We start from the raw sequence: 113,655 nt of genomic DNA, 5'->3' as shown, positions 1-113,655 counted from the left end.
CCGGCGATTCACTCCCGCAAGCGCGGGAGGCCGCCTCTGCGTCCGCCGTCCCCGCCGCCGCGTCGAAGCCCGAGAGCCGGCGCGGCGCTCGCGCGAAAGCCGCCGCCGCGTCGCTGTGGCAGCAGGACGAAGCGCCGGCGTCCGCCGCCGCAGACGCGCCGCCGGCCGATGCGCCAAAAAAGCGCCGCACGCGGGAAATCCTCGCCGCCCCGCCCTCGCCTGATGTACTCGCGCTCGCCGCGCAACTGCCCCCGCAAGTGCACCTCGGCACATCGACATGGTCGTTTCCCGGCTGGAACGGCATCGTCTACGGCGATGAGTACAGCAACAGCAAGCTCGCGCGCGACGGCCTTACCGCCTACGGCGCGCATCCGCTGCTGAAGACCGTCAGCATCGACCGGTCGTTCTATCAGGCGCTCACGGTCACCGAATATTTACGCTACGCGCAGCAGGTGCCCGAGCATTTCCGCTTTATCGTGAAAGCGCCGATGACGATCACCGACGCAACCGTGCGCGCCGAACGCGGCGAGCCGGTGTCGCTGAACCCGTGCTTCCTCAACGCGCAAATGGCGATCGACGATTTCGTTACGCCGTGCCTGGAAGGCCTCGGCGTAAAGGCCGGCGCGCTGGTGTTCCAGCTTTCGCCGCTGCCCGACCAGATGCTCGCGCAGCCGGCCGCGTTCATAGAACGGCTGGCCGACTTTCTGATGGCGTTGCCGAAGCTGCCGCAAGGCACCTGCTATGCGATCGAAATCCGCGACGCCAGTCTGCTCACGCCGCGCTTCATTCGTACGCTCAAAACGGCGGGCGTGCGCTACTGCGTGGGCATCCATGCGCGGATGCCCGACCCTCTGCGGCAGGCGGCGGCGCTCGCGCTGCTGGACGGCGAGCCGGCAGGGCCGCTGATCGTTCGTTGGAGCCTGCATGGCGGCTTCAAGTACGAGCAGGCGAAGGCGAAGTATGAGCCGTTCGATCAACTCGTCGACCGCGACCCGGCCACGCGCGCGTCGCTCGCCGAACTGGCCGCGCGCTATGCGTTTGCCGGCCAGCCGGTGGTGATCGCGGTCAACAACAAGGCTGAAGGTTCAGCGCCGCTCAGTTGTGTGGAACTGGCGCGCGAGATCGTCGAAGCCTATGCGCGGCTTGCACACGAGCACGAAGATGTCGGCGCCCTCCCCGTCAGCTCGCCTTGATGCGGTGAGCAAACTTCTGGCGAAACTTCGCGACCTTCGGCGCGACCACGAACGAGCAGTAGCCCTGATTCGGATGCTGCGCAAAATAGTTCTGATGATAGGCCTCGGCCGGCCAGTAGTTGCCGTCGAGCGGCAATACCTGCGTGACGATCTGGCCGTCGTAGATACCCTGCTCGCCAATCTCGCGGATTGCCTGCAAAGCCGTCTCGCGCTGCGCGTCGGAGTGCGTGAAGATCACTGAGCGGTATTGCGAGCCGACGTCGTTACCTTGCCGGTTCAGCTGCGTCGGATCGTGGATCGCGAAGAAAATATCCAGAATCTCGCGATAGCTGATCTTTGCCGGATCGAAGTCCACCTTCACGACTTCGGCGTGGCCCGTCGCGCCGTCGCACACCTGCTCATACGTCGGACGCTGCGTCTCGCCGCCTGCATAGCCCGACTCCACGGAGTTCACTCCCTCGACGCCCAGATAAACCGCTTCGAGGCACCAGAAACACCCGCCACCCAAGGTGGCGACTTCGCCTGTCTGACTCATGCTGCTCGCTCCTTCAAGCTCGTGATCGGCCTATGCCGCTTCCGCTTCGCCACAGCGCTTATGTCACCGGCGCAGCGTTCAGCTTAGCGGGTTTTGCGATGCGCCGTTCTGTGTCCCGGCCGGTGCATCGCGATTGCAGTTAAAATTGGGGCAAATCCACGATTTTCACTATGACTTTCGAATTATCTGTTTCCCGCCGTGCGGACAAGCGCTTGAGCCCGGCTTCACGCCGACGTGCATTCACGGCCTGCGCGCAATGAAGCAAGCCAGCCCGCCCAATTTCGACCAGTCCGCCTTTAAGCAGGCGCTCAGCCAGTTTGCTACCGGCGTCACCGTGATCACAACGCGTGCGGCGTCGGGGCAGTTGATCGGCATCACCGCCAGTTCGTTCAATTCGGTTTCACTCAACCCGCCACTCGTGCTGTGGAGCCTGGCAACACGCTCGGCGTCCATGCCCGTGTTCCGCACGAACAGCCATTACGTCGTCAATGTGCTGGCCTCGTCGCAACTCGATCTGTGCAAGCGCTTTGCCACGGTCAAGGGCGATCGGTTCGAAGGCGTATCGCACGCGGCGGGCGACACGGGCATGCCGGTACTCGACGGCGCGCTAGCCTGGTTCGAATGCCATAACCGCAGCCGTTACGAAGAAGGCGACCACGTGATTTTCGTCGGCGAAGTGGAGCGCTGCGGCGTGCATGAGAATGCAGCGGAGATTGCGCCGCTCGTGTTTCAGAACGGCAAGTTTCACGGGCTCAAACCACTGTAAGCGTGCTTGGTGCCGACATAGCACCGGCAATGGCTCCAACGAGAGGCAGCGCCTCAGCGATCGTTGTGCGGCGCGCCGTGCCCGCCAGTCCGGGTGACCAGTGACACCGGCACGCCCGAATCTTCCTTCAAAGTCTGCAGCACGATATTCGAGCGTATATCCATCACGCCGGGCGCCTTGTAGAGACGCTCCAGGACGAAATCCGAATAGTGCTTGAGGTTGTGCGCAAGAACCCGCAGCAGGTAATGCGTCTCGCCCGTCACGACAAAGGCGCCGACCACTTCCGGCCAATCGCGCAGCGCCTCGGCAAAGCGCTCATGCCAGTTCTGCTGGTCGTTGCGCATCGACACCTGCACGAATGCTTCGAGTTCGAATCCCAATACCTCGCGGTTCAGACACGCGCGGTAGTGCTCGATGACACCCTGCTCTTCCAGTAGACGCAAGCGCCGCAGGCACGCCGACGGCGACAGCGAGATGCGCTCCGCGAGATCGAGATTGCTGATTCGTCCTTCTTGCTGGAGCACCGCCAAAATACGGCAATCGGTGGCGTCGAGCGAGATCGCGTTCATATTCGGTCTCCCTTTCCCATTTGTCTCAAATTATGTTCCAAGACACGGCTCAGAAGGAGATTTTTTCGCAATCACATTTCGCGGTCAGACACCTATCATTCCCTATGGACATCAACCGCAGATGGAGACATGCAGACACTCTGGGACATTACCCCCGCCGTCGATACGGCGACGCCGGTCTGGCCTGGCGACACACCGGTCGGCATTGAGCGCGTCTGGCGCATCGAGGCCGGGTCGCCCGTGAACGTCGCACGGCTGACTCTGTCGCCGCATACCGGCGCTCATACCGACGCCCCGTTGCACTACGACGCAGAAGGCGCCGCGATCGGCCATGTGCCGCTCGATATCTACCTCGGACGATGCCGTGTGATCCATTGCATCGGCGCCTCGCCTGTTGTGATGCCACAACACCTGGATGGCTTGCAGGGCGACTTGCCGCCGCGAGTCTTACTACGAACTTACAGAAATGCGCCGACTGCGGCGTGGGACAGTGGCTTCTGCGCCGTCGCGCCTGAAACGATTGACCTGCTGGCGGCGAACGGGGTCAAGCTGATCGGCATCGACACGCCTTCGCTCGATCCACAGGAATCGAAAACGATGGACGCGCATCACCGCGTTCGCGCGCACGGCATGGCTATTCTCGAAGGCATCGTGCTCGACGATGTCGCCCCAGGCGACTACGAGCTGATCGCGCTGCCGCTGAAGCTGACCACGCTCGACGCGAGCCCCGTGCGCGCAGTGCTCCGCGCGCTGCCAGACGCGCACTGATTTTTCGAATCCGCATCATGCGACTGAACGAGACCACCATGAAACACCGCGAAGAAGCATTGGCGCTCGATAGCGCCGACCCGCTCGCGACATTACGCGACCAGTTCGCGCTGTCGCCGACCACGATTTACCTCGACGGCAATTCGCTCGGCGTGCCGCCAGCCGCAGCTCCACAACGTGCACAAACCGTGATTGCTGCCGAATGGGGCGAGGGCTTGATCCGCAGCTGGAACGCCGCGGGCTGGTTTGCGTTGCCGCGCCGCCTCGGCAACAAGCTCGCGCCGTTGATCGGCGCGGCTGAAAACGAAGTGGTCGTCACCGATACGATCTCGATCAATCTGTTCAAGCTGCTCTCCGCCGCGCTGCGGCTCGCGAACGCACGCGACCCGAAGCGCCGCGTGATCGTCTCCGAACGTTCCAACTTTCCGACGGATCTGTACATCGCGCAGGGTTTGATCGAGCAGCTCGACCGCGGCTATGAATTGCGACTCGTCGACGATCCGTCCGAATTGCCCGAGGCAATCGGCGACGACACCGCGATCGCGATGATCACGCACGTCAACTACCGCACCGGCTATATGCACGACATGGCCGCGCTGACCAAACTGATTCACGACAAGGGCGCGCTGGCGCTGTGGGATCTCGCACATTCGGCCGGCGCTGTGCCGGTCGATCTGAATGGCGTGAGCGCCGACTACGCGGTGGGTTGCACGTACAAGTATCTGAACGGCGGCCCGGGTTCGCCAGCGTTTGTCTGGGTGCCCCAGCGCCATCAGAACGATTTTGCGCAACCGCTTTCCGGCTGGTGGGGTCATCGCGCGCCGTTCAAGATGGACCCCGCTTATCAGCCCGACGACGGCATTGGCCGCTTTCTGTGCGGCACGCAGCCGATGGTCTCGATGGCGCTCGTCGAATGCGGACTCGACGTTTTCCTGCAGACCGACATGCAGGCGATTCGCCGCAAGTCGCTCGCGCTGACTGATCTGTTCATCGAACTAGTCGAGACACGTTGCAGCGAATTTCCGTTGAAGCTCGTCACGCCGCGCGCGCATGCACAGCGCGGCTCGCATGCGAGCTTCGAACACCCGCATGGTTATGAGGTCATGCAGGCGTTGATTGCGCGCGGCGTGATCGGCGACTATCGCGAACCGCATGTATTGCGCTTCGGCTTTACGCCGCTGTATACGCGCTTCGTCGATGTATGGGATGCCGTCGAAACGTTGCGCGAGGTGCTCGTGCGCGAGACCTGGCGAGCACCCGAATTCGCCGCGCGCGGCGCGGTGACCTGAGGAGCGCGCGATGAACGATCACATGCAAACGCCGGGCTTGCCCGAAGAAAAACCTGCGCAAGGTTGCCCGTTCGGTCATGGGCGCGCTGCGCCCCCTTCCGCTGAAGCGCCGGCTACAAACGCTGCTTCAGCCGATGGCTGGCACGACGCACAACTCGACTTCTCCGAGTCGATGAGTTACGGCGATTACCTGTCGCTCGGCACGGTGCTGGATGCGCAACATCCCTTGTCGCCCGATCACAACGAGATGCTGTTCATCATTCAGCATCAGACAAGCGAATTGTGGATGAAGCTCGCGCTCTACGAGTTGCGCGCCGCGCTGGGCGCTGTGCATCGCGATGAGTTGCCTCCGGCGTTCAAGATGCTTGCCCGCGTCTCGCGGATCATGGAGCAACTGGTGCAAGCCTGGAGCGTACTTGCAACGATGACGCCTTCCGAATACACGTCGATGCGTCCTTACCTGGGCAGTTCGTCGGGGTTTCAGTCTTACCAGTATCGGCAGATCGAGTTTCTGCTTGGCAACAAGAACGAGCAGATGCTAAAGCCGCATGCGCACCGTGCTGAAGTGCTCGCCGAGGTGAAGGCTTCTCTGGAGTCCCCCTCTTTCTACGATGAAGTAGTGAAGCTGCTGGCGCGTCGCGGATTTGAGATCTCGCCTTCGCGGCTCACACGCGACTGGACGCAGCCGACGGTTCATGATGCTTCCGTTGAAGCGGCCTGGCTGGAGGTTTATCGCAATCCTTCGCAGCACTGGGAGTTGTATGAGATGGCCGAAGAACTCGTCGATCTCGAGGATGCTTTCCGGCAGTGGCGGTTCAGGCATGTGACTACTGTCGAGCGGATCATTGGGTTCAAGCAGGGCACCGGTGGGACTAGTGGGGCGCCTTATCTGCGCAAGATGCTCGATGTGGTGCTGTTTCCTGAGCTTTGGCATGTTAGGACTATGTTGTAGTTGTTCGGTGCGGGGGCTTTGACGCTTGAAGCCTCTCGCGAACCGCAAGCGATACGACAACGACATTGCCAATGCGACGGGTACGCCCACATCCAGCACCCTGACGATTTTGCCACCGTGATCCGTTGAGTCGCCTTCGAAACAAATCGGACGATCCGTTCTCACTCTATTTTCATTTGCAAATGCGCTGTCGATGACTGAGCCACGCGAGTCCAATCGGCAATTCGCGGTGTGAATACCCGCGCCACCTGTCAGTTTTTAAACGTCACAGGTGGAGAGCGGCCTTGGTCGATTGCCACCCGTCTTCAACTGTCTGCATGCCACTGTCGATGGCCTTGCCCGTTGCATCGGCGGCTGACCTGGCGCCCTGCTGCACTTGCTGGGTCACGCTGGCTGCTTTCCGTTTCAATGCGTCCAAAGCCGAGGACGCTTCCTTCTGCACCATATCTACTGAATCAATGACGACCCGCTGACCTTCGTCGATTTTTGTGATCACCACTTTCCTGCTGGTCTGATAGACCTCGACAGCGTATTTCTGACCCCCGGCCACGGTGTCCACTACAAATGTTTCCCCGACCTTGTACGTCTTCGTCGCGATCATCTCGCCCGCCTGCCACGTTTCCACCACGATATGCCCGGCGGCGTTGTAGACCTTGATGACCGCCTCCCTGGCGGCGTTCGCGTTGGCGTCGAGCCACTGCAAGCCTTCAGCCAGCACATTGTGACTGCACTCGGTCATACCGCGCTGCCGGAAATAGCTGAAGGGTTCAACTCCGCACAGGAAGCCGGCCTTCGAATCATGCACATATTTGCTGATGAGGCCCAGCACGTCGTCGGTCGCAGTTGTATCCCAGGCCTCAAGACGCCACGCCTCGGGCTTCACCATCTGGCCGTAGACTGTTCCAATGATCTGAAGTGGACTCTCTTCCCCTAACACCAGACCCGCTGCCGCTCGACGGCTGCGCAGTGCCTTTACTTCCTGCGCCATGCTCGCATGGCCGAGGAGTCTGTGGCCGATATCAGAATTATTGTCGGGTGTCCTGATGCCTCGCCGGGACATCGTTCCGTACGCCGAATACAGCGCCTTCATATGCGCGTTGACCACGTTCTCGGTGGGGCCGCTGGCTGGCACTGCGCTCATGTAACGCGTGAAGGCCGCGTCGGTCTCCGGATCTACGGCAAACTGTTCGCTAAACAGCGCCCTTTGCTTGGGATCGTGTGCCATGTCGTTATAGGCCAGCAAACGCGCCCCGGCTTTTGCCGCCTCGCTCATCATGTCCCGCAACGGAATGCGGGCAAGGTTGTTCGAAAGCCTCTGGTCAACCGGCGCATAACCACCGCCGACATCCGAATGCACTCCTGGATAAATGGTCTCGGTCCAGTTGGGCATCAGTTTCCCGTGTTGCCGGATCAGGTCAACAGGGAAAGAAAAGCGCAATTCGTGCCCAGCGACGTAATGTACGCATCGCTCGACTGCCCCCGGAACCTTGAGATTTTTCTCCGTGAAGACCGAGTCCATATTCGCCGATGGCACGCCGAAGGACGCCACCGTGTCGAACAGTCCCATGAATTGGATGCGGACCGGAAAGCCCTGATAGGTCAGTTGTCCCTGTTTGTCTGTTTTGCATTCGTTCAGGAAATCATTGGCGAAAGTGCGCGCCAGTGCCGCTCCGCGCGAAAAGCCAAAGACCGACAGATTGATTATCTTGATCAGACGATGCGCCGCCAGTGCCTTGCTCAGTTCCCCCAGGCTTTCACCCTTGCTTTGCTCGGCATAGGCCTTCGTCGTCGCGTTCAGCTTCTGCGCGTTGCCGAGCAGGACCATGCGCAGTTTGTCATTGACGTTGTGTTTTCCGAAGTCAGTCCGTCGGGTTCCCCCTGCGCCGCCCATTCCACCAGCTACGTTGTCCTGCGTTGCGGTCCACGCGCCGTCCAGCCAGTCGGTTGCCGTGCCGTTAAAAGGCGTACCCACGCCGGATATATAGATGGGGTAATTCGGCTTTCCATTACCAACCAGCAAGGCCGCCGCACGGTACATTTTAGAGGGATTGGCCGATTTGTTCTTGGGTTCGTCGGCTTTCTGGTTATTGCCCGTGCCATCAAAGAAAAGGCTGATATTGACGACGTCCGAACAATCCTGCTTCGGGCTTGGGGCACTGTTCGGGACATCCCGGTTGGCGGAAAGTGCGGATTGCAACTGCTCACTTGCCATGATGGTTGCTCTCTTCAATGATCCGGCTTCCGCGAGGCGTCGTCTCGGGTATGTACCTGTCGAAAACAAACTCGGCCGTGTCATCCGGATAGATGTTTACCGCCAGATACCGCGCATCAGCTGGAATATGATCCCTGGTGAGATTGATGGAGTTTTTCATAGCAAATGTCTCGCCGGAGCCCGCATCACGCCAAGTCAGAGTTTGTTGCCTGAACGGAACCGTGATGCCCGTGATCATGCCGTTCCCGCCGTAAGCATTGGCGACGCCGATATCAAACCCATTCAGCGTGACATCGAATATCGGGCGATCCAGGTAGCTGTACAGCACAACGGACAGCACAATGTCATTTTTCATAAACAGTCTCACTTTGTGGTTTTCATCACTGCACGCAACCAAGGGGTAAGCAAGGCCGAGCGCAAGACATCGGATCAACGTTCGACGGGTTGGATTAAAAAGCATGAGTTCTGCATTCCAGGTTCAGGGTTGAATTCGTGAGTGGAGATTTTTTGGTGCAAGGTATTACGTTCACGGAAATTGCTTTAGCGCTTCTGCCAGGCTGATCTGACTCTCTCGAACACCTTCCACCAGCCTACGATCACGCGGTGCTCATACACCTGATTACCGAAAATCAGCGCAGCGCAGATGTAGTTAATGATGTCCCTCATACCCAGCAGGAGAAGCTTGCGTGCCTCCAGCAGATGTTTTTCCACGCAGGCGTATCGCTACGTCTGACTTTCGCTTTTACTTTTCTCCGCATAGGCCTTCGTAGTTGCGTCCAATTTTTTTGCGCTGTCGAGTAATACCTGACGCAGCGTTTCATTGACGTTGTTCTTTCCGAACTCAGTGCGACGGGTTCCTCCCGCGCCACCAGCGCCTCCGGGCATCCCGTCCTGGACCTTTACCAGTGCCGAATCGATCCAGCCAGTCGCCGTGCCATTAAAAGGTGTGCCAACACCTGATATGTAAATGGGATAGACGGCATTGCTCAAGTCCGCAGACATCAGAGCGGAACGCCACATCCTTGCAGGATTGGCCCATCTCTTTAGCGGTTCATCGACATCCTTGTTATTTCCCGTACCATCGAAAAATATGCTGATGTTGACGACATCGGAACAATCCTGCCTCGCGCCGGGCTGTGCAGTAGATACGTCACGGTTGGAAGCTTGTGCAGCCTGTAGGGTCGCCTTCTCACCGGCCATAGAGATGTTTTTCCTTGTAAATTAGCTCACCCCTTGGCGACGGCTCCGGAAAATGCGGGGACGTCATTAGCTGAGCCGTACCGTCCGGGTAGATATGGACTCCGAGATAGCGGACATCAGGCGGAATCTGGTCAGCCATAAGGCTGAGGGGATTCTTCGCAGTAACGGTGTCACCATTTCCAGCCATTCCTGGTGGTCCGTCTAGACGCCACGTCAACGTTTGATGTCCCACGGGGACCGTCACGCCGGTCATGACGCCTCTTCCACCACCGTATGCGCCTGCCACGCCAATGTCGCCGCCATTAAGAAGTACATCGAAGATCGGTCTGTCGAGGTAGTTGAACAACACTACGTCCAATACAACGTCTGCTTTCATCAATAACCCCTCATTTCGATTTCCATCGCCGCATGCGACTAACGGATACAACAGGCTCAGCGCCAGCAGGCGATTCAAGGTCTGGCGACGCGTCGTCATGGGAATTGTTCCAGTGCTTCCGCTAAGCTGGTCTGTCGCATCCTGACCTTTTCCAGCAAAGCTTCGATGACGCTGCTCTCGTACATTCCGTCACCGTAGATCAGCGCAGCACAGACGTAGTCGAGAATGTCCCTCATGCCCAAGAGGCGTAGTTTCCGTGCTTCATGCAGATGCTTTTCGACGCGCGGATATCGCTCCGGCTCAGCAATTTTCGCCAGCAGTTCCGGCTTGTTAGCGTTGATGTAGCCTACGATATGATCCGGCAAACTGGCTTCCACCAGCATATCCACCTGCGTTTGTGAGAGCCTTAGAGGAAGCATTACCGTGTTTGCGGCGCTAGGGTTTAGGGCGGGCGCAATCTGATGCAATTTGCCGTTGCGGTCCCAGTACCACCATGCGGTGATACCGGTCAGGAATTTTTCGCGCTGCTGCACGGTTAGCACCGGCCCGAGCACATGCAACGTGGTGTCGTCCAGTTGTCCAACAAGCGTAGCAAGTACAGCTGGGTCCCAGAATGCCAATATCATTTCTTCGCCGTCCGGCAATAGCACCTCAGTGGACGAATGCAGATGCGCGTAAAGCGCCTCGAATTGCAACGAGCTGGCAATGATGCTCACCGCAGCGGGCAACGTCGGCCCATAACTCGATACCCACTGCCAGCTTGCCGCGTCCCGTTCAAACTGCGGAAACGTCATCAGATGCGGTGCAGCGGCTTCCAGATCCGGCCCTTGCGCAAGGGTGAGCAGGCATTGACTGCGTGTTCCGGGCTCGGCCTGCTGTATTGCCAAAGGGTGCCGCGAGTCCTGCGCCGAGTCCACTATCAAGTAAAAGTGCAGCGGCGGTTCGACCGGGAGCGCGAGCACCTGCGTCTCAAGATTGTTGATGCTCATTGTCAAATTCCCTTGTTGACCAGTGCAGAGCGACTTGCCGCACGCTTGAGCAGGCATTCAATGCATACATCGTTAGGTAGCATCGGGATTGCAACGGGCAGATTTTTTGGACCGGACAAACTCCTGCTTGCTGAATGCACCACCCAGCTACCGTTGGTTCCAGTCTCAATACCGCCCGCCTGCCACCGGGTATAACTACCGCCGCCGTTGATCACCACTTCGTCCTTCGCGGTGATCGTGATCCGGTTGGCGGTGTGAGTGATGTTCAGCTTCGCCAGAATGTTGACGCTGTCTTTCAGCGCCTTCAGATCGATGTCCCCGCCGGCGGCAATCAGGTTCATGCCCGCCTTGACGCAGAACAGCCTGATCCCGTTCCTGATGCTTGCCAGCAGCCGTCCGCCAGCTGACACGCTCACATGCTCGCCACTGGTCAACGCAATATGTTCTCCGCTCGCAACATGTGTGGATCGCGCCGAGGTGGTTTCGATACCGGCAGGGCTGGCAAGAACCAGATGCGGCCTGGCCAGTTCGGGGAAGTGGCCTTCGTTGTTGCCGCCCGCCCCTCTGATTTCGTCGTTCTGCGCCTTGATGACCTTCGTGACATCGCTCTGATCTTTGTCCGGGTCCTGCGCCCCGTTCTGCTGCGCCAGTCCAGCCAGGCTTTCATGCTGCTCGCGCGCCTGCGTGAGCCGCTGCACCGTCTCGCCCATATCCTTCGCGGGGGCCTCGGCACCGTTGCGCGTTTCCGTGGTGATGAGCAGGCCTTTGTTTGCCCGGATCACGCCGTGCGCGTCGGTGGCGATCTCGACACCTTCACCGCGCGCCTGCTTGCGTCCCTCGCCGGGCACAATGCGCGTGTTGTAGCCCACCACCAGCCGGGAGTTCGCCTGGTCACTCGTCACCTGCGCCTGCAACTCGCCCGGCGTGTCATCCGCGACAAACTGGTTCGACGCGCCCCCGTTCAGGCTGCGGCTACGCATGCCCGAGAGAACGTGGTTACCCTGCAACGGCCACGGCGGCATGTTGTTCGCGTTATAGGCCTGCCCGATGACGAACGGCCGGTCCGGGTCACCGTTGATGAAGTCCACGATCACTTCCGTGCCCACACGCGGCACGCCGATGCTCCCGTGCCCGTTACCCGCCCATGGCGACATCACCCGCACCCAGCACGAAGAGTTCGCGTCCCTGTCCGATGACCTGTCCCAGCGGAATTTAAGCGTCACGCGACCATACGGCTCGGTGGACACGACGTTCCTGTCGAAGCCCGTCACCACAGCCGTTTGCGGGCCGGTTGTACGCGGCTTCGGGACCGTGCGCGCCGGGCGGAACACATTGGTCGCCGGCTGCACGGTGAACGCCGTGCGGAACCGGTAGACGCCCGAACCGGAGGATTGCGCCGTCTCCTCGGCGTCGAGCTTCGCGCGGATCACCATGTATTCCCGATTCGCCTTGCGGTACGGATGGTTCTCCAGATGGAAGCTCGTCCCGCACACGACATTGCGCACGCTGCCCCGGCCCTCTGCCCGCTCGCCGCGCGCAAAGATTTCCTCGATGCGGATCTGCGCGAGCTTCGCCCCCTCGGCCGGGTCCGTGTAGTCGCCCGGCCACTCGTAGCGCGCCAGATCGTTGTCCACGGTCTCCTGCGGCTGGACCCTGCGAACCGCGAGATTCGCCTCCGGCTGCTTGAAGTCATAGTCGCTGGTTGTCCACACGCCTGACTGCAGTGTCTGGGCGATATCGAACGCGTCGATATACTCGGCATCGATCTTGTGTCCCGGCGGGTAGTACGCGAGCGTGTGATACGCCTCGCTGTCCGCCGGTCTGTGTGCGCCAACATGGTCCACGAACACCATCGTGTGGTGGGTTTGCGTATGTTCGAAGAACCAGTAGATGCCGTTTTCCTGCATCAGCCTCTGGATGAAGGCGAAGTCCGTTTCGCCATACTGGACCTGGTAGTCGAGTGGCGGGTAGATCCGGCTGGTGCGCCAGGCACAGGTGTACCGGTAGGCCTGCAACACCTCGCGGATGATGTCTCTCACGTTCTTGCGCTGGAAAATCCGGTAGTCCGAGCGCTGGTCCGCCAGAAAGATCCACGGTTGCAGGGTGAACTGGTAGTGGCTGAGCCGGTCCTGCTGCCCGACAAAGCGCGCGCTCGTGACGATGCCGCTGATCTCACGCGTGCCGCTGCCGATATTCCGTGCCCACACGGGGCCCGACGACCGGCTGATTCCCTCAAGCTGGATGCTCACCGTCAGTTCGTTGCCGATCATGTCGCGCAGGTCGAGGTTCGCCGCGTCGTCGGCCAGCATGTCGAGGTCGTCCGGCGTCACCATGTCCAGCAGGTACGTATAGATTTCCGACAGGGCTTCCTCGCCGCGGATCGATCGGAGCACCAGTGCGGGCCCGCCCGACGGCGACCTGGGCAAGGCCGCACCGCTGGCCGTGATAGTGCGTTGGGTCGAAAACTTCAGCATGCGTCTCCTTCGTCCAGAATCGATTGATGCAATGGCCGGCCATTCAGGCCGCGCTACGCGTGCCCATGCGCGGCGGCCACTGTGCGACGGGGCCGCGCTGTGTCGAGCGCATGGAGGTCTCCTGCTGCACGAAGCCGGGGTTGTCGCCGGTTACGTACAGCAGCAGTTCGTAGCGCCGAGGTTCGGCCGACAGACGCTCAACGCTCTCTGGAGAAAGCGCCACGTGTGTCACGGTCGGATCAAAAGATGCACGCCCCAGGTTCCGTCACCGGTGCGCACGCGCGGGCCCAGCGGCGCATCCATGCATCGAGCGGACCTCATTCAGTGCAGTAATCGCCGGAGCACGGATGCACAACGCGACATAAATGTTCGGCCATGCAGGCTGTCCCCTGCGCCTGATCTGCCGGGTTCCTGCGGTGTGCGTCTCTCATCGCTATAGCCGTCCGTTACTGGATTGCAGATTCCAGAGTATGGGTACGTCAGCTTCGCCCGGCTATCGGACCGGCCCTGCATTCCTCTTGGTTTGGGAGGAAAAGGCATTCGGAAAATTCAGATTGATATGTGGCGCTCGCTCGCCGCGACGCCCGGCCAAAAGAGTTCCCGAACCACTCGATTACGCTGCTTCGCAGTAGCGGTTCAGCGCGGCCCCCAGACCTTTCAGGACTTCAGCGATTACCGGTGCCCATTGTCCAAGCTCCTGCTGCCGGAACAGCCGCATTGATGGATACCAAGGGCTGTCGCTTCGCCCCGTCAGCCAGCGAAACTCTGCATACGCGGGCAAGAGCACCCACACAGGCACGTTGGCCGCCCCGGCAAGATGAGCGACGGCCGTATCGACGGTAATGACCAGGTCGAGGGTCTCAAGGATCGCAAGCGTATCGGTGAAGTCTTCAATAATTGGGCCGAGCGTGTGCACCTGAAACTCGTTCGCGAAGGCTTCGCTATCTCGCTCATGCTCGCCTTTTTGCAGCGAGAACCATGTGGTCCGAGGAAGCGCCAACAGTGGTTTCAAAGTCTCGATACCAATAGACCGAAATCGATTCAGAGCAGTGTGCGGACCGCCCGCCCACACGATGGCAATTCGCACGTTGTCATCAGGAGCGGCTGGCGGCGACATTGCATCGACTATTTCGCGCCAATGATCACTATGGCGGGGCGGTGCCGAAATGTATGGGATGGCGATGGGGAGCATAGGCAAGTCAAGCTTCATATGCTCCGGCATCCTCAGCATATGGCTCCAGTAGTCGTACGGACCGGGCGGGGTGTACGTATAAACCGAGCGCACGGAACTCATGCTGGCTGCGATTCCGGCGATTGGCTCGCTAACCATCACGTCGACGATTGCTCCTTGCTGATGGAGCCATTCGGCAAAGCGGAGGAACTGGATTTCGTCGCCGCGCCCCTGCTCGCCCACGAGCAGGAATAGGGACCCCGCAACCGCTTCGCCACCCCACAACGGAAAGTCCGGAAAAACGAGGGTTGCGTGCGCTAGCGGCGTTGAATAAATCACATTGCGACGCATCCAGCCGTTCCTGAAGTCACCTTCACTCAACTCGAGACATGCAAGCTGACACTGCAATACCGGATCATCAGGCGCAAGCCCTACCGCTTGCCTACTGTGGACCAATGCATCTGTAACGTTACCTCGCACGCTCAGTGCATGTGCCGCATAGTGATGGAGCGTGACGCGTTGCGAATCGAGCGCGAGCCCACGCCGGGCGACATTTAGCATGTCGGCAAAATGGTCGATCTTGTATAGCGCAAGACACAGTTCCTGCAACGCCTGCGCATTGGTCGCTTCACGCTCTTCGATCTGCGCAACTACCTGGTTCACGAATGCCGTCCGTTTGGCTTTCCCCAATGCCACGATCAGATCCAGCCCGTCCTGCAGCAATGACGAGTCGAGCGACCATGCCAGCGACCAATAGTCGGCGGCATCATCCGTGTCCCCAAGCTCGGTGCTTATGCGCGCGATAGCTCGCACCGAATGATGGAGGTGCGGCTCGATCGACAAAGCCGCCCGATAGTGCGCTCTAGCCTCTATCAGGCGCCCAAGCAGTCGCAGGCAATCGCCGAGATTGCGATGCAGCGTCACAGTACTTCCAGCAAGCTGCAACGCGCGATGATAAAGAGCCTCCGCGCGTGTGTATTCACCCTTCATCGCGGCAATCAGGCCTGCATGTTCACACAGATCGGCTCGCGCGGGATCGAGGTCCACAGCACGCGTTAAATAGTTGTCCGCCTCGACAATTTCATTCGTGTGCACGCACACTAAACCCATGCGGTGCAGCGCGTGCACGTCGCGCGGATTCAGTCTGAGCAGCTGACGGTAGCCACTCGCCGCCTTTTGGATCCGCATCGCGGAAAAGTCGGCATCTGCGCGCGCGAGCAGATCATTCCTGTATACCGATGCCGAGGTACTGTCGGGAAAGTTGAACATTTCGAAAATCGCTCTGCCAGTGCAAGACGCGGCGCTCCTGGCCGCTGCAGGAGCGCTAAGCGAGCGTCAGCACTGCAGGACTTCAAGGTTGATAGGGCGTATAGATAGCGGCGATGTTATCGCCGTCGAGGTCAGTGTTTGGAACCACCAGGCTTTCCCAATTTTCGCAGCTACGCTTTCCAGAGAGGCAGCTGGAATGCATACGTAACCGTCCGCAGTGGGAGAGTAAACATTTCAAACACGTGATGCATCAGACAAGCCATTTCCCTCTGACAGGCAATTGTCCGACTGCATCAGATATTGCGAATTTATATGTGTGATTTTCAACTGGCGACGAGCGAAACGTCCGAGCAGCCATCCGTATCAAGGCTCCAGAGCATCGCATTTTGGAGGTACGGCAATATGCGTCGAGCATATCGCCTCTACTTTTCAGACCAGTCTTATTCGCATGCGTATCGGCCGTCGCGCGGGTCGACCTGAGGGCTGCCATGGCAACTTTCTTATCACCCTCGATCTTTCGACCGAACGCAGAGGCGAAGCCGATGGGTTCGCCGTGTCAAAACCACAAGCCCAAAAAATCACCTCGCGGTAAACCCCCCATCAACAGCCAACGCAACCCCACTCACCATAGAAGCCGCATCACTCAACAAAAACGCCACAACCGAAGCCACTTCGACGGGCTCGGCGAATCGCCCGAGAGGAATAGCCCTAAGAGCAGGCTCCCGCTTAACAGGGTCGCTCCAAGCCTGCACGGCCATAGGTGTCAACGTCACAGTAGGATTAACGCTGTTAGCCCGAATCCCGAACGGCCCCAATTCGATACACAAAGCCCGCGTCACTGCGTCGAGCGCCGCTTTTGAAGCCGAATAACTCAGGTGGTCGTCGAGCGCCACAAGCGCCGCCTGACTCGACACGTTGACGATGCTGCCAGCCCGCTTCGCCTCGATCATTCCTCGCGCGACGTGCTTCGCAACCAGCACCGCGCCGCGCGTGTTCACTGCCATCACGCGATCGAAACTCGCGGCCGTGGTATCCACTGCTCGCTCAAGCAACGCGATTCCCGCGCAATTCACGAGGCCGTCGAAAGGACCGAGCGACGCAAACGCATCGTCGATTGCAGCTTCGTCACTCACGTCGAGCATCAACGGCTCACAGCCGGTCTCCTCAGCGAGACGCGCGAGTTCGGTCACGTTGCGCGCCGCCGCCACGACATTCCCGCCGCAAGCACACAACATCTCGACCGTCGCCCGGCCGATCCCGCTCGAAGCGCCCGTCACCAGTATCGAGCGGCCAGAGAAATCAAAAGTAGCATTCATGATGTTTGCAAGCGATGCATGACCGGCTTCAATGCCGGATAAAGATCCGTGTATATGCCGAAACGCTGCTCGTACAGCGCCATTCGCGCGGCGTCCGGCTGCGCCCGCTCGATCAGCGTGACCCATCCTCCCTGCGCCGCTTCCTGCGAAATGAGTCCGACGCCCAGCGCCGCGAGCAATGCGGCGCCCATTGCCGCCTCCACTTCCTGCTCGATGGTGTAGACCGGATAGCCGGTGATGTCTGCGATGATCTGCATCCACAAGTCAGAATGCGCCGCGCCGCCGACCACGACCAGCTTGTCCTCGAGCGACTGCGCGCCTTTGCGGCCCGCCTCTATGTTGTGCTTCAACGCAAACGACACGCCCTCCAACACCGCGCGATAAAGATGCGCACGCGTATGAAACAGACTCAGGCCAACGAATGCGCCGCTCGCCTTCGCGTCCCAGACCGGACTGCGTTCGCCCATCAGATACGGCAGAAACATCACGCCATCCGACCCAGCCGGCACCTTCGCTGCGTTGTCTTCTAGCAGCCGATGCGGATCGCCATGAGGCGTCGCGCGCGCGGCTTCGATTTCCGCATGGCAGAACTGATCGCGATACCAGGCCACGGACGCCCCGGCGGTAATCGCACCGCCGAATACATAAATGTCGCGCTGGCCGTTAAAAACGTGAGGCATGCTGATCAATCCATGGCGGGCGTCCACCGTCTGATTGATGTATCCCCAGCACATGCTCGTGCCGATCATCGCCACATGCTGCCCCGCGCGGCTCACGCCGGCCGCGAACGTTGCGACGGCTGCGTCCACACCGCCCGCGACAATCGCCGTGCCCGCCGCGAGTCCCAACTCTTCGGTCCACTGCGACAGCAGGCCGCCCACTACTTCCGACGATTCGACGAGGCGCTCCGGCATCATGGTTGCGGGAATGCCCAGCATGTCGAGCGCCTCGTCCGACCAGTCGCGCTTCGCAATGTCGTAGATGCCGCCGATATTGCCCGCGGAACTGTGATCGACCGCAATCTCGCCGGTCAGCATGTAGATCACATACGCATTCGGCGGGAGGAAATAACGCGTTTGCGCCCATACGTCCGGCTCGTGATCGCGCAGCCACAACATCTTCGTGTAGCCGTAATAGCTGTCCACACCGTTGCCGGTGATCGTGTAAAGCCGATCGAGGTCGATGTTGTTGCGCACCCACTCGACCTGATCGGTCGCACGCCGGTCCATCCATATCAGGCAGGGATAGAGCGGGCGCATATCGCTATCTACAGGAATACCCGAGCCGCCATACAGACTGCTCACGCACACGGCCTTGATGGAACTCGCCGCGACGCCCGCCTCTTTCGCCTTGCCAACGCACGCGGCAATGCATTCCGTGACCGCCTTGAACCACACGGCGGGCCACTGTTCCGCCCAGAGCGGCCTGGGCGTATCCGGCTGATAGCTCGACGCATGGTGCGCGACGATGGCGCCATGTTGATCCACGAGCAGCGCCTTCGTGCTCTGCGTGCCGATATCCACGCCGATGACGTAATCCATACAGTCTCCGTTTATATGCCGCTCCGGTTTCCACCCAGGCGCAAGCTCAGGCGCGCGGCTTCATGAGTACCTTGATCGAATCGAGCGAATTGGCGATCTTGATCGCCTCGTCCCATTCTTCCAGCGAAAAGCCGTGTGTGACAATCCCTTTCGACGTGACGAGCCCGCGCGCGAGCAGATCGATCGCAATCGGATAGCAATACGGCCCGAGATGCGCGCCGCGCACGTCGAGTTCCTTGCGATCGCCGATCACCGACCAATCGAGCGTGGTATCCGCGCCGAACACCGAGAACTCGACGAAGCGCCCGAGCTTGCGAATCAGATCCATGCCCTGATTCACGCCGATCGGTGCACCGGTCGTTTCAATATATACGTCGCAGCCATAGCCATCGGTAAGCGAATGGATGATCGCGAGCGCGTCGTCCTTTTTCGGATTGATCGTCACGTCCGCGCCGTACTCGCGCGCAAGCGCGAGGCGCTCTTCCACGAGATCGATCACGACGAGCTTCTTCGGCGTCTTCAGATGCGCGACTTGCGTCATCATCAATCCGAGCGGCCCCGCGCCCGCAATCACGACGACGTCGTCCAGTTGCAAATCGCCGCGATTGACCGTGTGAATCGCGCACGCGAGCGGTTCGATGATCGCAGCGTCTTCGAGTGAAATGCCGTCGGGAATCTTGTGGACGATCGCAGTCGGCGGAATACGCATGTACTCGGCCATGCCGCCGTCCGCGACTTCGCGCTGGAAGCCGAAAATGTTGTGTACTTCGCACATCCAGTATTGGCCCGACTTGCAATAGCGGCACTTGGCGCAGGGCACGATCTGCTCCGCGATCACACGGTCGCCGACCTTGACGCCGAAATGCTCGGCCGCGCCTTCACCGAGTTCCTGCACGAAGCCGAAAAATTCGTGACCCGGAATCACTGGCGCCTTGACCCACGGGCTTGGGCCGCCCCAGAACATCTTTGCGCCCGAATGGCATTTGCAGTCGCTCGCGCAGATGCCGCACGCCGCGATACGGATCACCAGTTCGTGCGCTCCTGCTCGCGGTTTCGCTACCTGTTCCACGCGATAGTCCTTCGGTGCGTGGCAAACAATCGCGGTCATGTTCTGCTGGTCGGATGAAGTGGATTGATTCGTCATTGCAAATCCTGCCTGAAGTGGAGATCAGATGGGGAATTGAGCCTTACTTTCTACGGTCACGGCTGATGTAAATCGCGAGCAGAATGATTCCGCCCTTGATCACGTTCTGCACATACGGATTCACGCCGACCATGTTCAGCCCGTTGTTCAACACGCCGAGCAGCAGCGCGCCGATCAGCGTGCCGATGATCGAGCCGCGTCCGCCGGAAATCGAAGTACCTCCCATTACCACGGCGGCAATGGCGTCGAGTTCGAAACCCACGCCCGCATTCGGCTGGCCGCTCATCAAACGTGCAGTCAATACGATGGCGGCGAACGAGGACGTCAAACCCGCGATCGTGTAGACGATCAGCTTCACGCGCGCTACGCGCACGCCGGATAGACGCGTCGCCTGTTCATTGCCGCCGATCGCATACACGTAGCGGCCAAACGGCATGCGCTCCAGCAACACCCACGCGATGACGTAGATCGCCGCCATGATCACCACGGGTGCCTGAATGCCGAGAATCTTGCCGCTGCCGAAAAAACTGACCCAGTCGGGCAAACCGTCGATCGGATAGCCGCCTGTGTAGATCAGCGCAAGACCGCGTGCGATGCCCATGGTTGCGAGCGTCACGATGATCGGCGGCATGCCGGCGAACGCGACGAAAAACCCATTGGCCGCGCCGAAGCCGAGGCCGACGGCGACGCCCACCGCCAACGCAGCAAGCGCATTCATGCCGGCCACCATCAAACCGGCGGCGAGCGTGCCTGCCAGAGCCATCACGGAGCCCACCGACAGATCAATGCCGCCAGTCAGAATCACGCACGTCATACCGACCGCGATGATCGCGTTGATCGACACCTGACGCAGCACGTTTTCGATGTTCGCGCCGGAGAGGAAGCTGTCGCTCGCGAACACCATCACGATGCAGACAACGAGCAGGCCGATGAACGGATAGAACAGCGTGGAGCGCTTCAACGCGGCCCATGAAAAGCGGACCGGCGCGCCGGGAGTGTCACTACTGACGGTCGATGTTTTCGGCGATGAAGAAGGATTAGGCGTGTTCATGCTGGGCTCCACGAGTGCCGGCGGTTGCATAGGTCATCACGGCGTTAGAGTCGATCTGGTCGCCTTCGAGCAGCGCTTCGATGCGGCCTTGGCGGAACACGGCGACGCGGTCGCACATGCCGACGATCTCCGGTAGTTCAGACGAAATCATGATGATCGAATAGCCGCGCGCAGTGAGTTCACGCATCAGCAAATAGATCTCCGACTTCGCGCCGACGTCGATGCCGCGCGTCGGTTCGTCGAAGATCAGGATGTTGGTGTGATGGTTCAGCCAACGCGCAATCACCACTTTCTGCTGGTTGCCGCCCGACAGCGTGGCGACTTCGGTGTGCATCGTCGGCGCCTTCACACCCACGCGCTTCATGATGTCGGCGGTCGCGCGCGCTTCGCTGCGCTGATCGATGAAGAACCGCAGCGAGCGATACTTGCCGAGGTTGTTGATCGAGATGTTCTGCTTGATCGAGAAGTCCGTAATCAGCCCTTCCGTCTTGCGGCTTTCAGGAAGAATGCCCACGCCCGCACGCAACGCATCGGCCGGATCGGACAGCTTCGCAGCCTCGCCGTTGATGCGAACCTCCTTCACGTAGGCCGGATCCGCGCCGATCACGGCGAGCGCGGTTTCGGTGCGGCCCGAACCGACCAGTCCGGCGAAGCCGAGAATCTCGCCTTCGCGCAGCGTGAAATGCAGCATCGGGCTGTCTTTGAGCAGTTGCAGCTTCTGCACGTCCAGCACGATTTTCGCGTCGGGCCGCAACGGCGGCTTCGGCGGAAAACTGCTTTCAATGCGGCGCCCCACCATCATCTCGACGAGGCGGCCTACGTCGGACTGCGCAACTTCCGTCATGCCCACATACTGGCCGTCGCGCAACACCGTGATGCGGTCGCATACTTCGAAAATTTCTTCGAGGTGATGCGAGATGAAAATCATCGCGACGCCCTGCTTTTTCAGGTCGCGCATGATCGCAAACAAGTGCTCCGCTTCGGCAGGCGTGAGCGTCGCAGTCGGTTCATCGAGAATCAGAATGCGCGCTTCGAGCGACAACGCCTTGCCGATTTCGACGAACTGCTGCTGCGCGACCGAGAGCTCGCGAATAGGCACCGACAGGTCAATCGAAACGCCAAGCCGCCCGAAAATCTCCGCAGCCGCGCGCCGCATCCTGCCGCGGTTGAGCAGACCCAGGCCGTTCTTCATTTCGCGGCCCAGGAACATGTTCTCCACGGCGTTCAAATACGGAATCAGACTGAATTCCTGAAATACGATGCCGACGCCCGCGGCCACCGCATCGTGATAGTTCGCGAAGTGGCGCGGCTCGCCTTCGATCGTGATCGTGCCTTCGTCCGGCTGATAGATGCCGCACAAGATTTTCATCAGCGTCGATTTGCCCGCGCCGTTTTCTCCCAGCAGCGCATGAATCTCGCCGCGTGCTATCTCGAGGTGAATGCCTTGCAACGCCTTCACGCCGGGAAAGCTCTTGGTGATGTTGTCGAGCTTGAGTATCGTGTCCATCGGGTGCTCCATCACTGCCCGCCGCCGCGCGCATCAGGAATAGAAGCGCGGCAGCGGGCATTCGGCTTACCAGCTAAAACCCTTGGCGTTGCTCTTGTCGATCATCTTCACGTCGACGGGAATCGCTTTTGGCACATTGGCGCCCCACTTCTTCGCGTACGCGATGCCGAGTGCTATGCGCACCTGGTCAGCAGGAAATTGGGCGGACGTCTCGACGAATTTCGAATTCGGCTTCTGAATCGCGGCAATCGCTTCGGGCGCGCCGTCGACGCTCGTCAGCTTGATGTCCTTACCCGATGACTCGATCGCCGAAAGCGCGCCCATCGATCCACCGTCGTTCACGCTGAACACGCCCTTCAGATTGGGATGCGCCTGGATCATGTTCTCGGTCACCGAGAGCGCCGTCGCGCGTTCCTGCTTGCCGTTCTGCGTATCCACGAGCTTTACGCCCGGCGACTTCGCAAGCGCGGCCTTGCAGCCGCGCACGCGCTCGAGAATCGGCACGACCGGAATGCCGTCGAGAATCGCCACTTCGCCGCTGCCGCCGATCGACTTCGACAGATACTCGCAGGCCATCTGTCCGGCGTCGAAGTTCTTCGAGCCGACGAACGAGTCGACCGGACCATTCGCGTTCGCATCCACCGCGACGACCACGACGCCCGCTTTCTTCGCCGACGTCACCGCCGATTGAATGCCGGTCGAATCGGTCGGATTCACGAGCAGGATGTCGATTTTCTTCTGCAGCATGTCTTCGACGTCGCTCACCTGTTTGCTCACGTCGTGATGCGCGTCGGTAATGATCACTGTTGCGCCGGTCGACGCGGCCGCGTCGTTGAGCGCCTTCTGCATGGTCACGAAGTACGGATTATTCAGCTCCTGAAACGTCATGCCGATCTTTAGCGGCGCGGCCTGCGCGGCAGGCGCCGAGATGACGGAGAGGCTGAATGCGAGGCTCGCGAACAACGCGCCGCGCCGCGCGAAAGTATTCAACGATGCGTGTTTGATGGTGATTTGCGTCATGGTTGTCTCCGTTCTTGAAGTGAGCACGTCCGTCACGCTGCCGTCAGACAGCGCGATACGTGTTGAAACACGGGTGAAGCAGAACGCCTAGCTGGCAAGCTCGGCGGTATGAACAACGTAGGCGTTACGTTGGCGGATAAGCAGAGGCGGCAGGACGCGGCAGACCCGGCGCGAGGACGATGGCGGGCGCATCGTCGATGCCCGCGCCACGCGCCGCGGCTTCTTCCGATGCATCGCGGCTCGCGTCGTTCAGTTGCTGATAGCGGCGGAACCTCGAAGGCGCCATGCCTTTCACCGCGAGAAACTGCCGGTTGAAATTCGACAGGTTGTTAAAGCCCGCCTTGAAGCAGATGTCGGTGACGCTGAGTTCGCTATCGGTGAGTAACTGACATGCGAGATTGATGCGCATGCGGTTCACGTACTGCACGAACGGCAAGCCCGTATGCCGGCGGAAATAACGCGAAAAAGCACTCACGCTCTGACCGGCCAGTTGTGCGAGATCCGATTCGCGCAACTCGTTCGCGAGATTCTTGCCGATATACGAGAGCACATGATTGATGCGCGTCGATGCAAAGCCGGTTGAGTCGGCCTGATACGCGGGACTCGCGAGCGTCTCGCGATCTTCGGCGTTCATCAGGATCTCGAGCATCGACATGAAGAGCACGAGACGGCGCAGTCCGCGCGCCGCCAGCAATTCGAGGAAGAGCGGCTGGATCGCGGCGCTCGTGCGGGCGCCGAACGACACGCCGCGGCGCGAGTCGGCAAGCAGCGCCTCGACCTGACGCCACTCGGGGAAGCTTTCGAGGCAGCTCGACACGAACTCCTGGCCGAACTGCACGACGAGATTGCGCTGCGCAATGCTCTCGCCTTCGGGCACGTCGCTAACCCAGTTGTGCGGCAAGTTCGGGCCCATCAACACGAGGTTGCCCGGCGCGAAGCTGCTGATGTGATCGCCGACGAACATCTTGCCCGTGGTCGCCACGATCAGATGAATCTCGTACTCCGGGTGAAAGTGCCAGCGTACCGTGCGATACGGATAGCCGTGCGACCACACTTTGAACGACTCGTCGCGGCGTACGGCCACGATCTCCAGATCGGGTTGCACTGTCTGCCTCCATGATGCGGCTCACAACGATGCCGCTCGTCTTCATCTTGTACAGCGAAAAGTAGCCTCCAAACGCGTAAGCCACCACTAAAAATGAGACTGCGGACCGATACTTTTTTGCATTCGGGTAAGTCCTGGCGGGTTCAACGTCAAGAATGATGCAATGCAAAAACTTGCGACGAAGCGTGTTGCCCGGTCATTCAACGGGTCACGCAACCACGCGCCGCCGCGCTGCGCCACGAAAACCCTGTGCAGTCGCCTTGACTTTCATTTCGCCGGGTACGATCATTCGCTCACATACAGAGCAAATGCTCTAACCGAAGAAAAGACGCGCGCAACAAGCCGCGCGAGCCAGATACATGGAGACGCACAATGAGCAGCGGGCAAGATAGCGGCGCGGCCGCACACGTGATCCTGCATATCGGCGCGGGATCGTTTCATCGCGCGCATCAGGCGTGGTATCTCCACAGATTGAACGAAGCGAAGCTGCCGGGCGAACCGCACTGGTCGCTCACCGTCGGCAATATCCGCAGCGACATGAACGCGGTGCTCGAAGCGCTGGCCGCGCAAGACGGCGTCTATACGCTCGAAACCGTCACGCCTCAAGGCGAACGCGCGTACGAGACGATTCGCTCGATCGAGCGCGTCGTGCCGTGGACCGAAAGCCTCGACACGCTGATCGAAGCCGGAGCCGATCCGGCCTGCAAGATCATCTCGTTCACGGTGACCGAAGGCGGCTACTACCTCGACGAACATGACCAGCTCGACACGGTCAACCCCGATCTCTCGGCCGACCTCAAAGGCGGACATACCACCATCTACGGCGCGCTCGCGGCGATTCTCGACGCGCGCATGAAAAACGGCGCGGGTCCGGTCACGCTGCAAACCTGCGACAACCTGCGGCGCAACGGCGAGCGTTTTCATGCGGGCATGAGCGCGTTTCTCGAACTACGCGGCGCGGGCGACCTGGCGCAATGGTTCGACGACAATACCGCGTGCCCAAGCTCGATGGTCGACCGCATCACGCCGCGTCCGACACCTGACGTGAGCGAACGCGTGAAGGCCGCGACGGGCGTGGACGACGCCTGCCCGGTAATGGGCGAAGCGTTCATTCAATGGGTGATCGAAGAGCGCTTCATAGCGGGCCGTCCCGCATGGGAGAAAGTCGGTGCCGAACTGGTCGACTCGGTGCTGCCCTACGAAGAAGCGAAGATCCGCATACTCAACGCGACGCATAGCTGCATTGCGTGGGCGGGGACGCTGGTGGGCCTGAACTACATCCACGAAGGCACACAAGACGCGGACATTCGCAAGTTCGCGTTCGACTACGTGACCGAAGACGTGATCCCATGCCTGTCGCCGAGTCCGCTCGATCTCGAACGTTATCGCGATGTCGTGCTCGAACGCTTCGGCAATCCTTATATCCAGGACACGAACCAGCGCGTCGCCGCCGACGGCTTTTCGAAACTGCCTGGCTTCATCGCGCCGACGCTCGCCGAATGTTTCGAGCGCGGCGTCACGCCTGCAGCCACCGCGATGCTGCCGGCTCTGTTCTTCCGCTTTCTGGAGCGCTGGCAGGCAGGCACGCTGCCCTACACGTATCAGGACGGCGTGATGGACGAGCGCGTCGCGCGCGGCTTCTTCGCCGCGCCCGATCCATTGCAGGCATTCGCAGCAGACCGCCTGCTGTGGGGCAGCATGGCGCAGACGCCAGAGCTGGAATCCGCTTTGGCCGGGGCATTGGCGCGCGTCGACGTGTGGCTCGCCAAACGTGCGCATGCGTAAGAAGCACCTACATCCACTTTCGATTCACGCGCGGTGCCAGGCTTAATGCGCATGGCACCGCGCGCCGTGTGCGGCTAAAGTAGCGCATCTCTAACGACGAAGGTTTTCCGCCCATGTATCTCGGCATCGACCTCGGCACGTCCGAAGTGAAAGTCCTGCTGCTCGCCTCCAACGGACGCGTGATCGGCACCGCGGGCTCTCCGTTCACGGTTTCGCGTCCGCATCAGCGCTGGGCGGAACAGAATCCCGAAGACTGGTGGGCCGGCACGCAGAGTGCGCTCGCCGCATTGCGCGCGAAACATCCGGACGAGTTCGCGCAGATTCGCGGCATCGGCCTCTCGGGGCAGATGCACGGCGCCGTGCTGCTGGATGCCGAAGACCGCGTGCTGCGGCCCGCGATTCTCTGGAACGACATGCGCAGCGACAAGGAATGCGCCGAACTCACGGAGCGCGCGCCAGACTTGCATAGCGTGGCAGGCAATCTCGCCATGCCGGGCTTCACCGCGCCGAAACTCCTGTGGGTCGCGCGTCACGAACCCGACATCTTTGCGCGGACCGCGTGTGTGCTCCTGCCGAAAGACTACTTGCGTCTGCAACTGACGGGCGGCAAGGTCTCCGATCCGTCGGATGCGGCCGGCACGCTCTGGCTCGACGTCGCAAAACGCGACTGGTCCGATTCGCTGCTTGCGGCCTGCAACATGACGCGCGCGCAGATGCCGAGCCTTGCCGAAGGCAGCGCGCCCTCCGGCACGTTGCTGCCGGAACTCGCGCGCGAATATGGTCTGGCCGACGGCGTGATCGTCGCGGCCGGCGGCGGCGACAACGCAACCAGCGCAATCGGCATCGGCGCGACGCAGCCGGGCGACGGTTTCGTGTCGCTCGGCACGTCCGGCGTATTGTGCGTGGTCGGAGACAGCTTCCGGCCGAATCCTGCTTCCGCTGTGCACGCGTTCTGCCACGCGATTCCAGACCGCTGGCATCAGATGAGCGTGGTCTTGTCGGCGGCAAGCTGTTTGCGTTGGGTCTGCAAGCTCACCTCGACCGACGAACCCACGCTGCTTGCTGAAATAGAAGCACTGCCCGCAGACGCTCTCAACACCGCGCCGCTCTTCTTGCCGTACTTATCCGGCGAGCGCACGCCGCACAACGACCCGTATGCGCAGGGCGTGTTCTTCGGCATGAATCACGCAACGGATCGTGCGCTGCTCGGCTATGCGGTGCTCGAAGGCGTGACGCTCGCACTGACCGACGGCCTCGACGCGCTGCGCGCAGCCGGCACCGAAGCGAAGGCGCTGTCGCTGCTCGGCGGCGGCGCACGCAGCGATTACTGGGCACAGTTGCTCGCCGACGCGCTCGACACCGCGACGCGCAAGCACGGCGGCGGCGAGACCGGTGCGGCGCTCGGCGCGGCGCGTCTCGGCTGGCTCGCGGCGGGCGGCGATCCGGCAACCGTACTCAGCAAACCGCCGATCGAAAAGGAGTTCACGCCGAACCCGCGCCGCCACGCTGAATTGCGGACGCGGCTCGACGCGTATCGTGCGCTGTACCGTCATGTGCGGCCGCTGTTCGACCCCGCGCGCGAGCGGCTCGCCTGAACGCATAGCAACAGCGCAATCCGCAGCCGGCGGCGTCTGAAGGCAAGCGCCGGCTGCCATCATCGGCGCCCTTCGAGCGAATCGTCACCGTGCCCAAGTCCACAGAAAAACTAGACCTTGCTACCCGCGCCGCGTGGCTCTACTACGTCGCGGGCAATACCCAGAACGAGATCGCCGAGAAGCTGCAGGTGTCGCGCCCGGTCGCGCAACGGCTCGTCGCGTTCGCGGTGGAAAAAAATCTGATCCGTGTACGTGTCGATCACCAGTTGGCGGACTGTTTGTCGCTCGCCGATCAGCTGTCGAAACGCTACGGTCTCGCCATGTGCGAGGTGGTGCCGATCGACAGCGACACGCCGGATGAAGTCGATCGCAAACTCGCGGTCGCGGGCGCGCAGGTGATGGAACGTTACCTCACCGAAGAAAAGCCGATGGTGGTCGCGGTGAGCAGCGGCCGGACGCTAAAAGCCGCGGTCGATCAGATCGCGCAGCTAGACCGTCCGCAGCACCGGCTGGTATCGATGGTCGGGGCCATCGCTCAGGACGGCTCCTCGAACCGCTATGACGTCGCGTTGCACATTTCGGAGAAGACCGGAGGCAAGCATTTTCTGCTGCCCGCGCCGTTGATTGCCGATACCGAGGCCGAACGCGCGCAGTGGTGCAATCACCGGCTGTATCGGATCGTCGAATCGCTATCGGCGCAGGCGGACGTCGCGTTCGTCGGCATCGGCAATATCGGGCCGAAATGCCCGCTGCACGAGGACGGCTTCATTACGTCGGCGGAAGTGAAAGAACTGATGCAGAACGGCGCGGTGGCCGAAATGCTGGGACTCCCCATCGACGCAGCCGGTGCCCGTGTCGAATCGCCGACCGGCCGGCGCGTGACCAGCATCGAAATCGATTCGCCGCCGCAGCGTCCGACCATTGGTTTTGCGGGCGGCAAGCGTAAGCGCGAAGCACTGATCGCGGTGCTCAAGGGCGGCTGGCTGTCGGGGCTCGTTACCGACGAACTGTGCGCGCGGGCGGCTCTCGAGGCCTGAAGGGCTCCCGGCGTGTTTGAGTGTGGCGTGCACTTAGCGCGGACTCACGCGCCGCACGCCACCGCGCCATTAAAACAAAAAGCAGGAAGGCGGCGCTCGCACCTTCCTGCCATCGTCAAGCCGCCAATACTTCGACGATCTTGCGCTGGAACGCCTTGCCTTCGCTATCGAACAGATGACAATGCTCGGGCGTCGCACCGAGCTTCTGCGTCTCGCCCTTCGCGTGACGTTCAAGCGGCGGAATGCGTGCGATCAAACCGTCAGGCGCGACGCTCGACTCCGCATACAGATACGCCGCGTCGCCAAGCGATTCGACGGCCATCGTGCGGGCCGATACGCCGTCGTCCGTCATACCGACATGCAAGTGCTCGGGGCGGATGCCCACGGTCACTTTGTCGCCCTGCTTGACCGAGCCCGGTTCCACTGCGACGCGCTGTGTCTCGCCGGTTTCGTAGCGCACCGTCACGCCGTCGTGCGTGACCGATTGCACGACGCCTTCCATGAAGTTCATTTTCGGCGAGCCGATGAAGCCCGCAACAAAACGATTGGCTGGCGCGTGATACAACATGGTCGGACTGCCGACCTGTTCGAGATTGCCCGCAGACAGCACGACGATCTTGTCGGCGAGCGTCATAGCTTCGACCTGATCGTGCGTCACGTAGATCATCGTGGTCTTCAGTTCGTCGTGCAGGCGCGCAAATTCCAGCCGCATTTTCACGCGCAACGCGGCGTCGAGATTCGACAGCGGTTCGTCGAACAGAAACACTTTCGGCTTGCGGGTGATCGCGCGGCCGATTGCGACGCGCTGGCGCTGACCGCCCGATAGCTGCTTCGGCTTACGGTCCAATAGATGATCGATATGCAAAATCTTCGCTGCGTTGCGCACGGCCGCGTCGATTTCCGGCTTCTTCGTGCCGGCGAGCTTCAGGCCGAACGCCATGTTGTCGTACAGCGTCATGTGCGGATACAGCGCATACGACTGGAACACCATCGCAATGCCGCGCTTCGCGGGCGGCACGTCGTTCATGCGCGTGCCGTCGATGGTGAGGTCGCCGCCGCTGATATCTTCGAGGCCGGCGATCATCCGCATCAGCGTCGATTTACCGCAACCGCTCGGGCCCACGAACACGACGAATTCGCCGTCCGCGATGTCGAGGTTGATGTCGCGCATCACTTCGGTGTCGTCGTAGGCCTTCCGGATATTGCGCAGAGTTACGCTTGCCATGATGTGTCTCCGTGTAATGCTGTGTGTTGCTTGTCTATTGCCACGCGTTGCTTATGCGTTTGCGTGCGCGTTGCTGCTGTGTTGGTCGCACGTTCGTCGTGCGTTGTGTCGCCCGCGCTTACGGCGCCGCGGCGGTCGCGCTCAACGTCCATTGCGCGACCAGCTCCGGCAACTGACGCATGTCGTCGAACACATGGCGCGCCCCGGCCGCATGCAGCTTGTCGATCTGCGCGTCGCTCGCATGACCGCCGCCGATGAAGCCCAGCACCGTCATTCCCGCCGCGCTTGCCGCCGTGACGCCGGTCACGCTGTCCTCCACCACGAGGCAGGCCGAAGGCGCGAGCCGCAAACCCTTCGCCGCCGCCAGATAGACATCGGGCGCGGGCTTCGGATTGGTCACGCTATCGGCGCAAAAAAGACGGTCGCCGAAAAACCTCACGAGGCCGGTACGCGCAAGCACCGTCTCCACGTAAGGCCGAAAACTGTTGCTCGCGCAGCCCTTGACGAGCGGCACCTGCGCCAGCGCCTGCTCGATGCCCTGCACTGCCGGCGCCTGCATCGCCGCCGCTTCCACTGACCGGCGAATCGCATCGATGTCGTCGAGGCCGAGGCTTTTGCCGAGTTGCATCGCCGTGCCCTCCAGCACTTTTTCGATGCGCAGCCCGAGGAGCGGCAGCACGACCGGCTCGATATCGGCGCCCGGCCAGCGCGCTTCGAGTTCATGTACGAGCATGCTGGCAGCCACCGCTTCGCTGTCGATCAATACACCGTCGCAATCGCAGATCAGCGCGAAATTTCCTGCACTGGTGCCTGCCGTCATTTGACCGCCCCGAACGTGAGGCCGCGCACGAGTTGCTTCTGTGAGAGCCAGCCGACGATCAGAATCGGCGCCACCGCCAGCAGCGAAGCGGCGGACAGCTTGGCCCAGAACAGGCCCTCAGGGCTCGAGTAAGACGCAATGAAAACGGTTAGCGGCGCCGCGTTGGAACTCGACAGGTTGATGCTCCAGAATGCTTCGTTCCACGAAAGAATCACGAGCAGCAGTGCGGTGGAAGCGAGCCCCGGCAGCGCCATCGGCATCAGCAGGTAGACGATTTCCTGCCAGGTCGCCGCGCCGTCTATACGCCCCGCTTCGAGAATATCCCGCGGAATTTCGGCGAAGTACGTGAACGACATCCACACCGCAATCGGCAGATTGATCAGCGTGTAGACGATCACGAGACCGGACACCGTATCGAGCAAGCCGCTGTTTTTCCACAGCAGATAGATCGGCACGAGCACGCCGACCGACGGCATCATCTTTGTCGACAGCATCCACAACAGCACTTTTTGCGTGCGGCGCGTCGGGAAAAACGCCATCGCATATGCGGCCGGCACGGCGAGAATCAGGCACAGCACCGTCACGCCGACCGAGATCAGGATCGAATTCCACGCGAACGAGAAGTAATTGCTGCGCGCGAATACCTCGCGAAAACTGTCGAACGTCGGTGTGAAAAATAGCGACGACGAGTACGCCTGCTGTTCCGTCTTGAATGCGGTGATCGTCATCCAGAAGATCGGGAAGAACAACAGCAGCGCGACAAGCCAGGCGATCACGCCGGGAATGCCGCGGCGGATCGCGGCGAACGGCGACTTTGCCGGCACGGTCATAGGCGCCGTGGTCGACGCCGGAGTAGAGGCAACCTGGCTCATTTTTCGTACTCCCCTTTGAGGTTCTTCGCGAGCATCCGCACGAGGAAGAACGACACGATATTGGCCAGCACGACAGCGAGAATGCCGCCCGCCGAGGCGAGACCGACGTCGAACTGTTGCAGGCCGAGCGAATAGATCAGGTACGACAGGTTGGTGGTCGCGGTGCCCGGACCGCCGCCGGTCGTCGTATAGATTTCAGCGAAGATGGACAGCAGGAAAATCGTCTCCATCATCACCACCACGGCAATCGCGCGTTTCAGGTGCGGCAGCGTGATGTAGAAGAACATCGCGAATGGTCCCGCGCCGTCGATCCGCGCCGCTTCCTTCTGCTCCTGATCGAGCGACTGGATCGCCGTGAACAGAATCAGAAACGCGAACGGCAGCCATTGCCACGCGACGATCATGATGACCGCAGTCAATGGATACTCGGCAAACCAGTCGATCGGCTGCAGGCCGATTGCGCGCATCGCGCTCGCGACGAGGCCGTAGACCGGATGCAGAATCATGTTCTTCCAGATCAGCGCGCTCACTGTAGGCATCACGAAGAACGGCGCGATGGCAAGCAGCCGCGCGACGCCCTGGCCGTAGAACTTGCGATCGAACAGAATCGCCATCAGCACGCCGCCGACCACCGTGATCACCAGCACCGACACGATCAGTTGCAACGTATGGCCGATCGACGGACCGAACGACGGATCGCTGGCGAGGAACTGATAGTTGTCGAAACCGGCGAAACCCTTCACGTCCGGATTCAACAGGTTGTAGCGCGAGAACGAAAACCAGATCGTCATCGCGAGCGGAATCGTCATCCACAGCAGCAGTACCGCGACCGACGGCGACACGAGCCAGCGCGCGGAATTGGCTTTACGGACTTCTCGTTCCTTTTCTGTCTGAGGATGGGCATGCATGAGAGGCAGGCGCAGAGGACGCATGATTGACCACCTGTTCGGTAATGCGCGGGCGGCACGAACCGCATGAATCGCCATATCGCTATGAACACGAGGCGGCGTTGCGGCGTATGCGCGGCCGTGACGGCCCGCTGTGCTGCGTAAGCCGGCTGACGGGCGTCAGCCGGCACGCGCCACGTAACTCCAGTGGCGAGCTTTCCGATTCACTCTTCGTTACTTCTGATATCCGGCCTGCTTCACCGCGCGATCCGCGGTCGCCTGGCCTGCTGCCAGCGCCTGGTCGACCGTCATCTGACCGGCAATCGCGCCGGAGATGCTTTGACCGACAACGGTGCCGAACGACTGGAATTCAGGTATCCCAACGAATTGCACACCGGTGTACGGCACGGGCTTCGCCGTCGGATGATCAGGATCGGCAGTTTCGATCGCCTTCAGCACGAAGTCGCCGAACGGCGCGGCCTGCTTGTACTCGGGGCGTGCGTACGTCGATTGGCGCGTTCCTGGCGGCACCGATGCCCAGCCTTCATCCTTCGCGACGAGTTCGATGTACTGCTTCGACGTGGCCCACGTAATGAACTTCTTCGCCGCGTCAGCCTGTTTGGAGGACTTCGGAATCGCGAGCGCCCAGGCCCACAGCCAGTGCGAACCCTTCGGCGTAACCGCCACCGGCGCCGCGGCAAAACCGACCTTGTCCGCGATCTGCGACTGCTGCTTGTTGTACAGAATGCCCGCCGCCACCGTCGCGTCGATCCACATTGCGCACTTGCCCGAGGACATCAGCGTCAGGTTTTCGTTGAAGCCGTTCGAGCTCGCTCCCGGCGGCCCATTCTTCTTCAACAGATCGACATAGAACGTGATCGCCTTCTTCCATTCCGGCGAAGTGAGTTGCGCGTGCCACTTTTCGTCGAACCAGCGGCCGCCGAACGTGTTCACCACGGTCGTGCCATACGCCATGTTTTCGCCCCAGCCCGCCTTGCCGCGCAAGCAGATGCCGTACATGCCGTTGGCTTTGTCGGTGAGCTTGTCGGCGAACTGCGCGATCTGGTCGTAAGTCGGCTGATCGGGCATTTTCAGGCCCTTCGCCGCGAACAGGTCCTTGCGGTAATACGTCATTGAGCTTTCGACGTAAAACGGCAGCGCGTATAACTGGCCGCCGGCGGAGAGGCCGTCGCGGGCCGTCTTCACGACGTCGTTCAGATCGTAATCGGCGGGCAGGTTCGTGAGCGGCGTGAGCCAGCCGCGCTTGCCCCACTGCGGCGTTTCATACGCGCCGATCGTCATCACGTCGAACTGGCCGCTGCCGGTCGTGATGTCCGTCGTGGCGCGTTGACGCAGCACGTTTTCTTCGAGAATCACCCAGTTCAGCTTGATGTCCGGATTCGCCTTTTCGAATTCGGGCGACAGCTTCTTCAGCTCGATCATGTCCGGATTGTTCAGCGTCGCGATCGTCACCGTGGCCGCCGACGCACTCAGCGCGAAGCATGTAGCGGCGCCTGCGCTAACCGCCTTGAGCGCGGATTTGAGGGCTGGTTTCATGTCTGTTGTCTCCTTTCTCGTGCGTTATGTAATGCTGCGTTTGTTCTACGAAAATGACGCTGGATAATGCGGGTTCAGCCGCTCAACTCATCCAGTTGCCGCCGTCCACGTTCAGTGTTTGCGCAGTGATGTAGTCTGCATCCGCGGATGCGAGGAATAGCGCCGCGCCGGTCAGATCGTCGGGCACGCCCATGCGACCAAGCGGCACCGCTTCACCGACAAGGCGCTTTTTCTCGCCGAGCGGCCGGTTCTCATAGCGGGCGAAAAGCGCGTCCACTTCCTTCCACATCGGCGTATCGACGACACCCGGCGCGATGCCGTTCACGTTGATCTTGTGCGGCGCGAGTGCCAATGCGGCAGATTGCGTGTAGCTGAGAACGGCCGCCTTCGTCGCGCAGTAATGCGAGACGAGCGCTTCTCCGCGCCGCCCCGCTTGCGACGACATATTGATGATCTTGCCGCCGCGGCCTTGCTCGACCATCTGCCGTGCGACGGCTTGCATGAGGAAGAACATGCCCTTCACATTGACCGCGAAGAGGCGGTCGAACACGTCCCAGGATTCGTCGAGGATCGGGCGCATATCGAACAGCGCCGCATTGTTGAACAGGATATCCACTTGGCCGAAACGCTCCAGCGTGCTCGCCACGATGCGCTCGATATCCTCGCGTCGCGTGACATCCGCACTGACCGTGAGCACGCGCTCGCCATATGCGGCGCGCAGCGTGTCGCCGAAACTGTCAGCCGGCTTCACGTCCACCAGCACGCATTGCGCGCCTTCGTCCAGATAGCGCCGCGCCACGGCTTCACCGATTCCGCTTGCCGCGCCTGTCAGGATGGCCACCTTGTCTTGCAATCGTGCCGACACGCTTTGTCTCCGATTCGTTTCGCTTTTTGGAGCCGCAGTGAGCGAACGCTCATTGCGCGATCAATTGCTCTGTTTGTGATCGAATGATCGGATACGCACCCGGTCATGTCAAGGCGCTCTCTCAGATTTCGATGGTGCAGCGCGGAACAAGTGCGCCAGCCTGTTGCGGCGAGCTTGCACACGACAGCTGACAAAAAATCGAGATACGTTATATCATTTCGACCTCGCTTCACGAGCCGCCCTTACATCCGCATGACGTCACCGTAGGAGATCCACGCTGATGGCTACATCGACTGCAGAACATCACGCTGTGCGGCTCGCGCATGCCGAAGCGCATGCCGCGTTGCACGGCCTGTCGCTAACGCCGCTGCGGCGTCAGGTGTATGCGGCGATTGTCGCCAGCGAACGGCCCGTGGGCGCCTATGAGTTGCTGGCCGCGCTCGAACCCGAACGCGGCCGCGTGCCGCCCACCACCGTCTACCGCGCGCTCGACTTTCTGCTCGAGCATGGCTTCGTGCATCGCATCGAGTCGAAAAACGCGTTTGTCGCCTGCTGCGAGGTCGGCGTGCCGCACTGCAGCCAGTTTCTGATGTGCGACCGCTGCGGGGCGACCGTCGAGATTCCGGGCGACGGCCTCGCCGAACAGTTGTCGCATAGCGCGCCGGCACATGGCTTCGAGGTACACCGTCAGGTCGTCGAATTGAGCGGTCTTTGCGCGTTGTGCGCACGCGCGTCGCGCGCCGTCGCGCCCATATGAGCCATCGCTTCACGTTTGCAATTCATTCAACCCTCACGCAGCAGGACACATAATGAAGAAGACGAGCACGAGGTTGTTGTCCAGATATGTCGCCGCAGTTACAGCCGCGTTCGCGTTAAGCCATGCAGCATTTGCCGCGGATGCGAAAATCCCCGTGGTAGCCGCGGAAAACTTTTATGGCGACGTGGTGCAGCAACTCGGCGGCGAGCGCGTCGACGTGACCAGCATTCTCAGCAATCCGGACCAGGACCCGCATCTGTTCGAAGCCAGCCCGAAGACGGCGCGCGCGTTGCAGCACGCGAGCATCGTGGTCTACAACGGTGCCGACTACGATCCGTGGATGGTGAAACTGCTGGCGGCTTCGAAGGGCGCGAAGCGCACGACGATCGTCGCGGCCGAGCTTAGCGGCAAGAAGAGCGGCGACAATCCGCATCTCTGGTACGACCCGTCGACCATGCCCAAGGTGGCGCGCGCGGTGAACGAGGCGCTCGTCGCGGCCGACCCGGCGCACAAGTCGGCGTACGATGCGAACCTCGCGAAGTTTCTCGATTCGCTGAAACCGGTGGAGGCGAAGGTTGCCGAACTGCATGCGCATTACGCGGGCACGCCGGTCACGGCAACCGAGCCGGTGTTCGGCTATATGTCGGACGCGATCGGACTAAGCATGCGCAATATGCGCTTTCAACTGGCCGCCATGAACGACACCGAAGCGAGCGCGTCCGACATCGCCGCGTTCGAACGAGATCTGCGTGAAAAACGCGTGCGCGTGCTGATCTATAACAGCCAGGCAACCGAGGCTCTGACCAAACGCATGTTGAAACTCGCGCAGCAATCGAAGGTGCCGACCATGAGCGTCACCGAGACCGAGCCGGCCGGCAACACTTATCAGACGTGGATGCTCTCGCAGCTCGACGCGCTCGGCGCAGCGCTCGCCAAAGGCGACGCGGCCGGCGTCAAAGGAAAAACCCAATGAATGTTACCGGCCGCAGCACGCCAGCCAATCTGTCAGCGAGCGCAGCGACGCTCGCGGCGAGCCGCGCGCCCGTGCTTGAACTCGATCACGTCACGCTCGAACTCGGCGACCGCACGATCTTGCGCGATGCCGGCTTCGTCGTGAATCAGGGTGAATTCATCGGCGTGCTCGGGCCGAACGGCGCGGGCAAGACCACGCTGATGCGCGCGGTGCTCGGCCTCGTGCCGGCGGCAAGCGGTTCGATCCGCGTACTGGGGCAGCCGGTGGAGCGCGGCAACGCGTCGATCGGTTATATGCCGCAAACGCGCAGCGCGCTCGCTGGACGGCGAGTGCGTGGCCGCGATTTCGTGGCGATGGCGGCCGACGGCCACCGTTGGGGCCTACCTCACGCAGACGCCAGAACGCGCGCGGACGTCGAGCGCGTGCTAGAACTGGTCGACGGCCGCAAGCTCGCCGAGCGGCCGTTATCCGAACTCTCGGGCGGCGAGCGGCAGCGCCTGCTGCTCGCGCAATGTCTGCTGGGCGCGCCGAAACTGCTGCTGCTGGACGAACCGCTCATCAGCCTCGACCCGCATCATCAGAAGAGCGTGGTCGAACTCGTGCGGCGCGTGCAGCAGGAACTCGGCATTGCCGTGCTGTTCTCGGCGCACGAACTGAATCCGCTGCTCAACTCGCTCGATCGCGTGCTGTATCTCGGCAGCGGCGTGGCCGCGCTCGGCACCGTCGACGAGGTCATCACGCGGCCCGTGCTGTCGCGCCTCTACGGTTCGCCCATCGACGTGATGCGCGTGAACGGCCGCATCTTCGTGATGTCGGGCGGCGTCGAAGTAGAAAAACACGATCACGAACATGAACATGACGGGAACGGCGGTCACTCGCATTCCCATGGTCATTCGCACGGACCCGCGCACGACCACTCACACCAGCACGACTCACGCGACGGACATAAGCACGATGTTTGAATACGACTTCATGGTAAACGCGTTCGCGGCGTCGGGAATCGTCGCGGTGCTCGCGGGCGTGGTCGGCTATTTTCTCGTGATGCGCGGACAGACGTTCGCCGGCCACGCGCTTTCGCATGTCGGCTTCACCGGCGCGACCGGCGCCGTGCTGATCGGCATTTCGCCGATCTGGGGCATGGTCGGCTTCACGCTCGCGGCCGGCGTCGGCATGGGCGCGCTCGGCGAGCGCCTTGCCGGACGCGACGTGGCGATCGGAGTGATCCTTTCGCTGTCGCTCGGCTTCGGCCTGCTGTTTCTGCACTTCTTCACGGCCTACGCGACGCAGGTCACAGCGCTGCTGTTCGGCAACGTGCTCGGCGTAAATGAGTCGACGCTCGCTGTGCTGGCGGGCTTGGGCGTCGTCAGCCTGCTGGCGCTCGCGGCGATCATGCGACCGTTGCTGTTCGCTTCATTGCAGCCCGAACTGGCCGAAGCAAAGGGCGTGTCGTTGCGTCTCGTGTCGGTGCTGTTTCTCGCGATTGCCGCGCTCGCAGTGGCCGCGTGCACGCAGATCGTCGGCGTGCTGCTGGTCTTCACGCTGATGGTCGGTCCGGCCGCCGCCGCGCAAAACATGACGACGCGGCTTTCCGCCGGCCTCGTGCTCGCCGCCGTATTCGCGTTGCTGCAGGCGTGGCTGGGCGTGACGCTCGCGTTCTATACCGATTGGCCGACGAGCTTCTGGATCACCGCGCTGTCGGCGGTGGTGTATGGCGGAAGTCTGCTGAAGCGCCGCTAATCTGATAGGCGCTGGATGCGATGGCGGCCCGCAACGGCGCCGCCATCGGTACAAAAGATTTCAGCCGAGCAAGACCTTCGCGTGATGCGCGATGTGATCCTCGATGAAGGTCGAGATGAAGTAATAGCCGTGGTCGTAGCCGGCATGGCGGCGCAACGTCAGCGGTTGGCCCGCCTCACGGCATGCGGCTTCGAACACGTCCGGGTACAACTGCTCGGCGAGGAACTGGTCGGCGAGTCCCTGATCGACCAGAATCCCCTCCGCGAACTTGCGCGATGCGCGCCCCACGAGTTCGCTTGCGTCGTATTCCTTCCACGTCTCGCGGTCCTCGCCGAGATAGCCGCTGAACGCTTTCTCGCCCCAAGGGCAGCGCGTGGGCGCCGCTATCGGCGCGAAGGCCGACACCGAGCGATAGATGTCCGGGTTGCGCAGCGCCAGCATCAACGCACCGTGGCCGCCCATTGAATGCCCAAAGATGCCGAGCCGCGAGCCGTCGACGGGAAGCTCGTTGCTCACCGTTTCGCGCAGCTCGTCGCGCACGTACGAGTACATCCGATAGTGCCGCGCCCAGGGCTCCTGCGTTGCATCGACGTAAAAGCCCGCGCCCACGCCGAAGTCCCACGAAGCACTCTCGTTCGGCACGCCCGCGCCTCGCGGGCTCGTATCGGGCGCGACGAGCGCAACGCCATGTTGCGCGGCGAAGCGCTGTGCGCCGGCCTTGATCGCGAACGTCTCTTCGGTACAGGTGAGCCCCGCCAGATAAAACAGCGCGGGCACCTTCGCATCAGGCTGCAGCGCCTGCGGCGGCAGATACACCGAGAAGCGCATTGGCAGGCCGATGGTTTGCGACTCGTGCCGGTAAAAGCGCTGCTCGCCGCCATGACAGGCGTGCGACGACAGTAGCTCAAGCATCGTCTTGCTCCTTATTGGTCGCTTTCATTGAGTCGCTTTCATTGAGTCGCTTTCAATGAGCCGCGTCAATACAGCACGACCGAGCGGATCGACTCGCCCTTCTTCATCAGATCGAAGCCCTCGTTGATGCGCTCGAGCGGCAGACGGTGCGTGATGAGGTCGTCGATATTGATCTTGCCTTCCATGTACCAGTCGACGATTTTCGGCACGTCGGTGCGGCCACGCGCGCCGCCGAACGCAGAACCTTTCCACTCGCGGCCCGTCACGAGCTGGAACGGACGCGTGCTGATCTCCTCGCCCGCCGCTGCCACGCCGATGATGAACGACTGGCCCCAGCCCTTATGCGTGCATTCGAGTGCCTGACGCATCACCTTCGTATTGCCGATGCATTCGAACGAATAGTCGGCGCCGCCGTCGGTAAGCTGCACGATGTGATCGACCACGTTCTCGACTTCGTTCGGGTTGATGAAGTGCGTCATGCCGAATTTTTTCGCGAGTTCCACGCGGCCCGGATTGATGTCCACACCAATGATCTTGTCCGCGCCCACCATCTTCGCGCCTTGAATCACATTCAGACCGATGCCGCCGAGCCCGAATACAACCACGTTTGCGCCCGCTTCCACCTTCGCCGAATACACGACCGCGCCAACGCCCGTCGTCACGCCGCAGCCGATGTAGCAGATCTTGTCGAACGGCGCGTCTTCACGGACCTTGGCGACCGCGATTTCCGGCACGACGATGTAGTTCGAAAAGGTAGACGTGCCCATGTAGTGAAACAAAGGCTTGCCGTCCAGCGAGAAACGCGACGTGGCGTCGGGCATCAAACCCTTGCCTTGCGTCGAGCGGATCGCCTGACACAGGTTGGTCTTGCGCGACAGACAGAATTTGCACTGACGGCATTCCGGCGTGTAAAGAGGAATGACGTGATCGCCTTTCTTCAGCGTGCCGACGCCCGGACCCGTATCGACGATTACGCCCGCGCCTTCGTGGCCGAGAATCGCCGGGAAAATGCCTTCGGGATCGGCGCCCGAGAGCGTGTAGTAATCGGTGTGGCAGATGCCCGTCGCTTTCACTTCGATCAGGACTTCGCCTGCGCGCGGTCCTTCGAGATCGACTTCTTCGATCGTCAACGGTGCGCCGGCTTTCCATGCGATTGCTGCTTTGGTCTTCATCGTGAATGCTCCTGTGAGTCTGTGAATGCGACGCGCGTCGCCGCCCACGGCATGGCGGCGCGCGAATATCCTGGGATCATGCTGCGGTCGACGCCTGCGCCGCGCGAGCTACAGGCTAACGCATGAAAAGCGTCATGGTATTGCAAAGTGCGTCACGGCATTGTCGGCAGGTGACATTACCGCTCTCTTCATCAAGCGCCGGTGCGTGCGTCGAACCATGTTTCGACGCGACCATACAGATCCAGAAAACGTGCGTAGCGTTCGGCGAGCGCGTGATCGCCTCGCGGGCTCGCCACGTGTGTGGCACCGGGCGCGAGCGCAGCGAGATCGTGCACATGCCAGTGACCGCTCGCAATGCCACCCAGAATGGCCGCGCCGCGCGGGGCGGCATTCGGAGAATCGACCGCGTGCAGTTCCGCGTTCAGCGCATCGGCGAGCAACTGGCGCCAGCGTGCATCGACGGAACCGCCTCCTGCCAGCTTCAATGACGTCACTGTTGCGCCGCTCGCGCGGATCGCGTCGAGCCCCGCGCGCAGCGAAAAGGCAACGCCTTCGAACGCGGCGCGCATCATCGCGCCGCGCGTGTGATCGAGAGCAAGGCCGAGCCAACCGCCGCGCGCCGTGGGATTGAGCCACGGTGTGCGCTCGCCTGTGAGGTAGGGGAGGAAGGTGAGCGGCGCTGTCGCTGCGGCCGCATTAGCGTTGATGCCAGACCCGTGGTTCGTGTGATCGCCGAAGGCTTCGGCATAAGCATCGGTCCATTCGTAGCATAGCCATCCGCGCGCGCGCTCGAGCGCAATGCCCACGTTCTGCATAGCCGCCATGCGATACCAGTGATCGCTCGCCGCGCGATAACGATGCAAGCCTTTAACCGCCTGTGGCTCGTGCTCGGCGAGCACGACGATCTGGCCACCGGTGCCGGTCGTCAGAAGCGCGTCGCCGTCGCGTGCAATGCCGCTGCCGAGCGCGGCGCATGACGTGTCCGCGGCGCCGGTCGCGAGCACGATCCCGGCACGCAGACCCAAGGCCTGCGCGGCGTTCTGTGACAACACGCCGGCAGCTGCATAAGACGGTCCCAACGGTGCGAACCACTCGTGCGGAATGCCGAGCCGTTCGACCAGCGCCGCGTCCCACGCGCCATCAGGATCGGCGAGCGCGGTCGCGCAGGCGTCCGACGGATCGGTCGCGACCGCGCCGCCGAGCGCGACGCGCAGCCAGTCTTTCGGTTGCAATGCCCAGCGCGTGCGGCGCGCGGACTCCGGTTCATGCAACACGATCCAGCGCAGCAATGGACCGGCCATGCCGGGCGCCACCGGATTCGGCTGCGGGTCGGGCCACGCGTCGAGCAAAGTTCGCGCGCGCGTGTCGGGCCACAGCATTGCAGGCCGCACCGCATTGCCGGCTTCGTCGATCAGCACGACGCCATGCATTTGCCCCGACAAACCGACCGCCTTGACCCCGCGACGCAAGCTCTCGGGCAAGCGTGCAGCCGCTTCGCACAGCGCGCGCCACCACGTCTGCACCGACGTCTCCGCCCAGCCGGCGTGCGGCGTCTCAAGGGCATAAGCGACGCTCGCGGCGGCCTGCTCATGGCCGTCTTCATCGACGATTGCAACTTTGAGGGAGCCGGTGCCGAGGTCGATGCCGAGAAAGCTCATGAGTGATGGAGCGTCGTCAGTTAAGGTGTAAGTGAGAGCACGCGGACCGTGCCGCGAGCGGCGACTTTTACTAGCCGCGTGATGTGTGCAAGCTTGGCGCTGCCGCGTGCGCAAAGCCGCCGAATCGCGGGTTAACCCCGGCCGGCGGCGAGTTGCACGAAAACACGACTATGTGGCCACCCGGATACACCTGATCGATTCTCACATATATCGCGGCGCTCGGGCACGTGGCGCGACCGCGCGCGCATCGCCGCTGCAAGGGGCTGACCGCCGATCAACCCGCCGCTCGCCCGGATTCCGGCTTTCAAAACCGGCTTGCGCATATCGTCACCGGGAATGCCGGAATAGGCTCCAGCGGTCTTGTTGCGCTTTTTCGTCCCCGATACCTTGGAGTCCATCCCAAAACCAGATTGTGGAGAGAGACGTTATGCAATCGAACACGGTTCACCCGTGCGACGAGCGGCTGCCCGCGGGCCAGTTGCTCACCCTCGGCATCCAGCACGTTTTGGTGATGTACGCGGGCGCTGTCGCGGTCCCGCTGATCGTCGGCGCGGCGCTGAAATTGCCGAAAGAACAGATCGCGTTTCTGATCAGCGCCGACCTGTTTTCCTGCGGCATCGCCACGTTGATCCAGACGCTCGGCTTGTGGATTTTCGGCATCCGCCTGCCGGTCATCATGGGCTGCACGTTCGCCGCAGTCGGTCCGATGGTCGCGATCGGGACGAATCCGTCGCTCGGCATTCTCGACATCTTCGGCTCGACGATTGCCGCGGGCGTGATCGGCATCCTGCTTGCGCCGGCTGTCGGCAAGCTGCTGCGCTTCTTCCCGCCGGTGGTGATCGGCGTGGTGATTTCGGTGATCGGTCTGTCACTGATGGGCGTCGGCATCAACTGGGCTGCCGGCGGCGTGGGCAATCCCGACTACGGCAACCCCGTCTACCTCGGCCTGTCGCTGCTCGTGCTGATGCTGATTCTGCTCATCAACAAGTTTGCCAAGGGCTTCATCGCGAATATTTCTGTATTGCTCGGCATTGTCGCGGGCTTCGTGATCGCGTTGGCCCTCGGCCGCGTCGACATGGACGGCGTCACGCACGCACCATGGGTCGGCTTCGTCATGCCGTTCCACTTCGGCCTGCCGCACTTCGATCCGTTGTCGATTGCGACCATGGTCACCGTGATGTTCGTCACCTTCATCGAATCGACGGGCATGTTCCTCGCGGTCGGCGATATGGTCGATCGTCCGGTCGATCAGAAAGCGCTGGTGCGCGGCCTGCGCGTGGACGGACTCGGCACGCTGATCGGCGGCATCTTCAACTCCTTTCCGCATACGTCGTTCTCGCAGAACGTCGGCCTGATCGGCGTCACGGGCGTGAAGAGCCGCTTTGTCTGCGCGATGGGCGGCGTGATCCTCGTGTTGCTTGGCCTGTTTCCGAAGATGGCGCAAGTGGTCGCGTCGGTGCCGGCGTTCGTGCTTGGCGGTGCCGGCATCGTGATGTTCGGCATGGTCGCGGCCAATGGCATCAAGGTGCTGTCGAAGGTCGACTTCGTGAAGAATCACCACAACCTGTTCATCGTCGCGGTCAGTATCGGCCTGGGGCTCGTGCCGGTCGTGTCGCCGCACTTCTTTTCCAGACTGCCGCCCGCGTTGTCACCGCTGCTGCACAGTGGAATCTTGCTGGCTTCGGTATCCGCGGTCGTGCTGAATCTGATTTTCAACGGCGTCAAAAGCGAGAAGAAGGCGCAGTGCGAAATCCGCAAGGCCGGTCACGATTTCGATGGACGTGGCGGCAAGGAACAACCGCGCGACGAAATGCTGCGCGCGGCAGATCTGCATTGAGAGAGACGGCTGGGACGCTGAACCGGTAAAGCGCTGGGTTTTACGTGCAACATCTCGCCAGGCGGCGGGGCTCCGCTCGATCCGCTCGACCGCTGCAAAAGAAAACGCCACGGCATGCCGTGGCGTTTTTCTATCTCCGGTCGCTTACCCGTTGAACTGCTGCAACCCTCAGCCGGCGGTCGCAGCCGAAGCCGCTGCCGGCGCACTCGCCGCGCCATAGTCGACGGGCGCGTCGGCCGGACGCGGCTGATCGCCGCTATGCTCGATCCAGCCGCCGCCGAGCGCCTGGTACAACGTCACCAGGTTCTGCAGACGCTCCATGCGCGCGGTAATCAACGACTGCTGCGCCGAATACAAATCGGTCTGCGCGGTCAGCACCAACAGGTAACTGTCGACACCGCTCGTATAACGCAGGTTCGACAGATCCAGCCGGCGCTGCTCCGCAAACGCGTTGCGCTCGAGCGACTGGATCTGCTGATCGTATGTGCCGCGCGCGGCAAGCGCGTCTGCTACCTCGCGGAAGGCCGTCTGAATCGCCTTCTCATACGTGGCGATCTGGACGTTCTTCTGGATATTCGCGAGATCGAGGTTGGCCAGGTTCTGACCGCCTTCGAAAATCGGCAGCGTGATCGACGGCGCGAAACTCCACGCTGCCGAACCCGGCTTGAACAAGCCGCCGAGCGTCGGGCTCAGCGTGCCGAAGCTGCCCGTGAGCGAAACCTTCGGGAAGAAGGCCGCGCGCGCGGCGCCGATATTCGCGTTGGCCGCAAGCAGATTTTCTTCGGCCTCCATGATATCGGGACGACGCGTCAGCAGATCGGATGGCAGACCCGCCGGAATATCCGTAAGCAGATTCTGGTCGTCCAACGTAAGGCCCGGCGCCAGGCCGGCGGGCAGCGGCTCGCCGACCAGCAGCACCAGCGCGTTCTCCGCCTGGGCCCGCAGACGCTCCTGCGCATGCAGGTTCGCGTCTGCCTGCTCGACCACGGTCTGCGCCTGGCGCAGATCGAGTTCGGAGCCCGTGCCGTTGTCGAACTGCAGCTTCGTGATGCGATACGACTCCTGCGCGGTCTTCAGCGTACCTTGCGTAACCTTCAGCAGGTCGTCGAGCTCCAGTACCGTCAGGTACTGATTCGCCACTTGCGAGACCAGCGCGATTTCAGCCGCCTTGCGCGCCTGAGCCGTGGCCAGGTACTGAGCCAACGCCTGGTCCTTCAGGCTTTGAATTCGCCCGAAGAAGTCGATTTCCCACGATGCGTTCAGGCCGACCGAATACGAGTTCGAAATCGTATTGCCGAACACCGACAGATCTTTCGGCGTCCGCTGTTTGCTTTGCGATGCCGCGGCGTCGAGCGTCGGGAACAGACCCGCGCGAACGATCCGGAACTGCGCCTGCGACGCCTGCATGTTCAGCACCGACACGCGCAGATCACGGTTGTTCTTCAGCGCGATCTCGATCAGCTGTTGCATGCGCGGATCGATAAAGAAATCGCGCCAGCCGATGTCGGCCGCGGCCAGGCCGTTCGCGCTACGCGCGCCGGCCCCGCCAGGCTGCGTCGCGCCCGGCTGCGTGGCGTACACGCCGCCGGTCGGGAACGTGCTCGTCACCGGCGCGGCGGGGCGTTCGTACTTCGGCGCCATCGTGCAACCGGCGGCGAGGAACGCGACCGCCACTGCAATCAAAGAGTGTTTTTGCATCTCAATGTCCGTCCTTGCCCGAGCCGTTGCTGTCGGACCCGCCGCCTTGCGGATCATGCGGATGGTGCTGGTTGTAGTGTGCGAGCGCCGCATCCGGGTCTTCCTTATCGCCGCCGAACTTCGCGCGGATCACGACGAAGAACATCGGGATCATGAAGATCGCGAGGAAGGTCGCCGTCAACATACCGCCGATCACGCCCGTACCGATTGCGTGCTGGCTCGCCGAGCCCGCGCCGTTACTGATCGCGAGCGGCATCACGCCGAGAATGAATGCGAGCGAGGTCATCAGAATCGGACGCAGCCGCAGACGTGCCGCTTCCAGCGCGGCCTCGACCGGACCCATGCCTTCGCTCAGCTGCAGCTCGCGCGCGAATTCGACGATCAGAATCGCGTTTTTCGCCGACAGCCCCACTGTTGTCAGAAGACCAACCTGGAAGAACACGTCGTTCTCGAGCCCGCGCAGCGTGGCGGCCAGCAATGCGCCGATCACGCCGAGCGGCACCACCATGATCACGGAGAACGGGATCGACCAGCTTTCATACAGCGCCGCGAGACACAGGAACACGACGAGGATCGAGATGCCGTACAGGATCGGCGCCTGCGAACCGGACTGACGTTCCTGCAACGACAGGCCCGTCCATTCGTAGCCGACACCCGCGGGCAGTTTCGCCACGAGCGCTTCCATTGCCGTCATCGCCTGACCGGTCGACTTGCCCGGTGCCGCCGCGCCCTGGATTTCCACCGCGGAAATACCGTTGTAACGCTCGAGCTTCGGCGAACCGTAGGTCCACTGGCCGCTTGCGAAGGCCGAGAACGGCACCATACCGCCCGCTGTGTTGCGCACGTACCAGGCGTTCAGGTCTTCTGGCGTCATACGGAACGGTGCATCGCCCTGCATGTACACCTTCTTGATCCGGCCGTCCGTATCGAGGAAGTTGTTCACGTATTGCGACGCCCACGCGATCGAGAACGTCTGGTCGATTGCGGACAGCGATACGCCGAGCGCAGAGGCCTTTTCGTGATCGATGTTCACCTTGAACTGCGGCGTATCGTTCAGGCCGTTCGGACGCACCTGAGCCAGCGTCGGATCTTGCGCGGCCATGCCGAGCAGCATGTTGCGCGCTTGCATCAGCTTTTCGTGGCCGACACCCGCGCGGTCCTGCAGCTCGAAGTCGAAGCCCGCAGCCGTGCCGAGTTCCGGAATGGAAGGCGGATTCACCGGATACACGAGCGCGCCCTTGTAGCTGCCGAAGTGCATGAAGAGGCGGCCCACCAGCGCCTGGACCTTTTCATCCGCGTGCTGACGCTGCGCGTAGTCCTTCATCCGCACGAACACGAGACCGGCGTTCTGACCGCGGCCCGCGAAGCTGAAGCCGTTCACCGTGAAGGTGGATTCGACAATCGCCTTTTCGCCGTTGAGCAGATAGTCCGACACGTCTTTCAGCGCGCGAGCCGTGGTTTCCTGCGTGGAACCCGAAGGCGTTTGCACCAGCACGAACATCGTGCCCTGGTCTTCGTCCGGCAGGAACGACTTCGGCAGTTTCACGAACAGCAGACCGACCGCGAAGATCACCACCATGTAGATGATGAGCCAGCGACCCGAGCGCTTGATCACGTGGTGCACGCCCGAGTGATACTTGTCGCGGCTCTTGTTGAAGTTCCGGTTGAACCAGCCGAAGAAGCCCTTCTTCTCTTCGTGATGACCTTGCGGAATCGGCTTGAGAATCGTCGCGCACAAGGCCGGCGTCAGAATCAACGCAACCAGCACCGACAGCACCATGGCGGCCACGATGGTCAGCGAGAATTGCCGGTAGATAGCGCCGACCGAACCGCCCGAGAACGCCACCGGCACGAACACCGCCGACAGCACGAGCGCCACGCCGACCAGCGCGCCGGTAATCTGGTCCATCGCCTTGCGCGTGGCTTCGCGAGGGGATAAGCCCTCCTCCGCCATCACCCGCTCGACGTTTTCCACCACCACGATCGCGTCGTCCACCAGCAGGCCGATTGCCAGCACGAGCCCGAACATGGACAACGTGTTGATCGAGAAGCCGACAATGCTCATGACCGCGAACGTGCCCAACAGCACCACCGGCACTGCGATGGTTGGGATCAGCGTGGCGCGCAGGTTCTGCAGGAACAGGTACATGACCAGGAACACCAGCACGATACCTTCGAGCAGCGTCTTGACCACTTCCTCGATCGACAGACGCACGAACGGCGTGGTGTCGTACGGATACTTGACGACGAGACCGTGCGGGAAGTACTTCGACAACTCGTCGATCTTCGCGCGCACCGCCTTGGCGGTGGCGAGCGCATTCGCGCCCGTGGCGAGCTGGATACCGAAGCCGGCGGTCGGCTGACCGTTGTACTTGGTGTCGAAGTTGTAGTTTTCGCCGCCGAGCTCGACGCGCCCGACGTCCTTGATACGGACCTGCGAGCCGTCGGGATTGACCTTCAGCAGCACGTTGCCGAACTGTTCAGGCGTATTGAGCAGCGTCGCTTCGGTGATGGTCGCCTGCAACACCTGTCCCGGCACCGACGGCGTGCCGCCGAGCGAGCCGCCCGCGACCTGTACGTTCTGCGCCTGCAGCGCGGACTGCACATCCACCGGCGTCAAGCCGAAGTTGGTCAGCTTGTTCGCGTCGAGCCAGATTCGCATTGCGTACTGCGAGCCGAACAGCGTGACCGTGCCCACGCCGTCGATACGGCTGACCGGGTCCTGAATGTTCGACGCCACGTAGTTCGCGAGGTCGTACTTGCTCATGCTGCCGTCTTCGGACACGAACGCCATGACCAGCAGGAAGCTGCTGCTCGACTTCGTGACCTTCGTACCCAACTGCTGCACCGCTTGCGGCAGCAACGGAGTGGCGAGCTGCAGCTTGTTCTGCACCTGCACCTGCGCGATGTCAGGATTGGTGCCGGCCGCGAACGTCAGCGTGATGGTTGCCGTACCCGAGTCGTCCGACGTGGACGACAGGTACAGCAAGTGGTCGAGACCACTCATCTGCTGCTCGATCACCTGCGTGACGGTGTTTTCCACCGTCTTCGCCGAAGCGCCCGGATACGTTGCGCTGATCTGCACGGCCGGCGGCGCGATGGTCGGATATTGCGCGATCGGCAATGTGAACACCGACGCGATACCCGCGAGCATCAAAATGATGGCGATCACCCATGCAAAAATCGGGCGATCAATGAAGAACTTTGCCATGTGGCGGGCTCCCTGTTATTACGCGCCCGATGCAGCGGAGGCAGGTTGACCCGTCTGCGCGCTGCCGCTGGCGGCCGACGCACCTTGAGCGGCTGCGCCGGAGGCGGGGGTAGCGGGAAGTTGCGCGGCAACGGTCTTGACCTGCATGCCCGGTTTTGCCTTGTCGGTGCCCTGCACGATCACGCGGTCACCGGGTTTCAGACCGCTCTCGACCACCCAGTTCGGACCGTACGTGCCCGAGGTGACGAGCTGACGCAACACGACCTTGTTGTCGTCGCCGACGACGAGCGCGGTAGGCTGCCCCTTCTGGTCGTGCGTGATGCCGACTTGCGGTACGACGAGCGCGTTCTCGTTCACGCCTTCCTCGATCTTCGCGCGCACGAACATGCCCGGCAGCAGCACCTTGTCCTTGTTCTGGAAGATCGCGCGGACCGTGACAGAGCCGGTGCCCTGGTCGACCGTCACGTCGGTGAACTGCAGCTTGCCCTTTTCGGAATACGTACGGCCGTCTTCGAGAATGAGCGAGACCTTCGCGGCGTCAGGACCGTTCGTCTTGAGACGCCCTTCCTGCATCTGGCGGCGCAGCTTCAGACCTTCGAGGCTCGATTGCGTCAGGTCGACGTAGACCGGATCGAGTTGCTGCACGGTGGCGAGCAGCGTCGCGGCGCTCGCCTGCACATAAGCGCCCGGCGTGACTTGCGACACGCCGATCTGGCCCGTCACGGGCGAGGTCACGTCGGTATAGCCCAAGTTGATCTGCGCTGTCTCGACCGCTGCCTTGCCCGCGGCGACGTCGGCGGCGGCCTGGCCTTCCGAGGCGACCGCGTTGTCGTAGTCCTGCTTGCTGACCGCATTGGCGGCAACCAGCACCTTGAAGCGGCTTGCCTGCGCCGTGGTGGACGCGAGGTTGGCCTGCGCCTTGGCGAGCGATGCCTTCGCGTTGTTCAGCGTTGCGATGTACGGTGCCGGATCGATCTTGTACAGGCGCTGGCCTGCCTTGACCTGGCCGCCTTCGGTGAACTCGCGGCGCAGCACGATGCCGTCCACCCGCGCGCGCACTTGCGCGACAAGGAAAGCACTGGTGCGGCCCGGCAATTCAGTGACGACAGGTACGGTAGTCGGCTGGACTGTGACGACGCCGACTTCGGGCGTCTGTTGCGGCGGGGCAGATTGTTTTGGTCCGCATGCTGCCAGCAATATGGCAGCCGTCGCGGCACTGATTAAGCGGAATGGAACCCGTTCGACGCGCATGGAGCGACCTCTGTCTATGACTGAGAATGAAAAAGTGCGCGCATCCCTACCCCGGGGACGACGGCGCACACATGCGTCTTGCGACGCTCGACCGAAAGCCATGGGTGCCGACAAGCTGCCAGGCAACCAGAACCAAATGCGCCATACCGGGAAATGCCGCACCGCGCCGCCCGTTGAATCACGGCGCGAAAGCGTTCTGAAGACAACAGTGACGGATATTAACCGGTCGTCACAGCTTGGGCTATCCGATCGTGGGGTGCTATTATATATACATTCACGAATGGATGTAAAAGTGCGTTACTTCTCTTGCGGGGCGGGGACCCGGAAGAAAGCTTCGCCAAACGGTTCAGGGCAAACGGATTGTCATCGAGCGTACTTAAAAAAGCTCGGGAAAACCCGCAATCAGGGCAAGTTAGACAAATATGGTCAGAAGAACCAAAGAAGAAGCGCTGGAGACGCGCAATAGCATCCTCGACGCAGCCGAGCGGGTCTTCTTCGAAAAGGGTGTGTCGCGCACGTCGCTCGCCGACATCGCACAGGCGGCCGGCGTCACGCGCGGCGCCATTTATTGGCACTTCGCGCACAAGAGCGATCTGTTCACCGAAATGTTCGACCGCGTGCTGCTGCCGCTGGACGAACTCAAGGCCGCGTCGCTGGACCCGAACGAGCCCGATCCGCTTGGGCGGCTGATGGAAATCTGCATTGTCTGCGTGCGCGATACCGCGACCGATCAGCGCCGCCGCCGCGTGTTCGACATTCTGTTCCTGAAGTGCGAGCTGGTCGAAGAGATGGGGCCGGTGATGGTCCGCTACCAGACCAATATGCGCGAGGCGCTGATCAAGATCGAAGGCGGCTTGCGCAACGCGATCTCGAAAGGGCAATTGCCGGCAGACCTCGATACGAAGCTCGCTGCGGCCATGGTGCATGCGTTTGTCGGCGGGTCGCTGCGCGATATGCTGTTTCTACCGGATGCCACGAATTTCACCGCGCTCGGTGAGCGGATGGTCGAAGGCATTTTCGATGCACTGCGTCTGAGTCCGGCGTTGCGTAAGACAACGTGAAGCAGCGGCTGGCGGGCCGGATGGGCGCGAGGCGGCCTGCTTGGGTCGTTCGCGGCTGATTGGGCGGTGGCTGGCGTTGCTAGCGTTACTGGCGTTGCTGGGATTGCTGGGATTGCTGTCGGCGCCGTCGTTGCCGGCAACGCTCCCGACGCACCATTTGGCGCAATCAGCCGCGCCTGCTCTCGCGGCGCTCGCTGCCGTGTTGGACCGGCGTTGGGCCGGCATTGTCACGACCTTGGGTCACGACCTTTGAGTCACGACCTTCGCTTCACGACCTTCGCTTCACGGCCTTCGCTTCACGGCCTTTGAGTCACGACCTTTAAGTCGCGGCCTTTGAGTCACGGCCTTTGAGTCGCTACCTTCAACTCGCGGCCTTTCAACCGCGTCCTCCCGCCCGTATCAGCGATTCCGGCTGCGCGCCTTCTGATTCGATGCATAAATGTTGCCGCGCTCCAGCGGCGCACCGCTACTCACGGCGGCAAGCCATTCGTCGGTGCTCGCCACCGCCGCAAAGCGTGATTGCAGCACCACACTGAACACGCGATGAATATCTTCCGCGCTTGCAAAGCCCGCGCTGTTTTCGTAGGGCACCGAGCCGGTTGCATCGTGCAGGAATTCGACGGCGAGGCCCGCGTGGACCGCGTGATTGATCGTCGATGCATCGCAGTTGTGCGTCATGTATCCCACCACCGTGACCGTGTCGATTTGCCGTGCTGCCAGCCAGTCGGCGAGGTCTGTGCCGGTGAAGGCGCTCGGCAGCGACTTCTCCAGATAGTGATCGCGCTCGCGGGAAGCGACCACCGGGTGCAATTCCGCTCCCGCGCTGCCGCGGGCGAACAGCGGCGAAGTGGCGGGCGCGAAGTTCTGCACGATCACCACCGGCACGCCGGCGGCACGCGCGGCGTCGATCGCGCGTCCTATGTTGGCTAGCGAGCTGTGGACGTCCGGATACTCGATCGGCAGATTGCCGCTTACGTATTCGTTCTGCACGTCGATGACGATCAGCGCACGGCGTGGTGTGGTCATGGCAAGACTCCTGTGAAAGGTTGATGAGGTCGCGCGCGACAGACCCGCTAGCTTCAGGCAAGCGAGGCCGCCGCGATGACGCATTGTTCGCCCACACCAGTTTTGGCGACAGCGGCCCGATTGACAATATTCGCTAGAATCGGGCCATCGTCGTCGCTCTTACGAGGTGCCTGACTCATGGCTACATCTGCCGCTTCTGCCGCTTCTCCCCCCGCCGCCGCAAAGCCCGCCGCAAAGCCCGGCGGACAGCGGACGCATATCGTCGCAGTGATCGCGTTCGACCGCATCAGCCCATTTCATCTTTCTGTGCCATGCGTGGTGTTCGGCGAGGACCGCAGCGGTGGTGGCGTCCCCGGTTTCGACTTCCGCGTCTGCGCAGCCGAAACCGGCCCGCTGACGACGACCGCAGGATTCTCGATTGCCGTGACTCACGGCCTCGAGGCGCTCGCCGAAGCCGACACGATCATCGTGCCGAGCTGGCGCGATCCCGCCGAGGCGCCGCCGGCCGCTTTGCTCGATGCACTACGCGCGGCGCACGCACGCGGCGCGCAACTCGTCGGCCTGTGCCTCGGCGCGTTCGTGCTGGCTGCCGCGGGCATTCTCGACGACCGCCCGGCCTCCACGCATTGGGCATGGGCCGACGACTTCGCGCGCCGTTATCCGCGTGTCCGGCTGGATCGCGACGTACTTTATGTCGACGACGGCAACGTGCTGACATCGGCGGGCACGGCTGCCGGCCTGGATTGCTGTCTACATGTGCTGCGCAAGATGTGCGGCGCCGAGGTGGCGAACTTCGTCGCGCGGCGGCTCGTCGTATCGCCGCACCGGCAAGGCGGCCAGGCGCAATACATCCAGCAGCCGGTCCCGCCGAACGTCCGCGAAGACCGGCTGTCGGGTCTGCTTGACTGGGTGTGCGGCAACCTCGACGCGCCGCATACGCTCGACAGCCTCGCGGCCCGCGCGCTGATGAGCAGGCGCACCTTCACGCGGCGCTTCAGGCTCGCCACCGGCACGACCGTCGGCGCGTGGCTGCTTGCACAACGGCTCACGCGCGCGCAGCAGTTGCTGGAGAGCTCGGATGAGTCGGTGGAAGCGATTGCGGGCATCGCCGGTTTCGGCTCGGCGGCGTCATTGCGTCAACACTTCGCGGAAGCCTTTCGGACGTCGCCCTCGGCATGGCGAAGAGAGTTTCGCGGCGCCTGAGGACACAGCGGCCAGGCAGGTGCCGCGTGACACGCACGCTACACGCGAAGCAAACGCGGCGCCACACGCTAACGGCGATCAAGACGCCGGGTAACACATTGAAGGCGAAGCATCGCATCGACGCCGCGAAGCAGCGCCACGTGCAAAGCGACGCGCTTTCGTAGTCGGCCACCGCGAATTCGTAGTCGCGCCCGCACGACACTCGACTTCGCACGCTGCGCGACCGTTCCGCGCGTTCATGCCGCTCACGCGCCGGTCAAGCCGCGAACAAGGGACGCCGTCAGCGCTCGCTGATCCAGCGCGCCACATACAGCATAAGCGCGACCAGAAAAATCATCGCCGCCCACGCCCAGTTCGGCATGGCATGCGGAGTCGGCTCGGGGTGAGAGACGCCATGCGACACGCTGGCCGCCCGCCCGGCGAGCGCGTTGCCATGTTCAGTGCGAGTGCGTCGCGAGACGCCGCCGAGCGTGATGGGCCGCAAAAATACATGCTGGCGACGCGCCGCCGAACCGCGCGCGCGGTTCGGGCCCTGCCCATGCTTCGCACGCACGACCGCGCTGAATTCGGTGAAGAAATCGTCGGCGAGATGATGAAGCGCGTTTTCGAGCTGACGCGTGGGCAGTTCAGCGAGCGGCCCGGACGACGTCGCCCAGATCGTGTAGTCGATCCGTGTGCCGCGCTCCCTGGCGCCGAGCGCACCTTCTTCCGGGCGCAGGCGCACTTCGATTTGTCCGCGCAGGGAGCCGATACCTTCGGCGCGCGCCTTGAAATTGATCGTGCGGCGCTCCGCATCGGCCGGACCGGAATCCTGGCCGGCGACGTGCGCGCGTGCTTCGTAGCGCGCGCGCAGCGGCCCGAGCGGCACCGTCATAGCCAGCGCGTATTCGCCGTGCGAAAGGCGCGTGAACGACTCGCAGTTATCGAGGCTGGCGCGCAGAAGCGCGAGATCTTGCAACGCGTCCCAGACATCGGACGGCGCAAGTGGAATCCGTAACGCGTCGTTCAGTTCCATCCCAGCCTCCGACAAACACGCGACAGCGGATCAGGACGTCTGATCGATGCGGTCGACGCGCGATGAGTAAAACGCGAGATATCCCTGGATCGGGGCTGCCTGTTCGAACGGCGTCTCGTAAGTCCAGACGGCGTTTTCGATCAAGCCGTCTTCGGTGCGCAGATGGTAGTACGACGCGTCGCCCTTGAACGGACAGTGCGACGTGTGCGTGGAGCGTTCGAGCCGCGCCATGTTCACGTCTTCACGCGGGAAATAGAACACGTCGGGCAGACCGGTTTCGGCGAGCGTGAGCGCCGCGTGCGTGTCGGCCATCGTCACGCCACCGTGAATCACCCGCACCCGGTGATGATTGCCCGTTATCGCAATGGCGTGCCCGCCGGAGGGTTTGTCCGGGCTCGCGTGAGGTCTCAAGGCATCGCTCATGTCTCGGCTCCGTGAAAGTGTGCGGTCGTGCATACAGCAAAGCCACGGGACAGGCCCGTGGCTTCATTATCGGTCAAAGTCCTCGCGATTGCGCGGCCTCAGTGCTGCATGCCCGACAAGCCTCGGGTTTACTGGGTGTTCCAGTAGAACGCCGCTTTCGCCGTGCCCTTCGCGGGCACCGTCAAGGCCTTCGACTGGTCGCGGTCCTTGTATGTCGCATGCACCGTGTAGCGCCCCGGGCGCAGTTTCACGAGCATGTACGGTCCGCGCGACGCGGTGCTCAACACCTCGCCGTTATGCGCATCGACGATCCGCACGTGGACGTCGGCCAGATAGTCCGAGCCCGGTCCGGTAAAGCGCAGCGACAGCGGCCACTGGCTTTGCGCCTGCTGCAGCGCCTTGGACTCGTCCAGACCGACGCCGCCCGAGACGAACGACACGTCGCCTTGTTGCTGGATTTGCGGCAGACCTCCGCCGTTGGCGTTGCCTGCGCTCGTCTGGTCCGCGGTGGTGCCGCCGGTTACTTCGCTCGCCTGCTGCGCGTACGCGCCGCCCGCCAGACCGAGAGTGAGCGCCACGCTGGTCGCGGCGGCTACGATCTTTCGCTGAGTGCGTTGGTTCTTCATCGGTTTGCTCCTTATTGACGTCCTTATCCGGGACCCGTCGATGGGACCAGATTCAACTTAGATGCAACTGGCGTGCCACGCGGCCGCTCGCCAGGACGGCGAACCGGCCGCTTCGCACGTCACGCGCCGCAAAGCGCCTTGCTTGCGGCTTCCGTCATAGAAAGAAAAATGCCGGTCTGTCTGCAGTAAGTGCAAACAGACCGGCAAGGGTTACTCGATGCTGCGCGTGGATCAACCCAGATCGACCGGCACGAAAATCTGCGCATTGTCCCGCTGGATCAGCAACGCAATGCTATTGCCCGCGCCGGAGATCATCTGCTTTAACTGATCGACGCTCGTCACCGGCCGGCCGTTGACCGCGAGAATCACGTCGCCCGGCTGGATGCCCGCGCTCTCCGCCGCGCCGCCCGACTGCTGCACGAGAAGACCGTGCGAGATCGAAGCGCTGCTCTTTTCTTGCGGCGTCAGCGGACGCACGGCCACGCCCAGACGGCCTTGCAACTGCGCGGGCTGATCGGTCTTGTCCGAGGCCAGCTTCGTGTCCGACAACGAGCCGATCGTCACCTTCAGATCCTTCGCGCCCTTGTCGCGCCACACCTGCACTGTGGCCGTGCTGCCGGGCGCGAGGCCTGCCACCTGTGAAGGCAGCGCCGACGAATCGCCCACCGGCTCGCCGTTCACCGACAGAATCACGTCTCCCGGCTGCAAACCCGCCTTCGCGGCAGGACCGTCCGGATCGACGGAGCTGACGAGCGCGCCTTGCGGCTTCTGCATGCCGAACGAATTTGCCAGCGTCTGATTCATGCTTTGCACCGCGACGCCCAGGCGCCCCCGGCTCACGTGCCCCGTCTTGACGATGTCGTCCTTGACCTTGATCGCTTCATTGATCGGGATTGCGAACGAAAGCCCCTGGAAGCCGCCAGTCTGCGAGTAGATCATGGAGTTGATGCCGATCACCTCGCCTTGCAGATTGAACAGCGGTCCGCCGGAATTGCCGGGATTCACCGGCACGTCGGTCTGAATGAACGGCGTGTAGTTTTCGTTCGGCAGCGAACGCGATTTCGCGCTGATGATGCCCGAGGTCACCGTATTGTCGAAACCGTATGGCGAGCCGATCGCGACCACCCACTGACCGACCTTGCTTTGACGCGGATCGCCGATCTTCACTGTCGGCAGACTGCTTGCGTCGATCTTCAGGACAGCGACGTCCGACTGTTTGTCGGCGCCGATCACCTTGGCTCTGAACTCGCGCTTGTCGGTCAGCTTCACCGTGACGACGTTTGCGCCGTCCACCACATGCGCGTTGGTCAGGATATAGCCGTCGCTGCTGACGATAAACCCGGAGCCGAGGCTCGCGCTCGGCTCGTCGGGCGCATCGCCGCCGTCGCCGCCCTGCATGCCGGGCGTGCCGCCAAAGAAGTGCTTGTAGAACTGGTAGAACGGATCGCTCGGATCGATCGGCAACTGATTGCCGCCGCTCATGCCGCCATTGCCTCCATTGCCTCCATTACCGCGCAATGCCGTGCGCTTCACGACGTGCTTTGCGCTGATGTTGACTACCGCCGGTCCGTACGTTTCGACGAGACCGGAGAAATCGGGAATGCCAGTTTTCGCGGCGGCTTCGGCGGGCATCATCGCCGCTTGCGCCGGTGAAATGACCTGAGGCGCGGGTACGTCGCGATGGCCCGCCACATAGCCGGCGGAAAGTGCAACGGCGACAGCCGCTGCAACAGCGCTGCGAGACAAGGTTTTCGCGTTCATCGTGTACTCCTGACTGGAGAAAGAAACTTAGATGTCAGGAAGCGTACGGGGCATCGCTTAAAAGAGTCTTAAGCAGCTACAGATCGCGTTTGGCCTTCATTTTTAAGGGGTTTTCTGCACCAAGCAAATTGAAAGCATTGCTTCAGAAGCGCACGGTGACCTGTAGTCCACCGGCCGGCGATTTGTCGAGCGACACCGTAGCGTGGTGTTGAGTGGCGATTCGCCGTACGATCGCAAGGCCGAGTCCGCTGCCGGCCACATCGGTACGCACGCGATTTTCGCCGGCGCCCGCGCGATAGAAACGGTCGAAGACACGCTCGCGTTCGGCAGGCTCGATGCCGGGTCCGCTGTCGGCGATACGCACCACCGGATGACCCTGTTCGACATGCAGACTCACGTCGACGCGCCCGCCTCGCGGCGTATACTTGGTCGCGTTATCGACGAGATTGTTGAACATGACGCGCAGCGCCTCAGGATCGCCGATCACGGTAGCCGCTTCGCTCGCCTCGATGCCGAGGTCCACGCCGCGATCTTCAGCAAGCGGCGCATAGGTCACCACGCAGTCCTGCAACAACGAGCGCAAGTCGACGGCATCGGTCGCGGCGAGGCCGTCCGGTTCCGAGCGCGCGAGCGCGAGCAGTTGCTCTGCAAGGCGCGTTGCGCGCGTCACGCCCGCTTGCAGATCGGCGAGCGCTTCGCTGCGCGCCGCGTCGTCTTTTGCGCGCGCCACCAGCTGCGATTGAATCTGCACCGCGGCAAGCGGCGTGCGCAGTTCGTGCGCGGCATCGGCGACGAACGCCTTCTGGATGTCGAGCGCGGTGGCGAGCCGCTGCAACAGCCCGTTCAACGCGCGCACGAGCGGCTGCACTTCGAGCGGCAGGCGCTGATCGGGCAACGGATCGAGCGCCTCCGGATGACGCGTGTCGAGCGCGCTCGTCACGCGCCGCAGCGGGCGCAAACCGCGTCCGATGATCACCCACACCGCGAGCCCGAGGGCCGGCAGCAGCACGATCAACGGCCACAACGTGCGCAATGCGACGTCGGCGGCGAGGCGGTTGCGCACCGACAGCGGTTGAGCCAACTGCACCACGTTATCGCCGACGATCGCCCCATACACGCGCCAGTCGCCGCGATCGGTGTGTTCGGTCGTGAACCCCAGTTCGGCGCGCGGCGCGAGCGGCGCGCGCGGACGCGAGTAGTACATCAGCACGCCGTTGCGATTCCAGATTTGCAGCACGATGCCTTCGTCGCCGGTATCGCGCGAGCCGAGCACTTGTGAGAACGGTTCGGACGGCAGAGCCGCGGCGATCTGCTCCAACTGGTAGTCGAACAGTTCATTCGCTTCGGCAAGCGCCTGGCGGTAAATCAGCCAGCCCGCCACGCCGACGCCGAGTAGCACGAGCGCGAGCAGCCACACCAGCAATTGACGTCGGATCGAACGCATCGGCTCAGGCTTCCCTGGCGATCATGTAGCCAAGGCCGCGCACGTTGCGGATCAGGTCCGCGCCGAGTTTCTTGCGCAGCGCATGAATGTAGACCTCGACGGTATTGCTGCCGATCTCCTCGCCCCAGCCGTACATTTTTTCCTCCAGCTGACTCTTCGAGAGCACGGCGCCGGGCCGCGCGAGCAGCGCTTCGAGCAGCGCAAACTCTCGCGCCGACAATGCCACCGGCGCGCCGTCGAGCGTGACCTGATGCGACGCGGGATCGAGCGTCAGATTGCCGTGGCGGATCGTCGAATCGCTACGGCCCGATTGACGGCGGATCAGCGCCCGCATGCGCGCGCCGAGTTCGTCGAGATCGAATGGCTTGACGAGGTAATCGTCCGCGCCGGCGTCGAGGCCCTTCACGCGGTCGGCTACCGCGTCGCGTGCCGTGACGATCAGCACCGGCATAGCGTGGCCGCGCGCGCGCAGCGTGCGCAATACGTCGAGGCCGTCGCGCTTGGGCAGCCCCAGGTCGAGCAGCACGAGGTCGTAGGGCTGGCTGCCCGCCGCGCTGAGCGCCGCTTCGCCGTCTTCCACCCAGTCGACCGCGAAGCCTTCGCCGCGCAGCGCCTTGCGCACGCCCTCGGCGATCATCCGGTCGTCTTCGACTAGCAAGATGCGCATGGTCACGTTTCCTCAACATTCGATGATGCCGCATTCTAGCGCCCGCCCTCCGCACGCGCGCCGGTGTGGCGCTTTTTTCACCGCAGGCCGACGGCATGTCACTACAATGGGCGCTTTGCGTCGCGCGGCGGTCTGGAAGGCTTAACGTGGTAGGCGAGCAATGCGCGCCAGCACGAATGCCCGACGCCGCATGCGCGATGGCGAACCCCGCCGGCGCGCTGCAAACCCTTCGTGCGACGCATCTCCACCACTTTGAATCGCCGCGTGCTGCACGCCCTGACATTTTGCTTTCTCGCCCGTCCATGACGCACGCTTTCCTGTCTTTTGCCGCACGCCATCTCCATCATGCGGCGCTGCGCTCGCGCTTAACGTCCGCTTTCATCCCAGCCTTGTCCGCCTGCTCTGTTTCGATCGCGCCGCGCGCGAGCGCGTGGCTGCTCGTCTGTGCCGCGTTAGCCGGCGGCGCGTCGCTGCCGCTTGCCGCGCACGCGCGCGTCAAGACGACACATCCGAGCGTCAACGTCAGCACCGTGTTGCCGCAATCGGTGATGATCGGCTTGCAGCGCGCGCACGTGCCCTTGTCGTCGATCAGCGTGGTCATCGAAAAAGTCGGCGATCGCACGCCGATCGTCGCGCTGAATGCAGGCAAGCCGATGATGCCCGCCTCGACGATGAAGCTCGTCACCACCTACTCCGGTCTGTCGATTCTCGGCCCCGACTACCGCTGGCGCACCAGCGCGTACGCCGACGGCACAGTCGACGCCAACGGCGTGCTGCACGGCAATCTCTACATTCAAGGTACGGGCGACCCTAAGCTCGTGCCCGAGGAACTCATCGACCTCGTGCAGAAGATCCACAAGGCGGGGATTCGCGGCATAGACGGCGCGCTCGTGCTCGACAAGCGCTACTTCGATCCGTCGACGCGCGATCTGCCGCCCTTCGACGACGACGCGACCGCGCCGTATAACGTCGGGCCCGATCCGCTGCTGTACGCATTCAAATCGCTATCGTTCACGCTGACGCCTTCATCGGACGGCACGGTCACGATCGACGTACTGCCCGCGCTCGCACAGTTGCAGATCGACAATCAGATGCGCGCGGTCAACGGCCCGTGCCGCGGCGAAGCGGCATCCGTATCGCCCACCGTCACGCCGACGCCTAACGGCACGCTCGTCGCATCGTTCGCCGGCGACTACTCGGTGCGCTGCGGCCCGCGCACCGTCAACGTCGCGGTGCTCGATCACTCGGCGTTCTTCGCCGGCGGCTTCCTTGCCTTGTGGCAGCAGACGGGCGGCACCTTCAGCGGCGCGACGCGTGAAGGCGCTGTGCCCGTCGGCGCAAAACTGGTGGCCACGCATCAGGGGCCGGTGCTGTCGGACATCGTTCGCGACATCAACAAGTTCAGCAACAACACGATGGCGCGCAACCTGTTCCTGTCGATCGGGGCAGCCGAAGAAAAAGGGCCTGCGACGCCCGCCAAGTCGGCGCGCGCGATCGAGGCGTTCCTGCGGCGTGACAGCATCGACATGGAATATCTGACGCTCGACAACGGCTCGGGCCTCTCGCGCGACGAGCACATCACCGCACTCTCGCTCGCCGACCTGCTGCAACGCGCCAACGCGAGCCCTGTCGCCCAGGTGTTCGTGCAGTCGCTGCCGATCGCCGGTGTCGACGGCACCATGCGCAACCGCCTGACCAACCAGGGCGCAGGCGGCAACGCACAGATCAAGACCGGCACCTTGCGCGACGTGCGGGCAATCGCGGGCTACGTGGCATCGGCGGACGGCAACAGCTACGTGGTGGTGAGCTTCATCAACGATCCGCACTCCGAAGCCGCGCGCGCCGCGCACGACGCGCTGCTCGAATGGGTGTATCAAGGACCGAACTCGGGCTTCAGCAGAATCTCGGCGCCTGCCGCCGAATCGACCAGCGCGGCACCGCACGGCAAGCCCAGGAAAAACCCGCGCAAGCGCGACGCGCATTGAGGATTCCTTCTAGCGAAGGCGGCGCGCGGTGAGACCTTAAGCGTGTACGCTGTCGAGCAGTGTTCGAGACTCACTGCACGCTCGCACAGCAACACGACAAAACACCGCGGCATGTCACGCGGCGACAAGGGACCACGGAGGAAGACACCATGCAATTCGACGCCGAATTGCTGCTGCTCGCCATGGCGCCAGTCTTTCTCGCATGTATCGGCTGGGAGGCGTGGCACCTGCGGCGAACGCGCCCCGGCGCGCGGCTCTATAGCTGGCGGGACACGCTGTGCAACGCAGCGCTCGCGCTCATGCAGCAAGCCACCGACAAGCTCGCCTGGCTCGCGATCATCCCCGTCTATGCGTTCTTCTACGACCACTACCGCGTCTACACGTGGCACGCGGGTTGGCTTTCGTTTGCCGTGCTGTTCGTCGCGCAGGATCTGCTCTACTACGTGTTTCACCGTTGCAGCCATCGCGTGCGATGGCTGTGGGCCGCGCATGTCGTGCACCACTCGTCGGAACGGATGAATTTTTCCACCGCGTTCCGCCAGAGCCTGATGTATCCGGTGGCCGGCATGTGGCTCTTCTGGATTCCGCTCGCCGTACTCGGTTTTCCGCCTAAGCAGATCGTCGGTATTGTGCTGATCAACCTGGGCTTCCAGTTTTTCGTGCACACGCAGGTGATCGGCAAATTCGGCGACAAATTCGGCAGCAAGCTCGGCTGGCTCGAATACGTATTCAACACGCCGTCGATTCATCGTGTGCATCACGCGCGCAACGACCGCTATATCGACCGCAACTACGCTGGCGTGCTCGTGGTCTGGGACCGGCTGTTCGGCAGCTACGTCGACGAGGACCCGCGCGAGCCGCCCGTGTACGGCATCGTGGAGCCGCTCGATGCCTATAACCCGCTGAAGGTGACGTTCCACGAATGGGCGTCGATGGCGGCCGACTTCGCGAGCGTGCACGGCGCGCACAACAAGCTGCGTGCGCTGTTCGCACCGCCCGCGTGGGCGGCCGATTATCACGCGCGCCGCAGGGCCGGCTCAACGGCCACGCTTGCGCACGCAACCATCAACGACAACAACGATATGGCCGCGTTTTCCGCACGACGCAGACCGTAGAAGATTCTGTAAGCTGTCGTCACGCCGCCGACGCGGTGGACGCGGCCTGCAATACATGGCGCAAGGGCCAAACATACGAGGAGATGTAGTCAACATGAAGCACACAGCATCGAGGAAACAGCATTGGGTGCGCGTCTCGCAAACCGCCGTCGCGAGCGCGGCGTTTGCGCTGCTCGCAGCTTGCGGCGGTGGCGGCGACAATAACAACAACGCCAGCAGCACGCCCGCGGGCGGCGTCAAATTGCAAGTCGTTTCGTTCGGCGACAGCCTGTCGGACGCCGGCACCTATTCGCCGGTGATTCAGGGGAGCTTCGGCGGCGGCCGCTTCACGACCAATCCGGGCGAAGTGTGGACGCAGAAAGTGGCCGAGTATTACGGCGACACGTTGAAGCCGGCATACCTCGGCGGCTTCGGCCAGCCGCTGGTTGCGACGGGCGGCTTCGGTTATGCGCAGGGCGGCTCGGACGTCGTAAACCCTCAAGGCAAAGGCTGGGCGCCTAACAACATGGCGGCCACGACGGTGCCCATCGTGACTCAGGTCGCGAACTACCTCGGCGCCCATACGAGCTTCAACCCGAATCAGCTGGTGCTCGTGAACGGCGGCGCGAACGACATCTTCCAGTTCGCGGAAAACACCGCGAACCTGACAGCGCTCGGCACCGCGCTACAGACGCAATACCCGCTGCTGGTGCAGGCGGGCAAGCTGCCGAACACGCAGGCAGGCCAGGTTGCGTTCATCGTCGGCTATCTGCAACAGCTGCCTAACCCGCAGGTCGCTCATGCCGCAGCCCAGCTGGCCGCGCAAGTGAAAACCATTGTCGGCGCGGGTGCGACCCACGTGGTGGTGTCGACTGTGCCCGACATCGGCAATACACCGCTCGGCGTCGCATCCAACGCGAAGACGCCGGGTTCCGCCGCGCTGCTGTCGGGAATCTCCGCCGCGTATAACTATCTCTTCGTTCAGAACCTCACGGCGCTCGGCCTCGTGGGCACGGGCAAAGTGATCGTGGTCGATGCATTTGCGTGGCAGGATCAGCAGTTGCCGAACTACAAGGCGCTCGGCTTCACGGTGTCCAACACCGACACAGCGTGCAACCTGAGCGCTATGCAGACCAACGCAACGGCGTACGCCCGGGCCAATCCGGCCGCGACGAACGGACTGACTCCGGAGCAGTACGGCAGCCAGTTCGGCTCGTCGCTGTTCTGCTCGCCGCAAACCTACACGGTGGCCGGTGCCGACCAGACCTACATGTTCGCGGACACGGTTCACCCGAGCACGCACATGAACGCGTTGTTCGCGCAGTATGTCCAGCAGCAGATCGCGGCTACCGGGCTCGGTAAATAAGCGGAGTTCGAGAGACCGCGCGTGACTCGGTCTTTAGCTGTAAAGGTTGGAATGCGAAACGCCTGGCTTATCGACTGTGTAAGTGTGTCGATTGCAGCCAGGCGTTTTTTATTGTGCGCTTGCCCGGCACTTCGGAGCACGGCGCGAGGAGCGGGAGCTCAGGCGTGGCTTTGCGCTTCGAACGCCGCTGCCGCGCGGCCCAAGCGGTCGTTCACGGCGATCCATTCGATCGTATCCGGCAACTTCTCGATCAATATGCGCGTGACGTTGGCACGATCGAGCGCCCGCAGCAATCCGTACAGCTCGCGTGCATACACATGCGGATCTTCCGGGGCCGCAATGAAATGCACGCCTTCGGCGTCGGCCCAATGGCCCGCGCGCGAAGCACGCGCGACCAGCGCAACGCGCTCGCCCTGCTCGCGAGCGGCCAGCACCGGTTCAAGCGCGGTGAACGGCAACAGCGCCAACGGCGTGCGAGGCGCGTAGTGCGCCTTCAACGTGCCGGACGCACGCGGCGCGGTCGCATCGGAGCCGTCGGGAAGGCGCGGCGCTTCACCGAGCACGTCGGCGATATCTTGCGGCGTGACGCGGCCCGGTCGCAGCAAGGCGGGAAAGCCGCGCGACAAATCGACGATTGTCGATTCGATGCCGACGTCGGAGGCGCCGCCGTCGAGCACATGAATCGCGCTGCCGAACTCCTCGCGAACATGTTGCGCGGTGGTCGGACTCACGTGCCCAAAGCGATTCGCCGAGGGCGCCGCGACGCCGCCATGTCCATTGCGCAGCGCGCTGAACGCCTCCAGCAACGCTTGCGCCACGGGATGCGAAGGACAGCGCAGTCCAACCGAATCCTGCCCGCCGCTGACCGCCGACGGTATGCGCGCGGCGCGCTTCAGGATGAGGGTGAGCGGCCCAGGCCAGAACGCGTCGATCAGACGCTGCGCCTCCTGCGGCAAATGCTCGACCCAATAGTGCGGATCACCCTGCGGAGCCAGATGCACGATCACCGGATGATTCGCCGGCCGGCCCTTCGCCGCATAAATGCGAGCCACCGCGTCTGGATTCTCGGCGTCGCCGCCGAGCCCGTAGACCGTCTCCGTGGGAAACGCGACGAGGCCGCCTGCGTCGAGCAGCGCCGCTGCATGCTCGATCTGCGCGGCGCTCACGGGCAGCGCGTTTGCGGCGGCTTCACCGGGCTGGGCGGGTTGCTGTTGATCGGGCATGGCTCGCGCGTCAGCTCGTGGCGATGTGCAGCAGCCGCGCGCAGTCGCGCCCCGCCGTGCGCGCTTCTTCGAGCGTCGCAGCCGTGAAATTCACATGGCCCATCTTGCGGCCGCAACGCGCTTCTTCCTTGCCGTACAGATGCAAACGAGCCGCCGGCATCGCCGCGACCTCGTGCCATGGCGGCGTGACCGACGCGCCCTTCGGACCGTCCGGGAACCAGACGTCGCCGAGAATGTTCAGCATGACTGCCGGCGAATGCTGACGAGTGTCGCCAAGCGGCATTCCGGTCATTGCCCGCACCTGCTGTTCGAACTGGCTGGTCGCGCAGGCGTCGACGGTGTAGTGCCCGGAGTTGTGCGGACGCGGCGCCATTTCATTGGCCACGAGCGAGCCGTCTTCGAGAATGAAAAATTCGACACACAGCACGCCGACATAGCCGAGCTTGTCGGCGATTTGCAGCGCGGCTTGTTGCGCCTGCTCGACGAGCGTGGGACTTGCGTCCGGCGCCGGAACGATGGTGTGCGACAGCACGCCGTCGCGATGCGTGTTCTGCGCGAGCGGGTACACGACCGACGCGCCGCTCGCCGCGCGCGCGATCAGCGCGGAAACTTCGAACTTCAGCGGCAAGCGCTTTTCCAGCACGCATGGCACGCCGGCGAGCGACGCATACGCCTCGCGCACTTCGTCGGCATTGCGCACGCGAATCTGGCCCTTGCCGTCGTAACCCATACGAGCCGTTTTGAGGATGCCGGGCAGCACGGCTTCGAGCTTCGCATCGTCAAGCGCGGCGAGCGCGTCCGGCGATTCGATCACCACGTGCGGTGCGACCGTCACGCCCGACGACGCGATAAAGCGCTTCTCGGCGATGCGATCCTGGGCCACGGCGACGCATCGGCCAGCCGGACTCACGAATGTGGTCTTCGCGAGGAAGTCGAGGCTCGCGGCCGGCACGTTCTCGAATTCGGTCGATACCGCCGCGCACAGCCGCGCCAGTTCGGTCAGCGACGCTTCATCGTCGTAGGCCGCGCGCAGATGGCGGTCGGCGACCGAGCCCGCCGGGCTGCTTTCATCTGGATCGAGCACGGCGACGCGATAGCCCATTGCCTGAGCGGCAAAGCAGAACATGCGGCCGAGCTGGCCGCCACCAACCATGCCAAGCCATGCGCCGGGCAAAATCGGTGAAACCGGTGTGTTGTCTGGGTTCATCTTAGTGGTCGGTCGCGACCGGGCGTGCCCGCAGTCCTACAACTCCTGCAATGGCAAGCGTCCGGCCGGTGGGTCAGACAGAGGACTTCCTGTATCAATCGAGCCGTTACTGAGTCCGTTTTCGCAGGACATCGGCCCATTTCGGCCCGCGCTTACAGCGCCGGCAACACCATCGCGTGGGCCGCTTCGTTCTGGCGCACGCGGAACGCCGCGAGCTTCCCGGCATATTCAGCGCTCGTGCCGCTCAAAATCGAAACCGCGAACAGCGCCGCATTCGCCGCGCCCGCTTCGCCGATCGCAAATGTCGCGACGGGCACGCCCTTCGGCATCTGCACGATCGAATGCAACGAGTCGACACCCTTCAGATACTTGCTCGCCACCGGCACGCCGAGCACCGGCACCGTGGTCTTGGCCGCCAGCATGCCCGGCAGATGCGCCGCGCCGCCCGCGCCCGCGATGATCGCGCGGATGCCGCGCTCGCGCGCGCTTTCAGCATAGGCGAACATTTCGTCCGGCATGCGGTGCGCGGAGACGACCTTTGCCTCGTACGGCACGCCGAATTCCTGCAGAATCGCGACGGCGTTCTTCATTACTTCCCAGTCGGAACTGGAGCCCATCAGCACGCCGATAACCGGCGCGCCATGCGTGTGGGCGGTCTGTGCTTCACTCATCTTGCGGCTTCCTTTTCTCGAACGACGCGGATCTGATCAGGCGAGCTTCTGCCCGGTCAGACGTTCGAGCGCTTCCTGGTATTTCTCGCCCGTCTTCTGGATTACGTCGTCCGGCAGCTTCGGCGCGGGCGGCTCTTTCGCCCAGTCCTGCGTTTCCAGCCAGTCGCGCACGAACTGCTTGTCGAACGACGGCGGATTGGTGCCCACCTGATACTGGTCGGCCGGCCAGAAGCGCGACGAATCGGCGGTGAGCGCCTCGTCCATCAGATACAGCTTGCCGTGGTTGTCCAGACCGAACTCGAACTTCGTGTCGGCGATGATGATGCCGCGCGTGGCTGCGTAATCCGCAGCTTCCTTGTACAGCCTGATCGAAATGTCGCGGATCGTGGCCGACAGTTCGGTGCCGATGCGGCGCTCCATGTCGTTGTACGTGATGTTTTCGTCGTGATGGCCCATTTCCGCCTTGGCTGCCGGCGTAAAGATCGGCTCGGGCAGCTTCTGCGCGTTTTGCAGACCCGCCGGTAACTCGACGCCGCACACCGAACCCGTGGCCTGGTAGTCTTTCCAGCCGCTGCCGGCCAGATAGCCGCGCACCACGGCTTCGACGAGGATCGGCTCGAGGCGTTTCACGACGACTGCGCGGCCCTTGACCTGCTCGACTTCGTCCGCCGCCACCACGGATTCAGGCGCCACGCCGGTCAAGTGATTCGGCACCACGTGCTTGAGCTTCTCGAACCAGAAGTTCGCCATTTCGTTGAGCACGCGCCCCTTATTCGGAATCGGCTCGCCCATGATGACGTCGAACGCCGACAGACGGTCGGTCGTAACGATCAGCAACTGGTCGTTGCCCACCGCATAGTTGTCGCGGACTTTTCCGCGGCCGAGCAGCGGCAGCGAGCGGAGCGTGGATTCGTAGAGGGTAGACATCGTCGTGGTTCGCTAAAAGTGAGGCAAAAAGTGTGACCGGAACAAAAGGGAAACGCCGTTCCCCGGATGATGCGGGAACGGCGATCTAACGACAACCTGGCCAGACGGCCAGGCATAGAGCCATGCGCTGACGCAAATACCGCTTAGCGGACGACCTGTGCAAGCTCGCCCGACTTGTACTTCTCCGCGATTTTATCAAGCGAAACCGGCTTGATCTTGCCGGCCTGGCCTTCGCAGCCGAATTGCGTGTAGCGCTCGATACAGATCTTCATCGCAGCTTCGCGCGCCGGCTTCAGATAATCGCGCGGATCGAACTTGCCCGGATTGGTCGCCATGTAGCGGCGGATCGCGCCGGTGATCGCGAGACGCAGGTCGGTGTCGATGTTGACCTTGCGCACGCCGTGCTTGATGCCTTCCTGGATTTCCTCGACCGGCACGCCGTAGGTTTCCTTCATGTCGCCGCCGAATTCGCGGATTTCCGCGAGCAGTTCCTGCGGCACCGACGACGAACCGTGCATCACCAGGTGCGTGTTCGGAATGCGCTGGTGAATTTCCTTGATGCGCTGGATCGACAGAATGTCGCCCGTCGGCTTCTTGCTGAACTTGTATGCGCCGTGCGACGTGCCGATTGCGATTGCGAGCGCGTCGCACTGCGTCAGCTTGACGAAGTCGGCGGCCTGTTCCGGATCGGTCAGCAGTTGCTCGCGGGTCATCGTGCCTTCCGCGCCGTGGCCGTCTTCCTTGTCGCCCTTCATGGTTTCCAGCGAGCCGAGCACGCCCAGTTCCGCTTCCACCGTCACGCCGATCGAGTGCGCGGCTTCAACCACCTTGCGCGATACCTCGACGTTGTACTCGTACGAGGCGACCGTCTTGCCGTCGGCTTCGAGCGAGCCGTCCATCATCACGCTGGTAAAGCCGCTGCGGATCGCCGCCATGCAGACCGCCGGCGACTGGCCGTGGTCCTGGTGCATCACGACGGGAATGTGCGGATAGGACTCGACCGCTGCTTCGATCAGATGGCGCAGGAACGCTTCGCCCGCGTACTTACGCGCGCCGGCGGAAGCCTGCATGATGACCGGCGCGTTGACCTTGTCGGCCGCCGCCATGATCGCCTGCACCTGCTCCAGGTTGTTCACGTTGAATGCCGGAAGGCCGTAACCGTTTTCAGCGGCATGGTCCAGCAGTTGACGCATTGATACGAGAGGCATGCTGTAACTCCTTAGATTGAAACGAATTCCTGTGCCGTCGGCATCTTGTGGGCGATCTTGTCGCGAAGCAAGCTGCATACCCGTTCGCACCGTCACTAAAGCGTGGGGCGTTCCTTGACGCCACTCGCGCAATCTGAGCCGGTGCGCCGCCTCTCGCGGGGCCTGACAACCTGCTTCGTTCGATCCAGCCTGGACCGATCAAGCAAAAATGTGTCGACCGGAGTTCGCGCTTTAGCGCGTTACTCCGGTCCCATGCACGGCGGTCGACCCGGAGTCGCGCTTTAGCGCGTTACTCCGGTCCCATGCAAGGCGGTCGACCGGAGTGGGTGCAACGCACCTACCCTGGTCCGCCGAGCATGCGGTCAATACGGCTCGCCGACCCGCACGATCTTCAGCGTATTCGTGCCACCGGCCTGCCCCATCGGCTCGCCGACAGTCAGCACGACCATGTCGCCGCGCGACGCGTAACCCTTGCTGACCACCGTCTCCAACGCCTGTTGCAACGCGGTGTCGCGGTCGGTGTTGGTGTCCAGATGAAGCGACGTCACGTTGCGGTACAGCGCCATTGCCCGCTCGCTGCCGACCCGCGGCGTGAGCGCGAAGATCGGCACGTGCGTCCAGTGACGCGACATCCACAGTGCGGTCGAACCCGATTCGGTCAACGCAACGATCGCCTTCGCGCCCAGGTGAAACGCAGTGAACAGCGCGCCCATAGCAATCGACTGGTCGATGCGCGTGAACGTGCGATCGAGGAAATCCCGGTCCAGCTCCGACTGCTCGGACTTCTCGGCTTCGACGCAGATCGCGGCCATTGTCTCGATGGTCTGCACCGGATACTTGCCCGCCGCCGATTCCGCCGACAGCATCACCGCATCCGTACCGTCCAGGACCGCGTTTGCGACGTCCGACACTTCGGCGCGGGTCGGCACCGGCGCGTAGATCATCGACTCCATCATCTGCGTCGCGGTGATCACGAACTTGTTCGACTCGCGCGCCATACGAATCATGCGCTTTTGCAGCGCGGGGACTGCGGCATTCCCCACTTCCACGGCCAGATCGCCGCGGGCAACCATGATGCCGTCCGATGCGTCCAGAATGCCTTGCAGCGCCGGAATGGCTTCGGCGCGCTCGATCTTGGCAATCATCTTCGGCTTGATGCCGTACGGCGCGCCGGCGATGTTCGCCAGCTGGCGTGCCATTTCCATGTCGGTCGCGTTCTTCGGGAACGACACCGCGACAAAATCGACGCCGAGCGACATGGCCGTGCGGATGTCTTCCATGTCTTTCGCGGTCAGCGCGGGCGCCGACAGACCGCCGCCCTGGCGGTTGATGCCCTTGTTGTTGGACAGGTCGCCGCCGATCTTCACGATCGTGTGAATCTCGTTGCCGATCACGCGCTGAACGTTCAGCACGATCAGGCCGTCGTTGAGCAGCAGCACGTCGCCCGGCTTCAGGTCGCGCGGCAAGTCCTTGTAATCGAGACCGGCGCGCTCCTGGTTGCCGAGTTCGCAGTCGGCGTCGAGGATGAACGGCTCACCCGCGACGAGCGAAACCTTGCCATTTTCGAATTTGCCGACCCGGATCTTCGGGCCTTGCAGGTCAGCCATGATGGCGACCTCGCGGCCCGCCTGGCGAGCCGCCTCGCGCACGAATTCGGCGCGCTGGCGGTGGTCGTCGGCCGTGCCGTGCGAGAAATTGAGCCGCACCACGTCGGCGCCCGCCTGAATCATTTGCAGCAGGATCTCCGGCGTGCTGGAAGCCGGTCCGATGGTAGCGACAATCTTGGTGGCGCGATGCATGAGTCTCCTCGTCTGGATGGGATCGCTGGAAAGAGCGCTGCGAGTCGGATGCGGAGGCTGCGCACCGAAAGATGCTGCCAGGGGCTGCGCGCCGGTTGAAACCAGCGTCGCTTTATAGGGTGAAGCAGTGTTCGAGACCGGCACGCGAGGCGCCGGTGAGGGAGCGGGCGCGACTTGCGCATCGGGGAGTCCCGCTGGCGGAACGGCTGATTCGGCAGCTTGTGCGCTGGCCAATCGAGCTGTGTCGCCTGCAGTGGTCGACTCCGCGGGCGACTGAGACGGCCCGGATTCTTCTGGATGACTGATAGTCTGTGCGGCTTCGCCGACAGCCGCAACCGCAGCTGCAACCGTGTCGGCAAGCGCCGACTCCGGAGCCGCCGTTGCGGCGTCGGAGCGCGCTGTGCGCTCCCCTGCCGCTGCTGCCTCGGTGTCGCGCGGCTTGCCGCTCTGACCGTTCGCTTTTGCAGACTTCGCCGTTGGGGAGCGCGTCGCCACGTTAAGCCCGCGATTCGAGAACTTCAACGGCGGGCAGCTTTTTGCCTTCGAGGAACTCGAGGAAGGCGCCGCCGCCCGTCGAGATATAGCTGACCTTGTCGTGGATGCCGTACTTGGCGATCGCGGCAAGCGTATCGCCGCCTCCCGCAATCGAGAACGCGGACGATCTCGCGATCGCGTCGGCCAGCGTCCTGGTGCCATTGCCGAACTGGTCGAATTCGAACACGCCTACCGGGCCGTTCCACACGATGGTGCCGGCTTTCTCCAGTTGCGCGGCGAGCGCCTTCGACGTTTCCGGCCCGATGTCGAGGATCAGGTCGTCGTCCTCGACATCGGCGACGGCCTTGATTTCCGCCTTGGCGGTCGGCGAAAACTCTTTGGCCGTGACCACGTCGGTCGGGATCGGCACCGATGCGCCGCGTGCTTTCGCCGCGTCGATAATCGCCTTGGCTTCGTTCACCAGATCCGCTTCCGCCAGCGACTTGCCGATCTTCAGACCGGCCGCCAGCATGAACGTGTTGGCAATGCCGCCGCCCACGATCAGCTGATCGACCTTCTCGGCCAGCGACTTCAGAATGGTCAGCTTGGTGGACACCTTCGAGCCCGCGACGATCGCAACCAGCGGACGCTTCGGCGCGCCGAGCGCCTTGCCGAGCGCTTCCAGTTCGGCGGCGAGCAGCGGCCCGGCGCAAGCCACCGGCGCATATTTCGCGATGCCGTGCGTGGTTGCTTCAGCGCGGTGCGCGGTGCCGAACGCGTCGTTCACATAGATGTCGCAGAGCTTCGCCATTTTCTGCGCGAGCTCGTCGGAATCTTTCTTCTCGCCCTTGTTGACGCGGCAGTTTTCCAATAGCACAACCTGGCCCGGCGCGACGTTCACGCCGTTCTCCACCCAGTTCGCGACGAGCGGCACGTCACGGCCGAGCAGTTCGGCCAGACGCTTCGCGACCGGCGCGAGCGAGTCTTCCGGCTTGAAGGCGCCCTCGGTCGGGCGGCCCAGGTGCGACGTGACCATCACGGCCGCGCCCGCGTCGAGCGCTGCCTTGACGGCCGGCACAGAGGCGCGGATGCGGGTGTCTTCGGTGATGTTGCCTTGATCGTCCTGCGGCACGTTCAGATCGGCGCGGATGAACACTCGTTTGCCGGATAGCTTGCCTTCGGCGATCAGATCGGAGAGACGCAATACCTTGTTCATGGGCGTTTGTGTGCGAGTTGATGAGAAGGCGGTGGCGGACGTCGCACAGGGCTTTGGGCGCAGTGAACTCCAGCGCGTCGGCACGGCGGCTCCACAAGGTCGGGGGCCGGCGGCAAGGCCGCGGCGCAGGCGCCAGGCATCGGCGCGGTCATCCCGGAAAGGGACATTTTAACTGATCCGAACTGCCTTCTGACCCGCGAGCGGGCGAATGTCCCGTATTTGAATGCGGTGCGCCATATGCCGCAGCGCAGCATCGGCCGCACGGAACTTACATGAAGAGCCGCAACATCGTGAACACGATCATTCCGACGACGATCGTGCCGAGCATCGTGCGGCGCCACAGAAACCATCCCAGACCGGCCAGCGTTGCGTAGAACTCGTGGTTGGACGGCGCGAACGACAGGCCTTCGGGCGTTGCCAGCACGTCCGGCAGTACCACCGCCGCGAGCGCTGCGGCAGGCGCATAGCGCAGCATGCGCTGAACGCGCGCGGGCAAAACCGTGCGCTCGCCGCCGATTAGAAACATCGCGCGTGTCACCGCGGTGACGAAGGTCATGCCGAGAATAGCCAGCCAGATTTCCATGGATGTCATCGCGAATCTCCCGCGCCGCTGCGAATGCGCCGCAAGTCGGCGCGCTCGACCATCAGATCCGCAGCACTGCCCGCGATGATCGCCGCGATCACCGCGAGCGGCAGCGCGAGCCGGTACGGAAGATCGAATGCGAGGAGCGAGACGACGCCCGCAATGCTGACCGCCACCAGCGTGGAGCGCGTCGCGATTGCCGCCACCATAATTGGCAGCAGCGCAAGCGTGCCGGCGAGCGCGAGCCCCCAGTTGTCGGGAATCAGGCTTGCGAGCAGGATGCCCGCGATCGACGCGACCTGCCACGACAGCCAGCTGCTCACCGCCATGCCCCAGAAGTACGCCTCCTTGCCGGGCACGTAGCCGGTCGGGAAGTTCTTCTTCAGGAACAGCAGATAGATCACGTCGCCGTTGAAGTAGCCGAGCAGGATGCGCCGCCACATCGGCAGATAGGAAAAATGCGGCGCGAGGCCGACGCTGAAGATCACGAAACGCGTATTGACCATGGCGGCCGTGAGCAGCACGGTCCAGATCGGCAGCTTGGCGGCGAGGAGCGGCAGCACCGCCAGCTGCGACGAACCGGCGTAGCACAGCAGCGACATGGCGAGCGCCTGCGGCAGCGTGAGCACGGACTTGCTCATCGCGACGCCGGTCACGAGACCCCACGAGCAGATTGCCATGAGCGTGGGCGAATAGGCGCGCGCGCCTTCACGGAAGGCACGGCGATCGGTATCTGACAGGCGAGCGAGCATGAGGCAAAAAGCGCCGGCGCAGGTGGCCGCGGATGAGGGAAATCGGCGCCAAGTCGTCAAGCACCCGCTGGCGCATCCGGATGTGAATTATGCGTGTGCCGAATTATAGCGTCCGAAGTGCGTCCGAATGCCCGTTTCGTGTGCAAAAGACGCTAAAATGACGCTCTTCGCTGCACCCCACCGGAAGGCGCCGGCACGTGCCGGCTTCCCCGCCCCCTCGGGGGCCTGACGCGAGGCGACGGGCCTGGGGGCTCAGATAAACACGCACCTGCTGGAGAATCGTATGTCAATGGCCGACCGCGACGGCAAGATCTGGATGGATGGCAAGCTGATCGACTGGCGCGATGCCAAGATCCACGTGCTGACCCACACGCTGCATTACGGCATGGGCGTTTTCGAAGGCGTGCGCGCCTACAAGACGGCAGACGGCGGCACCGCGATTTTCCGTTTGCAGGAACACACCAAGCGTCTTCTGAACTCGGCCAAGATTTTCCAGATGGACGTGCCGTTCGACCACGAAACGCTTGCCGCGGCGCAGCGCGAGGTGGTCCGCGAGAACAAGCTCGAGTCGTGCTACCTGCGCCCGATCATCTGGGTCGGCTCGGAGAAGCTCGGCGTCTCGGCCAAGGGCAACACCATTCACGTGGCGATCGCGGCGTGGCCGTGGGGCGCTTACCTCGGTGAAGACGGCATTGCGAAGGGCATCCGCGTAAAGACTTCGTCGTTCACACGCCATCACGTGAATGTGTCAATGGTCCGCGCGAAGGCGTCGGGCTGGTACGTGAACTCGATCCTCGCCAATCAGGAAGCCATTGCCGACGGCTACGACGAAGCGCTGCTGCTCGACGTCGACGGTTACGTGTCGGAAGGCTCCGGCGAAAACTTTTTCCTCGTGAACAACGGCAAGCTGTACACGCCGGACCTGTCGTCGTGCCTCGACGGCATCACGCGCGATACGGTCATTACGCTCGCGCGCGACATGGGCATTCCGGTCATCGAAAAGCGCATTACCCGCGACGAGGTCTATACCTGCGACGAAGCGTTCTTCACCGGCACCGCCGCGGAAGTCACGCCGATCCGTGAACTGGACAACCGCACGATCGGCGCGGGCGCGCGCGGCCCGATCACGGAGAAGCTGCAGTCGGGCTTCTTCGATATCGTCAACGGCAAGAGCGAGAAGTACGCGCACTGGCTGACCAAGATCTAACGCGCGCCGCACCTGGCTTCGGGCCGCCTTCGTTTAACCACGGCCCGACACGGCGCGCCGCACGCACCCTGCATACAACGAGAAAGTCTCATGAGCGATATCAAGGAAATGCCGCTGGTCGAACTGACGGCAAAAGACCTCCCGGCGTACTGCCCGAATCCGGCCATGCCGCGCTGGAGTGCGCATCCGCGCGTCTTTATCGACGTCACGCACGGCGAAGCGCGCTGCCCCTATTGCAGCACGCGTTACAAGCTGCGCGACGGCGAAGTCGTCAAGGGCCACTGAAGCTCGCGCTCTGACGCGCTCACCTGCGGCATTGCCTGTCATTGCCTGACCGACTGATCGTGTGAGTTTGCAACGCGCGGTTTCGCGAGACTTAGCCTCGCATGCGTTGCCTCTGCGCGTTGCTCAATCCGTCGCCAGCCAGTTCGAGGCAACGCGAGCAGACAGGTGCGCAGCAGCAAAGCAGCCACGCGGCATGACAGCTATGGCGGCATCGCGTCGCCTGGCTGACGGCTTCCCCTTTTACTTTTACCTATCCGAAGCGCCACGCGCATCGCGCGCGGCGCTTCGTTTCGACACCGGACAACCACTCTGATGCGTCGCGCGTTGGTTATCGCACCGAACTGGATCGGTGACGCATTGATGGCGCAGCCGCTGTTTGCGCGCCTCGTGAAACTGCATCCCCGCATCGTCATCGACGCGGTCGCGCCCTCTTGGGTCGCGCCCGTGCTCGAACGCATGCCGGAAATCCATGACGTCTACGCGACCGACCTCGCGCACGGCAAGCTGCAGATGCTGCGCCGCTGGCAACTCGCGAGCGACTTGCGCGACGTCGGCTACGACGCGGCGTACGTGTTGCCGAACTCGTTCAAGTCGGCGCTGATTCCGTGGATGGCGGGCATCCGGTTGCGGATTGGCTACACCGGTGAAAGCCGTTTCGGCCTGCTGAACGTGCGTCACGCGAATCCGCGCAAAGACGAGCGTCCGCCGATGGTCGGCCATTACGCCGCCCTCGCCTACGCGCCCGGCGCCAAAATCCCCGACGATCTGCCGATGCCGCGGCTCGACGCCGACCTGAACGAGGCGTCGCGCGTGTCGGCGCGCTTTAACCTCGACACGCGCGTGCCGCTGCTCGTGTTCTGTCCCGGCGCCGAATACGGTCCGGCCAAGCGCTGGCCGCCCGAGCACTTCGCGGCGCTCGCGCAAATGGTCGGCCAGTCGTTCCCGTACACTCAGATCGTCGCGCTCGGCTCGCCGAAAGACGCGCCGCTGGCGCAGGCCATCGCCGAGAAAGCGCCCAACGTGCGCAATCTGTGCGGACAGACGGCGCTCGGCGAAGCATGCGCGCTGATCTCGCGAGCCAACGCGGTCGTCACGAACGACTCCGGGTTGATGCACGTCGCCGCCGCGCTGCGCCGGCCGCTCGTGGCCGTCTACGGTTCAACGGATCCGCGCCACACGCCGCCCTTGTCGGAGCTTGCGAAGGTACAATGGCTTCATCTCGAATGCAGCCCCTGTTTTCAGCGCGAGTGTCCGCTTGGCCATCTGAACTGTCTGAAGCAGTTGAGCGCCGAGCAGGTTTTCGGCGATCTGCGCGGCATGTTGCTCGCGCATCGCTGAGCCGGCCGACACTCGCACGCAACACCGCACGCCCCTGAGCGCGTCGCGTCATGTTCACGCCTTGCGGCGCGGGCATGCTGGCGCCCGGGGCGATCGTCCGGTGCGCCGGACTGTCCCGCTGACCGCTGCCCCGCAACCGCGCGCCGCGCACAAGAGACTGACGAGCCATGCCACGTTTTGCCCATATCTTCGAAGCTGCCGCCGATACCCTCAACGCCTATTACCAGGCTGTCGCCGAGGTCAATATCGACAGCCTGATGGGCCTGTGGATCGATGAAGAGTTCGTGAGCTGCATCTGTGCCGACGGCTCGCATCTGCATGGCCTCGACAGCATTCGGGCCGGCTTGCAGATCCAGTTGGAAGCCGCGCCGGTCTCCATCGAGCCGCTCGATATCCGCGTGTACGACAGCCTCGGCACCGTCGTCTACGCGATCGCGGAAGCGCATCGTCCGGTCGATCCGAAAGCCTTGCCTGCAATGGTCTTCACCACCTACGTGATGGTTCACGAACGCGGCGAGTGGCGCATCGCGCACATTCACGCGAGCCCTATGCCGAACGAAGCAGCCAGCCAGTTCGCCACCAAGATGCGACATGGCCAAGGGTCGCTTCACTGACGCGCGGTCGGCACCGCCGCACTCTCGCTCCACAGCCGGCATGAGCACGCCCCGCAGCAAGTCCCCATGGAAAACGACCCAGGACGACTCCACGTCTTTGGGCGCGACGCGCGCCGAAGCTGCCGTGGAGGCGGCTATCGACCTGCTCTACCGCGCGCCGCTCTGGTTGCCGAACAAACATGTGCAGACCATCGTGCCGTCGCTGTTCGCCCGGCGTCCGGCGGTGACGTTTCGCCGTGAGCGCTGGGATACGCCTGACGGCGATTTCATCGACGTCGACTGGGTCGTGCACGGCAGCGAGCCACGCCCGGCGCTTGCAACGGACACAGCAGCCGCAACTCCGGCCGCCGACGCGCCGCTGCTCGTTCTGTTCCACGGTCTGGAAGGCAGTTCGGCATCGCACTATGCGTCCACGTTGATGGCGGCCGCACGCGAGTACGGCTGGCACGGCGTAGTGCCGCATTTCCGTAGCTGCAGCGGCGCGCTGAATCGCTTGCCGCGCTTTTATCATCTTGCCGATAGCAACGAAGTCGATTGGGTCCTGCGGCGCCTGCGCGCTGTGCATCGCGGGCCGATCGCCGCGGCGGGCGTGTCGCTCGGCGGCAATGTGCTGCTGCGCTGGCTCGGTGAGCAGCGCGAGGACGCGGCGTCGATCGTCTCCGCCGCCGCCGCGATTTCCACGCCCATCGACGTGCACGCTGGCGGTCGAGCGTTGTCGCAAGGTTTCGGCCTCGTCTATACGCGCAACTTCCTGAAGACGCTCAAGCAGAAAGCCGGGCAGAAGCTGGTGCAGTTTCCGGGCCTTTTCGACCGCGACGCGATGCTCGCATGCCGCACGATGTACGAGTTCGACAACGTGGTCACCGCGCCGCTGCATGGCTTTCGCAATACTGACCATTACTGGAGCGCGGCGACCACGCGACCGTTGCTGCCGCATATTCAGGTGCCCACGCTCGTGCTGAACGCGCGCAACGATCCGTTCCTGCCGGCCGAGGCGTTGCCGTCGCGGCATGAGGTGTCGGCGGCGGTGGAACTGGACCAGCCGCGGCACGGCGGCCACGCCGGCTTCATGACCGGACCGTTTCCGGGCCGCATCGACTGGCTGTCGCGGCGCGTGCTCGGCTACCTGGACCAGCACGTCGATCATGGATGACATCGTCAAGCAGGCTTTGGCCAAGTGGCCGAACGTACCAAGCTGCACCGGCTGGCTGATGCTCGACCGGCGCGGCAACTGGCGTATGCGCGACGAGGCCGCGCAGGCGAGCGGCTCGCCGGGTGTGCCGATCCGCCACGAGGCGTTGCTGGGCTTCATCAACCGCAATTACGAGCGCGACGAACGCGGGCAATGGTTCTTTCAGAACGGACCGCAGCGCGTGTATGTCGAGCTCGGCTATACGCCCTGGGTCGTGCGCTTGTTGGTCGAGGCCAGCGGCACGCTGGCGCTGAAAGACCACGCAGGCAACGACTTCGAGCCGTCGGCCGTATTCGCCGATGACGAGGGCGGCATTCTGTTCGCCGACACCTCCGCGCCGCCGCGAGTCGCCGTATTGCACGATCACGATCTCGAACTTTTCGCGGATCACGCAGCGCTTGCCGACGATGCAATGAGCGGCGAATTTCGCTGGAACGACGGCGTGACGTTGCCGCTGCAGCCCGTGCGTCGGGCGGATATCGCGTCGCGCTTCGGGTTTGTGCAAAGTCCGGCGGCGAACGCTTGAGGCAGAAGGCTTCGGCAATAGACCCGGCAACTCGTGCGGCTCGTGCCTGCCCATTCGATCGACCGTCGCGCCTCGCAGCATGCACGCGCAGCCCGGCCTCGCTAAACCCCGCGCCTAGCCCTTCTCGTCGAGCCGCTCTTCCTTGTAGCGCTTCTCCATCTCATGCAGTCTCGCGTCGACGGTGGCGAGGTCGTAATAGCCAATCGTCTTCATATCGCGCGCGTCCTTCAGTTGCCGGATCGCCGATGGCCACGCGCCTTCGAGCGCGAACTTCTCGGCCAGCGCCCTGCGGCGCGTGAGCGCGTCGCCACTGCCCGCGCTTGCCTGCGCGAGATACAACCACCACGCGGGCTGATCGGGCTGCGCCTGCGTCTCTTTCTGCGCTAGCGCCTGGGCTTCGGTGAAGCGCCGCAAGGTCAGCAGCGTGCGTATGTGCATGTCGATAGCGGCATTGGACTGCGGCCAGCGCTTTTGCGCGAGGTCGGCGAGACGGACAGCCTCGTCGTCATGACCGGCACGCCGCGCGATGTCGGCGGCCAGCACGTCGAGACTGGGCGAACTGCGCGCCGCGTCGCTGGCCGCCTGCGCAACTGCGGCAAACGCCGCGCGCGACGACGCCAGCGACGCCGCCGCGTCGTCATAACGTTCGAGCAGCATCTGGCCAAACGCGATGCCGTACCAGTTGGCAGCAACGTTCAGTGCGGTGCGATCTTCGATCTCCGAGCGCATCCGCGAGATCTCGTCCGCGTACTCGCTGCGGGAACGGTCCTGCAACAGACGCGCTCGCGCGCGCACGAAACCGTATTCGGCGGCCTGATGCGGCTGCCGGTACGGCGCGCGGCGCGCGCGGTCCTCCATGTCGGCGATCCGTTCGCCGGTCAGCGGATGTGTACGCGCGTACGCCGGTATGCCGGTGTCGCTCATCGCCGCGCGGTCGAGCCGGCCGAAAAACGTAATCATCGAATAGGGATCGTAGCCGGCGCCGGCGAGCAGGAGAAAACCGACGCGGTCCGCCTCGTGCTCGGCGGATCGCGAGAAACGCAACTGGTTGTCGACGGCATAAGCCTGGCCGCCGAACGCGATCGCGCTGCCCAGGTCGCCGCTATGCGCGAGAACGCCCGCGAGAACGCCGAACAGCATGCTGGCGAGCGCGGCGTAGGTGCTGCGCTCGCTGGCGGTGATCATCCGCGAAATATGGCGCTGCAGGACGTGTCCCATCTCGTGACCGAGCACGGACGCGAGCTCGGACTCGGTTTGCGTGGCGACGATCAGCCCCGTGTTCACGCCGATGAAACCGCCTGGCAGCGAGAATGCGTTGATCTGCGCGTCGCGCACCGCGAACAGATCGAAGTCCGGGCGATAGCCGCCGATGTAGAGCGCGTTGGCCGCCGCGGCGAGCTTCGCGGCGACTGAGTTGAGGTAGTCGCGTACTAGCCAGTCGTCCAGATAGTCCGGGTCGCGGCGCAATTCGCGCATGACGCGTTCGCCGAGCTTGCGTTCGGCTTGCGGCGTGAGCGAGCCCGAGCCGCCGCTGCCGAGGTCGGGTAATTGCTGCGCGGCAATCGGCGCGCGCCAGCCGTCGTTGCTTCCGCCACCGGCCGAATTGCCGGCGCCGCGGTTCACGCCATAGTTGCCGGAAAAGCGGCTTTCCGCGCCGCCGTACACGCCGAACACGCCTTGGGCGATCTCAGGCGGCACCATTGGATCGGAGTACGACTCCACCGGCCCGCTTACGAGCGGCGGCTCAGCGGACTGCGTAACGACGGGCGCGACGCCGATCGCGGCCCGCGCTTGCGCGAATGCCTCGGGCGGCGCCGCAAGCGCGACGCACAGCAACGCAGCAAGGAACCGGTTCGGACGCATTGCGAGTTCGTATGACGGATTCGGAAAGCGACGCCCGCCGCGCGGGGACAAGCGGTCTAACATAAGCGGGCACGGCGCAATTGTAATCAGTCGTTGCGCGGATCCGGCTCGTTCACACAAGCCGGACGTCCGCGCCGCACTGCTATGATAGGCGCCCTCTGAAGGAGCCAACCATGCCTGAACTCACTCATTTCGACGCTGCCGGCGACGCGCATATGGTGGACGTCGGCGGCAAGCAGGAGACGAAGCGCATTGCCATCGCGCGCGGTTCGATCCGCATGCTGCCGGAAACGTTCGCATTGATCCGCGACGGCAACGCCAAAAAGGGCGACGTGATCGGCGTCGCGCGCATTGCCGCGATCCAGGGCTCGAAGCGCACCGCCGATCTGATTCCGCTGTGTCATCCGCTCGCGCTCACGCGCGTCAAAGTGGATTTCGAACTCGACGACACGCTGCCCGGCGTGCACTGCACCGTGCAGGTCGAAACGCTTGGCAGAACCGGAGTCGAGATGGAGGCGCTAACCGCCGTGCAGGTTGGACTGCTGACGGTGTACGACATGTGCAAGGCGGTGGATCGCGGCATGACGATCACCGATGTGAAGGTGCTTGAGAAGCACGGCGGGAAGTCGGGGGACTGGGTGGCGGGCTGAGTGCCCACTCGCGTCGTCCCCTCTTCGACACATCTTCAAACGACAACGCGGCTCATCAATCCTCGTCGCTGTCGTCGTCCGGTGCGACGTCGCCCGACGGCATGCCATAACGCTTGACCAGTTCCGCCTTGAAGCTGGCGAGCGTCTTCTGCTCATCGCAGAGCTGGTACAGGTAACTCAATTGCGACGGCCAGTCCTTCAGCTCCTGGGCGAAGATTTTCAGCCGCTCAACGGTGTCGAATGCCGCGGCCGTATCGCCGCTCAACGCCTGCAGCACCGCATAACGACGTAGCACGGTTTCGCCGGGCAACAGCGCCATCGCCTGGCGGTGCATCGCGAGCTTGTGCTGCAGGTCCATCGAATTCATCGGCAACAGCGTGGCCATACCGTATTCGCCCCATGCCTGGAAAAGGAACGACGGATCGGCGCGATATTGTTCGGCCGGACGCGCGCCGTAGTACAGCACCTCGGCGCGCGCGTAATCGCGAAAAACCGGATACAGCGCGGCAATGCCGCCGAACACGACCACCGCAAACGCGCCGAACGACAAACGCGCGGGCACGAGACGCAGCGGGCGAGTCTCCAGCAGACCGAACACGAACATGGCAGGCAGCAGGAAGAACATGTACTGCTGCGGATATTCCACGAGCGCATGCATGACGAGCACGCCGATCAGCGCAATGCCGAAAACACGCGCGGCGCTCTGCGGTGCGCGCACTACGCGCACGAGCCACGTGATGAGACCGAACAGCACGATCGCGAGGCCGATCAAGCCCGTTTTCGCGAGCAGATCGATAAAAATGTCGTGTGAATTGTTGGCGATCTCGACGCCGCCGAGCGTCTTCGCGAACTGATACTGATAACTCGGAAACTCGCCCCAACCGACGCCCATCAGCGGATGCGTCCGGAACATCGTCCAGCCGTATTTCCAAAGCGCGAGCCGCGGCGCGATCTGGCCGGCGTCCTTGAAGCGATCGGCCGCGGACTGCCCGAGCTCCAGGTGATAGCGCACGTTAGCCCAACGAATCAGCGCGTTGACGACAAAGAACATCACCCCGAGCGCGATGGGAATAAGCCACTGACGATGACTGCGGCGCATTTGCGGCTCGGCGCGAGTCTGCGCAAACGCCATCCAGAAACCCGCTACCACGATCACGCCCATTTGCAGCCACGGTCCGCGCGAAACAGTCAGCGCGAGTCCGACCGCGAACAGGGTCGACACCAATGCCCAGATGGCGACGGCGATCCGGCGCGTCTGGACGAGAAACAGTGCGCCCGCCATCGCGAACGCGATATAAGTGGCGAGGTGGTTCGCCTGCGCCATGTTGCCGAACGGCCGGCGCTCGACGGTCACGTTGTACGCGACGACCAGCGGCGACACTCGCGCCTCGAGATGAAAAAGCTGAATGACCTGGCAGAACACCGCATACAGACCGCCGACAACCAGCGCGGAGGCGGCCCAGCGTAGCGCCGTCTCATTGAGCTTGGCGCGTACGAAGCCGTAGCCCGCATGCGTCGCCATGAAAGCGGCCAGCAGGAAGCCGCCGCCGAGCCAGTTCATCGACGGTTGAGAGACCGGCAACACCACCGACTGCGCAACCAGCAGCAAGCCGAACAGCAACGGCACGAGTGCTACGACAGGAGACGCAAAGCCGATACGCGGCCGCGAACTCGCGATCAGAAAGACGACGCCGGCGCCCATCAACAGGTACAACGCCAGCGTGGTGAACTCCGCGTAGAACGTCGGAATCGGATAGGTATGGTTGACGACTGCATAAGGCAGCACCAACGCGAGAGCCAACAGAACGAGAGAAAGGTAGCGCGCGAATGGGGTGGGCATCGAGTAAGCGGTGGGCGTCAGCAACCGGCGCACTATACAAAAAAATCCTTGTGCTGTGCGCCGGCCCCGCTGAAATATCCCAAAATCAGCGATTTACGCTCGAACCGCTAGCCATGCGTCCGTCCATCGTGCATTACGCGCGGCACTCGGGCGGTGCAAGGTTCGACGACAACGTAGGCGCGTTGACGGGACTCGGCCCCGCGCCCGGGGCCGGCAAAGAGGACGCCGTTTTACCGCCAGCGAAGCATTCCCACGCGAGGGCGCCTGCCTGCACCGAGCCCTTCGTCAACGCGACGCGTGCGGTGGGTGCATCGACGTTGTCGGGCACCGACGGTACGAGCGTAATCGTGTTGGAGCCGGTCGGCGCAACACGTGTCGTGAAGGCGACGGTGATCTGTCCCGTGTCGTCGTCGACATGGACGGACTCGACGTTGCGGGTTGCGGGCGGCGACGCATAACCGCCGCTAAACGCGTTACCGCTCGCCGCGTTTTCAGACACTGCGAGTCTCGCCGACGCGGCGAGCGACAAGCCCTCGCCCACGCGGCTGCGTGCCAGATAGTCCTGATACGCGGGAATCGCGTAGGCGGCGATCACGCCGACAATCGCGAACACGATCATCAGTTCGATCAGCGTGAAGCCAAGGCCGAGGCACCGGCACGCGCGCGCAAATGTTGAAGACCAGCGTGCTCGCGCGAGCCGCGACTGCGCGGCCAGCGCGGAGTGAGAATATGGGGAATAAGGCAAAGTGACGATCATCGGCAGGCTCCAGAAACGAAAAATGCCTGCCCCACGGATCGGGAACAGGCGCTTCCATCGTAGCGAGCGGCGCTCGTGTCACACAGTCGGCCGAATGGCTAATGTTGAGCCGCGCTGGGTTTTTCCTGTTGTGGTGTGCGGGCGGCGTGTGGCCAGATTGTCGGAGGCTTGTCGGGGGCTTGTCGGGGCTTCCTCAAGGGGCGTGCTCCGTGGTGTCGATGGCCTGCGCCCATAGCAGCGCCTGAGTGGCACCTCGTTGGTCCTGCCCCTGGCCGCTTGCACACCGCTTACTAACGCACCGATCGCGCCCAGTTCACGCCGCCGCGCGATTCGCGTTGCGGCGCTTGATCAGATAGCCCAGGATCACGACGAACAGCGCACCGGCGATGCTCATCCCATATTCGGCGACCGGCGTGTCGAGGACCGGCCAACGGTCGCCGGCCGGATCGTTGATGATGAGCCCGCCCGCGATCCAGCCGAGCAACGCGGCGCCGAGCGTAATCACGATCGGGAAACGGTCCAGCAGTTTCAGCACCAACTGGCTGCCCCATACGATCAACGGAATGCTCACCACCAACCCGAAGATCACAAGCGCGAGACGATGCTGCGGATCGGCGGCCTCGGCCGCGCCCGCGATGGCGATCACGTTGTCGAGACTCATGACGGCATCCGCGACGATGATCGTCTTGATTGCCGAGATCAGCTTGTCGGCGGGCTTGACGTTCTCATGCGCGTCGTGGGCCGGCGCCATCAGGCGAACGCCGATCCACAACAGCAACAGGCCGCCCGCGAACTTCAGCAGCGGCACGTCGAGCAGCGCGACCGCGAACGCAATCAATACGACACGAAGCAGGATGGCGCCCGCAGTGCCCCACAGCACACCCTTCGTGCGCTGGGCCGGCGGCAGGTTGCGGCAGGCAAGCGCGATCACGACGGCGTTGTCGCCACCCAGCAGGATGTCGATAACGATGATCTGAATGACTGCGCCCCAATGGAGCGTGGCGAGGAACTCGAACATGAGCGGAAGAATAGAAGGGAACGGGATGCGCGGCCAATAAAAAAGCGGAGGAGTATTTAACTCCCCCGCTTCTGGAACCGCACGCTAACGAAAGGATCTCGTAAGCGTATCAAAAAAGGCGCTCCAACTGGGCGCCAGTTTCGATTTACAGCATGGCCTTCAAAAGACGCGCCATTTCCGACGGGTTCTTCGTGACCTTGATGCCGCATGCGTCCATGATTTCCAGCTTCGCTTCGGCCGTATCGGCACCGCCCGAGATCAGCGCGCCGGCGTGGCCCATGCGCTTGCCCGGAGGCGCCGTCACACCGGCGATAAAGCCGACAACCGGCTTCTTCATGTTGCCCTTGATCCACTCGGCCGCGTTCGCTTCGTCCGGACCGCCGATTTCGCCGATCATGATGACGGCGTCCGTCTCCGGATCGTCGTTGAACATCTTCATCACGTCGATGTGCTTCAGACCGTTGATCGGGTCGCCGCCGATACCGACTGCCGACGACTGGCCGAGGCCGATCGCCGTCAACTGGCCGACTGCTTCATACGTCAGCGTGCCCGAACGCGACACGACGCCGATGCGGCCCTTGCGGTGGATGTGACCCGGCATGATGCCGATCTTCAGCTCGTCCGGCGTGATCGTGCCCGGGCAGTTCGGTCCGAGCAGCAGCGTCTTGCGGTTTTCGCGACGCATGCGGTCCTTGATCTCGATCATGTCACGCACGGGAATGCCTTCCGTGATGCAGATCGCGAGATCCAGGTCGGCTTCGACTGCTTCCCAGATTGCGGCAGCAGCGCCAGCCGGCGGCACGTAAATCACCGACACGGTCGCGCCCGTTTCAGCCTTGGCTTCAGCGACGCTCGCGTAGATAGGAATGCCTTCGAAGTCTTCACCGGCACGCTTCGGGTTCACGCCAGCAACGTACGCTTCGCGGCCGTTTGCGTATTCACGGCAAGCACGCGTGTGGAACTGACCGGTTTTGCCGGTAATGCCCTGCGTGATGACCTTGGTGTCTTTGTTAATCAGAATCGACATGTATTGACCTCTGTTCGTTTGGCGTCGCGCGGGGGCGCCACTGGACGACACGTTCGCCGCCAGCGTCGCTCGCGCGACGCCATTCGTAATCCTGGTTAATCCTGGTAAACGCGCTGTGGACTAGGCTTACGCCTTGCCCGAAGCGGCCGCGACGACCTTCTGAGCCGCTTCTTCCATGCTGTCAGCCGCGATGATCGGCAGACCGGATTCAGCGAGCATCTTCTTGCCCAGGTCTTCGTTCGTGCCCTTCATGCGGACCACGAGCGGCACCTTCAGCGACACGGCCTTCGACGCGGCGATCACGCCTTCCGCGATCACGTCGCAGCGCATGATGCCGCCGAAGATGTTGACCAGAATCGCGGTCAGGTTCGGGTTCTTCAGCATGATCTTGAACGCTTCGGTGACCTTCTCGGTCGTGGCGCCACCGCCCACGTCCAGGAAGTTCGCCGGTTCGCCGCCGAACAGCTTGATGGTGTCCATCGTTGCCATTGCGAGGCCCGCGCCGTTCACCAGACAGCCGATGTTGCCGTCGAGCGAGATGTACGCCAGATCGAACTTCGACGCTTCGACTTCAGCCGGATCTTCTTCGTCCAGATCGCGATACGCGACGATTTCCGGATGACGGAACAGTGCGTTCGAATCGAAGTTGAACTTGGCGTCGAGCGCGATGACCTTGCCGTCGCCCGTCAGGATCAGCGGGTTGATTTCGGCCAGCGATGCGTCGGTTTCCCAGAATGCCTTGTAGAGGCCTTGCAGGATCGCGCGCGCTTGCGGGATCGACGCGTCGGGCACGCCGATTTTCTTCGCGAGGTCGTCAGCTTCGGCGTCCTTAAGGCCCGTCGACGGATCGACCGCAACCTTGTGGATCAGCTCGGGCGTCTTTTCCGCGACTTCCTCGACGTCCATGCCGCCTTCGCTCGATGCCATCACGACGATCTTCTGCGAAACACGATCGATCACGAGGCCGACATACAGTTCCTTCTTGATGTCCGCGCCTTCTTCGATCAACAGGCGATTCACCTTCTGGCCCTCCGGACCAGTCTGGTGCGTGACGAGTTGCATGCCGAGGATCTGGTTCGAGTATTCGCGAACCTGTTCCAGCGACTTGGCAACCTTCACGCCGCCACCCTTGCCACGGCCACCCGCGTGGATCTGAGCCTTCACGACCCAAACCGGGCCGCCGAGCTCTTCCGCGGCCTTGACCGCATCATCCACCGAGAAGACCGGCTTGCCGCGCGGTACCGCGACGCCGAATTTCCGCAGGATTTCCTTACCCTGGTACTCGTGAATCTTCATGCGTGATTCCCTTCAGTCTGAGAGTTGGATTAAACATCGCTTCCGCTACCGTCCAACATGCCGGGCGCATTGCCCCTGCCTTCGTGGCGGGCCGCCCCGTTGTCTGGCGATGCCGGGCGGTCAGCTGGGCGTGGCGCATGGCCATACCAGCGCGGGTAAAACTTCTGCACTGCCTCCCCGTCGAAACGCAGCGCCTGGCAGCGTCCCAACTGGAATGGCGGTTTGTCGTTTAAAGCTTCGGCGGTACCGTCAGCCGACTCGTTTCCTGAACTGGCGCTCGCGCCTGCCGCCTTGTCACCGGTATCCCACACGTCACCGGCGAACGCCTGGATAGCAGCGGTCGGCAGGATCGCGCACAACTCGGTGAGATGCGTGCAACCGGCCGTGCCGGCCAGCAAACGGGCAGCATCGCGACGGAAGTTGTGGAGGAGATTGAGCCCGATGAGGGCACGGTAGGCGGGATTGCTGGCTTGGCATAGCCCAGGATAGGGCACCCAGTCGGACGACGCCTCGGCGTCGACGACATTGAGCTTGCGATCGATGGTGATGCGAAGCCAGAGTTCATGGATCGGTTGACCATTGGGCCGGACGCCCGACGCAAGCACCACATCGCGTGGCTTTTCGTCGGTCAAGCACGCTTCCACATCCCACAGGCCATCGGTTCGCTCATAAGCTTCCGCTCTGATTGCGCGGCGATGGCGCAATTGACGGGGCACTGGCGAGGAAAGCGGCATGCGGAAAGGAAAGGCCGAATTGGAAAACGCGTGAATTTTAGCATACTGGGTATTTGAGACAGCCCCGATTGCGGCCGGACGGCCTGCAGGCCGCCTAGAGCCGCTTTCGCAATCGAGGACGCTCTGCGCGCGGTCGCGGACTACACCCCTCTTTGCGCCTATTCACCGCTCCATTCTTCGTCGATGCCTTTGAGGATTTTGCCGATGGTGGCGCCCGAGAAACCGCGCGATGCGAGAAAACGCGCCTGCTTTGCGCGCTCGGCCGGTGTTTGCGGAAGCTCACCGAATTTCTTGCGCCACACCGCCTGGGCGCGCGCGAGTTCGGTTTCGCGCAATTGCGCGCTCGCCTCTTCGACGAGCGTTTGATCGACAGAATGCTGCTTTAATTCGCCGACGATCCGGCTCGCGCCGAGTCGCGACGACCGGCGATGAATCAGACTTTCGGTAAAGCGCGAATCGGACAGCCAGTTCTCGGCTTCCAGTGTGTCAAGCAGCGTGTCGAGCGAGTCGTTCTCTTCGACGAACGGCTTCAGCTTACGTGCGAGTTCGCTGCGGCTATATTCGCGACGCGACAGATAGCCGAGCGCGCGACCTTTAAGCGAACGTGCAGGACGTTGGGATTTCTTTGCTTCGTTTTGCCCGGGCTTCGCCTCGCCGGATACTCGGCGTGAGTCGCGTGAGCGGCTATAGGTAGGCTCGGTGGCCGTGGTAGTTCCGGCAGTCTCGAACGGGTCCGAGAGATCCGAGGAATTCCGGCTAGCAGGCGAGCTTTGAAACTGAGTACGCCGCGGGCCACGGCCCGCAGCGCGATCATGTGCGTCGAACGATTCGGACGGGTCGAACGAATCGTTCTCGTCATTACGCGGGCCGCCCGCGTTGCGTCCGGTATCGGACAGTGGCCGGCCCTTGCGTATCACGTAATGGTTACTCTTCTTCGCCCGCGACTTCTGCGCCTGCGCCGGTCACCGCTTCGGCCATTGCATTCACGCCCAGCGATTCGCGGATACGGTTTTCGATTTCACGAGCGATGTCCGGATTCTCGCGCAGGAATTCGCGCGCGTTGTCCTTACCCTGGCCAATACGCTCACCGTTATAGCTGTACCACGCACCGGCCTTGTCGACGATCTTGGCTTGCACGCCCAAGTCGATGACTTCGCCCTGACGCGAAATACCCTCGCCGTACAGGATGTCGAAAATCGCCTCGCGGAACGGTGGGGACACCTTGTTCTTGACCACCTTCACGCGCGTCTCGTTGCCGATCACTTCGTCGTTCTTCTTGATCGAACCAATGCGGCGAATATCCAGACGCACCGACGCGTAGAACTTCAGCGCGTTACCGCCCGTAGTGGTTTCCGGATTGCCGAACATCACGCCGATCTTCATGCGGATCTGGTTGATGAAGATCACGAGGCAGTTCGTGCGCTTGATCGTGCCGGTGAGTTTGCGCAGCGCCTGCGACATCAGACGCGCTTGCAGACCCGGCAGCGAATCGCCCATTTCGCCTTCGATTTCAGCCTTCGGCACGAGCGCCGCGACCGAGTCGATCACGATCATGTCGATCGAGCCCGAACGCACCAGTGCGTCGGCAATTTCCAGCGCCTGTTCACCCGTGTCCGGTTGCGAGACCAGCAGATCGTTCACGTTCACGCCGAGCTTGCCCGCGTACTGGATGTCCAGCGCGTGTTCCGCGTCGATAAACGCTGCCGTGCCGCCGAGCTTTTGCATTTCAGCAATGACTTGCAGCGTCAACGTGGTTTTACCCGACGACTCCGGACCGTAGATTTCGACCACGCGGCCACGCGGCAAACCGCCGACGCCAAGTGCGATGTCGAGGCCGAGCGATCCCGTTGAAACGACCTGGATGTCTTCGACTACCTCACCTGCGCCGAGCCGCATGACCGACCCTTTGCCGAACTGCTTTTCGATCTGCGCGAGGGCGGCAGCGAGTGCCTTGCTCTTTTCAGCAGTCAGTCCAGCCGAGCCTTTCTTGCTTTCTTCCATGAATCGTCCTTTGCTATGATGAACGGCGTCTGAGGCAGATGTGCGGCCCACCTTTTGAAGGACAGCACACGAAACCCAGACACTGTATAAAAAAACAGTAGTTTTGGCAAGCGCGATTCTCATGCGAACGCGCATTTTTACCGTCGCGCTGCCGAAACCACCCACAATAATTTTCGGAGACCGCTGTGCGCCGCGGGGACACCCGAGGTGCCGGCCAAGCCTTGAGCTGGCGCACCATGCGAATTCTGATTGCCGAAGACGACAGCATACTCGCGGACGGTCTGGTTCGATCACTCCGCCAATCGGCCTATGCCGTCGATCACGTGAAGAGCGGCGTCGAGGCCGACACCGCGCTGTCCATGCAAAGTTTCGACCTGCTGATTCTCGATCTCGGCCTGCCGCGCATGTCCGGGCTCGAGGTGCTACGCCGCCTGCGCGCCCGCAATTCCAATCTGCCTGTACTGATCCTGACCGCCGCGGACAGCGTCGACGAACGCGTCAAAGGCCTCGACCTCGGCGCCGACGACTACATGGCCAAGCCGTTCGCGCTCAACGAACTCGAAGCGCGTGTGCGCGCGCTGACGCGGCGCGGCGCGGGCGGCGGCCCGACGGTCGTGCGGCACGGTTCGCTGTCGTTCGATCAGGTCGGCCGGATCGCCTATATCAACGAGCAGGTGATCGAACTCTCGGCGCGTGAACTCGGACTGCTCGAAGTGCTGCTGCAGCGGATCGGCCGGCTGGTTTCGAAGGAGCAACTGGTCGATCACCTGTGCGAATGGGGCGAGGAAGTCAGCAACAACGCGATCGAGGTCTACGTGCACCGGCTGCGCAAGAAGATCGAGCCGAGCGGCGTGCGCATCATTACCGTGCGCGGGCTCGGCTACTGTCTCGAGAAGGCGGTCGCGCCAGCAAGCCCCAATATGAATGCCGCCGCGTCCACGCCCGCCGAGCCCGAACCCGAGCCGCCTTCTTCGCCTTCTTCGCCTTCTTCGCCTTCTTCGCCTTCTTCGCCTTCTTCGCCTTCGTCGCCGCAGTCAGGCGGGATGCCGGCGAGCCACCACTACAAATAGAGCACGCCCATGTCCGCACGCGCTGATCGCGCGACGGCCCGCGCCGCGGACCTCGACGAGGCGCGCGACGAGCGCTACGCCAATCCGTTCGCCCCGCCCGACGAAGCCGAAGCCGTCGCCGAAACCCGCCCGCGCTCGCTGTTCGGCGAAATTCTCGACTGGATGCTCGCGCCGCTCCTGCTGCTGTGGCCGATGAGCCTCGCGGTGACTTATCTGGTCGCCAAGTCGATCGCGAACGGACCGTTCGATCGTGCGCTCGAAACCGACGCCTATGTGCTCGCGCGCCAGATCCATCCGGTCAACGGCGTGGCCGAGCTGACGCTGCCCGATTCCACGCGCGACTTTCTGCGCACGGACAACGTGGACAGTGTTTTCTATCAGGTGCTCGGCACGCGAGGCGAACTGGTGGCGGGCGAGCGCGACATGCCGCTGCCGCACGAAGACGACCGGCCGCAACCGGGGCTCGTCGCATTTCGCGACGACATGCTGCGCGGCAACGACATCCGCGTGGCTTATACGACGGTCGAGTTTCCGCAGACGCCCGGCGCGGAGCCCGTGCTCGTGCAGGTCGCCGAGACGCTCGACAAACGCAGTCAGCTTGCCAACGACATCATCAAAGGCGTGATCCTGCCGCAGTTCGTGATCCTGCCGCTCGCCATCCTGCTCGTGTGGTTCGGCCTGTCGCGCGGTCTCGCGCCGCTGCACGCATTGCAGGCGCATATCCGCGCGCGGCGCCCCGACGACCTGTCGCCGCTGGAGGCGCGTCGCGCGCCGCCGGAAATCGAGCCGCTCGTGACGTCGTTCAACGATCTGCTGACGCGCCTCGAACAGAACATGGAATTGCAAAAGCGCTTTATCGCCGACGCCGCGCATCAGATGAAAACGCCGCTCGCCGGCCTGCGAACCCAGGCGGAGCTGGCGCTGCGGCAGGACGCGTCGGCGGAAGTGCACCGCTCGCTCGAACAGATCGCGACGAGTTCAGAACATGCGGCGCGCCTCGTCACGCAGTTGCTGGCGCTCGCGCGCGCGGAAAACCGCATGTCCGGGCAGATTTTTACGCCGGTGGAAGTCGCGGAAGTCGCGCGCAACGCCGTGCGCGACTGGGTGCAGGCCGCGCTCGCCAAGCAGATGGACCTGGGCTACGAAGCGCCGGACGAGCCCGTCGAAGTGGAAGGCAATCCCGTCATGCTGCGCGAGATGTTGTCGAATCTGATCGACAACGCCATTCGCTATACGCCGGCGGGCGGCCGCATCACGGTCAGAGTGAGGCACGAGAAAGCCGCGCGGCTCGTGCATCTGGAAGTGGAAGACACAGGTCTCGGCATTCCCGTGGCCGAACGTTCGCGAGTGATCGAGCGGTTCTACCGGATTCTCGGCCGCGAGGGCGATGGCAGCGGCCTCGGGCTTGCTATCGTCCGCGAGATTGCGACGATGCATGGTGGCGAACTGGTTATCGGCGACAACGTCTATCAGAACTCGCCGCGGCTCGCAGGAACGCTCGTGCGTGTCAGTTTGCATGTGCTGGAGCGGGGCAGGACTTACCCTAACGCGAACTGACGGCAACGAGCACAAAATGGCGAGATAGACGGCGTTCATACCCAGCTAGGCGGCGTTCAACGCGAATTAGCGGATCTTCTCAACGATCCGCCGTCGTGTCGAAAGCTGTGGCTGCAGCCGTTCATGTCAGAAGGCCGTAAGTTTTCACTCCAATAATCGGTTGCACGGGAACGCCGCGGGCCGGCGCACCGCGTGTATATCAATATTGGAGACGACATATGGCTACCGTAGGCGGACACATTTCGCCCGTACCCATGACGCGCGATGAGAAGCGGGTGATCTTCGCGTCGTCGCTAGGTACGGTTTTCGAGTGGTACGACTTCTATCTGGCCGGTTCGCTCGCGGCCTTTATCAGCAAGAGCTTTTTCTCGGGCGTCAATCCGACTGCGGGCTTCATCTTCACGCTGCTCAGTTTCGCCGCGGGCTTCGCGGTGCGGCCGTTCGGCGCGGTGGTGTTCGGGCGGCTCGGCGACATGGTCGGCCGCAAGTACACGTTCCTCGTCACGATCGTGATCATGGGTCTGTCGACCTTCCTCGTCGGCTTCCTGCCCGGCTATGCGGCGATCGGCATTGCCTCGCCGGTGATTTTTATCGCGATGCGCATGCTGCAGGGCCTCGCGCTCGGCGGCGAATATGGCGGCGCTGCAACCTATGTGGCCGAACACGCGCCGCCGGGACGTCGCGGCTTCTACACCGCGTGGATCCAGACGACTGCCACGCTCGGCCTGTTCCTCTCGCTGCTGGTCATTCTCGGCGTGCGCACGGCAATGGGCGAAGACGCGTTCGGCGCCTGGGGCTGGCGGATTCCGTTCATTGCGTCGATCCTCCTGCTGGGTGTTTCGGTGTGGATTCGCCTGCAACTGCACGAATCGCCGGTGTTCGAGCGCATCAAGGCCGAAGGCAAGACGTCCAAGGCGCCGCTTTCGGAGGCGTTCGGCCAGTGGAAGAACCTGAAGGTCGTGATTCTCGCGCTGATCGGCCTGACCGCCGGCCAGGCGGTGGTCTGGTACACGGGCCAGTTCTACACGCTGTTCTTCCTGACGCAGACGCTGAAGGTGGACGGCGCGACGGCCAACATCATGATCGCCATTGCGCTTCTGATCGGCACGCCCTTCTTCCTGTTCTTCGGCTCGCTGTCGGACCGCATCGGCCGCAAGCCGATCATCATGGCCGGCCTGTTGATCGCCGCACTCACGTACTTCCCGCTGTTCAAGGCGCTGACGCACTACGTCAACCCGGCGCTCGAAACGGCCACGGCGAAGGCGCCGATCGTCGTGATCGCGAACCCGGACGAATGCTCGTTCCAGTTCAATCCGGTCGGCACGTCGAAGTTCACGAGTTCGTGCGACATCGCGAAGAGCGCGCTTTCGAAGTCCGGCTTGAACTACGAGAACGTCGCGGCGCCGGCGGGCACGCTTGCGCAGATCAAGGTCGGCGATACGGTGGTCTCCACCTATGACGGCAAAGCCGCCGACGCCAAAGATCAGGGCAAGGCGTTCGACAAGTCGCTCTCGACGACGCTGAAGTCCGCCGGCTATCCGCCGAAGGCCGATTCTTCGCAGATCAACTGGCCGATGAGCGTGGTGATCCTGACGATCCTCGTGATCTACGTGACGATGGTCTACGGACCGATTGCGGCGATGCTGGTCGAGATGTTCCCCACGCGGATCCGCTATACGTCGATGTCGCTGCCGTATCACATCGGCAACGGCTGGTTCGGCGGCTTCCTGCCGGCCACGGCGTTCGCGATCGTCGCGGCGAAGGGCAATATCTACTCGGGCTTGTGGTATCCGATCGTGATTGCGCTCATTACCTTCGTGATCGGCATGCTGTTCGTCCGCGAAACTAAAGACTCGGACATCTACGCCAAGGATTGAGACGCCTCGCACAGGCGGCAACTGAAAAAGTTGGGTGCCGGGGGTTGACAGCCCTCGGTGCTATCCTCATAATCTCGCTTCTTTCGGCGAATTAGCTCAGTTGGTTAGAGCGACGGAATCATAATCCGCAGGTCCGGGGTTCGAGTCCCTGATTCGCCACCAGTTGCAAGAAAAAGCCGCTGATCCGCAAGGTTCAGCGGCTTTTTTGTTTCTGGCTGTCCGCATTCCGTGCCGACAGCGACACCCGCAACTTCAAGGAGGTTTCTTGATGACGTTCCGCACCGCCGCGCGCGCCATTGCCGCCGCATCGATCGCGCTTCTCGGCGCCGCTTCCGCCACTGCCGTTCTGGCGCAAACGCCGACTGACAATCAGTGGCGCGCAAGCCAGACCACATTGTCGACACTCCTGCAGAACGGCTACAAGATCGTCGCCGTCGTCAATACACCTCGCGGCGTCGGCGGCCCCGCCGACACCATCTATGTCCAGCGCGATCAGAGCGCTTTCAAATGCATAGATCCACAAGGGCCGGAAGCCGGCAAGGAAGCGGGCAAAAACGCGCCGGGCTGCTATGAACTTGCGCCGCCGTCGGGCACGGCTACAGGCTCCGAAGCGAAATAAAAAGCCACCGATGCCGGCTGCGCCAGTCTGCATCGTTCACACGCAGACCTCGCGGCCACTGTGACGCCGTTGAACCCGGCGTTCCAGCCGATGTTCGCCAGCGGCACGAACCGCGACACGGCGGCACTGAACGCGTCGGTCGCGCAGCAAGCGACAACGATCGCTTATCTGAACGACTTCAAGCTGATGTTCACTGTCGCGACCCTGCTGCTCATTCCACTACTGCGGATGATCCGCCCTGCGCAGAAGACGCAAGACGCGTCGACGGCGCATGCGGCGATGAACTGCTCACGCCTCGATGCGAGCGCGCGTCACGCTGAGCAGGCGTGCCATTGCGTCGCGAGCCGCGTCCGCGTCGCGGTCGCGAATCGCCTGGAATACCGCCGTATGTTCGGCGAGCGAAGCGTTGAAGACGTCCGCGCGTTTCGCATTCAGCCGAAGCTGTGCCTCGAGCGTGCGCTCGATCAGCGTGCCGAGCGGTATCAGCAATTCGTTGCTGCACGCGACCAGCACGCTCAGGTGAAATTGCAGATCGGCCCGCACCCATTCGTCGACGTTGCGTGCACCGGCCATCGCGGCGTGAGCGGCCGCAAGTGCGCCGAATGTATCGTCGGAATGTGAAGCAGCCGCTAGACCCGCGGCATATGGCTCAATCATCTCCCGCATTTCCTGCAGCTTGAGCGCGAACTGCATCGGCTCGGCGACGCGCGAATACCAGTCGAGCACGTCGACATCGAGCAGGTTCCACGCGTGTCGTGGCCGCACCCGCGTGCCCACGCGCGGGCGCGATTCGATCAACCCTTTCGATGTCAGCGTGCGCAGCGCCTCGCGCAACACCGTGCGGCTCACGCCGAACGCGTCCATTAACTCCGCTTCACGCGGCAGGATCGAATCAGGCGCGTACTCGCCGCGCAGAATCGCAGTAGCCAGCCTATGGGCGACGCGACCATGCAGATCGTGCTGAATAGCTTCCTCCTTGCGGCGTCGCCGCTCAACATGTGGCGAATAGTACTATTAATAGTACTGTAGCGGCCTTTTGTTGTAGCATGAGAATCCTCGAATATCTGGCACGCGATCGGAGACGCACGATATGAAAATCACCAAGCTCGAAACTTTCATCGTTCCACCGCGCTGGTGCTTCCTGAAGATCGAGACCGACGAAGGCATCGTCGGCTGGGGCGAGCCGGTAGTCGAGGGCCGCGCGCATACGGTCGCTGCAGCGGTCGAAGAGTTGTCGGACTATCTGATCGGCAAAGACCCGCTTCTGATCGAAGACCACTGGCAGGTCATGTATCGCGCAGGGTTCTATCGCGGCGGTCCGATCACGATGAGCGCGATTGCCGGCGTCGACCAGGCGCTATGGGACATCAAGGGCAAACATCACGGCGTGCCGGTGCACGCGTTGCTCGGCGGCCAGGTGCGTGACCGGATCAAGGTGTATTCGTGGATCGGCGGAGACCGTCCGAGCGACGTCGCGAACAACGCGCGCGCCGTGGTTGAACGCGGCTTCAAGGCCATCAAGATGAACGGCTCCGAAGAACTGCAGATCATCGACACCTTCGACAAGGTGCAAGGCGTCATCAACAACGTCGCGGCGGTGCGCGAGGCGGTCGGACCGAACATCGGCATCGGCGTAGACTTTCATGGCCGCGTGCATAAGCCCATGGCCAAGGTGCTGGCGAAAGAACTCGACCCGTACAAGCTGCTCTTCATCGAAGAGCCGGTGCTTTCGGAGAATGCAGAAGCGTTGCGTGACATCGTCAATCAGACGAACACGCCGATTGCACTGGGCGAGCGTCTCTATTCGCGCTGGGACTTCAAGCACATTCTGTCCGGCGGCTACGTCGACATCATTCAGCCGGACGCGTCGCACGCGGGCGGGATCACCGAGTGCCGCAAGATCGCGTCGATGGCCGAAGCCTACGACGTCGCGCTCGCGTTGCACTGCCCGCTCGGCCCGATTGCACTGGCCACCTGTCTGCAGATTGACGCGGTGAGCTACAACGCGTTCATCCAGGAACAGAGCCTCGGTATTCACTACAACCAGGGCAACGACCTGCTCGACTACATCAGGAACCCGGAAGTCTTCAAATATGAAGACGGCTTCGTGTCCATTCCACAAGGCCCGGGCCTCGGAATCGAAGTGAACGAGGAGAAAGTGCGCGAGATGGCGAAGGTCGGTCACCGCTGGCGCAATCCGGTTTGGCGTCACGCGGACGGCAGCGTCGCCGAGTGGTAATCGCATCACTCGCTCGTTGACTGACGCCGCCTGCGGGCGGCGTCCTCTTTTGAGCGTCGTTACGGAATACAGCGCGCCCGCTCACGCCTTCCTGAAGGCTTGCTTGCCCTTTGTTCGGCATCAGACAGATACATGGCCTGCTCCTTGCTGAAATGCGTCCGAACAACGAATGCATCGGGGAGTCTCATGGGCGAATTCATTCCGGATTATCTGCTGCGCGAGCAGGCAGCCGTCGGCGCGCTCGTGCTGTTCGGCGTGCTTCGCGTGATAGGCGCGGCCGTCGCGTATGAACGCGGCTGGCGCATCGCGGCGCTCGAGAAATGGTTTGTCGTCGCCGCCGTCGTGTATTGCATCCCGCAGCTTTCCGATCTGCTCATGCATGTGTACGGCGCGCATGCAGCAGCCGCCGAATTCGAAGGCAAGGTGGCTGGCTGTGCAATCGCGCTATTTTTTGCGCCAATTCTCGGTCATCGGCTAGGTCTCGAATGAATTGGTCGATCGGTCGAATGCTCGACATGCCGTTCTTCGTTCGAGTTGCTCGACCTTTCAGAGCCGCCAAGCCGACATACGGCATGGGCGACGTGCTTAAGCTCAAATCTGGCGGATGCGCAATGACCGTCGCGTGCAGCGGTCCTGTGCTGTTCGCATCGGGCAACTGGCTGATCCGCCAATGGCTCAACGACGCCGGCGAATTGACGCAGGAGACGTTTCCCGAGGAGACGCTCGAACCGCAAAGGTCAAAAGCCCGGCTCTCACATACCGGGCAGTAGCGGGTTCGCCGGCCAACGCATCGCGTACGTGGTTATCGCGCCGCAGGTTGAAACCGCGCAGCGCATTTTTCCGCACGCGCCGCGACGCCTACTCACAGTATGGCCCGCGCCGTGGCGCCGGCCATCTCGAGTATCGAACTCAGCTCACCATCGCGAACGCCGGCACGCTATGCGACAGCGCGGCAGCAGCGACGAATACGCCGATCATGGCAAGCGCTTCCAGATAAAGCACGTTGGCGAACGTATGGGCGTCCATCGTCGATGCAGTCCGGCGCAGACGCGGAAGCGCAAGAAAGCGGTTCAGGCCGCCGAGCACGAGCGCGAGCGCGACGAGCGAAAGCTTGAGGATCAACACGTGGCCCCATGTGCTCGACCCGATCGCCTCGAATGAGCCGCCCGAGCCGCGCACCGCGTTGAAGATGCCGGAGAGCAGCACGAAGCCCACCGCGACCGCCGACACGTTCGACACCTGCGTCGCTGTACGGATCAATATGCCGCGCGCGGTCGACGTGCCGAGCGCCGGCAATACGGCCAACCCGGCCGTGATCGCGAGGCCGCCCCACACGCTCGTCACGAGCACATGAAGTGTTTGCATTGCGATGGCCGCGGATGCGGGGCCAGCGTCCACCGCGTGCCCGAGCGACGCCTTGCCTGCGGCGATCGCAATCACGGCGAGCCACAGCAGCGCGTTGCGCAACATGCCGCTATGACCCGTCATTGCCGTGCCGAGCAACACCAGTGCGCCCGCGAACGCAACGCTCCAGCCGTAGCCGACATGTGTCTGGGTGAGCACCGTCGGTATGAAGGCAAACGCGGCGGGAAGCGCAACGCCACTCATCGACGCCGCCTGATACAACAGCCAGCCGAGGTCCGCGAGCACCAGTACGACGCTCGCAGTCAGCATTGAACGTTGCGCGCGCAACCAGGCGGGACGCCCGGGCGCGATCTTCGCCTTGGCATCGTTCGCGAGCCACGCGCCAAGCAATGCCGAACCGACGGCGAATGCAAACGCGACGTTCATGAGCGCGGCCATGGCGACCTGCCCGATCCACAAGGCGTCGATGCTCATTTGACGATGAACGCAAAGTCGCCCTGCGTGCGATGACCGTCGGTAGCCACGGCGGTCCAGTGCACCGCGTAGCGTCCCGCGCCCAACTGCGGCAGCGGCAGATGCATGACGCGCGCGTCGTGCTTATCGACTTGCGACGCAGCAGGCGCGACTGCCTTGCCGTTCGCGTCGTCCAGCGCGATTTTGCTGAAGGCCGGCTCGAGCGGCTCGGTGAAGTGGAGGGTGACCTCTGCGGGTGCGGCGACTTCGGCGTTGGCTGCGGGCTCGCTGGAAACGAGATGCGCATGCGCGAATGCCGTGGACGTCAGGACGAGCGCCGCGGCGCCGAGCGCGGACGAAACCCACGCCGGACTGGAAAGATTGATTAGCTTCATGTAAGGCCGATAGCGGATGAACGGGAAAACGGCGGGCGCCTGCCGGACCGGATGAACCGGATCCCTGCGCGCGAGCAGATCTCGCCCGCGGTCCGGCGCCCGGAAGTGTACGCTTCGATGGTGCGCGCGCGGGTCGGTTCAACATCGCGCGGGCAAAAGTTTGCCGGGTACAGCGATTGCAACCGTGGACCACGCACCAACGTCTGACAAGACGCGGGAGTTCCGCGCGGCGATGCGCGTCAAACTGTCGCACGCCTGTGACAGCCGCAAGCTCGTCGAATGTGGCAAATAGTCATCATCACCCTTCGATGATAGAATGCTGCGTCGCCGCAGCGCCGGCTGCCCTTCACACCGAGCCGCTCGAAGTTCGGTCAGGTCCCCGATTTTGATGGAGTTACGCGTGTCTTCAAGACGCATTTTCCGCCCGTTGCTTGCCCTTCTGCTGATCGGCTCCGCGGGTGTCTATAGCGCTGCGAAAGCGCAGACTCAACCGAAGGCCCCCGATACTATGGAAGCGCGCGTGCAAGGTTGCACGGCCTGCCACGGCACGCACGGTCAAGGTACTGACAACGACTACTTCCCGCGCCTTGCGGGCAAGCCGGCCGACTATCTGTACAACCAGTTGCAGAATTTCCGCGAAGGGCGCCGCAAGTATCCGCCCATGAATTACCTCGTCACGTATCTTTCCGACGACTATCTGCATCAGATCGCCACGTACTTCTCGAAGCAACGTCCGCCGTATCCGCAGCCGGCCAAGCCGACTGTGTCGTCGACCACGCTCGCTCGCGGCCAGCAGATCGTGCTGAACGGCGACGCGTCGAAGCAGATTCCGGCTTGCGCGGCTTGCCACGGCAAGGGCCTGACCGGCATGGAGCCGGCCATCCCGGGTCTCGTCGGTCTGCACTCCGACTACATCAGCGCGCAGCTCGGCGCATGGCGTTCGGGCACGCGCCACGCAATCGCACCTGATTGCATGCACACCATTGCCACGCGTCTCACAGACGAAGACGTGAACGCGGTCGCTGCCTGGCTTTCCACGCAACAGGCCCCACAAAACCCCGTGCCGGCTCCGGCCCGCTCGATGAAGACTCCGCTTGCCTGCGGCAGCGAACCGCAATAAGGCACCGGGAGAGACACTCAAATGAAACGCAAGTCTTTGTTCGCCCTCTCGGCAGTTGTCGTTGTCGCGGCTGCTGCACTCGTTCCCGTCCTGTGGTCGGGCGGCGACCATCTGCATAACGGCTCGGCCGTGGCGGCAACGCCCGCCGACCAGGCTGCGCTCGTGAAGAAGGGCGAGTACCTCGCCCGCGCCGGCGACTGTATCGCCTGCCACACGGTCCGCGGCGGCAAGCAGTTCGCCGGCGGCCTGCCCATGGCCACGCCGTTCGGCACGATGTTCACGCCGAACATCACGCCTGACGACCAGTACGGTATCGGCAAGTGGACGCAGGACGACTTCTACCGCGCCATGCACACCGGCCGCTCGAAAGACGGCAGCCTGCTCTATCCGGGCTTCCCGTTCACGAGCTACACGAAGGTCACGCGCGCCGACTCGGACGCAATCTATGCGTATCTGCGCTCGGTCGCGCCGGTCAACGTGGCGAGCCGTCCGCACGAACTGAAGTTCCCGTTCAACCAGCGCAACATGCTGATCGGCTGGCGCACGCTGTTCTTCCGTGAAGGCGAGTACAAAGCGGATCCGACCAAATCGGTCGAATGGAACCGCGGCGCGTACCTGATCGAAGGCCTCGGCCATTGCGGCATGTGCCACACGTCGATCAACGCAATGGGCGGCCCGGTCAATTCAGCGGCTTTTGCCGGCGGCCTGATCCCGCTGCAGAACTGGTACGCACCGTCGCTCACGTCGAACAAGGAAGCGGGCCTCGGCGACTGGGAAACGAAAGACATCGCCGATCTGCTGAAAACAGGTGTGTCGAACCGCGGCGCGGTGTTCGGCCCGATGGCCGAAGTGGTTCACAACAGCCTGCAGTACATGAGCGATGCGGACATCAACGCAATGGCCACGTACCTGAAGACGATTCCGCAGAAGAGCGAAGCACCGGAGCCGCTCCAACTGGAAACGTCGGAAAAGTTCGGCGGCGAACTGTTGAAGCAAGGTCAGAAGATCTACGCTGACAATTGCGCCAAGTGCCACGCGGACAACGGCCTCGGCCAGCCGCCGGCCTTCCCGCCGCTCGCGAACAACCAGTCGATCCAGATGCCGTCGGCGGTCAACCCGATCCGCATGGTGCTGAACGGCGGTTATCCTCCGAGCACGGAAGCGAACCCGCATCCGTACGGCATGCCGCCGTTCGCGCAGTCGCTGTCGAATCAGGAAGTGGCAGCTGTCGTCACCTACATCCGTATGTCGTGGGGCAACCACGGCACGGCCGTGTCGCCGCAGCAAGTGTCGGATCTGCGTTCGGCGCCGCTCGACTAAGCAGCGTTCGGTGCACCGGGGGCGCGGCCTGCGAAATTCGCGGCCGCGCCCTTCGTTTTTTGAGGACCGGTATCATGAGGCTGCGGCAACAAATGCCTCGATGAAACCGTGCAGGAGGAAAGACCGTGCATGTCGGTGAGCGTTTCAACAGCATTACCCACCTCGTCGGCGCCGTGCTGTCGGTGGTGGGGCTGGCTACGCTCGTGACGATGGGCGCGGTAGAGGGCGACGCGTACAAGGTGGTCAGCTTCAGCGTGTACGGTGCGATGCTGTTCGTGCTGTATGCTATCTCGACGCTTTACCATAGCGTGCGCAGCCCCCGTATCAAGGCAGTGCTGCAGAAATGCGACCATTCGGCGATCTATCTGCTGATCGCCGGAAGCTACACTCCGTTCACACTTGTCACGTTGCGCGGGCCGTGGGGTTGGTCGCTGTTCGGCGTAAGCTGGGGGCTTGCCGCTCTTGGCATCGTGCAGGAACTGACGCTCGGGCGACGCACCCGCAGCGTTTCGATGGTGCTGTATGTCCTGATGGGATGGCTCGCGCTCGTTGCCGTCCGCCCGCTGGTTCAAGCATTACCGGCTGCGGGCACTGCCTGGCTCGTGGCCGGCGGGGTCATCTACAGCGCCGGCATCTACTTCTTCATCAACGACGAGCGCATCCGGCACGGACATGGTATCTGGCACCTGTTCGTACTGGCGGGCAGTCTGTGTCAATTCGTCAGCGTTGCGCGCTATGTCGCGTAACGTCCACGGCGGCGAAATGCAACTTAAGGCCAGTCAACGTGTCTGCATAGCGCGTTGAAGCATTCGGCACGCATCCGAGCGTGCCGCCGATTTCTCTGCGAACGGAACTGGGCTTCGGCCTTGATCTCGATCACGCCATGCGGCGTGTTCATGCCGCATTTGTGCCCGCTGGGGGCCCATGTGTGCCGTTCGCGAAACTGCATTGCAAAGAGTTTCTATGTCTTTTGATTCCCTCGGCTTGTCCGAACCCCTGGTCCGCGCTGTACACGAACTCGGCTACACCACTCCGACTCCCATCCAGACGCAAGCGATCCCCGCTGTGCTGAACGGCGGCGATCTGCTGGCCGGCGCGCAAACCGGCACCGGCAAGACGGCCGGCTTCACGCTGCCGATCCTGCAGCGTCTCAATTCCATGCCCCCGCACGCCTCCGCGTCGGGCAAGCGCGCGGTCCGCGCGCTGATCCTCACGCCTACGCGTGAACTCGCCGCGCAGGTCGAAGAAAGCGTGCGCGCCTACGGCAAGTATCTGAAGCTGAAATCGACGGTCATGTTTGGCGGCGTCGGCATCAATCCGCAGATCGGCGCGCTCAGGAGCGGCGTGGACATCGTCGTCGCAACGCCTGGCCGATTGCTCGACCATATGCAGCAGAAGACCATCGACCTGTCGCATCTCGAGATTCTCGTGCTCGATGAAGCGGACCGGATGCTCGACATGGGCTTCATTCACGACATCAAGCGCGTGCTGGCCAAGCTGCCGCCGAAGCGTCAGAACCTGCTCTTCTCGGCAACTTTCTCCGACGAGATCAAAACGCTCGCCGACAATCTGCTCGACTCGCCGGCGCTGATCGAAGTCGCGCGCCGCAATACGACGGCGGAAACGGTTGCGCAGAAAATTCACCCGGTGGATCGCGACAAGAAGCGCGAGTTGCTCACGCATCTGATCAAGCAGCACAACTGGTTTCAGGTGCTGGTGTTCACACGCACCAAGCACGGCGCCAATCGCCTCGCCGAACAGCTGACCAAAGACGGCATCAGCGCGCTGGCGATTCACGGCAACAAGAGCCAGTCGGCTCGTACGCGTGCGCTCGCCGAGTTCAAGGATGGCACGCTGCAGGTGCTGGTCGCCACGGACATCGCCGCGCGCGGCATCGACATCGATCAGTTGCCGCACGTCGTCAACTTCGATCTGCCTAACGTGCCGGAAGATTACGTGCACCGGATCGGCCGCACCGGTCGCGCGGGTGCGACGGGCGAGGCAATTTCGCTGGTGTGCGTCGACGAACTGCAATTGCTGAAGGACATTGAGAAGCTGATCAAGCGTCCGGTGCCGCAGGAAGTGATCGCCGGTTTTGAACCGGACCCGACCGCGAAGCCGGAACCGATTTTGCGCCGTGGCCAGGGCGGTGGTGGCGGCGGCGGTCGTTCGCCGCGTCAAGGTCAAGGCGCGCCGAAGGGTGGCAACGGCGGCGCAGCAAAACCAGCGCAACGCTCGGGGCAACGTCCGGCGAACGGCCAGCAGCAGCCGAAGCCGCAAGCCGCGAAGCCGGCCGGCAACGCCGGACAGCCGCGCCGCGACGGTCAGCGTCAGGACGACCGTCCGCGCGCTATTGCTCATGAAGGTAGCGCCGCGCAGCACGCGCCGCGCAAACCGCAGAGTGGCAATCCGGGTGCATTGCTCGGCGGCGCAAAATCGCGCAACGACTCGCCGCGCGGGGGCAATCCGGCGCGCAGTGGTCAGCGTGGCCGTTGAGGGTTCGGGAGGTTGAGGTTGGCGGTTGAGCTTGGCGGCTGCGGTTCGCGGCTGAGCTTGGCCGCCGCGCTCGGCGGTTCCGAGGCTGACCACACGCACGCTGGCCGCTGAGCCCCGCCATTAAGCCTGACCGTTGAGTCCCGCCTCTCAGCGCGACGGCCAGACTAGAGGCCGCCAAGCCTCGCCATTACGCGCCGCCGCGAGGCGCGCTATACAAGGCGAAAGCCGCAAGCCCCTCCTCTCCACCATCCAGCAAACACAGCCGCAGCAACGGCGCCGGCGCCTTACCTCAAGCCCCCAACGCCGCGGCCCGTTTCAAGTGCTCGATCTGCCGCTCCCATCGGTCGAGTACCTTTTCTGCCTCTCCTTCCAGTTCAAACGTAATGCCGCTTGTCAGGCGCGCATAGCGCACGCTTTGCGTTTCCGCCGAATCAATCGAGCAGTTCACGTAGACGAGACCGCTGTCGTCGCCATCGGCCGGCGGCAGCGGCGCGGCGAGCAACTGCACCTGATAAAACGCCCCTTCCAAGACGAAGCTCAACGCCGCGCGCCCACTCTGCGCGATCGCGCGCGCCGCCCGGGCTTGCGGCCATAGCGCGATACAAAGCGTGCGCGAATCGGGCGCGTACAACTCGCCTGCGCCGAGCAGCGACGTGCGGATATGCTGATTCGCGTCGACGGTCAGCAGCGAGGCCGTGAAACCCGTCTTGCTCGCGAGCGACGAGCCGTCGAATAGCGCGCGAACCGCGTCGGGCCATTCGTCGAATGCGGTCTGCTCGAGCGGGCGCTGGGGCAAGGAGGAATCGCTCATCGCAAGTGTCCGGTTGGAGGGCAAGCCTCAATGATGCCCTGAAAAACAGATGGCCCGCATGCGCGGGCCATCTCGCGGGCCATCATTACGCTGGCGAATTGCCGATGTTCGCAATACCGCTTAACGGAAGAACACATGCTGCGTGATTTTGGCGAGCGGGTAATGCACGCCGGGCTGAATCTTCGCCGGCAAATCGAGCGGCTTGAGCAGCATTTTCACGCACATGTCGGCCGACAGATTACGCCGCACGAGTGCATTGATGCGCGCGGCCCGCTCGCGGTTGTAGGCCTGGTCGCGCACGCGCTCCGGATAACGGATCGCGAACACGTGACGCAACGCGATCTCCGAGTCTTCGTTCTTGATCTCGATTACTCGACGCATTAACGCGCCCAGAACGGCGAGCCGGCCATTGCCCTCGATCTTGTTGTACTTCTTGAAGTACTTGAAAAAGTGTTTGTAATGGCGGACCTCGTCGGTACGAATGTTGTCGGTAATCTCCTTGAGCACCGGTTCGTCCGAACACTCGCCAATCGCGCGATACAAGGTCGCCGTACCCGTTTCGACGACGCACCGCGCCACCATTTCAAGCGCGCGAGTCTTTTCAAAATCTTCCACGGAACAGGTCAGCGAATATTCGTCCATGAAATTACGGAACGCGGTGTCCCAATCGAATTCTGGCCACACGTACGCGATATACGTTTTTAGCGCGCGGCCGTGTTGCATTTCCTCGGGCTCCCACTCGTTGTTGAGCCACGCGGAAACTTCCGGATCGCCGTCGAAAAACTTGCTTAGATTACTGGTGTAAAGATCGGTGCCGCTTTCAATAAATGAAGCAGCACACAGCAGCAATAACAGGTCTTCGTTCGCGACCGCTTTCTGGCGATCAATGCGCGTGAGGTCTATGTCCTCGATCCGCCAGGGCATGACGTGGTTCAGCTCTGTGTGCATCGTGTCTTGCTCCGAAAGCTGTATCGACTCGTGGAGCATGCTTGGAACCGCTGCTATCGCGCTACCTCGCGTTGCGGTTCGCCGTGTCGGATACAGCGCCGTGAATTAGAGTTAACCCCTTGTGTTTGCATCTTAGCCGCTGTTTCGCAAGTCTGCAGACAACCCCGCACAGACCGTACCGATTGGCCAAGGTTCCAATTTCACGATAGACGAAAGTTTCAGTGAGGCAAGCACGATTGCACGGCGCACAAAAAAGCCAGCTCAGCGAGCCGGCTTTTTTTCGCAAAACGCGACATACCGCGGCTCGAAAGTTACGGCGCGCGGATACTTCGAGTCATCTTTCGAGACGCGTTCAAGAAGGCGCGATCAAAAGCCCGCTGCCAGACCGTCGCGGCGGCTGTCGCTGGCGGCAACATAACCGCGCTCCGGATCATTGCGATCGAGCTTCCAGATGTACTGGCCGGAACCGAAATCCATGTAAGGATCGTCGACGGATTTAATCGTGTGGCCGAGCTTCTGCAACCCTTCAGCCGTCTTTGCGTCGAGCGTCGATTCAATGTCGATCGTGAAGTCGCGGTTGACCTTCCAGCGCGGTGCGTCGCATGCGGCCTGCGGCTGCTGACCGTAGTCGAGCATACGCACGACAGATTGCAAATGCCCCTGCGGCTGCATGTCGCCGCCCATCACGCCGAAGCTCATGACCGCTTCCTGCTGCCCGTCCACCTGCTGCGTGAGGAATGCGGGGATGATCGTGTGGAACGGCCGCTTACCGCCTTCCACCACATTCGGCGACTTCGGATCCATCGAGAAGCCGCAGCCGCGATTCTGCATCGAGATGCCGGTGTCGGGTACCACGATCCCCGATCCGAAGCCCATGTAGTTCGACTGAATAAAACTGACCATCATGCCGCGCTCGTCCGCCACCGACATGTAGATGGTGCCGCCGGCCTTCGGCATGCCGAAATCGAACTGCGTGGCGCGCTTGTGATCGATCAGCTTCGCGCGCGACGCAAGGTAAGCGTCGTCGAGCATCTGCTCGGGCGTGACTTCCATGGAGCGCGGATCGGCAACGTACCGATAGACGTCCGCGAACGCGAGTTTCATCGCCTCGATCTGCAGGTGCTGAGACTCCACGTTGTCGACCGTCAACTCCTTCACATCGAACCGTTCGAGGATGCCGAGCGCGATCAGCGCCGCGATGCCCTGCCCGTTCGGCGGAATCTCGTGCACGGTGTACCCGCGATAGTCCTTGCCGATCGGCTCGACCCAATCCGCGCGATAGTTGCGCAAATCGTCGACCGTCAGCGCGCCGCCGCATTCACGCGAAAACGCCGCGATTCGCTCGGCAATCTCCCCTTCGTAGTACGCGCGCGGACCTTGTTCGGCGAGTTTGCGCAGCGTCTTGCCGTGGCCGGGAAAGCGCACGAGTTCGCTCACTTCCGGCGCGCGTCCGCGGGGCATGAAGGTGGACGCGAACCCCGGTTGGTCCTTCAACTCCGGGACCGCCGCTGCCCACTTGTGGGCGACGATGCTGGCCACCGCGTGACCGCGCTCGGCAATTTCGATGGCGGGCTCCATCAGATCCGCGAACGGCAGCGAGCCGAACTTCTGGTGCAGCGCTTCCCAGCCCGCGATAACGCCGGGAACGGTCACCGCATCCCAGCCGCGCTTAGGCTGAATCGCAAGGCCGTCTTCCTCGCCGTATTTGCGTTTGAAGTAGTCGACGCTCCAGGCCGCCGGCGCCACGCCCGACGCATTCAGGCCGTGCAGCTTGCGGCCGTCCCAGACGAGCGCGAACGCGTCGCCGCCAAGACCGCACGAGACCGGCTCGACGACCGTGATCGCGGCTGCCGCAGCAATTGCCGCGTCGACCGCGTTGCCGCCTTTCCACAGCATGCGCAGCCCCGCCTGGGCCGCGAGCGGGTGCGACGTCGAAACGATGTTGCGCGCGAACACAGGCAAGCGCGGTGTCGGGTAAGGGTTTTGCCAGTTGAAGCCAGTCATGTCGAACGCTCTCGAAAGCACGGTCAGGCGACGCAAGCCGCCGGACACAAAAGGAAAGATGAAACGCGGACGGAACGGAAAATCTTCGATTGCAGCGCGAGCCGCCGCAAAACGCAAATTCATTTATCGCATGGATAAATGCGCCGCGGCGCTGAATGCCCCGGATGTGCGGCGCGCGCAGGCTTATGCATGTCGCACGAGTTGGCAGACCACCGGCGCGATGGTCTTACAATACACGCACACTCGCATACGCATCCCGCCCATGCCGGGCCGCGGCAGGCACCGATAACAACCCATCACCGAGACCCATGACCCGAGACCCCCGCCTCACTCTCAATGCCCGGCAACAGGAACTGCTGGAGTGGGTGCAACGCGACGGCTTCGTGACCGTGGACGACCTCGCGGCGCACTTCGACGTGACGCCGCAGACGATCCGCCGCGACGTCAACTGGCTCGCCGACATGAACCTGCTGCGCCGCTATCACGGCGGCGCGAGCCTGCCGACCAGTTCCGAGAACGTCTCGTACACGGCGCGCCAGCGCATGTTCCATGACGAAAAACGGCGCATTGCGGCGCTAGTGGCCACTCACATTCCCGACCAGGCGTCGCTCTTCATCAATCTCGGGACCACCACCGAGGAAGTCGCGCGCGCGCTCAACCGGCATCGCGGGCTGCGCGTGATCACCAACAATCTGAACGTCGCCAGCATGATGAGCGGCTATCCCGACTGCGAGGTGCTGGTGACGGGCGGCATCGTGCGGCCGTGGGACAAAGGCATCGTGGGGGAACTGGCGATCGACTTCATCCGCCAGTTCAAGGTGGACTTCGCGATCATCGGGACCTCGAGCATCGAAACCGACGGCACCCTGCGCGATTTCGACACCCGCGAAGTGCGCGTGGCCGAAGCCATCATCCAGCATGCACGCACTGTTTTTCTCGCCGCCGACAGTTCGAAGTTCGGCCGCCCTGCGCTGGTTCGTCAGGGACACCTCGACCAGATCGACGCGCTCTTCACCGATGCGGCCCCGCCCCCTGACATGGCCGAGACGCTCACCGCCGCCAATTGCCAGGTGTACGTGGCCGGTTGAGCAGGCGGTCGCGGCCATGTTGCAGCGCACGCGAAACTTCAAGTGAAATCAAGGATCTGGCCGCAGCGAATAACCGCCTCTGTGAGGAGCCGTTGTCAAAGGGAAAATTTACAGGGGACGGTTTGGTGTTTAACGTTTGCTTGACTACACTCCAGTTCCCCGGCGTTCATTGCGTGCCCGCGTGCCGCCGGTGCTAAGTAAACCTGTCGTAGCCGTACCTCCCGCCCCATCTTTTTGCGGACCACCTGGCAATGGCTCTTGCCATTCATGCCAGTCGCCGTCAAGGCTGTCCGCGTTTGCTTGACATGGAGAGAAACGATGCTGAGTCCGCACGAATTCGCCACGTTGTTGCTCGTCAAGGACGCTCCCAATCAGGTAGACATGGAGCGAGAAGAACTCGACGCCCTCCTCGAACGTCAGCTCGTGCAACTGGAGCGGCTCGCCTCGGGCAATGAACAATGGCGTGTAACGGAATCCGGCGATAGCGCACTCCGAGCAATCAAACGCCTTTCCTGATAACAACCCGCGCATCGTCGGGCTCATTGCCAGTTCACGGCCGGCGCGGCTGCTAGCTCAGCCGCATGCGCACGGCCGACCCTCGAGCCGGTTAGTCCATTGTGTATGTGTCGACGTGGGCGCCCGCAGCGGCGCCCGCTTTCGTTTCGCTCGCGTCACTCAATGATCGGATACACCGCCCGAGCCGCCACGGCCGCCCCGGCCGCCAGCGAACGACAAAACCTCAACCGCTGCGCAACGTCGGGTCGACCGCGGCGCGCCAACTCAGTGCTCGCGCGCGCTGCTCCGTGAAAAACGCGACCCATTGATTGCGAATCTGCGGGTCGGTACTCGCCCCCTGGCTCGTGTAGCGCTGCGCGATTTCCATCTGAAATGCGCAGTAATCTTCCTTCGACAACCGCCCGCGCCGGTTCGCCACATACGCGTCGAACAACGTCGCATACACGCCCTGAGCGTCGTTGCCGTAGTCGACCGGCTGGGCGCTGCACATCTGCTGCAACGAGACGAACGACGGCGCGCCCATCGTTCCGCTCAAGCTCGGCGAAGCGACGCACCCTGCGAGAAGCGCTGCCGCGCCCACCATGAAAAGTACACGCATGAAATCACCTTGAAATGGCTACTGCCAAGAGTATCGTCCGTGGCCGCGCGTTGCGCCACTACGTTGGCCGTTCGATAGAGGTGCGCTCGGACGTGCGAACTTTACTTTTTCGAATTTGTTCATTAAAGTTCGAAAACGAACACTATCGGTTCGATAAGGCTTTCAGAAAATTTCGTACGAGTCAGGAGACGCAGCAGGTGACGCAAGGCACGAGATACGATTTGCTCGTCGTGGGCGGCGGGATCAACGGCGCAGGCATCGCACGCGACGCGGCGGGCCGAGGCCTGTCCGTGCTGCTGTGCGAGCAGGACGACCTGGCAGCGCATACGTCCTCGGCAAGTACCAAACTGATCCACGGCGGCTTGCGCTACCTCGAGTACCGCGAGTTCGGGCTGGTTCGCAAGGCGTTGCAGGAGCGTGAGACGTTACTGCGCGCTGCGCCGCACATCATGTGGCCGCTGCGCTTCGTGATGCCGCACATGCCCGATCTGCGTCCGGCCTGGCTGATTCGGGCCGGTCTGTTCCTTTACGATCACCTCGCCCGTCGCGAACTGCTGCCCGGTTCGCGCGGCATCGTGATGCGCGACCATCCGGCCGGCGCGCCGCTCGTCGAATCGATCAAGCGCGGCTTCGTCTACTCGGACGGCTGGGTCAACGACGCTCGCCTCGTCGTGTTGAACGCGCTCGACGCCGCCGAGCACGGCGCGAAGATTCTCACGCGCACCAGGCTGCTGAGCGCCGTGCGTGCAGGTGGCGAATGGCGCGCGCAACTGAAGCGCGCGGACGGCACGACCGTTGACGTGCGAGCCGCGTCGATCGCGAATGCCGCAGGCCCGTGGGTCGGCGAGCTGCTGCAAGGCGCGCTCGGCCGTCCAGCGTCGCACAGCGTGCGGCTCGTCAAGGGCAGCCACATCGTCACGCGGCGCTTGTTCGAACACGACCACGCGTACATCTTCCAGAATCCGGACAAGCGGATCATCTTCGCGATTCCGTACGAGCACGACTACACGCTGATCGGCACAACCGACCTCGAATATCGCGGCGACCCCGCGCAAGTCGCAATCAGCGCCGACGAGACGCAGTATCTGTGCGACTCGATCAATCGCTACTTCAAGCAGAAGATCTCCCCGGCCGACGTGCGCTGGACCTATTCGGGCGTGCGGCCACTGCTCGAGGAAGAAGGCGCGGACAATCCGTCGGCCGTGACGCGCGACTACTCGCTCGAACTGGACACGCCGGCGGGCGAAGCACCGCTGCTGTCCGTGTTCGGCGGCAAGATCACGACCTTTCGCAAGCTCGCCGAAGAAGCCGTCGACAAGCTCGCGCACGCTCTCGGCAGTAACGCGCCTTCGTGGACGGCCGGCGCGCCGTTGCCCGGCGGCGATATCCCGCAGGCAAACTTCGAGCGCTTTCTCGCTGGACTGAAGCAGCAGCACGCGTGGTTGCCGGCGGACCTCGCGCACCGCCTCGCCCGTGCTTACGGCACGCGAGTGAAGAACGTGATCGCCGGCGCTCGCTCGCTCGCCGATCTCGGCCACGCATTCGCGCCGGGTCTCTACGAGGCCGAGCTGACCTATTTGCGCGACACCGAATGGGCACGCAGCGCGCACGACGTGCTATGGCGCCGCTCGAAGCTCGGCCTGCACGTCGAGCCGGGCACGCTCGACTCGATCACACGCGACATCGACGCGTGGTTCGCTCGCCAACCCGAGCGACAGAGCGCGTAACCTGGTAGAAGTGCGCGCGCTCGCAGCATAAAAAACCGTTTCACCCCTCGGCTGCATCGAGCCGGCTGCACCGACTCGCGCGGTTGCGGCCGCTTGGAACGACAAGCCGTTCCCGTCGCCGGTAAGCTGTTACGGCGATTCATAAAACGCATGGAGAAGAGACAATGCAGGATCAGTACATCCTCGCGCTTGACCAGGGCACCACCAGTTCACGCGCGATGCTGTTCGACCGCCTCGGCAATGTCGTGTCGACGGCACAAAAGGAGTTTGAGCAGATCTATCCGCGTCCTGGCTGGGTCGAGCACAACCCGCAGGAAATCTGGTCGACGCAGGCGGGTGTCGCTGCCGAAGCCGTGACGCGCGCCGGCATGAACGGCACGTCGATCGCCGCGATCGGCATCACCAATCAGCGCGAAACCACGATTGTCTGGGATCGCGAGACCGGCCATCCGATCTACAACGCGATTGTCTGGCAGGACCGCCGCACCGCCGACTTCTGCGACCAGCTCAAGGAGCAAGGCCTCGAAGCCAAGGTTCGCGCGAAAACAGGCCTGCCGATCGACTCGTATTTCTCGGCGACGAAAATCCGCTGGATTCTCGACAACGTGGAAGGCGCACGCGAAAAAGCGAAGCAAGGCCGCCTCGCGTTCGGCACCGTCGATAGTTGGCTCGTGTGGAATTTCACCAAGGGCGGCCTGCATGTCACCGACGTGACCAACGCGTCGCGCACCATGCTGTTCAACATCCACACGCTGAAGTGGGACGACGAACTGCTCGACGCGCTCGACATTCCGCGCAGCATGCTGCCCGAAGTGCGTCCTTCGTCCGAAGTGTACGGGCCCACCAAGACCACCGTATTCGCCTCGAAGATTCCGCTCGCGGGCATCGCCGGCGACCAGCACGCGGCGCTCTTCGGCCAGATGTGCACCGAATCGGGCATGGTGAAGAACACCTACGGCACCGGCTGCTTCCTGGTGATGAACACCGGCGACAAGCCGATTGAATCGAAGAACAATCTCGTCACTACGATTGCCTGGCAGATCGGCGATCAGATCAACTACGCGCTCGAAGGCAGCA

The 113,655-nt window shown here is 62.8% G+C and carries 104 protein-coding genes, 1 tRNA gene and 1 pseudogene (2 of these 106 only partly in view); 43 read left to right on the top strand and 63 right to left on the bottom strand.

The window, feature by feature from the left end; translation table 11 throughout:
• Positions 1 to 1,193, top strand: the 3' portion of a protein-coding gene (locus tag JMY24_RS00785; protein ID WP_201701295.1) for a DUF72 domain-containing protein. 172 nt of this gene lie to the left of the window's left edge; 1,193 of the gene's 1,365 nt are visible here — the last part of the coding sequence; its start codon lies off the left edge, out of view; its stop codon occupies positions 1,191 to 1,193.
• On the opposite strand, the gene msrA is transcribed toward JMY24_RS00785, so the two are convergent.
• Positions 1,180 to 1,728 carry a peptide-methionine (S)-S-oxide reductase MsrA gene (msrA, locus tag JMY24_RS00780; RefSeq protein WP_128595754.1) on the bottom strand — a complete coding sequence of 183 codons (549 nt, stop codon included), beginning with the start codon at positions 1,726 to 1,728 and terminating at the stop codon, positions 1,180 to 1,182. The two genes, JMY24_RS00785 and msrA, sit on opposite strands and share 14 nt — an antisense overlap.
• A 256-nt stretch (positions 1,729 to 1,984) precedes the next feature.
• Here msrA and JMY24_RS00775 point away from each other — a divergent pair, with 256 nt between their 5' ends.
• Positions 1,985 to 2,494 carry a flavin reductase family protein gene (locus JMY24_RS00775; protein ID WP_128590319.1) on the top strand — a complete coding sequence of 170 codons (510 nt, stop codon included), beginning with the start codon at positions 1,985 to 1,987 and terminating at the stop codon, positions 2,492 to 2,494.
• A gap of 53 nt (positions 2,495 to 2,547) precedes the next feature.
• On the opposite strand, the gene JMY24_RS00770 is transcribed toward JMY24_RS00775, so the two are convergent.
• Positions 2,548 to 3,063 carry an Lrp/AsnC family transcriptional regulator gene (locus tag JMY24_RS00770; RefSeq protein WP_128590318.1) on the bottom strand — a complete coding sequence of 172 codons (516 nt, stop codon included), beginning with the start codon at positions 3,061 to 3,063 and terminating at the stop codon, positions 2,548 to 2,550.
• A gap of 129 nt (positions 3,064 to 3,192) precedes the next feature.
• On the opposite strand from JMY24_RS00770, the gene kynB reads away from it, so the two are divergent.
• Genes kynB through kynA form a run of 3 tightly spaced genes read left to right on the top strand, consistent with a single transcriptional unit; the run spans position 3,193 to position 6,072 of the window.
• On the top strand, positions 3,193 to 3,831 hold the full coding sequence (gene kynB, locus JMY24_RS00765) for an arylformamidase (protein ID WP_128590316.1): 639 nt from the start codon (positions 3,193 to 3,195) through the stop codon (positions 3,829 to 3,831).
• Positions 3,832 to 3,869: 38 nt separating this feature from the next.
• Positions 3,870 to 5,120 carry a kynureninase gene (gene kynU, locus JMY24_RS00760; protein WP_128595755.1) on the top strand — a complete coding sequence of 417 codons (1,251 nt, stop codon included), beginning with the start codon at positions 3,870 to 3,872 and terminating at the stop codon, positions 5,118 to 5,120.
• Positions 5,121 to 5,130: 10 nt separating this feature from the next.
• Positions 5,131 to 6,072, top strand: a complete 942-nt coding sequence (kynA, locus tag JMY24_RS00755) for a tryptophan 2,3-dioxygenase (protein ID WP_128595756.1) — start codon at positions 5,131 to 5,133, stop codon at positions 6,070 to 6,072.
• Between the two features lie 265 nt (positions 6,073 to 6,337).
• On the opposite strand, the gene JMY24_RS00750 is transcribed toward kynA, so the two are convergent.
• The 16 genes from JMY24_RS00750 to JMY24_RS00675 all read right to left on the bottom strand — a co-directional run bounded on the left by JMY24_RS00750 (position 6,338) and on the right by JMY24_RS00675 (position 24,447).
• Positions 6,338 to 8,284, bottom strand: coding sequence for a T6SS phospholipase effector Tle1-like catalytic domain-containing protein (locus JMY24_RS00750; RefSeq protein ID WP_201701294.1), 1,947 nt, complete (start codon positions 8,282 to 8,284; stop codon positions 6,338 to 6,340).
• A complete protein-coding gene (locus tag JMY24_RS00745; protein ID WP_201701293.1) occupies positions 8,274 to 8,639 on the bottom strand; it encodes a hypothetical protein in 366 nt (121 codons plus the stop codon). The genes JMY24_RS00750 and JMY24_RS00745 overlap by 11 nt, the downstream gene beginning before the upstream one ends.
• Before the next feature lie 185 nt (positions 8,640 to 8,824).
• A complete protein-coding gene (locus tag JMY24_RS00740; RefSeq protein WP_201701292.1) occupies positions 8,825 to 8,995 on the bottom strand; it encodes a hypothetical protein in 171 nt (56 codons plus the stop codon).
• Positions 8,996 to 9,007: 12 nt separating this feature from the next.
• Complete coding sequence (locus JMY24_RS00735; protein ID WP_201701291.1) at positions 9,008 to 9,484, bottom strand: DUF2235 domain-containing protein; 477 nt, start codon at positions 9,482 to 9,484, stop codon at positions 9,008 to 9,010.
• Complete coding sequence (locus JMY24_RS00730; protein WP_201701290.1) at positions 9,474 to 9,959, bottom strand: hypothetical protein; 486 nt, start codon at positions 9,957 to 9,959, stop codon at positions 9,474 to 9,476. The genes JMY24_RS00735 and JMY24_RS00730 overlap by 11 nt, the downstream gene beginning before the upstream one ends.
• On the bottom strand, positions 9,956 to 10,849 hold the full coding sequence (locus JMY24_RS00725; RefSeq protein WP_201701289.1) for a DUF4123 domain-containing protein: 894 nt from the start codon (positions 10,847 to 10,849) through the stop codon (positions 9,956 to 9,958). Before JMY24_RS00725 ends, JMY24_RS00730 begins: the two co-directional genes overlap by 4 nt.
• Positions 10,850 to 10,851: 2 nt before the next feature.
• On the bottom strand, positions 10,852 to 13,323 hold the full coding sequence (locus tag JMY24_RS00720) for a type VI secretion system Vgr family protein (RefSeq protein WP_201701288.1): 2,472 nt from the start codon (positions 13,321 to 13,323) through the stop codon (positions 10,852 to 10,854).
• 43 nt (positions 13,324 to 13,366) lie between these two features.
• Complete coding sequence (locus JMY24_RS00715; RefSeq protein WP_128595757.1) at positions 13,367 to 13,546, bottom strand: hypothetical protein; 180 nt, start codon at positions 13,544 to 13,546, stop codon at positions 13,367 to 13,369.
• A 390-nt stretch (positions 13,547 to 13,936) separates the two neighbouring features.
• Positions 13,937 to 15,763 carry a tetratricopeptide repeat protein gene (locus tag JMY24_RS00710; protein WP_128595758.1) on the bottom strand — a complete coding sequence of 609 codons (1,827 nt, stop codon included), beginning with the start codon at positions 15,761 to 15,763 and terminating at the stop codon, positions 13,937 to 13,939.
• 578 nt (positions 15,764 to 16,341) lie between these two features.
• Positions 16,342 to 17,079, bottom strand: coding sequence for an SDR family oxidoreductase (locus JMY24_RS00705; RefSeq protein ID WP_201701287.1), 738 nt, complete (start codon positions 17,077 to 17,079; stop codon positions 16,342 to 16,344).
• Complete coding sequence (locus JMY24_RS00700; RefSeq protein ID WP_128595760.1) at positions 17,076 to 18,620, bottom strand: FGGY-family carbohydrate kinase; 1,545 nt, start codon at positions 18,618 to 18,620, stop codon at positions 17,076 to 17,078. The genes JMY24_RS00705 and JMY24_RS00700 overlap by 4 nt, the downstream gene beginning before the upstream one ends.
• Before the next feature lie 46 nt (positions 18,621 to 18,666).
• On the bottom strand, positions 18,667 to 19,764 hold the full coding sequence (locus JMY24_RS00695; protein ID WP_128595761.1) for an alcohol dehydrogenase catalytic domain-containing protein: 1,098 nt from the start codon (positions 19,762 to 19,764) through the stop codon (positions 18,667 to 18,669).
• A gap of 43 nt (positions 19,765 to 19,807) precedes the next feature.
• Positions 19,808 to 20,815: an ABC transporter permease gene (locus tag JMY24_RS00690; protein WP_128595762.1), complete on the bottom strand. Its 1,008-nt coding sequence runs from the start codon at positions 20,813 to 20,815 to the stop codon at positions 19,808 to 19,810.
• Positions 20,802 to 22,322: a sugar ABC transporter ATP-binding protein gene (locus JMY24_RS00685; RefSeq protein WP_128595763.1), complete on the bottom strand. Its 1,521-nt coding sequence runs from the start codon at positions 22,320 to 22,322 to the stop codon at positions 20,802 to 20,804. The genes JMY24_RS00690 and JMY24_RS00685 overlap by 14 nt, the downstream gene beginning before the upstream one ends.
• Before the next feature lie 66 nt (positions 22,323 to 22,388).
• A complete protein-coding gene (locus JMY24_RS00680) occupies positions 22,389 to 23,342 on the bottom strand; it encodes a substrate-binding domain-containing protein (protein WP_128588071.1) in 954 nt (317 codons plus the stop codon).
• Positions 23,343 to 23,466: 124 nt separating this feature from the next.
• Positions 23,467 to 24,447, bottom strand: coding sequence for an AraC family transcriptional regulator (locus JMY24_RS00675; RefSeq protein ID WP_128595764.1), 981 nt, complete (start codon positions 24,445 to 24,447; stop codon positions 23,467 to 23,469).
• A gap of 372 nt (positions 24,448 to 24,819) precedes the next feature.
• Here JMY24_RS00675 and dalD point away from each other — a divergent pair, with 372 nt between their 5' ends.
• The 3 genes from dalD (at position 24,820) to JMY24_RS00660 (ending at position 28,864) form a co-directional block, all read left to right on the top strand.
• Entirely contained in the window at positions 24,820 to 26,232 is a 1,413-nt protein-coding gene (gene dalD / locus JMY24_RS00670) for a D-arabinitol 4-dehydrogenase (protein WP_128595765.1), read from the top strand.
• A gap of 113 nt (positions 26,233 to 26,345) precedes the next feature.
• Positions 26,346 to 27,827: a xylulokinase gene (gene xylB / locus JMY24_RS00665; protein WP_201701286.1), complete on the top strand. Its 1,482-nt coding sequence runs from the start codon at positions 26,346 to 26,348 to the stop codon at positions 27,825 to 27,827.
• Positions 27,828 to 27,916: 89 nt separating this feature from the next.
• The gene (locus JMY24_RS00660) at positions 27,917 to 28,864 is read left to right on the top strand and encodes a sugar-binding transcriptional regulator (protein ID WP_128587498.1); all 948 of its coding nucleotides are present in this window, start codon (positions 27,917 to 27,919) and stop codon (positions 28,862 to 28,864) included.
• A 115-nt stretch (positions 28,865 to 28,979) separates the two neighbouring features.
• Here JMY24_RS00660 and JMY24_RS00655 read toward each other — a convergent pair whose 3' ends face one another.
• From JMY24_RS00655 to JMY24_RS00630, 6 genes are all read right to left on the bottom strand, one after another.
• Positions 28,980 to 30,089, bottom strand: a complete 1,110-nt coding sequence (locus tag JMY24_RS00655; RefSeq protein ID WP_128587500.1) for an ABC transporter ATP-binding protein — start codon at positions 30,087 to 30,089, stop codon at positions 28,980 to 28,982.
• 118 nt (positions 30,090 to 30,207) lie between these two features.
• A complete protein-coding gene (locus JMY24_RS00650) occupies positions 30,208 to 30,909 on the bottom strand; it encodes an HAD family hydrolase (protein ID WP_201701285.1) in 702 nt (233 codons plus the stop codon).
• Positions 30,906 to 31,739: a carbohydrate ABC transporter permease gene (locus tag JMY24_RS00645; protein WP_027802807.1), complete on the bottom strand. Its 834-nt coding sequence runs from the start codon at positions 31,737 to 31,739 to the stop codon at positions 30,906 to 30,908. Before JMY24_RS00645 ends, JMY24_RS00650 begins: the two co-directional genes overlap by 4 nt.
• A gap of 38 nt (positions 31,740 to 31,777) precedes the next feature.
• Positions 31,778 to 32,713, bottom strand: coding sequence for a carbohydrate ABC transporter permease (locus JMY24_RS00640; protein WP_128587506.1), 936 nt, complete (start codon positions 32,711 to 32,713; stop codon positions 31,778 to 31,780).
• A 189-nt stretch (positions 32,714 to 32,902) separates the two neighbouring features.
• The gene (locus tag JMY24_RS00635) at positions 32,903 to 34,225 is read right to left on the bottom strand and encodes an ABC transporter substrate-binding protein (protein WP_128587508.1); all 1,323 of its coding nucleotides are present in this window, start codon (positions 34,223 to 34,225) and stop codon (positions 32,903 to 32,905) included.
• Between the two features lie 82 nt (positions 34,226 to 34,307).
• Positions 34,308 to 35,090: an L-iditol 2-dehydrogenase gene (locus tag JMY24_RS00630; protein WP_128595768.1), complete on the bottom strand. Its 783-nt coding sequence runs from the start codon at positions 35,088 to 35,090 to the stop codon at positions 34,308 to 34,310.
• 280 nt (positions 35,091 to 35,370) lie between these two features.
• Between JMY24_RS00630 and JMY24_RS00625 the strand changes: the two genes are divergently transcribed.
• From JMY24_RS00625 to JMY24_RS00610, 4 genes are read left to right on the top strand one after another with little or no spacing between them, the layout of a single operon-like run.
• Positions 35,371 to 35,847 carry a Fur family transcriptional regulator gene (locus tag JMY24_RS00625; RefSeq protein ID WP_128595770.1) on the top strand — a complete coding sequence of 159 codons (477 nt, stop codon included), beginning with the start codon at positions 35,371 to 35,373 and terminating at the stop codon, positions 35,845 to 35,847.
• A gap of 52 nt (positions 35,848 to 35,899) precedes the next feature.
• Positions 35,900 to 36,820, top strand: a complete 921-nt coding sequence (locus JMY24_RS00620; protein ID WP_128595771.1) for a metal ABC transporter solute-binding protein — start codon at positions 35,900 to 35,902, stop codon at positions 36,818 to 36,820.
• On the top strand, positions 36,817 to 37,782 hold the full coding sequence (locus tag JMY24_RS00615; protein WP_201701284.1) for an ABC transporter ATP-binding protein: 966 nt from the start codon (positions 36,817 to 36,819) through the stop codon (positions 37,780 to 37,782). The genes JMY24_RS00620 and JMY24_RS00615 overlap by 4 nt, the downstream gene beginning before the upstream one ends.
• Positions 37,775 to 38,557, top strand: a complete 783-nt coding sequence (locus tag JMY24_RS00610) for a metal ABC transporter permease (RefSeq protein WP_128587519.1) — start codon at positions 37,775 to 37,777, stop codon at positions 38,555 to 38,557. The genes JMY24_RS00615 and JMY24_RS00610 overlap by 8 nt, the downstream gene beginning before the upstream one ends.
• Positions 38,558 to 38,617: 60 nt before the next feature.
• Here JMY24_RS00610 and fghA read toward each other — a convergent pair whose 3' ends face one another.
• From fghA to JMY24_RS00590, 4 genes are all read right to left on the bottom strand, one after another.
• A complete protein-coding gene (gene fghA / locus JMY24_RS00605; RefSeq protein WP_128595772.1) occupies positions 38,618 to 39,469 on the bottom strand; it encodes an S-formylglutathione hydrolase in 852 nt (283 codons plus the stop codon).
• Positions 39,470 to 39,534: 65 nt separating this feature from the next.
• Positions 39,535 to 40,641 (bottom strand): S-(hydroxymethyl)glutathione dehydrogenase/class III alcohol dehydrogenase, encoded by a 1,107-nt coding sequence (locus JMY24_RS00600; protein WP_020069206.1) that lies wholly within the window; start codon positions 40,639 to 40,641, stop codon positions 39,535 to 39,537.
• A 191-nt stretch (positions 40,642 to 40,832) separates the two neighbouring features.
• Positions 40,833 to 42,299, bottom strand: coding sequence for a xylulokinase (locus JMY24_RS00595; RefSeq protein WP_201701283.1), 1,467 nt, complete (start codon positions 42,297 to 42,299; stop codon positions 40,833 to 40,835).
• Between the two features lie 131 nt (positions 42,300 to 42,430).
• Positions 42,431 to 42,697, bottom strand: a complete 267-nt coding sequence (locus JMY24_RS00590) for a hypothetical protein (RefSeq protein WP_193414929.1) — start codon at positions 42,695 to 42,697, stop codon at positions 42,431 to 42,433.
• Between the two features lie 29 nt (positions 42,698 to 42,726).
• Between JMY24_RS00590 and JMY24_RS00585 the strand changes: the two genes are divergently transcribed.
• Positions 42,727 to 44,136: a nucleobase:cation symporter-2 family protein gene (locus JMY24_RS00585; RefSeq protein WP_128592382.1), complete on the top strand. Its 1,410-nt coding sequence runs from the start codon at positions 42,727 to 42,729 to the stop codon at positions 44,134 to 44,136.
• 168 nt (positions 44,137 to 44,304) lie between these two features.
• Here the strand turns inward: JMY24_RS00585 and JMY24_RS00580 are convergent, their stop codons facing one another.
• From JMY24_RS00580 to JMY24_RS00570, 3 genes are read right to left on the bottom strand one after another with little or no spacing between them, the layout of a single operon-like run.
• Positions 44,305 to 45,834 carry an efflux transporter outer membrane subunit gene (locus tag JMY24_RS00580; RefSeq protein ID WP_201701282.1) on the bottom strand — a complete coding sequence of 510 codons (1,530 nt, stop codon included), beginning with the start codon at positions 45,832 to 45,834 and terminating at the stop codon, positions 44,305 to 44,307.
• Between the two features lies 1 nt (position 45,835).
• Positions 45,836 to 49,045: an efflux RND transporter permease subunit gene (locus tag JMY24_RS00575; protein ID WP_128591281.1), complete on the bottom strand. Its 3,210-nt coding sequence runs from the start codon at positions 49,043 to 49,045 to the stop codon at positions 45,836 to 45,838.
• Positions 49,046 to 49,063: 18 nt separating this feature from the next.
• The gene (locus JMY24_RS00570; protein ID WP_128595773.1) at positions 49,064 to 50,296 is read right to left on the bottom strand and encodes an efflux RND transporter periplasmic adaptor subunit; all 1,233 of its coding nucleotides are present in this window, start codon (positions 50,294 to 50,296) and stop codon (positions 49,064 to 49,066) included.
• 422 nt (positions 50,297 to 50,718) lie between these two features.
• Between JMY24_RS00570 and JMY24_RS00565 the strand changes: the two genes are divergently transcribed.
• On the top strand, positions 50,719 to 51,357 hold the full coding sequence (locus JMY24_RS00565) for a TetR family transcriptional regulator (RefSeq protein ID WP_128595774.1): 639 nt from the start codon (positions 50,719 to 50,721) through the stop codon (positions 51,355 to 51,357).
• A gap of 399 nt (positions 51,358 to 51,756) precedes the next feature.
• On the opposite strand, the gene JMY24_RS00560 is transcribed toward JMY24_RS00565, so the two are convergent.
• Positions 51,757 to 52,383, bottom strand: coding sequence for a cysteine hydrolase family protein (locus JMY24_RS00560; RefSeq protein WP_128595775.1), 627 nt, complete (start codon positions 52,381 to 52,383; stop codon positions 51,757 to 51,759).
• Positions 52,384 to 52,560: 177 nt separating this feature from the next.
• Here JMY24_RS00560 and JMY24_RS00555 point away from each other — a divergent pair, with 177 nt between their 5' ends.
• Together JMY24_RS00555 and JMY24_RS00550 are read left to right on the top strand one after the other, a co-directional pair.
• Positions 52,561 to 53,586 carry a helix-turn-helix domain-containing protein gene (locus JMY24_RS00555; RefSeq protein ID WP_236597300.1) on the top strand — a complete coding sequence of 342 codons (1,026 nt, stop codon included), beginning with the start codon at positions 52,561 to 52,563 and terminating at the stop codon, positions 53,584 to 53,586.
• Positions 53,587 to 53,612: 26 nt separating this feature from the next.
• Complete coding sequence (locus JMY24_RS00550) at positions 53,613 to 53,750, top strand: hypothetical protein (protein ID WP_164853594.1); 138 nt, start codon at positions 53,613 to 53,615, stop codon at positions 53,748 to 53,750.
• 116 nt (positions 53,751 to 53,866) lie between these two features.
• Here JMY24_RS00550 and JMY24_RS00545 read toward each other — a convergent pair whose 3' ends face one another.
• From JMY24_RS00545 to JMY24_RS00520, 6 genes are all read right to left on the bottom strand, one after another.
• Positions 53,867 to 54,601 (bottom strand): CoxG family protein, encoded by a 735-nt coding sequence (locus tag JMY24_RS00545; RefSeq protein WP_128595777.1) that lies wholly within the window; start codon positions 54,599 to 54,601, stop codon positions 53,867 to 53,869.
• A 30-nt stretch (positions 54,602 to 54,631) separates the two neighbouring features.
• Positions 54,632 to 55,024, bottom strand: a complete 393-nt coding sequence (locus tag JMY24_RS00540) for a DUF427 domain-containing protein (RefSeq protein ID WP_128595778.1) — start codon at positions 55,022 to 55,024, stop codon at positions 54,632 to 54,634.
• 128 nt (positions 55,025 to 55,152) lie between these two features.
• Positions 55,153 to 55,650, bottom strand: coding sequence for a carboxypeptidase regulatory-like domain-containing protein (locus JMY24_RS00535; RefSeq protein WP_128595779.1), 498 nt, complete (start codon positions 55,648 to 55,650; stop codon positions 55,153 to 55,155).
• Between the two features lie 231 nt (positions 55,651 to 55,881).
• The gene (locus JMY24_RS00530; protein WP_128595780.1) at positions 55,882 to 57,411 is read right to left on the bottom strand and encodes a DegQ family serine endoprotease; all 1,530 of its coding nucleotides are present in this window, start codon (positions 57,409 to 57,411) and stop codon (positions 55,882 to 55,884) included.
• A gap of 142 nt (positions 57,412 to 57,553) precedes the next feature.
• Positions 57,554 to 58,855, bottom strand: coding sequence for an ATP-binding protein (locus JMY24_RS00525; protein WP_128589061.1), 1,302 nt, complete (start codon positions 58,853 to 58,855; stop codon positions 57,554 to 57,556).
• A 4-nt stretch (positions 58,856 to 58,859) separates the two neighbouring features.
• Positions 58,860 to 59,522 (bottom strand): response regulator, encoded by a 663-nt coding sequence (locus tag JMY24_RS00520; RefSeq protein WP_201701281.1) that lies wholly within the window; start codon positions 59,520 to 59,522, stop codon positions 58,860 to 58,862.
• 302 nt (positions 59,523 to 59,824) lie between these two features.
• Here JMY24_RS00520 and dacB point away from each other — a divergent pair, with 302 nt between their 5' ends.
• The 3 genes from dacB to JMY24_RS00505 all read left to right on the top strand — a co-directional run bounded on the left by dacB (position 59,825) and on the right by JMY24_RS00505 (position 63,967).
• Positions 59,825 to 61,507, top strand: a complete 1,683-nt coding sequence (dacB, locus tag JMY24_RS00515) for a D-alanyl-D-alanine carboxypeptidase/D-alanyl-D-alanine endopeptidase (protein ID WP_128595781.1) — start codon at positions 59,825 to 59,827, stop codon at positions 61,505 to 61,507.
• Positions 61,508 to 61,656: 149 nt separating this feature from the next.
• Positions 61,657 to 62,622, top strand: a complete 966-nt coding sequence (locus tag JMY24_RS00510) for a sterol desaturase family protein (protein ID WP_201701280.1) — start codon at positions 61,657 to 61,659, stop codon at positions 62,620 to 62,622.
• A 94-nt stretch (positions 62,623 to 62,716) separates the two neighbouring features.
• Complete coding sequence (locus JMY24_RS00505) at positions 62,717 to 63,967, top strand: SGNH/GDSL hydrolase family protein (RefSeq protein ID WP_128595782.1); 1,251 nt, start codon at positions 62,717 to 62,719, stop codon at positions 63,965 to 63,967.
• A 158-nt stretch (positions 63,968 to 64,125) separates the two neighbouring features.
• On the opposite strand, the gene JMY24_RS00500 is transcribed toward JMY24_RS00505, so the two are convergent.
• The 9 genes from JMY24_RS00500 to JMY24_RS00460 form a co-directional block, all read right to left on the bottom strand.
• Positions 64,126 to 65,190, bottom strand: coding sequence for an L-threonylcarbamoyladenylate synthase (locus tag JMY24_RS00500; protein ID WP_201701279.1), 1,065 nt, complete (start codon positions 65,188 to 65,190; stop codon positions 64,126 to 64,128).
• A gap of 10 nt (positions 65,191 to 65,200) precedes the next feature.
• Positions 65,201 to 66,397 carry a 5-(carboxyamino)imidazole ribonucleotide synthase gene (locus JMY24_RS00495; RefSeq protein WP_128589077.1) on the bottom strand — a complete coding sequence of 399 codons (1,197 nt, stop codon included), beginning with the start codon at positions 66,395 to 66,397 and terminating at the stop codon, positions 65,201 to 65,203.
• 152 nt (positions 66,398 to 66,549) lie between these two features.
• A complete protein-coding gene (gene purE / locus JMY24_RS00490) occupies positions 66,550 to 67,068 on the bottom strand; it encodes a 5-(carboxyamino)imidazole ribonucleotide mutase (RefSeq protein ID WP_201701278.1) in 519 nt (172 codons plus the stop codon).
• Between the two features lie 36 nt (positions 67,069 to 67,104).
• A complete protein-coding gene (locus tag JMY24_RS00485) occupies positions 67,105 to 67,995 on the bottom strand; it encodes a phosphoribosylaminoimidazolesuccinocarboxamide synthase (protein ID WP_088175699.1) in 891 nt (296 codons plus the stop codon).
• A gap of 143 nt (positions 67,996 to 68,138) precedes the next feature.
• Entirely contained in the window at positions 68,139 to 69,203 is a 1,065-nt protein-coding gene (gene fba / locus JMY24_RS00480) for a class II fructose-bisphosphate aldolase (protein WP_006049976.1), read from the bottom strand.
• A gap of 362 nt (positions 69,204 to 69,565) precedes the next feature.
• Complete coding sequence (gene pyk / locus JMY24_RS00475; RefSeq protein WP_020069233.1) at positions 69,566 to 71,002, bottom strand: pyruvate kinase; 1,437 nt, start codon at positions 71,000 to 71,002, stop codon at positions 69,566 to 69,568.
• 496 nt (positions 71,003 to 71,498) lie between these two features.
• The gene (locus JMY24_RS00470; RefSeq protein WP_128595784.1) at positions 71,499 to 72,692 is read right to left on the bottom strand and encodes a phosphoglycerate kinase; all 1,194 of its coding nucleotides are present in this window, start codon (positions 72,690 to 72,692) and stop codon (positions 71,499 to 71,501) included.
• Positions 72,693 to 72,960: 268 nt separating this feature from the next.
• Complete coding sequence (locus JMY24_RS00465; RefSeq protein WP_128591873.1) at positions 72,961 to 73,284, bottom strand: AzlD domain-containing protein; 324 nt, start codon at positions 73,282 to 73,284, stop codon at positions 72,961 to 72,963.
• Positions 73,281 to 74,027 carry an AzlC family ABC transporter permease gene (locus JMY24_RS00460; protein WP_128595785.1) on the bottom strand — a complete coding sequence of 249 codons (747 nt, stop codon included), beginning with the start codon at positions 74,025 to 74,027 and terminating at the stop codon, positions 73,281 to 73,283. The genes JMY24_RS00465 and JMY24_RS00460 overlap by 4 nt, the downstream gene beginning before the upstream one ends.
• A gap of 283 nt (positions 74,028 to 74,310) precedes the next feature.
• On the opposite strand from JMY24_RS00460, the gene JMY24_RS00455 reads away from it, so the two are divergent.
• The 6 genes from JMY24_RS00455 (at position 74,311) to JMY24_RS00430 (ending at position 79,189) form a co-directional block, all read left to right on the top strand.
• Entirely contained in the window at positions 74,311 to 75,234 is a 924-nt protein-coding gene (locus JMY24_RS00455) for a branched-chain amino acid transaminase (protein ID WP_020069237.1), read from the top strand.
• 90 nt (positions 75,235 to 75,324) lie between these two features.
• On the top strand, positions 75,325 to 75,519 hold the full coding sequence (locus JMY24_RS00450; protein ID WP_128591877.1) for a zinc-finger domain-containing protein: 195 nt from the start codon (positions 75,325 to 75,327) through the stop codon (positions 75,517 to 75,519).
• A gap of 312 nt (positions 75,520 to 75,831) precedes the next feature.
• Positions 75,832 to 76,857 (top strand): lipopolysaccharide heptosyltransferase II, encoded by a 1,026-nt coding sequence (gene waaF, locus JMY24_RS00445; protein WP_128591879.1) that lies wholly within the window; start codon positions 75,832 to 75,834, stop codon positions 76,855 to 76,857.
• 167 nt (positions 76,858 to 77,024) lie between these two features.
• Complete coding sequence (locus JMY24_RS00440) at positions 77,025 to 77,471, top strand: nuclear transport factor 2 family protein (protein WP_020069241.1); 447 nt, start codon at positions 77,025 to 77,027, stop codon at positions 77,469 to 77,471.
• A gap of 40 nt (positions 77,472 to 77,511) precedes the next feature.
• Positions 77,512 to 78,624, top strand: coding sequence for a YheT family hydrolase (locus tag JMY24_RS00435; RefSeq protein WP_201701277.1), 1,113 nt, complete (start codon positions 77,512 to 77,514; stop codon positions 78,622 to 78,624).
• Positions 78,617 to 79,189, top strand: a complete 573-nt coding sequence (locus tag JMY24_RS00430) for a DUF2946 family protein (RefSeq protein WP_128595786.1) — start codon at positions 78,617 to 78,619, stop codon at positions 79,187 to 79,189. Before JMY24_RS00435 ends, JMY24_RS00430 begins: the two co-directional genes overlap by 8 nt.
• A gap of 114 nt (positions 79,190 to 79,303) precedes the next feature.
• On the opposite strand, the gene JMY24_RS00425 is transcribed toward JMY24_RS00430, so the two are convergent.
• The gene (locus JMY24_RS00425) at positions 79,304 to 81,052 is read right to left on the bottom strand and encodes a M48 family metalloprotease (protein ID WP_201701276.1); all 1,749 of its coding nucleotides are present in this window, start codon (positions 81,050 to 81,052) and stop codon (positions 79,304 to 79,306) included.
• Positions 81,053 to 81,225: 173 nt separating this feature from the next.
• On the opposite strand from JMY24_RS00425, the gene moaC reads away from it, so the two are divergent.
• Positions 81,226 to 81,702 (top strand): cyclic pyranopterin monophosphate synthase MoaC, encoded by a 477-nt coding sequence (gene moaC, locus JMY24_RS00420; protein WP_201701275.1) that lies wholly within the window; start codon positions 81,226 to 81,228, stop codon positions 81,700 to 81,702.
• A 55-nt stretch (positions 81,703 to 81,757) separates the two neighbouring features.
• Here moaC and JMY24_RS00415 read toward each other — a convergent pair whose 3' ends face one another.
• The 8 genes from JMY24_RS00415 to recA form a co-directional block, all read right to left on the bottom strand.
• Positions 81,758 to 83,542, bottom strand: a complete 1,785-nt coding sequence (locus JMY24_RS00415) for a PglL family O-oligosaccharyltransferase (RefSeq protein WP_201701274.1) — start codon at positions 83,540 to 83,542, stop codon at positions 81,758 to 81,760.
• Positions 83,543 to 83,675: 133 nt separating this feature from the next.
• On the bottom strand, positions 83,676 to 84,299 hold the full coding sequence (locus JMY24_RS00410; RefSeq protein WP_128595788.1) for a pilin: 624 nt from the start codon (positions 84,297 to 84,299) through the stop codon (positions 83,676 to 83,678).
• A gap of 313 nt (positions 84,300 to 84,612) precedes the next feature.
• The gene (locus JMY24_RS00405; RefSeq protein ID WP_128595789.1) at positions 84,613 to 85,317 is read right to left on the bottom strand and encodes a TerC family protein; all 705 of its coding nucleotides are present in this window, start codon (positions 85,315 to 85,317) and stop codon (positions 84,613 to 84,615) included.
• A 145-nt stretch (positions 85,318 to 85,462) separates the two neighbouring features.
• The gene (sucD, locus tag JMY24_RS00400) at positions 85,463 to 86,344 is read right to left on the bottom strand and encodes a succinate--CoA ligase subunit alpha (RefSeq protein ID WP_020069249.1); all 882 of its coding nucleotides are present in this window, start codon (positions 86,342 to 86,344) and stop codon (positions 85,463 to 85,465) included.
• A gap of 126 nt (positions 86,345 to 86,470) precedes the next feature.
• A complete protein-coding gene (gene sucC / locus JMY24_RS00395) occupies positions 86,471 to 87,640 on the bottom strand; it encodes an ADP-forming succinate--CoA ligase subunit beta (protein ID WP_020069250.1) in 1,170 nt (389 codons plus the stop codon).
• 29 nt (positions 87,641 to 87,669) lie between these two features.
• Positions 87,670 to 88,374 carry a DUF2889 domain-containing protein gene (locus JMY24_RS00390; protein WP_128588504.1) on the bottom strand — a complete coding sequence of 235 codons (705 nt, stop codon included), beginning with the start codon at positions 88,372 to 88,374 and terminating at the stop codon, positions 87,670 to 87,672.
• Positions 88,375 to 88,532: 158 nt separating this feature from the next.
• Positions 88,533 to 89,291 carry a recombination regulator RecX gene (recX, locus tag JMY24_RS00385; protein WP_128595790.1) on the bottom strand — a complete coding sequence of 253 codons (759 nt, stop codon included), beginning with the start codon at positions 89,289 to 89,291 and terminating at the stop codon, positions 88,533 to 88,535.
• A 7-nt stretch (positions 89,292 to 89,298) separates the two neighbouring features.
• Positions 89,299 to 90,375, bottom strand: a complete 1,077-nt coding sequence (recA, locus tag JMY24_RS00380) for a recombinase RecA (RefSeq protein ID WP_020069253.1) — start codon at positions 90,373 to 90,375, stop codon at positions 89,299 to 89,301.
• Between the two features lie 236 nt (positions 90,376 to 90,611).
• On the opposite strand from recA, the gene JMY24_RS00375 reads away from it, so the two are divergent.
• The 6 genes and pseudogenes from JMY24_RS00375 to JMY24_RS38215 form a co-directional block, all read left to right on the top strand.
• Complete coding sequence (locus tag JMY24_RS00375; protein ID WP_201701273.1) at positions 90,612 to 91,445, top strand: response regulator transcription factor; 834 nt, start codon at positions 90,612 to 90,614, stop codon at positions 91,443 to 91,445.
• Positions 91,446 to 91,454: 9 nt separating this feature from the next.
• Entirely contained in the window at positions 91,455 to 93,002 is a 1,548-nt protein-coding gene (locus JMY24_RS00370; protein ID WP_201701272.1) for a sensor histidine kinase, read from the top strand.
• 218 nt (positions 93,003 to 93,220) lie between these two features.
• Positions 93,221 to 94,879 carry an MFS transporter gene (locus tag JMY24_RS00365; RefSeq protein ID WP_128587490.1) on the top strand — a complete coding sequence of 553 codons (1,659 nt, stop codon included), beginning with the start codon at positions 93,221 to 93,223 and terminating at the stop codon, positions 94,877 to 94,879.
• An 85-nt stretch (positions 94,880 to 94,964) separates the two neighbouring features.
• A tRNA-Met gene (locus JMY24_RS00360) sits at positions 94,965 to 95,041 on the top strand.
• A gap of 106 nt (positions 95,042 to 95,147) precedes the next feature.
• The gene (locus tag JMY24_RS00355; protein WP_128595791.1) at positions 95,148 to 95,498 is read left to right on the top strand and encodes a hypothetical protein; all 351 of its coding nucleotides are present in this window, start codon (positions 95,148 to 95,150) and stop codon (positions 95,496 to 95,498) included.
• Between the two features lie 36 nt (positions 95,499 to 95,534).
• Positions 95,535 to 95,783: pseudogene (locus JMY24_RS38215) on the top strand (EmrB/QacA family drug resistance transporter); the annotation flags it as partial.
• 3 nt (positions 95,784 to 95,786) lie between these two features.
• On the opposite strand, the gene JMY24_RS00350 reads toward JMY24_RS38215, so the two are convergent.
• Positions 95,787 to 96,464, bottom strand: coding sequence for a FadR/GntR family transcriptional regulator (locus tag JMY24_RS00350; RefSeq protein ID WP_128595792.1), 678 nt, complete (start codon positions 96,462 to 96,464; stop codon positions 95,787 to 95,789).
• Between the two features lie 124 nt (positions 96,465 to 96,588).
• On the opposite strand from JMY24_RS00350, the gene dgoD reads away from it, so the two are divergent.
• The 3 genes from dgoD to JMY24_RS38210 all read left to right on the top strand — a co-directional run bounded on the left by dgoD (position 96,589) and on the right by JMY24_RS38210 (position 98,507).
• Positions 96,589 to 97,737, top strand: a complete 1,149-nt coding sequence (dgoD, locus tag JMY24_RS00345) for a galactonate dehydratase (RefSeq protein ID WP_128595793.1) — start codon at positions 96,589 to 96,591, stop codon at positions 97,735 to 97,737.
• 186 nt (positions 97,738 to 97,923) lie between these two features.
• On the top strand, positions 97,924 to 98,226 hold the full coding sequence (locus JMY24_RS00340) for a hypothetical protein (protein ID WP_201701271.1): 303 nt from the start codon (positions 97,924 to 97,926) through the stop codon (positions 98,224 to 98,226).
• Positions 98,223 to 98,507 (top strand): YodC family protein, encoded by a 285-nt coding sequence (locus JMY24_RS38210; protein WP_128595794.1) that lies wholly within the window; start codon positions 98,223 to 98,225, stop codon positions 98,505 to 98,507. Before JMY24_RS00340 ends, JMY24_RS38210 begins: the two co-directional genes overlap by 4 nt.
• 139 nt (positions 98,508 to 98,646) lie before the next feature.
• On the opposite strand, the gene JMY24_RS00330 is transcribed toward JMY24_RS38210, so the two are convergent.
• The gene (locus tag JMY24_RS00330) at positions 98,647 to 99,576 is read right to left on the bottom strand and encodes a CopD family protein (protein WP_128595795.1); all 930 of its coding nucleotides are present in this window, start codon (positions 99,574 to 99,576) and stop codon (positions 98,647 to 98,649) included.
• Complete coding sequence (copC, locus tag JMY24_RS00325) at positions 99,573 to 99,950, bottom strand: copper homeostasis periplasmic binding protein CopC (RefSeq protein WP_128595796.1); 378 nt, start codon at positions 99,948 to 99,950, stop codon at positions 99,573 to 99,575. The genes JMY24_RS00330 and copC overlap by 4 nt, the downstream gene beginning before the upstream one ends.
• A 388-nt stretch (positions 99,951 to 100,338) precedes the next feature.
• Between copC and JMY24_RS00320 the strand changes: the two genes are divergently transcribed.
• The 4 genes from JMY24_RS00320 (at position 100,339) to JMY24_RS00305 (ending at position 104,886) form a co-directional block, all read left to right on the top strand.
• Positions 100,339 to 101,070, top strand: coding sequence for a c-type cytochrome (locus JMY24_RS00320; protein ID WP_033379637.1), 732 nt, complete (start codon positions 100,339 to 100,341; stop codon positions 101,068 to 101,070).
• 21 nt (positions 101,071 to 101,091) lie between these two features.
• Positions 101,092 to 102,390, top strand: a complete 1,299-nt coding sequence (locus JMY24_RS00315; protein WP_128595797.1) for a c-type cytochrome — start codon at positions 101,092 to 101,094, stop codon at positions 102,388 to 102,390.
• Between the two features lie 125 nt (positions 102,391 to 102,515).
• Positions 102,516 to 103,136, top strand: coding sequence for a PAQR family membrane homeostasis protein TrhA (gene trhA / locus JMY24_RS00310; protein ID WP_128595798.1), 621 nt, complete (start codon positions 102,516 to 102,518; stop codon positions 103,134 to 103,136).
• A gap of 217 nt (positions 103,137 to 103,353) precedes the next feature.
• Positions 103,354 to 104,886: a DEAD/DEAH box helicase gene (locus tag JMY24_RS00305; RefSeq protein ID WP_201701270.1), complete on the top strand. Its 1,533-nt coding sequence runs from the start codon at positions 103,354 to 103,356 to the stop codon at positions 104,884 to 104,886.
• 289 nt (positions 104,887 to 105,175) lie between these two features.
• On the opposite strand, the gene JMY24_RS00300 is transcribed toward JMY24_RS00305, so the two are convergent.
• The 3 genes from JMY24_RS00300 to JMY24_RS00290 all read right to left on the bottom strand — a co-directional run bounded on the left by JMY24_RS00300 (position 105,176) and on the right by JMY24_RS00290 (position 108,649).
• Positions 105,176 to 105,697: a hypothetical protein gene (locus JMY24_RS00300; RefSeq protein ID WP_128595800.1), complete on the bottom strand. Its 522-nt coding sequence runs from the start codon at positions 105,695 to 105,697 to the stop codon at positions 105,176 to 105,178.
• A gap of 120 nt (positions 105,698 to 105,817) precedes the next feature.
• The gene (locus tag JMY24_RS00295) at positions 105,818 to 106,645 is read right to left on the bottom strand and encodes a ferritin-like domain-containing protein (RefSeq protein ID WP_128589461.1); all 828 of its coding nucleotides are present in this window, start codon (positions 106,643 to 106,645) and stop codon (positions 105,818 to 105,820) included.
• A gap of 366 nt (positions 106,646 to 107,011) precedes the next feature.
• Entirely contained in the window at positions 107,012 to 108,649 is a 1,638-nt protein-coding gene (locus tag JMY24_RS00290; RefSeq protein ID WP_128595807.1) for a gamma-glutamyltransferase family protein, read from the bottom strand.
• Positions 108,650 to 108,957: 308 nt separating this feature from the next.
• Between JMY24_RS00290 and JMY24_RS00285 the strand changes: the two genes are divergently transcribed.
• Positions 108,958 to 109,737, top strand: coding sequence for a DeoR/GlpR family DNA-binding transcription regulator (locus tag JMY24_RS00285; protein ID WP_201701269.1), 780 nt, complete (start codon positions 108,958 to 108,960; stop codon positions 109,735 to 109,737).
• A 318-nt stretch (positions 109,738 to 110,055) separates the two neighbouring features.
• Positions 110,056 to 110,253: a hypothetical protein gene (locus JMY24_RS00280; RefSeq protein ID WP_006049938.1), complete on the top strand. Its 198-nt coding sequence runs from the start codon at positions 110,056 to 110,058 to the stop codon at positions 110,251 to 110,253.
• 223 nt (positions 110,254 to 110,476) lie between these two features.
• Here the strand turns inward: JMY24_RS00280 and JMY24_RS00275 are convergent, their stop codons facing one another.
• Positions 110,477 to 110,851 (bottom strand): hypothetical protein, encoded by a 375-nt coding sequence (locus JMY24_RS00275; protein WP_128589469.1) that lies wholly within the window; start codon positions 110,849 to 110,851, stop codon positions 110,477 to 110,479.
• Positions 110,852 to 111,048: 197 nt separating this feature from the next.
• Here JMY24_RS00275 and glpD point away from each other — a divergent pair, with 197 nt between their 5' ends.
• A complete protein-coding gene (glpD, locus tag JMY24_RS00270) occupies positions 111,049 to 112,578 on the top strand; it encodes a glycerol-3-phosphate dehydrogenase (RefSeq protein ID WP_128595801.1) in 1,530 nt (509 codons plus the stop codon).
• A 164-nt stretch (positions 112,579 to 112,742) separates the two neighbouring features.
• A protein-coding gene (glpK, locus tag JMY24_RS00265; RefSeq protein ID WP_027778848.1) for a glycerol kinase GlpK crosses the window boundary here: on the top strand, positions 112,743 to 113,655 show its 5' portion. The gene runs 587 nt beyond the window's last position; the window shows 913 of its 1,500 coding nt (coding positions 1-913); it begins with the start codon at positions 112,743 to 112,745; its stop codon lies off the right edge, out of view.

Origin of the sequence: Paraburkholderia kirstenboschensis, assembly GCF_904848585.1 — a bacterium.
Taxonomy (GTDB): domain Bacteria; phylum Pseudomonadota; class Gammaproteobacteria; order Burkholderiales; family Burkholderiaceae; genus Paraburkholderia; species Paraburkholderia kirstenboschensis.
Note: the sequence above shows the minus strand (reverse complement) of the source record. Positions and strands in the feature narration are given on the sequence as shown.

What these genes read in the sequence shown, in the direction of transcription:
- dgoD (WP_128595793.1), top strand. Translation starts at nt 96,589, where the DNA reads ATGAAAATCACCAAGCTCGAAACTTTCATCGTTCCACCGCGCTGGTGC.
- JMY24_RS00465 (WP_128591873.1), bottom strand. Translation starts at nt 73,284, where the DNA reads ATGACATCCATGGAAATCTGGCTGGCTATTCTCGGCATGACCTTCGTC.
- JMY24_RS00595 (WP_201701283.1), bottom strand. Translation starts at nt 42,299, where the DNA reads ATGAGCTTTCTCGGCATCGACCTCGGCACCGGCTCCCTCAAAGTTGCA.
- JMY24_RS00555 (WP_236597300.1), top strand. Translation starts at nt 52,561, where the DNA reads ATGGCTACATCTGCCGCTTCTGCCGCTTCTCCCCCCGCCGCCGCAAAG.
- JMY24_RS00525 (WP_128589061.1), bottom strand. Translation starts at nt 58,855, where the DNA reads ATGCGTTCGATCCGACGTCAATTGCTGGTGTGGCTGCTCGCGCTCGTG.
- JMY24_RS00725 (WP_201701289.1), bottom strand. Translation starts at nt 10,849, where the DNA reads ATGAGCATCAACAATCTTGAGACGCAGGTGCTCGCGCTCCCGGTCGAA.
- fghA (WP_128595772.1), bottom strand. Translation starts at nt 39,469, where the DNA reads ATGCTTGAGCTACTGTCGTCGCACGCCTGTCATGGCGGCGAGCAGCGC.
- JMY24_RS00680 (WP_128588071.1), bottom strand. Translation starts at nt 23,342, where the DNA reads ATGACGCAAATCACCATCAAACACGCATCGTTGAATACTTTCGCGCGG.
- kynB (WP_128590316.1), top strand. Translation starts at nt 3,193, where the DNA reads ATGCAGACACTCTGGGACATTACCCCCGCCGTCGATACGGCGACGCCG.
- sucD (WP_020069249.1), bottom strand. Translation starts at nt 86,344, where the DNA reads ATGTCGATTCTGATTAACAAAGACACCAAGGTCATCACGCAGGGCATT.
- JMY24_RS00300 (WP_128595800.1), bottom strand. Translation starts at nt 105,697, where the DNA reads ATGAGCGATTCCTCCTTGCCCCAGCGCCCGCTCGAGCAGACCGCATTC.
- JMY24_RS00655 (WP_128587500.1), bottom strand. Translation starts at nt 30,089, where the DNA reads ATGGCAAGCGTAACTCTGCGCAATATCCGGAAGGCCTACGACGACACC.
- JMY24_RS00775 (WP_128590319.1), top strand. Translation starts at nt 1,985, where the DNA reads ATGAAGCAAGCCAGCCCGCCCAATTTCGACCAGTCCGCCTTTAAGCAG.
- kynA (WP_128595756.1), top strand. Translation starts at nt 5,131, where the DNA reads ATGAACGATCACATGCAAACGCCGGGCTTGCCCGAAGAAAAACCTGCG.
- JMY24_RS00450 (WP_128591877.1), top strand. Translation starts at nt 75,325, where the DNA reads ATGAGCGATATCAAGGAAATGCCGCTGGTCGAACTGACGGCAAAAGAC.
- JMY24_RS00580 (WP_201701282.1), bottom strand. Translation starts at nt 45,834, where the DNA reads ATGCAAAAACACTCTTTGATTGCAGTGGCGGTCGCGTTCCTCGCCGCC.
- JMY24_RS00495 (WP_128589077.1), bottom strand. Translation starts at nt 66,397, where the DNA reads ATGAACCCAGACAACACACCGGTTTCACCGATTTTGCCCGGCGCATGG.
- JMY24_RS00705 (WP_201701287.1), bottom strand. Translation starts at nt 17,079, where the DNA reads ATGAATGCTACTTTTGATTTCTCTGGCCGCTCGATACTGGTGACGGGC.
- JMY24_RS00685 (WP_128595763.1), bottom strand. Translation starts at nt 22,322, where the DNA reads ATGGACACGATACTCAAGCTCGACAACATCACCAAGAGCTTTCCCGGC.
- JMY24_RS00430 (WP_128595786.1), top strand. Translation starts at nt 78,617, where the DNA reads ATGGATGACATCGTCAAGCAGGCTTTGGCCAAGTGGCCGAACGTACCA.
- JMY24_RS00710 (WP_128595758.1), bottom strand. Translation starts at nt 15,763, where the DNA reads ATGTTCAACTTTCCCGACAGTACCTCGGCATCGGTATACAGGAATGAT.
- msrA (WP_128595754.1), bottom strand. Translation starts at nt 1,728, where the DNA reads ATGAGTCAGACAGGCGAAGTCGCCACCTTGGGTGGCGGGTGTTTCTGG.
- JMY24_RS00505 (WP_128595782.1), top strand. Translation starts at nt 62,717, where the DNA reads ATGAAGCACACAGCATCGAGGAAACAGCATTGGGTGCGCGTCTCGCAA.
- JMY24_RS00650 (WP_201701285.1), bottom strand. Translation starts at nt 30,909, where the DNA reads ATGACGGCAGGCACCAGTGCAGGAAATTTCGCGCTGATCTGCGATTGC.
- JMY24_RS00485 (WP_088175699.1), bottom strand. Translation starts at nt 67,995, where the DNA reads ATGTCTACCCTCTACGAATCCACGCTCCGCTCGCTGCCGCTGCTCGGC.
- JMY24_RS00425 (WP_201701276.1), bottom strand. Translation starts at nt 81,052, where the DNA reads ATGCGTCCGAACCGGTTCCTTGCTGCGTTGCTGTGCGTCGCGCTTGCG.
- JMY24_RS00640 (WP_128587506.1), bottom strand. Translation starts at nt 32,713, where the DNA reads ATGCGTCCTCTGCGCCTGCCTCTCATGCATGCCCATCCTCAGACAGAA.
- JMY24_RS00535 (WP_128595779.1), bottom strand. Translation starts at nt 55,650, where the DNA reads ATGAAGAACCAACGCACTCAGCGAAAGATCGTAGCCGCCGCGACCAGC.
- JMY24_RS00365 (WP_128587490.1), top strand. Translation starts at nt 93,221, where the DNA reads ATGGCTACCGTAGGCGGACACATTTCGCCCGTACCCATGACGCGCGAT.
- JMY24_RS00275 (WP_128589469.1), bottom strand. Translation starts at nt 110,851, where the DNA reads ATGCGTGTACTTTTCATGGTGGGCGCGGCAGCGCTTCTCGCAGGGTGC.
- JMY24_RS00530 (WP_128595780.1), bottom strand. Translation starts at nt 57,411, where the DNA reads ATGAACGCGAAAACCTTGTCTCGCAGCGCTGTTGCAGCGGCTGTCGCC.
- JMY24_RS00455 (WP_020069237.1), top strand. Translation starts at nt 74,311, where the DNA reads ATGTCAATGGCCGACCGCGACGGCAAGATCTGGATGGATGGCAAGCTG.
- JMY24_RS00290 (WP_128595807.1), bottom strand. Translation starts at nt 108,649, where the DNA reads ATGACTGGCTTCAACTGGCAAAACCCTTACCCGACACCGCGCTTGCCT.
- JMY24_RS00415 (WP_201701274.1), bottom strand. Translation starts at nt 83,542, where the DNA reads ATGCCCACCCCATTCGCGCGCTACCTTTCTCTCGTTCTGTTGGCTCTC.
- JMY24_RS00520 (WP_201701281.1), bottom strand. Translation starts at nt 59,522, where the DNA reads ATGCGCATCTTGCTAGTCGAAGACGACCGGATGATCGCCGAGGGCGTG.
- JMY24_RS00645 (WP_027802807.1), bottom strand. Translation starts at nt 31,739, where the DNA reads ATGACCGTGCCGGCAAAGTCGCCGTTCGCCGCGATCCGCCGCGGCATT.
- purE (WP_201701278.1), bottom strand. Translation starts at nt 67,068, where the DNA reads ATGAGTGAAGCACAGACCGCCCACACGCATGGCGCGCCGGTTATCGGC.
- JMY24_RS00565 (WP_128595774.1), top strand. Translation starts at nt 50,719, where the DNA reads ATGGTCAGAAGAACCAAAGAAGAAGCGCTGGAGACGCGCAATAGCATC.
- JMY24_RS00700 (WP_128595760.1), bottom strand. Translation starts at nt 18,620, where the DNA reads ATGGATTACGTCATCGGCGTGGATATCGGCACGCAGAGCACGAAGGCG.
- JMY24_RS00720 (WP_201701288.1), bottom strand. Translation starts at nt 13,323, where the DNA reads ATGCTGAAGTTTTCGACCCAACGCACTATCACGGCCAGCGGTGCGGCC.
- JMY24_RS00510 (WP_201701280.1), top strand. Translation starts at nt 61,657, where the DNA reads ATGCAATTCGACGCCGAATTGCTGCTGCTCGCCATGGCGCCAGTCTTT.
- copC (WP_128595796.1), bottom strand. Translation starts at nt 99,950, where the DNA reads ATGAAGCTAATCAATCTTTCCAGTCCGGCGTGGGTTTCGTCCGCGCTC.
- JMY24_RS00355 (WP_128595791.1), top strand. Translation starts at nt 95,148, where the DNA reads ATGACGTTCCGCACCGCCGCGCGCGCCATTGCCGCCGCATCGATCGCG.
- JMY24_RS00340 (WP_201701271.1), top strand. Translation starts at nt 97,924, where the DNA reads ATGGGCGAATTCATTCCGGATTATCTGCTGCGCGAGCAGGCAGCCGTC.
- JMY24_RS00285 (WP_201701269.1), top strand. Translation starts at nt 108,958, where the DNA reads ATGACCCGAGACCCCCGCCTCACTCTCAATGCCCGGCAACAGGAACTG.
- JMY24_RS00280 (WP_006049938.1), top strand. Translation starts at nt 110,056, where the DNA reads ATGCTGAGTCCGCACGAATTCGCCACGTTGTTGCTCGTCAAGGACGCT.
- JMY24_RS00570 (WP_128595773.1), bottom strand. Translation starts at nt 50,296, where the DNA reads ATGCGCGTCGAACGGGTTCCATTCCGCTTAATCAGTGCCGCGACGGCT.
- JMY24_RS00330 (WP_128595795.1), bottom strand. Translation starts at nt 99,576, where the DNA reads ATGAGCATCGACGCCTTGTGGATCGGGCAGGTCGCCATGGCCGCGCTC.
- JMY24_RS00575 (WP_128591281.1), bottom strand. Translation starts at nt 49,045, where the DNA reads ATGGCAAAGTTCTTCATTGATCGCCCGATTTTTGCATGGGTGATCGCC.
- JMY24_RS00615 (WP_201701284.1), top strand. Translation starts at nt 36,817, where the DNA reads ATGAATGTTACCGGCCGCAGCACGCCAGCCAATCTGTCAGCGAGCGCA.
- JMY24_RS00770 (WP_128590318.1), bottom strand. Translation starts at nt 3,063, where the DNA reads ATGAACGCGATCTCGCTCGACGCCACCGATTGCCGTATTTTGGCGGTG.
- JMY24_RS00410 (WP_128595788.1), bottom strand. Translation starts at nt 84,299, where the DNA reads ATGATCGTCACTTTGCCTTATTCCCCATATTCTCACTCCGCGCTGGCC.
- JMY24_RS00620 (WP_128595771.1), top strand. Translation starts at nt 35,900, where the DNA reads ATGAAGAAGACGAGCACGAGGTTGTTGTCCAGATATGTCGCCGCAGTT.
- JMY24_RS38210 (WP_128595794.1), top strand. Translation starts at nt 98,223, where the DNA reads ATGAATTGGTCGATCGGTCGAATGCTCGACATGCCGTTCTTCGTTCGA.
- JMY24_RS00375 (WP_201701273.1), top strand. Translation starts at nt 90,612, where the DNA reads ATGCGAATTCTGATTGCCGAAGACGACAGCATACTCGCGGACGGTCTG.
- kynU (WP_128595755.1), top strand. Translation starts at nt 3,870, where the DNA reads ATGAAACACCGCGAAGAAGCATTGGCGCTCGATAGCGCCGACCCGCTC.
- moaC (WP_201701275.1), top strand. Translation starts at nt 81,226, where the DNA reads ATGCCTGAACTCACTCATTTCGACGCTGCCGGCGACGCGCATATGGTG.
- waaF (WP_128591879.1), top strand. Translation starts at nt 75,832, where the DNA reads ATGCGTCGCGCGTTGGTTATCGCACCGAACTGGATCGGTGACGCATTG.
- JMY24_RS00560 (WP_128595775.1), bottom strand. Translation starts at nt 52,383, where the DNA reads ATGACCACACCACGCCGTGCGCTGATCGTCATCGACGTGCAGAACGAA.
- JMY24_RS00540 (WP_128595778.1), bottom strand. Translation starts at nt 55,024, where the DNA reads ATGAGCGATGCCTTGAGACCTCACGCGAGCCCGGACAAACCCTCCGGC.
- JMY24_RS00435 (WP_201701277.1), top strand. Translation starts at nt 77,512, where the DNA reads ATGAGCACGCCCCGCAGCAAGTCCCCATGGAAAACGACCCAGGACGAC.
- JMY24_RS00735 (WP_201701291.1), bottom strand. Translation starts at nt 9,484, where the DNA reads ATGGCCGGTGAGAAGGCGACCCTACAGGCTGCACAAGCTTCCAACCGT.
- JMY24_RS00460 (WP_128595785.1), bottom strand. Translation starts at nt 74,027, where the DNA reads ATGCTCGCTCGCCTGTCAGATACCGATCGCCGTGCCTTCCGTGAAGGC.
- dalD (WP_128595765.1), top strand. Translation starts at nt 24,820, where the DNA reads ATGAGCAGCGGGCAAGATAGCGGCGCGGCCGCACACGTGATCCTGCAT.
- fba (WP_006049976.1), bottom strand. Translation starts at nt 69,203, where the DNA reads ATGCCTCTCGTATCAATGCGTCAACTGCTGGACCATGCCGCTGAAAAC.
- JMY24_RS00750 (WP_201701294.1), bottom strand. Translation starts at nt 8,284, where the DNA reads ATGGCAAGTGAGCAGTTGCAATCCGCACTTTCCGCCAACCGGGATGTC.
- JMY24_RS00625 (WP_128595770.1), top strand. Translation starts at nt 35,371, where the DNA reads ATGGCTACATCGACTGCAGAACATCACGCTGTGCGGCTCGCGCATGCC.
- JMY24_RS00730 (WP_201701290.1), bottom strand. Translation starts at nt 9,959, where the DNA reads ATGACGACGCGTCGCCAGACCTTGAATCGCCTGCTGGCGCTGAGCCTG.
- JMY24_RS00320 (WP_033379637.1), top strand. Translation starts at nt 100,339, where the DNA reads ATGGAGTTACGCGTGTCTTCAAGACGCATTTTCCGCCCGTTGCTTGCC.
- JMY24_RS00305 (WP_201701270.1), top strand. Translation starts at nt 103,354, where the DNA reads ATGTCTTTTGATTCCCTCGGCTTGTCCGAACCCCTGGTCCGCGCTGTA.
- JMY24_RS00370 (WP_201701272.1), top strand. Translation starts at nt 91,455, where the DNA reads ATGTCCGCACGCGCTGATCGCGCGACGGCCCGCGCCGCGGACCTCGAC.
- JMY24_RS00610 (WP_128587519.1), top strand. Translation starts at nt 37,775, where the DNA reads ATGTTTGAATACGACTTCATGGTAAACGCGTTCGCGGCGTCGGGAATC.
- JMY24_RS00315 (WP_128595797.1), top strand. Translation starts at nt 101,092, where the DNA reads ATGAAACGCAAGTCTTTGTTCGCCCTCTCGGCAGTTGTCGTTGTCGCG.
- JMY24_RS00600 (WP_020069206.1), bottom strand. Translation starts at nt 40,641, where the DNA reads ATGAAGACCAAAGCAGCAATCGCATGGAAAGCCGGCGCACCGTTGACG.
- JMY24_RS00470 (WP_128595784.1), bottom strand. Translation starts at nt 72,692, where the DNA reads ATGAACAAGGTATTGCGTCTCTCCGATCTGATCGCCGAAGGCAAGCTA.
- JMY24_RS00635 (WP_128587508.1), bottom strand. Translation starts at nt 34,225, where the DNA reads ATGAAACCAGCCCTCAAATCCGCGCTCAAGGCGGTTAGCGCAGGCGCC.
- xylB (WP_201701286.1), top strand. Translation starts at nt 26,346, where the DNA reads ATGTATCTCGGCATCGACCTCGGCACGTCCGAAGTGAAAGTCCTGCTG.
- JMY24_RS00545 (WP_128595777.1), bottom strand. Translation starts at nt 54,601, where the DNA reads ATGGAACTGAACGACGCGTTACGGATTCCACTTGCGCCGTCCGATGTC.
- JMY24_RS00590 (WP_193414929.1), bottom strand. Translation starts at nt 42,697, where the DNA reads ATGGACTCCAAGGTATCGGGGACGAAAAAGCGCAACAAGACCGCTGGA.
- sucC (WP_020069250.1), bottom strand. Translation starts at nt 87,640, where the DNA reads ATGAAGATTCACGAGTACCAGGGTAAGGAAATCCTGCGGAAATTCGGC.
- dacB (WP_128595781.1), top strand. Translation starts at nt 59,825, where the DNA reads ATGACGCACGCTTTCCTGTCTTTTGCCGCACGCCATCTCCATCATGCG.
- JMY24_RS00295 (WP_128589461.1), bottom strand. Translation starts at nt 106,645, where the DNA reads ATGCACACAGAGCTGAACCACGTCATGCCCTGGCGGATCGAGGACATA.
- JMY24_RS00690 (WP_128595762.1), bottom strand. Translation starts at nt 20,815, where the DNA reads ATGAACACGCCTAATCCTTCTTCATCGCCGAAAACATCGACCGTCAGT.
- recA (WP_020069253.1), bottom strand. Translation starts at nt 90,375, where the DNA reads ATGGAAGAAAGCAAGAAAGGCTCGGCTGGACTGACTGCTGAAAAGAGC.
- pyk (WP_020069233.1), bottom strand. Translation starts at nt 71,002, where the DNA reads ATGCATCGCGCCACCAAGATTGTCGCTACCATCGGACCGGCTTCCAGC.
- JMY24_RS00695 (WP_128595761.1), bottom strand. Translation starts at nt 19,764, where the DNA reads ATGACGAATCAATCCACTTCATCCGACCAGCAGAACATGACCGCGATT.
- JMY24_RS00405 (WP_128595789.1), bottom strand. Translation starts at nt 85,317, where the DNA reads ATGTTCGAGTTCCTCGCCACGCTCCATTGGGGCGCAGTCATTCAGATC.
- JMY24_RS00745 (WP_201701293.1), bottom strand. Translation starts at nt 8,639, where the DNA reads ATGAAAAATGACATTGTGCTGTCCGTTGTGCTGTACAGCTACCTGGAT.
- JMY24_RS00390 (WP_128588504.1), bottom strand. Translation starts at nt 88,374, where the DNA reads ATGCCGCTTTCCTCGCCAGTGCCCCGTCAATTGCGCCATCGCCGCGCA.
- JMY24_RS00440 (WP_020069241.1), top strand. Translation starts at nt 77,025, where the DNA reads ATGCCACGTTTTGCCCATATCTTCGAAGCTGCCGCCGATACCCTCAAC.
- JMY24_RS00500 (WP_201701279.1), bottom strand. Translation starts at nt 65,190, where the DNA reads ATGCCCGATCAACAGCAACCCGCCCAGCCCGGTGAAGCCGCCGCAAAC.
- JMY24_RS00585 (WP_128592382.1), top strand. Translation starts at nt 42,727, where the DNA reads ATGCAATCGAACACGGTTCACCCGTGCGACGAGCGGCTGCCCGCGGGC.